We start from the raw sequence: 115343 nt of genomic DNA on the forward strand, positions 1-115343 counted from the left end.
CGCAGGCGACCGACGACGAGCGCCGCGCCGTCGCCGACGTGGTCCTCGACAACCGCGGCACCCCGCAGCAGCTCGAGCGGAGCGTCGACGCGCTCTGGCGTGAGCGCATCGAGCCGTATGCCGCCAACCTCCGTGACGGCACACGCACCCGTCGGGTCGGGCGAGGAGCAGTCGTGGACCCGCGGGCCGACTGGGAGCTGCGCGGCGAGCGCGTGGTCGCCAAGATCGGCGCAGCCCTCGCGCGGAGCGGGGTGGCGACCGAGGTGTCGCACATCGGCTCGACCGCGGTGCCGGGGCTCATCGCCAAGGACGTCATCGACGTGCAGGTGGGCGTGCGTCACCTCGCCGACGCCGACCGCGCTGATGTGCGGGCAGCGATGCGTGACGCGGGTTACCTTCTCTCCGAGGGCAACTCGGGCGACAACCCCAAGCCGGGCACCGACCCGGGGGCGTGGGGCAAGCGCTTCTACGGTGGCTGCGACCCCGCGCAGGTGGTGCACGTCCACATCCGCGAGCTCGGCTCTCCCGGCTGGCGATTCGCCATCCTCTTCCGTGACTGGCTCGTCCACGTGCCCGCCGAGCGTGAGGCCTACGCCGCTGAGAAGCGGCGACTGCTCGCGATCGACGACGACACCGACGCCTACGTCGAGGCCAAGGAGCCGTGGTTCGACGCGGCCTGGCAGCGCGCGCAGGCGTGGGCCGACGAGACCGGCTGGCGGCCGTAGCGCGAGCACGCCACGCGGCATACCGCAGGCGTCTGTGGTGTTGTGGTGGGCATGCGCGGTGAGTACAAGGTGCCCGGAGGCAAGCTCGTGGCCGTCGACCTCGAGGTCGACGGGGAGAGGCTCGGCGACGTCAGCGTGTCGGGTGACTTCTTCCTCGAGCCGGACGAGGCCCTCGGTGACATCAACGCCGCGCTGGTCGGGATGCCCGTCGAGGCGGGCGTCGACGAGCTCGCCGCCGCGATCCAGGGCGCGCTGGGCGCTGAGGTGGCGCTCATCGGCTTCACGCCCGAGGCGGTCGGCATCGCGGTGCGGCGCGCCCTCGGCAAGGCGACCGGCTGGCACGACCACGCCTTCGACGTCATCCCGGCGCGGGTGCTGCACCCGGCCATGCACGTCGCCCTCGACGAGGTCATCGCCCGCGAGGTGGGGTCGGGGGAGCGGCCGCCGACACTGCGCTTCTGGGACTGGGACAGCCCCCTCGTCGTCATCGGGTCGTTCCAGTCGGTGCGCAACGAGGTCGACCCGGAGGGCGCCGACCGTCACCGGATCGACGTCGTGCGCCGCGTCTCGGGCGGTGGGGCGATGTTCATGGAGCCCGGCAACTGCATCACCTACTCGCTCGTCGTGCCGGGCTCGCTCGTCGAGGGGCTGAGCTTCGAGCGGTCCTACTCCTTCCTCGACGACTGGGTCATCGGCGCGCTCGGCGACGTCGGCGTCGCCGCCCACTTCGTGCCGCTCAACGACATCGCCAGCGACCAGGGCAAGATCGGTGGCGCTGCGCAGAAGCGCTTCGCCGACGGCACGGTGCTGCACCACGTGACCATGAGCTATGACATCGACGCCGACAAGATGCTCGAGGTCCTGCGCATCGGGCGCGAGAAGATGAGCGACAAGGGCCACCGCTCGGCCAACAAGCGCGTGGACCCCATGCGGTCGCAGACCGGCCTGTCGCGTGACGCCATCCTCGAGGCCTTCACGGCCGCCTTCGCGGCGCGCTACCGCACCCGGCTCACCGACTACACGGCGGTCGAGCTCGCCGAGGCGGAGCGCCTCGTCGAGACGAAGTTCTCCACCCCGGAGTGGACCCACCGGGTGCCGTGAGACCGGCACCCGGCGGGTGTCAGCGCCAGGCGGCCTGCCGGACGGCGACCGCCATCGAGGGCGCCAGGGGCAGCCGCGGGATGAGCGTGGCACCGACCGCGTGGTAGAGGTCGGCCTTGCCCGGCCACACGGTGTCGGTCGGCTCGTTGGAAGGGTCAAGCTGGTGGTGCCACGACCCGTACTCGGCATCGATGAGCACGACGCGGATGTGGTCCCACCACCCGGCATATCGCTCTGCGTAGGCCGAGTCACCGGTGCGCTGATGGAGGGCGGCGGCGGTCGCGGTGGCCTCGGCGGCGACCCAGTGCATGCGGTCGCGCACGACGGGGGAGCCCGACCAGTCCGTCGTGTAGACGAAGCCGGGCTGCCCGTCGACGTCCCACCCGTCTGCCACCGCCTGCCCGAAGAGCGACTCGGCGGCATCGAGGAGCCCGGCCGGGGCATCCGCGCCGGCTGCCGTCGCAGCGGCCTCGCCGTGCAGCATGAGGCGCGCCCACTCCAGGCCGTGGCCGACCGTCGCGCCGTAGGGCTTGAAGGGGTCGTCGGGCCGGTCGGCGTTGTGCTCGAGCTGCGGCTGCCAGGAGTCGTCGAAGTGCTCGGGCACCCGCCAGCCGTTGTCGCGCGCCCAGCCGGCGACCCGCTCGAGGATGCCGAGCGCGCGCCGTCGGCAGGTCGCGGCCGCCTCCGTGTCACCGAGCACCTCGGCCAGCACGTCGGCAGCGGCGAGCATCGCCTCGGTCGAGTGCATGGCCGCGTTGATGCCGCGGTAGCCGTCGAGGTGCTCGAACGCCGTGTCCCAGAGGTCGACGGGCAGGCCAGCCTCGGCGTCCCAGAAGCGCTCGTCGTAGACGCCGAGCGCCTCCTGCAAGAGGTCGGCTGCGCCGGGTCGACCGGCTGCGCTGGCCGACGAGGCGGCCAGCACGACGAAGGCGTGGTCGTAGCAGGCCTTGCCGCTCGCCGGCGTGCCGGACCCGTCGAGCGACGGGAACCAGCCGCCGTGGTCGGCGTCGCGCAAAGGGCCGGTCAGCCCCGCCAGCGCCGCATCGGCGATGGGCCCGCTGCCCGGCACGCCGAGCAGCGCGCCGAGGGAGTAGACGTGCACCATGCGTGCCGTGATCCACGTGTGGACGCCGCGGCCGGGCTCGGGCTGCCCCCGGTCGTCGAGCCAGAAGGCCCCGCCGCCGGGTGCCGGGCACCGCTCACCGAAGGCCAGCAGCGACCGGCAGTGGTCGTCGAGCCAGGCCCGGTGCGTCGGCTGGTCGGGCCAGGCCACCGGGGCGTGGGACGGGTCGCTCATGAGGTCCTCCGGCGCAGCCGCAGCGTGACGATCTGGAAGGGTCGTAGCGCCAGTGTGCCATCGCCGCCGGTGAGGGCCGTGGGCTCCTCGTGGGGTCGTTCGAGCAGGTCGGTCTCGACGATCTCGTCGACGTCGAACCCGGCGACGAGGCGGCCCCGGGCCCGGCTGCCGTGTGCCTCGTAGAGCCGCACGACGACGTCACCGCTGCGGTCCTCGGCCAGCTTGACCGCCTCCACGACGATGCCGTCGCTGCCCTCGACGCGAACGATCGGCTCCGGGGCGGAGCCGCCGACGACCTCGCGCAGGGGCAGGTTGATGCGATAGCCCTCGCGCACGGCCTCGGGGATGCCGGCGCCGACGACGAGACCGACGCGCAGCCGGTGGCTGCCCTGGTCTGCCTCGGGGTCGGGGTAGACGGGGGCGCGCAGCAGTGACAGCCGCACCGTCGTCGTCGTGCCGCCACCGTCGCGCGTCGAGCGGCCGATGTCGTGACCGTAGGTCGAGTCGTTGGTCACCGCGACGCCCCAGTCGCTCTCACCCACGTGCACCCAGCGGTGGGCGCACGTCTCGAAGCGGGCGGCGTCCCACGACGTGTTGCTGTGCGTGGGCCGGTGGAGGTGGCCGAACTGGATCTCGGACGTCGCACGGTCGGCGTGCACGTCGACGGGGAACGCCAGCTTGAGCAGCTTCTGCCGCTCGTGCCAGTCGACGTCGAGCTCGAGCCCGATGACGGCGCTGCCGGCCTCGAGGGTGATGAGCTGTTCGACCCGTGACGACCCGAAGGAGCGCACGACGCGCACCGTCGCCCGCGCGGCGTCGCTCGAGACGAGCTCGACGACGTCAGCGGCGACGAGGTCGGTCGTGTGTCGCCTGTAGTGGTCGTCGATGTCCCAGGCGTCCCACTGCGTCGGGGTGTCGCGGTGCAGCTGGAGCAGCGCGCCGCGCGAGCCGGGTGCCAGCGCCTCGCGACCGCCGGCGCGCAGGTCGACGACGGAGCTGAGCAGCCCGTCGCCGTCGACGACGACGCGGATGACGCCGTTGTCGAGCACGATGCCGGCCGGGTCGTCGGCATCGTGAATGACGGGGGATGCCTCGTCACCGGCGTCCGCGGGTCCGGCACCGAGCGCCGACGCGCCCGCCACGGCGTGCGGGCCGGCGTTGAAGACGAGCCGCTGCTCGCCCGGCCCGGCAATGTCGCCGAGCGACGCGGCGATCAACCCTTCGAGGCGCTCTGCCACGGCGGCATACCGCTCCTCGGCCTCACGGTGCACCCACGCGATCGACGTGCCGGGGAGGATGTCGTGGAACTGCTGGAGCAGCACCGTGTGCCACGTCTCCTCGAGCGCGTCATAGGGGTATGCCGCGCCGGCTCGGACCGTCGCCGTCGTGGCCCAGAGCTCGGCCTCGCGCAGCAGGTGCTCGCTGCGGCGGTTGCCCCGCTTGGTGCGGGCCTGCGAGGTGTAGGTGCCGCGGTGGAACTCGAGATACATCTCGCCGCTCCACACGGGCGGCTCGGGATACTCGGCCTGGGCGTCGCGGAAGAACTCGAGCGGCCCGCCGAGCTCGACACGCGGCGAGCCCTCGAGGTCACGGGTGCGGGCGGCCGCCGCGAGCATCTCGCGGGTGGGTCCGCCGCCGCCGTCGCCGTAGCCGAAGGGCAGCAGGGAGGTGTTGGCCCGCCCCTTCTCGGCGAACTGGCTCTCTGCGCGGGCGAGGTCCTCGGCCGACACGGCCGAGTTGTAGGTGTCGGCGGGCGGGAAGTGCGTGTAGATGCGGCTGCCGTCGATGCCCTCCCACCAGAACGTGTGGTGCGGCATGCGGTTGGTCTCGTTCCACGACGGCTTCTGCGTGAGGAACCACCGGGCGCCCGCTGCCGCGGCGATCTGCGGGAGGGCGGCGGTGTAGCCGAAGGAGTCGGGCAGCCAGACATCGAGCGGCTCGACGCCGAACTCCTCGGCGAAGAAGCGCTTGCCGGCCACGAACTGCCGGGCCAGGGCCTCGCCTCCGGGCATGTTGGTGTCGGACTCGACCCACATGCCGCCGACCGGCACGAAGCGGCCCTCGCGGACGCGCTCGCGGATGCGCTCGAAGAGCTCGGGGTGGCTGTCGCGGACCCAGGCGTACTGCTGCGCCGACGAGCAGGCGAAGACGAGGTCGTCGTCCTCGTCCATGAGCGCCAGCACGTTGGAGAAGGTGCGAGCGCACTTGCGCGCGGTCTCGCGGGTCGGCCAGAGCCACGCCGAGTCGATGTGCGCGTGGCCGACCGCGACGATGCGGTGCGCCGTCGCGTCGGCGCGGGCGCTCAGCACGGCCCGCAGGGCGTCGCGGCCCGCGGCCGCCGTGCCCGACACGTCGTCGGGGTCGACGGCGTCGACCATGTCCTCGAGAGCCCGCACGACGGTCGCCCGCCGCGACGAGGTCGCCGGCAGCTGCTCGACGAGGCCCGTGAGCGCCGCGATGTCCTGCTGCAGCTCCCAGACCGTCACGTCGAGCTCGGCCAGGTCGGCCGCGCGCCACCGGTAGAGCGGGGCGTCGCCGGCCGTCGAGAGGTCGCCGAGACGGGTCGGCTCGAAGGTGAAGTCGCCACCGCCCGCGACGTCGGGGTTGGACGACGCCTCGAGCAGGAGGTCGACGGTGGATCCGGCGTCGCCACCGCTGGCGCCGGCGGTGGCGTCGGAGAGGGCGACGTAGCGGTTGCGGGGGTGCAGGCCCTTGATGACCGTGCCGTCGGGCCGGTATGCCGTGGCCTCCGCCTGGAACCCGGGCTGGGTGTCGGAGTAGCCGAGGTCGACGACGACCTCGAGCCGCTTGCCCTCACCGCCCCAGCCGTCCGGCACGCCACCCGAGAGGCGGAACCACGTGGTGCCCCAGGGGCGGCCCCAGGCGGTGCCGTTGTCAATGGCCTCGAAGTCCGCCGCGAGAGCCTCGGCGAAGGGCACGGGCTCTCCCGGCACCACCCACCGGCTGACGGCCAACGGGGTGCGCCGGTGATAGAGCGCGGGGACGATGCGCTCGCGGACGAAGCGGTCGACCCGCATCTCGACGAGCTTGGTGTTGTCGTGCACGACGGAGGATTCCTCTCAACCTTTGACGGATCCGGCGAGGGCGAAGGAGCCGCCCGCAAGACGTTGGACCAGCAGGTACAGCACGAGCACCGGCACGGAGTAGAGCACGGAGAAGGCGGCCAGCTGGCCGTAGGCCACCGCTCCGTTGGTGCCGAAGAACGTGTAGATCGACACGGCAGCAGGCTGCTTCGCCGGGTCGAGGAGCAGCACGAAGGGGACGAAGAAGTTCCCCCAGGCCTGGGTGAAGACGAAGATGAAGACGACCGCGAGTCCGGGCCGCATGAGCGGCACGACGATCCGGCGCAGCGCCTGCATGGCGCTCGCCCCGTCGACCCAGGCGGCCTCCTCGAGCGAGATCGGCACGCTGTCCATGAAGTTCTTCATCATCCACACGGCCATCGGCAGCGACGTCGCGGCGAGGAAGAGGATCGTGCCGGGCAGCGAGTCGAGCAGGCCGAGGGTGACGAAGAGCGCGTAGACCGGCACCATCACCGCCGTGATCGGCAGGCAGCTGCCGAAGAGGATCGTGTAGAGGAACGCCCGGTTGAAGCGCATCTTGTAGCGCGAGAGCGGGTAGGCCGCGAGGATCGCGACGACGACGGTGATGAGCGCGGTGGCGCCGGAGATGATGAACGAGTTGAGCAGCGGGGTGAAGGTCAGCTCCGGGCTCAGCACCGCGCGGAAGTTGTCGAGGGTGGGGGAGGAGGGCACCGTGACCGACACCGTCGCGGACGGGTTGACCGAGGCGAGCAGGAGCCAGGCCAGCGGCACGAGGAAGGCCACTGCGACGACGAGCAGGGCGGCGCCCGCGGCGATCCTCGTCCCCTTCTTCGTCGGGGACGACAGCTGCGGTGGTGCGGGACTCGGCGTGAGGGGCCGGGCGACCGTGCCGGGCACGGCGGTGACCGGAGAGCGACCCCGGCGCGAGGTGAGCGGGCCGGCGGCACCGGCTCGGGTGGTGGACTCGGTCATCAGTCGACCTCCGGCTTGAGGGCGCGCACGTAGACGAGGGCGAAGACCGCGCCGATCACGAGCGTCACGGTGGCGATGGCGGTGCCGTAGCCCACCTGGGCGAACTTGAACGCCTGCTGGAAGGCGAGGACGGGGAGGGTCGAGCTCTGGGTGCCCGGCCCGCCGCCGGTCATCACCCAGATCAGCGTGAAGACGCCGAGCGTCTGGAGGGTCGTCAGCATCATGTTGGTCGCGATCGCCCGACGGATCATCGGCAGGGTGATTCGGAAGAAGCGCTGGAGCGCGTTGGCACCGTCGATCTGGGCCGACTCCGTGATCTCCGGGGGCACCTCGTTGAGGGCGGCGTTGTAGACCATCATCGAGAAGGCCGTGCCCCGCCACACGTTGGCGAGGATGACCGACAGCATCGGGAAGAGGATCAACCACGACGGCCCGTCGAGGCCGAGCCAGCCGAGCGCGGTGTTGAGCGTGCCCTCGGAGGAGAAGAACGCATACAGCGTGAAGGCGGCGACGATCTCGGGGAGCACCCAGGCCATGACGACGAGGGCGCTGACGACCGACCCGGTGCGCTTGGGGCCGTTGCGCAGCAGGAGCGCGAGTGCCATCCCGATGACGTTCTGCCCGATGACGGCCGAGGCGACGACGAAGAGCAGGGTGAGCCAGGCCGACTGCCAGAACTGGCCGCTGCTCAGCAGTCGGGTGTAGTTGTCGAGCCCGATGAACTCGGGGTTGGCCGCGCGGTAGCCCGACAGGGCGGCGTTGGTGAGCGATCCGTAGAGCGCGTAGCCGATCGGACCGACGAGGAAGATCGCCATGAGCACGATCGCCGGGGTGAGCGGCACGAGTCGCAGGGCCGTGCGGGCGGCCCCCTGCGAGGGCGCGCCGGGGCCACCGGACCGGGGGCGGAACGGCGTCCGCCCCCGGCGCGTCGGGCCCTGAACGTCCAGGGCGGTCATGGTCACTCCGCCTGGGTCTTGTCCTGGCCGACGATCCCGAGCAGGCCCTGGTCGTAGGCCTCCGCAGCCGCCTCCGGGGTGGCCGCACCGGTGGCGACCGACTCGACGGCGACCTGGATGTTTCCGGAGATCTGGCTGTAGTCCGGCGTGGCCGGGCGGAAGTTCGTCACGGGCACGAGCGAGGAGAAGAACTTGAACGACGGGTTGTAGTCGAGGTACTCCGGGTCCTCGGCGACGTCCTTGCGCACGGCGATCTGGCTGTTCTCCGTGTAGTACTTCAGGGAGTTCTCACGGTTGAGCGCGACGCCGATGAAGTCGACGGCCGCCTGCTTGTCGGGGGCGTTGGCACCGACGGAGAGGAGCCAGCCACCCGACATCGAGGTCGCTCCCGGCTCCTGGCCGTTCTGGGTCGGCATCGGGGCGAAGCCGATCGTCTTCTCCCACTCGGGCCAGGCGTTGTCGCCCTTGATCCACTGACCGGGAAGCCAGGAGCCGTCGAGCGCGATGGCGAGCTTGCCCTGGGGGAGCAGCTCGGTCGAGACGCGGCTGCCGACCGTGGCGTCGAGGGCGAGGTCGAGGCCCGGCCCGAGCTTCTCGCCGTAGACCGTCTGGTAGAAGTTGAGTGAGTCCTTGAACCCCTTGGAACCGGTGACCCACTTCTGCGAGCTGGTGTCGTAGAGCGTGCTGTCGGTGCCGTAGAGGAGCATCTCGAAGCCCTGCATCGAGGTGCCCTCTCCGGTCGACTTGCCGGCGTAGATGTTGAACGGCGTGACGTCGGGCAGCTTGGCCTTGATGGTGCGGGCCGCGCTCAACACGTCGTCCCACGTCTTCGGCTGCCACTCCGTCGGCAGGCCGGCCTGGGCGAAGAGCGTCTTGTTGTAGTAGAGCGCGCGGGTGTCGGTGCCCATCGAGACGCCGTAGGTCTTGCCGTCGTCGCCGAGGCCGGCCTGCTTGGCGGTCTCGTCGAACTGCGACCAGTCGGTCCACTTCGCGAGCTGCTCGTCGATGGGGGCGAGGTAGCCCGCGGCGGCGTCGGAGCGCACCTGGAAGCTGTCCTCGTAGATGACGTCCGGTGCGGTGGAGGCCGACCGGTTCATCAGGGCGAGCTTGGTGAAGTACTGGTCCTGCTCGGCCTCGATCGGCATGAGGGTGACGGTCTTGCCCTGGTTGGCGGCTTCGTACTCCGTCTTGGCCTTCTTGAGCACGGCGTCGAGCTGCGTGAATTGCGAGGTGCGCTGGTAGGCGACGGTGAGGGTGTTGGCGTCGCCACCTGCATCACCGGAGGCGCCACCCGAGCTGGAGGATCCACAGCCGGCGAGGGCGACGGAGATGGTGAGGGCGGCGGCGCTCAGCGCGACGGCACCGTGTCTGCGATTCATGTGTGATGGCCCCTTTGCTATCGCCGAGTCCACCTTGACTCGGTGCTAGGGAATTTATACATCAAATGGAGTTATTGCTGTCAAGGGGTTGGGGAGACCTCGTCGCGGCTCGTGCAGGCAGTCTCGCCGAGGTCGGAGGCCGTCGTCCGTCGACCGGCTGCGCCGGGGTGCCACGGGGTCACTGCGTGACGAGCAGCGTCGCCGACCGGGGACTGAAGGCCTGGTCGAGCACGAGGCAGGCAGCGCCCACGGCGGCGACGTCGGCGCCGACGCTCGTGCCCCGCACGGTGATCGGGTGGATCGTCGAGGCCACGGCCTGGGCGCGCACGATCTCGGGCACGACGCGGAGGAAGACCGGAGCGAGGTGCTCCCACAGCGGCCCACCGAAGACCACCTGGTTGATGTCGAGGAGGTTGACGACGTCGACCGCGGACTTGGCGAATCGTGTGGCCATGTCCTCGAGCAGCTCCAGGGCGACCGGGTTGCCCTCGGCGGCGAGGGCGCAGAGCCGGCCGAGGGCGTCGCCGACAACGTCACGGTGGTCGGCGTCCTCGCCGGCCGCGGTCGCATCGAGGGCGGCGTCGAGGGCGTCGATGCCGCGCCGGCGGGCGGTCTCGACGACGGTCCTGGGAGAGCAGACCTCGCCGACACAGCCCCGCTGTCCGCACGAGCACGGTGGTCCGTCGGGCCCGGTGATGAGGTGGCCCATCTCGCCGGCGTTGCCCGACGTGCCGCGGTGCACCTCACCGTGCAGCACGAGCCCCGCTCCGACGCCGGTGCCGATGTAGAAGAAGACGGCGCTGCCGGGCCCGCCGATCGCCCCGGACCAGAGCTCGGCGACGACCGCGGCGACGACGTCCTTGTCGAGCAGCACGGACAGACCGGTGGCCTCGGCGAGCATGTCGCGGATGGCCACCCGGTCCCAGCCGGGCAGGTTGGGCGGACGCATGAGGGTGCCGGTCGTGGCGTCGACCGGTCCGGGCGCGGCCACCCCCAGCCCGACGATCCGGCTAAGGTCCACCCCGGAGGCGGCGACGAGGGCCGCCACCTCCTGGGCCACCTCGCCGAGCACCTGCTCCGGGCCGAGCCCGGGGCGCAGCGGCTTGACCGAGCGTGCGACCGGGCGGCCGACGAGGTCGAGCACGACGAAGGTCATGAGCGCAGGGTCGAGGTGCACCCCGACGGCGAAGCGACCTCGCGGTGCGAGGCGCAGCAGGGTCCGCGGCTTGCCGGGTCCGACGACGCGTTTGCCCGCCTCCTCGACGAGCCCGATCTCGAGCAGGCGCCGGCAGATGTTCGACACGGTCTGCGGCGAGAGGCCGGTCAGCCCGGCGATCTCCACCCGGCTCAACCCCTCGACGTTGCGCCGGATGGCCTCGAGCACGACGACCTGGTTGTAGTCGCCGACCCGAGGCAGGTTGGACCCGCGTCGGGTCGTCGCCGGCGTCGTCGCGGCCGCGGTGGCGTTCACCGGCTCATGGTGTCACGAGGGCCCACGGGCCGTGACCCGCTTCCGCCGGCCACCAGCCATCAGCCACCTGCGGCGGCTTCGGCGCTGCGCCGCGCTCGTGCCGCGGTCGGCGCCTACGCTCGGGGCATGGTCAGGTCGCCGAGGCGCCTCGCCGCGGTGCTGCTGGGCTGTTGCCTCGTGGCAGACGTGGTCGCGGTGGCGTGGGCCGGGGGCTTCGCGGCACGAACGGCGCCGCCCGCCTCAGCCGCTGCCGCCTCCTCGGCTCCGACGGGATCGGCGGCCGTGCTGCCGCCGACACCAGCTGCCCCCGCAAGCATGACGCCGACGCCGACGCCGACGCCGACGGACTCGGCACCACCCGGTCGGATCACTCTCGCCTTCGCCGGCGACGTCCACTTCGAGCGTGCGGCCCGCGCCCTGCTCACCGACTCCACGCCGCTGACGTCGGCGCTGCGCGACTCCATCGGCCGTGCCGACTTCGCGATGGTCAACCTCGAGACCGCGCTGGGCGAGGGCGGAGCGCCCCTGCCGGGCAAGGCGTATGCGTTCCGGGCCCCGGTGAGCAGCCTGGACACCCTGGCCCGTGTCGGGGTCGATGCCGTGAGCATGGCCAACAACCATGCCGCCGACTTCGGCGAGGCCGTCTTCGCCCAGACCCTTTCGGCCCGTCGTGGAGCGGCGGTGCCGATCGTGGGGGTGGGCCGCGACGAGGCCGAGGCCTTCGCGCCGCTGCGTCTCGACGTGCACGGGGTCTCGGTCGCGGTGCTCGCCTCCTCGCAGCTGCGCGAGGAGACCTCGCGCGACCATGCCGCCGGCCCGGCTGACCCCGGCATCGCCACGAACCTCGACCCTGCTCGCCTCCGGCGGGCCGTGCGGGCTGCGTGGGCGACGAGCGACCTCGTCGTCGTGATGATGCACTGGGGCACCCAGTACACCAGCTGCGCCGACGAGCGACAGCGCGAGACGGCCCGGCTGCTCGCCGCCGACGGAGCCGATGTCATCGTCGGTGGCCACGCGCACCGACCGCAGGGCGCCGGGTGGCTGGGGCAGAGCTACGTGGCCTACGGGCTGAGCAACTTCGTCTGGTACAACAACGAGGGGGCCGGCGCCCAGACAGGGGTGCTGACCGTGACGGTCGACGCGGCCGCCGCCCGTGCCGAGAAGGGGCGCGCGGGCCGGTCACGCCCGCTCGTCGTCGGCGGCGAGTGGTCGCCGATGCTCATCGGCACCGACGGGGTGCCCCGCACCCCGACGTCGGCTCCGGTGCGCGACCGGCTCGTGGCCGGGTGGGACGCCGCCACCCGGTGCGCCGGCCTCTCCGCGGCACCCGGCTGACCGGCATACGGCATCGGACGGCGTGGCTGACCGGGTTTCCGGGGCGTCCGGGGCAGTGGCGACGGGCATCGAGACGGTTGCGAGACGGCTGCGAGGCGGGCGTTGTCGGTGGTCGGACGTACGGTTGACGCATGCGTCCCACGACCGACCTCCAGCGCACGGTGGCCCCCTTCGAGGTGATCTCGGACTACACGCCCAGCGGTGACCAGCCGACGGCGATCGCCGAGCTCGCGCGGCGCGTCCGGGCGGGGGAGCAGGACACCGTGCTGCTCGGCGCCACCGGCACCGGCAAGTCGGCGACGACGGCCTGGCTCATCGAGCAGGTGCAGCGCCCCACCCTCGTCATGGCACCCAACAAGACGCTGGCCGCGCAGCTGGCCAACGAGTTCCGCGAGCTGCTGCCCAACAACGCCGTCGAGTACTTCGTGTCCTACTACGACTACTACCAGCCCGAGGCCTACATCCCCCAGACCGACACCTACATCGAGAAGGACAGCTCGGTCAACGACGAGGTCGAGCGGCTGCGGCACTCGGCCACCAACTCGCTCCTGACCCGGCGCGACGTCATCGTCGTCGCGTCGGTGTCGTGCATCTACGGCCTCGGCACGCCGCAGGAGTACGTCGACCGGATGGCCCGCCTCCGCGTGGGGCTCGAGATCGAGCGCGACCAGCTGCTGCGGCGCTTTGTCGAGATGCAGTACACCCGCAACGACCTCGCCTTCACCCGCGGCACCTTCCGCGTTCGCGGCGACACCGTCGAGATCATTCCGGTCTACGAGGAGCTCGCGATCCGCATCGAGTTCTTCGGCGACGAGATCGAGCGCATCTACACCCTGCACCCCGTGACCGGAGAGGTCGTCAACGAGGAGCAGGAGATGTACGTCTTCCCGGCCTCCCACTACGTCGCCGGTCCCGAGCGCATGGAGCGCGCGATCCGCGGCATCGAGCTCGAGCTCGAGGACCAGCTGGCGCTCTTCGAGAAGCAGGGCAAGCTCCTCGAGGCCCAGCGGCTGCGCATGCGCACGACCTACGACCTCGAGATGATGCGCCAGGTCGGCTTCTGCAACGGCATCGAGAACTACAGCCGACACATCGACGGTCGCACCTCGGGCTCGGCCCCCAACTGCCTGCTCGACTACTTTCCCGAGGACTTCCTCCTCGTGCTCGACGAGTCCCACCAGACGGTGCCGCAGATCGGCGCGATGTACGAAGGCGACATGTCGCGCAAGCGGATGCTCGTCGAGCACGGCTTCCGGCTGCCGAGCGCGATGGACAACCGCCCGCTGAAGTGGGAGGAGTTCCTCGAGCGCATCGGGCAGACGATCTACCTCTCGGCGACACCGGGCGACTACGAGCTCGCCAAGTCGGCCGCCGGCGGTCCGCCGGTCGAGCAGATCATCCGCCCCACCGGGCTCGTCGACCCCCAGGTCGTGCTCAAGCCGACCAAGGGCCAGATCGACGACCTCATGCACGAGATCCAGGAGCGCACCAAGCTCAACGAGCGTGTCCTCGTCACGACCCTGACCAAGAAGATGGCCGAGGACCTCACCGACTACCTCCTCGACAAGGGCATCCGCGTCCGCTACCTCCACAGCGACATCGACACGCTGCGGCGGGTCGAGCTGCTCCGCGAGCTGCGGCAGGGCGTCTACGACGTGCTCGTCGGCATCAACCTGCTGCGCGAGGGTCTCGACCTGCCCGAGGTGTCGCTCGTGTCGATCCTCGACGCCGACAAGGAGGGCTTCCTGCGCTCCGCCCGCAGCCTCATCCAGACGATCGGCCGCGCCGCCCGCAACGTGTCCGGGCAGGTGCACATGTACGCCGACAAGATGACGCCGTCGATGGAGCAGGCACTCGACGAGACCAACCGGCGTCGCGAGAAGCAGATCGCCTACAACACCGAGCACGGCATCGACCCGACCCCCCTGCGCAAGAAGATCGCCGACATCACCGACCTGCTCGAGCGCGAGGACGCCGACACCCAGGAGCTCATCGGCTCCGGCCGCATGCAGTCCCGAGGCAAGAGCGGAGGCGGGCGGGGCGCCATGGCGGCCGATGTCGGGGTGTCTGCCGGTGGCCGGCCCGAGCGTCCGGCCGACATGGCGGCCTCCGAGCTGGCCGGGCTCATCCAGGAGCTCACGACGCAGATGCACCAGGCCGCGGCCGAGCTTCACTTCGAGCTCGCAGCCCGGCTGCGCGACGAGATCGGCGACCTCAAGAAGGAGCTCCGTCAGATGAGCGCGGCGACGCGGTGAGGTCCGCGCGATCCGTCGGCGGCGGGAGAGTGACCGGGGTCACGCGCCCATCCCTCGGGCTCAATTTGAGCCTCTCGGAGCCGGGTGAGAGGATCAGGCGTTCACGGAGGGGAGTATCCCTACTGCGGCGGGCTCGTCATCACGGAGTGGTCTTCACCGCTGCTCCCGGACCCGTCGGTCCACCACACGGTGGGCGGGAGAGACCTCCGGTCATTGATGTGGTGACCGGAAGGTTGTGCCCATGAACGTTCCCACCTGGGGCTGGTTCCTGACGATCGGTCTGATGACCGTGTTCCTCGCGGTCGACGTCTTCGTCATCGCGCGGCGTCCCCACGTCCCCTCGATGCGCGAAGCCGGGCAGCACCTCGCCTTCTTCGTCGCCTGCGCCATCCTCTTCGGCCTCTTCGTGTGGTGGCAGTGGGGCGGTCAGTACGCCGGCGAGTTCTATGCCGGGTGGCTTACCGAGTACTCCTTGTCGGTCGACAACCTCTTCGTCTTCCTGCTCATCATGAGCAGCTTCAAGGTGCCGCAGAAGCTGCAGCAGTCGGCCCTGATGGTCGGCATCATCATCGCGATCGTGCTGCGCGGCATCTTCATCGCGCTGGGCGCCGTCGTCATCAACGCCTACGCCTGGGTCTTCTACCTCTTCGGCGCCTTCCTCATCTACACCGCCATCAAGCTGGCCAAGGGCGGTGGGACCGAGGACGACGAGTACCACGAGAACCGCTTCCTGCTCTGGGTCGAGAAGCGCTTCCCGGCCACCAAGGAGTGGCACGGCACCAAGCTGACGATCGTCGAGAACGGCAAGCGTCTCATCACGCCGATGCTCATCGTCATCCTCGCGCTGGGCACCACCGACCTGCTCTTCGCCCTCGACTCGATCCCGGCGATCTACGGCCTGACCAAGGAGCCCTACCTCGTCCTGACGGCGAACATCTTCGCCCTCATGGGTCTGCGGCAGCTCTACTTCCTCATCGGCGGCCTGCTCAAGCGGCTCGTCTACCTCAGCATCGGCCTGGCCGTGCTGCTCGGCTTCATCGGCGTCAAGCTCTTCCTGCACGCCCTCCACGAGAACAACCTGCCGTTCATCAACGGCGGCGAGCCGTTCGACGTGCCCGACATCCCGATCACCGTGTCGCTGGGTGCGATCGTGCTCATCCTCGGCGTCACGACCATCGCGAGCCTGCTCAAGACGCGCAGCGACAACAAGAAGGACGACGCGGCCGGCATCACCCGCGACAGCGACGGCAACGTCATCGACCCGGCAGCTCCCTCGGCGCCCACGCACCCCGAGGCTGTCGAGGGCGGGCACGCCACTCTGGAGCACGACACGGCCGACACGGCCGAAACGGCCGAGCGCGCTCCGAAGGCGTAGCCACCCCGGGTCACCCTGCGCCGAGGGTCACCTCGTCGCCGACGGCGATCGTGCCGGAGGTGAGCAGGCGCAGCACGGCGCCGCCGCGGTCATGCAGAGCGCGCGCGGCGCCGGGGCCCAGCGTGTCGTCGAGCAGGCGGCACGGTGCGGCGACCCGCACCACCTCGAGCTCGACGTCACCGATGGTGACCCGAGTGCCGGGTTTCGTCGGGACGGGCCCGCCCGACACCGTGATGTTGCGGCGGGTGAGTCCCGGGTCGACGGGGCGTCCGAGGTCGTCGGCCGCGGCCTGGAGCGCCTCGATCGACTGGATCGTCACGTGGCGGTGCTTGCTGCCGTGGTAGCGGTCGCCGACGAGCCCCGCACCGGCCTCGGCCTCGGCGCTCGGGACCGGACGCGTCGGCAGCCGACGCCCGGGCGCGGTGTGGATCGACAGCACGGTGGCCTTCACCCCGCCACGGTATGCCGTGTGGCGCCGCATTCGCGAAGCAGCCACCGCCCCACGGGCAGCGGCCACCGCACACCCGCAGCGGTCACCGGACACGCGCAGCGGTCACCGCACGCGGTGGGCGACCAGCCAGCCGACGAGGGCGGGCACGGCCATCGCGCCGAACACCGCGACATAGGCCGCGGGCACGCCGGACCCGGCCGCCGCGAAGACGATGGCCGACAGGGCGAGGGCGGTCGCGGCTCCCGCGGAGTCGCCGATCTGCAGCGCCGAGCTGACGAAGCCCTGCTCCGTCGCGTCGGCGCGCCCGAGGGCCTGGGCCGTCACGCGGGGGTAGAGGGTGCCGATGCCGAGGCCGAGCAGCGGGAAGAGGGTGATGACGACCCACGAGGGGGCGTCCGTGGCGACCGCCGCCGCCAGGCCGACGAGGGTCGCGGTCATCAGCCCGAGCGAGACGGCGGCGGTGCGCCCGATCTCGAAGCGGGTGTCCCAGGCGCCCTGCACCCACGACCCGGCGAACCACGACACACCGGTCAGGGTGAGGGCGATGCCCGCCACGCTCGGCGAGAAGCCGTCGCGGTCCGTGAGCAGGCGCGGCAGGTAGACCTCCGCCCCGGTGAAGGCGGCGAAGGCGAGCCCGCGCAGCAGCACGTCGCTCGGCAGGCCGCGGCCGGCGAGCAGCGTGCCTCGCGGGAGCAGCGGCAGCAGCGCCCCGACGACGACGGCGAGCGCCACGACCGCGAGCAGCACGGTGAGGCCGACTGCCAGGGTGTCGAGCCGCTCGGCGACGAGGTTGAGCACGAGCACCGCTACCGCGAGCACGATAGAGGCGACCAGGGCGTGCCACCTCCACGGCACCGCGACGACGTCCTGGCCCAGGTCCCGCACGATGCGGGCGAGCAGCGCCCCGGCGCCGAGCAGGACGATGATCGCGAGTCCGAAGACCCAGCGCCAGCCGATCGTCTCGGCGATGACGCCGGCGACGAACGGCCCGACGATGGACGGCACGACCCAGGCTGCCGAGAATCCGGCGAGGATCGCCGTGTGCAGCCGCGGCGGGTAGATGCGGGTAACGAGGACGTAGAGCGCGGTGCTCGTCATGCCGGCCCCGAGACCCTGCACGACCCGGGCACCCACGAGCACCGGCATCGTGGGGGCGAGACCGGCACCGATGAGGCCGACGGCGAAGAGGACGAGCCCGAGCACGAGGGGCGGTCGGGGGCCTCGCCGGTCGGCGAGGTTGCCCGACCAGACGATGCTGACGATGCCGGCGGCGAGCGTGGCGGTGAACGCCATCGCATAGAGCGACTCACCGTTGAGGTCGCGGGCGATCGTCGGCATCACGGTCGTCAGAGCGAGGGCCTCGAAGGCGTGCAGCGACACGAGCGCCAGCGCCCCGACCGTCGTGGCCCGCAGGGCCGGCGAGAGCAGCCCGCCCGCGCTCATCCCGGTGCGATCGTCGGGTCGGGAGCGGTCGGCCCGCCCGGTTCCGGCTTCGTGGCGCCGCCCGGGCCGCCGCGCTGCGAGCCGAGCACGATGGCGCTGGCGACCACGACCAGGGCCATGCCGGCGATCTGCGAGGGGTCGAGCACCTGGCTGAGCACGACGAAGCCGGCCACCGCGGCCACCGCCGGCTCGAGGCTCAGCAGCACTCCGAAGACGCGCTGGGCGAGGTGCCGCAGGGCGACGAGCTCGAGGGAGTAGGGCAGCACCGAGGAGAGCACCGCGATGCCCAGCCCGAGGGCGACGTCCGGCCAGGTCCATCGGTCGATCGTGGTCAGCCCGAGCGGGGCCACCGCCGCCGTCGACACGACGAGGGCCAGGGCCAGCCCGTCGAGACCCGGGAAGGCCCGACCCGTGCGCTGGCTCAGCACGATGTAGGCCGCCCACATCGCCCCCGCGGTCGCGGCGAAGGCGATGCCGACCTTGTCGAAGCGGTCCCAGGCGTTGTCGAACGCTCCCGACACGAGGGCCACCCCGAGCCCGGCGGCCAGCACGGCCAGCAGGTCGCGCGGCCTGCGGGAGAGCACGGCCGCCAGGGTGAGCGGCCCGAGGAACTCGATCGTCACGGCCACCCCGATCGGCAGGTAGGCCAGCGACGCGTAGAAGGTGGTGTTCATCGCCGCGAGCGCGAGCCCGAAGAGCACGACAGTGACCCAGTCCGAGCGGGAGCGGCCTCGCCACGAAGGGCGGGCGACGGCATACAGGATCGCGGTGGCGAAGAGCAGCCGCAGCAGCACCGAGCCGGTGGCGCCGATGCGCGGCACGAGGGTCGCCGCGAAGGCACCGCCGAACTGCACCGACACCACACCGACGAGGACGAGCAGCGGGGCGGTGCGGTGGTCGACTCTCACGGGTGCGGCAGCCGGCCCGCGGCGACCAGGGTCGCGAGGCGCTCGGGCGGCAGGTCCTCCTCCACGAGCACGCCACCGGTCTCGGAGGCGTGCACCATGCGACCCGGTCGCACGACGATGCCCACGTGGTGGATGCGCCGCCCCGGCCGGGCGAAGAAGTAGAGGTCCCCCGACTGCACCGCGTCGAGCGCCACCGGCTCGGCGGTGTCCGCCTGCGCATAGGCGTCACGCGCCACGACCAGGCCGAACTGGCGCCACGTGTGCAGCACGAGACCCGAGCAGTCGAAGCCGAGCGGGGAGATCCCGCACCAGAGGTAGCGCAGACCGATGTGCTGCCGGGCCAGCAGCACCGCGGGGTGGTCGAGCGCGCCCAGGCGGGTCAGGGTGTCCGCGGCTTCCGGTGGCGTCACTGCGGCAGGAGCGCCTTCCACGGGAGTGAGGTGGGCGGCCGGCACCCAGCCGGGGTAGCCCCGATCGTCCTTGGGGGAGCGCTGCCACGGTGCGACCACGCGGGCCCACCGTCCCGAAGGGTCAGCGGGGTCGGTGCCGTGGGCACCGACCACGGTCACCGGCTCGCCGTGCAGCAGCTGCGACTCCACCCGGCCGTGCAGGCCCAGCCGGCCGGCACCCGACTCGTCGTCGTCGGCGTGGGCATCGAGGGCTGCCAGCCAGGCGACGGCATCGGGGCGGTCCCGAAGGACCGGCGCGTCGACCGGTCGCGGGCTGTCCGGCCCGACCCAGAGCGTCGTCACGGGCACGCTCACCGTGTGCGTGTGCGTGTGGGTGTGCGAGTGGGGCGGTGGGTTCCCCTCGGGCAGAGGGGCGCTGGCAGAGCTCACGCCAGCATCCTGCCACCCCCGCCCGGGCCGCTGCGGTCGCGCCCCCGCGCGGATCAGCCCCCGTGTGATGCACGGATCGGCCCAACATCTGGTCGCGGGAGCCTCGGAGCCGTTACCGTCGAAGCATGGACGAGCGAATCACCGTCGAGGGATTCGATCCCCCGAAGAACTGGCGACACGGACCTGACGGCGACCTGGTCGACGTGCAGGGGTGGATCCACGCCCCCGTGGCGTGGGAGGGCGGTCCGCGCCTCGAGCGGGCCTGGCGGCAGCGACACGGTCGCTCGCGCCTGGGTGTCGGACTCGCGGTCGCCAACAACCCGCGCCGCCACATCCTGCTGACCAACGTGCCACCCGAGCTCGACTTCCTGCGGACCGAGCTGGAGTCGCTCATCGCGGAGGTGCTGGCCGCCGGCGACGACCACGAGCACGAGCCGAGCAGCTGAGTCTCCTCCTCTCCGGGCTGATGGGCCCGGAACGCCCGCGCGGGTGGCGGCTCGCCTCCTAGGGTGAGCCCATGAGCAGGGCGACGATCGTGACGGTCGACGACGACCCGATGGTGTCGGCTGCCATCACCCGTGACCTGCGCACCCGCTACGGCGCCGACTACCGGGTCGTGCGTGCGTCGTCGGGCGCCGAAGCCCTGGATGCCGTCACGCGCCTGCTGCTGCGCGACGAGCCGATCGCGCTCGTCTGTGCCGACCAGCGGATGCCGGGGATGTCGGGCATCGAGCTGCTGGGGCACGTGCGCCAGCAGGTGCCCGACGCAAAGCTCCTGCTGCTGACGGCGTATGCCGACACCGACGTCGCCATCACCGCGATCAACGAGATCGGCCTCGACCACTACCTGCTGAAGCCGTGGGACCCGCCCGACGAGCGGCTCTACCCCGTCGTCGACGACCTGCTCGGCGACTGGCGCCGTGGGCATCCCGAGCACACGTCGGACGTGCGCATCATCGGCCACCGCTGGTCCGAGCGAAGCCACGACCTCAAGACGTTCCTGGTGAGCAACCACGTGCCCTACCGCTGGTTCGATGTCGAGCGCGACGAGGAGGGCGCGAGGCTGGTCGCGCTCGCCGACGCCACCCCGGCAGACCTGCCCCTCGTGCTCGTGCCCGACGGCGAGACCCTGCGCTCGCCGACGATCCTCGAGCTCGCCGCGGCCATCGGGCTGCGCACGACGGCCGCCCGCGAGCTCTATGACGTGTGCATCGTCGGCGGCGGCCCGGCAGGTCTTGCCGCAGCGGTGTATGCCGCGTCGGAGGGTCTCAGCACCGTCGTCGTCGAGCAGTCGGCTCCGGGCGGCCAGGCAGGACAGAGCGCCTCCATCGAGAACTACCTCGGCTTCCCCCGCGGTCTGTCGGGTGCCGACCTCGCGGGTCGCGCGCTCGCCCAGGCGCGTCGCTTCGGGGCCGAGCTCGTGCTGGCCCGCGACGTCGTCGCGCTCGAGGCGCGCGGACCGGTCAGGGCGGTGCGCTTCGACGGCGGTGACATCGAGGCCCGAGCCGTCATCGTCGCCACGGGAGTCTCCTACCGCACCCTCGAGGCCGAGGGTCTCCCCGCGCTCATCGGTCGGGGTGTCTACTACGGCGCCAACGCGAGCGAGGCCGCCCAGTGCGAGGGCGACGAGGTCTACATCGTCGGCGCCGCCAACTCCGCCGGGCAGGCCGCGCTCAACATCGCCCGCCACGCCGCGCGGGTGCACCTCGTCGTGCGGGGCGCCGCCATCGAGGACACGATGTCCGAGTACCTCGTCGAGCGCATCCTGGCCTCGCCGACGATCGAGGTGCACCTGCGGACGGAGGTGGTGGCCGCCGCTGGAGACGGTCACCTCGAGCGTCTCACCCTCGCCGACCGCGACTCGGGCGAACGGGTGGAGGTGGACGCGAGCTGGCTCTTCGTCTTCATCGGGGCGTCGCCACGCACAGACTGGCTCGGCGACGAGATCGCCCGGGACGACAAGGGATTCGTCATCACGGGCAACGATCTCCGAGCCGTCGCCGCAGCGCCGGGCGGAGCTGCCCCTCGAGAGCCCTTCGCCCTCGAGACGAGCCTGCCCGGGGTCTTCGCGGCCGGTGACGTGCGCCTCGACTCGATGAAGCGAGTCGCGTCCGCGGTCGGCGAGGGCGCCATGTCGGTCTACTTCGTGCACCGTTACCTGGCCACGATCTGATGCACGCCGACGACCTCCGGCCACTGCCGATCTTTGCCGGGCTGAGCGACGACCAGCTGGGCGCCCTCCTCGATGCCGGCACCGTGGTCGCCATCGAGCCGGGCACGGCGTACTTCCGTGAGGGTGAGCACGCCGACCACTGGTGGGTGCTCGTCGACGGGGCGCTGGAGCTCGTGCGGCACATCGGCCGTGAGGACGTCGTCGTCGGTCGGATGGACCAGCCGGGCCGGTGGGCGGGAGGCTTCCGCGCGTGGGACGAGCACGGTGTCTACCTCGCCACCGCGCGTGGTGTCGCGGCGGGTCGCCTGCTGCGCGTTCCGGCCGACGACCTGCGTGAGCTGACCCATGCCTGGCTGCCCATGGCCGGACATCTCATCGCCGGCCTCCACGGGACGGCCCGCTCGATCGAGGCCACCGCGCGCCAGCGGGGGGCGCTCATCACGCTGGGCACCCTCGCGGCCGGACTGGCCCACGAGATCAACAACCCGGCCGCTGCCGCCTCGCGCGCGGCCGACGAGCTGACCTCCACGAGCGGCATGCTGCTGTCGTCGCTCGGTGCCATGGCGGGTGCGGGGATGACCCCCGAGCAGTTCAGCAGCCTCGACCGGCTGCGCCAGCAGGTCCAGCCGCCGACCACCCTGCAGGACCCCCTCGAGCTGTCCGACCGCGAGGAGGAGCTCGCCGAGTGGCTGGTCGGCCACGGGGTCGAGCAGCCGTGGGACATCGCCGCCGACCTCGCGGCCGCCGGGGTCGGCCGCGACTGGTGCGACCGGGCCGCGGCCGAGCTCGGGCCCGACGTGCTCGCTCCCTCGCTGCGCTGGGTGGCCAGCACGATCCGGGCGATGACTCTCCTCACGGAGGTGCGGGAGTCGACCCGTCGCGTCTCCGAGCTCGTCGCGGCGATCAAGTCCTACTCCCAGATGGACCGGGGGTCGCTGCAGAGCGTGGACGTGCGCCAGGGGCTCGAGAGCACCCTGCTGATCCTCGCTCCCAAGCTGCGGGGCGGGATCGTCGTCGAGCGTGACCTGGCCGACGACCTCCCGCTCATCGACGCCTACGAGGGCGAGCTCAACCAGGTGTGGACCAACCTCGTCGACAACGCCGTCGACGCCATGGACGGCTCTGGCACCCTGCGCCTCGGGGCGCGCCACGACGGCGACGAGGTCGTCGTCGAGGTGGCCGACACGGGGGAGGGGATGCCGCCAGAGGTGGTCGAGCGGGCCTTCGAGGCGTTCTACACGACGAAGCAGGTCGGCAAGGGCACGGGTCTCGGTCTCGACATCGCTCGCCGGATCGTCGTGGACCGTCACGGCGGCGTCATCGAGGTGGACTCCGAGCCGGGTCGCACCGTGCTCCGCGTGCGGCTGCCGCTCCGCCAGCGCTGACGGATCGCGTTCGGCTCGCTCGGGCGAGCCCCACCGGCCGCCATGCCTCCGGGGCTCGGGCCTGCTACCAGCCGCGGTCGCGCCACTCCTGCAGGTGCGGTCGCTCCGCCCCCAGCGTGCTGTCGTCGCCGTGGCCGGGATAGAACCACGTGTCGTCGTCGTAGACGTCGAAGACGCGGGCCGTCACGTCCTCGATGAGCGCGTCGAAGCTCTGGCCGGGCTGCTTGGTGTTGCCGATGCCGCCCGGGAAGAGACTGTCGCCGGTGAAGAGGTGGGTGCGGCCAGCACGGTCGTCGGCGTCGCGGTAGGCGAGAGCGATCGAGCCGGGAGTGTGCCCCCGCAGGTGCAGCACGTCGAGGGTCACCGCTCCGACCCCGACCGTGTCGCCCTGCCCGACGGCGTCGTCGACGGGGACCGGCAGGGCGTCGGCGTCGTCCCGTCCCGCGATGGTGCGCGCCCCCGTGGCAGCCACGACATCGGCCAGTGCACGCACGTGGTCCCAGTGCTGGTGGGTCGTCACGACCGCGTCGAGCCCGTCGCCGCCGGAGCGCACGAGGTGGAGCAGGGCGGGGGCGTCGTCGGCCGCGTCGATGAGCAGCTGCCTCCCCGTCTCGCGGCAGGTCAGCAGGTAGGCGTTGTTGGACATCTCCGAGACCGCGAGCTTGCGGATCGTCAGCCGCGGCAGCTCGCGGACGTCAGCCGGCCCACCGGGGGTCACGGCTCCCGTGTAGTCGTCGACAGGGTCGGTGGCGCTCGCGCCGGGGTCGGTCATGCTCAGCCTCCGAAGGGCAGGGTGGGTGGTGGGCCGTCGATGGTGACGTCGTCGGTGCGACCGCGGGCGACCCAGAGGAGCAGCCCGGCCGGGCTGCCCGTCACGAGGGTGGCACCGTCGCCGACGACGAACGCCTCGCCCCCCTCGGGTGTGGCCAGCCGCACCGACGGCGCCTCGTCGTCGGTGCTCAGGCGCTCGACCGCCTCGGCGAGGAAGAGGTCGACCAGCTCGGGCGCGACCCGGTCGAAGCGGAAGCACGCGTCGAGGTCGACGTGGTGGAAGACGAGCTCGCGCAGGCGCATGAACGGCACCCGGCCGACCGAGAGGGTCGGCCCACCCGGCACGCGCTCGACCATGACGTCGGCGTGCTCGGGTCCCAGTCCGGCGAGCTGCGGGGCGAGGCGCTCGGCGGACTCGAGGATGTCGGCGGCCTGGGCCGCAGCCGGGCGCCGGGCGCCGGCCTCGATCTCGTCGTCGCGAGCCTGCTGGGACGCATACATCGTGCCCGGCTCGCCGCTGAGCGCCACGGCACACACCCGGGAGAGGGCGTCGGCGTTGCGCGCGATGTGGGCGAGCACGTGACCCCGTGACCAGCCCGCGCAGAGCGACGGTGCGAGCACGGCGTCGTTGCGCAGCGAGGCCGCCGTCTCGACGACCCGCTCGGTCTCGGCCGCGATGTGCTCGGCAGTGACGTCAGTCCACCTCATGTCGCTCCTCCCTCGGTGCCCGGGCGGATGCCCGGCCTCCGCCCTCCTCGGCGAGGGCCAGGGCCGCGCCGACGAGAGCCAGGTGCGAGAACGCCTGCGGGTAGTTGCCGACCATGCGGCCCCCCACGGGGTCGTACTCCTCCGACAGCAGCCCGAGGTCGTTGGGGAGGCCGACGAGCCGATCCATGAGCGTCGTCGCCTCCTGCGACATACCCGCCCGTGCGTAGGCCGTGACGAGCCAGAAGGAGCAGGCGAGGAAGGGGTGCTCGTCGCCCGGCAGCCCGTCGACCCCGCTCTGGGTGCGGTAGCGCAGGACGAGGCCGTCGCGCAGCAGGTCCTGCTCGACCGCCCGGATCGTGCCGACCATGCGGGGGTCGTCACCGTCGACGAGCCCGATGGCGCTGAGGGTGAGCAGCGACGCGTCGACGTCGGTCGTGTCGTAGTGCTGCACGAAGGTGTTGCGGCCGGCGTCGTAGCCCTTGGTCAGCACCTCGTCGCGCACCTGCTCGCGCAGGGCGCGCCAGCGTTCGACGTGACCGGGCAGCCCGTGCTCCTCGACGCCGCGGATCGCCCGGTCGAAGGCGGCCCACACCATGGCGCGCGAGTGGGTGAAGTGCCGCAGCGGCCCGCGAATCTCCCACAGCCCGTTGTCGGGCTCGTCCCAGTGGTCGGCGAGGTGGTTGACGAGGGCGCACTGGAGGTTCCAGGAGTCGTCCGACTCCTGGAGCCCGCGGGAGCGGGCGTGCTCCAGCGCGATCATCACCTCGCCGAGCACGTCGGTCTGACGCTGCGACACGGCGGCGTTGCCGATGCGCACGGGCGACGACGCGGCATACCCCGGCAGGTGGGGGAGCTCCCGCTCGACGATGTCTCTCGCGCCGTCGACGCAGTAGAGGATCTGCATGTCCTCGGGGTCGCCGGCGACGGCGCGCAGCAGCCAGCCGCGCCACGACTCGACCTCGTGGAGGTAGCCGCAGCCGAGCAGCGCCTCGAGCGTCAGGGCGGCGTCGCGCAGCCAGCAGAAGCGGTAGTCCCAGTTGCGCACCCCGCCGAGGTCCTCCGGGAGGCTCGTCGTCGGCGCCGCGACGATGCCGCCGGTGACGCCGTGGCTGAGGATGCGCAGGACGAGCAGCGAGCGGGTGACGGCGTCGGCATAGGGCCCCGCGTAGGCGCTGCGGGCCGTCCACGACTGGCTGAGGCGCAGGGTGTGCTCGATGCGCGCCTCCACCTCGAGCGGCGGCGGCACCGGCTGGTGGCTCGGGAACCACGTCGTCGAGAAGGTCAGCACCTCGCCGGCGGTGACGTCGAACTCGTCGACGTGGTGACCGTCCTGGGCGTGGGGGAGACGCTGGCCGCGCAGCACGAGCATGTCGGGCCCCGCGATGGCGCTGATGACGTGGTCGGAGCGCCCCTCCCGGTCATCGAGCCGCCGCGTCACCCACGGGCGCGTGGTGCCGTAGCCGAGACGCACCACCCACTCGTGGACCATCCGGACCGAGCCCTCGAGACCCTCGACGCGCCGCAGCACGTCGGCGCGGCCGTCGGCGATCGGCATGAGGTCGGTCACGCGCACGGCGCCGGTGGAGGTGCGGTGCACCGTCTCGAGCACGAAGGACCCGTCGAGGTAGTGCCGCGTCGACACGGCCTCGTCGTCGGCCGGTCCGAGCAGCCAGCGGCCGTGCTCCGGGGTGCCCAGCAGGGCCGCGAAGCACGCGTGCGAGTCGAAGCGGGGCAGGCACAGCCAGTCGATGGACCCCCGCCGGCTGACGAGGGCGGCCGTGCCCAGGTCGCCGAGCACGGCATACTCCTCGATCGGCGTGGGCACGGGGTCGCGGCTCATGCGCCCTGAGTATGCCGTCCGGTGGCGTCCCAGCGGCCCCTTGCGCCCCTGCCGACGTCCGCCGGTTGTCGAGGGTCACGGCACTGTCGGAGGTCCCACCTAGCATGTCGGGGTGACTGTTACGCCCACCGGCTCCTCCCACTCACTCGTCGTCCGCGGCGCGCGCGAGCACAACCTCCGCGACATCTCGGTCGACCTGCCCCGCGACAGCCTGATCGTCTTCACCGGCCTCTCCGGCTCGGGCAAGTCCAGCCTCGCGTTCGACACGATCTTCGCCGAGGGCCAGCGGCGCTACGTCGAGTCGCTGTCGGCCTACGCCAGGCAGTTCCTCGGCCAGATGGACAAGCCCGACGTCGACTTCATCGAGGGCCTCTCGCCCGCGGTGTCCATCGACCAGAAGTCGACCAACCGCAACCCGCGCTCGACCGTCGGCACGATCACCGAGGTCTACGACTACCTCCGCCTGCTCTTCGCCCGTGCGGGCCGCCCGCACTGCCCCGTCTGCGGTGAGCCCGTGACCCGGCAGTCGCCGCAGCAGATCGTCGACCAGCTGCTCCTGCTGCCCGACCGCACCCGCTTCCAGGTGCTGGCCCCGGTCGTGCAGGGCCGCAAGGGCGAGTTCGTCGACCTCTTCGCCGAGCTGCAGACCAAGGGCTTCTCGCGCGCCCGGGTCGACGGCGAGGTCATCTCGCTCGCCGAGCCGCCCGCGCTCGAGAAGCAGCGCAAGCACACCATCGAGGTCGTCATCGACCGTCTCGTGGCCAAGGGCGACGACACCTCGGCCAAGCGCCGCCTCACCGACTCCGTCGAGACGGCCCTCGGGCTCGCCGGGGGCGTCGTCATCATCGACTTCGTCGACCGCGAGGCCAAGGCGGCCGACCGCGAGCGGCGCTACTCCGAGAAAATGGCCTGCCCCAACAACCACCCGCTCGGCATGGACGAGGTCCAGCCGCGGTCGTTCTCGTTCAACTCGCCCTTCGGCGCGTGCCCCGAGTGCACCGGCATCGGCACCGAGCTCGAGGTCGACCCCGAGCTGCTCGTGCCCGACGACGACCTCAGCCTCGCCGAGGGTGCCATCCAGCCGTGGGCCCAGGGGTCCGGCTCCGCCGAGTACTTCCAGCGGGTCATGACGGCGCTCGCCGAGGACATGAAGTTCTCGATGGACGCGCCCTTCCGGTCGCTGCCGGCGCGCGCCAAGGAGGCGCTGCTCCACGGCCAGAACTACAAGGTCCACGTCAAGTACAAGAACCGCTACGGCCGCGACCGCTCCTACACGACCGGCTTCGAGGGCGTCGTGCCCTTCATCAAGCGGCGGCACGGCGAGACCGACTCCGAGTGGAGCCGCGAGCGCTACGAGGGCTACATGCGCCAGGTGCCCTGCCCCGTCTGCAAGGGGGCCCGCCTCAAGCCCGAGTCGCTCGCGGTGCTCCTCGGCGGCAAGAACATCTCCGAGGTCTGCGCCCTCGCCATCAACGAGGCGGCCGGCTTCCTCGACACCGTCGACTTCACGGTGCGCGAGAAGCAGATCGCCGAGCGGGTCATCAAGGAGATCGACGCGCGGCTCGGCTTCCTGCTCGACGTCGGCCTCGACTACCTCTCGCTCGACCGGCCCGCGGGCACGCTCTCCGGTGGTGAGGCGCAGCGCATCCGCCTGGCCACGCAGATCGGCTCCGGCCTCGTCGGCGTCCTCTACGTCCTCGACGAGCCCTCGATCGGGCTGCACCAGCGCGACAACCACCGGCTCATCGAGACGCTCACCCGGCTGCGCGACCTCGGCAACACGCTCATCGTCGTCGAGCACGACGAGGACACCATCGCCTCGGCCGACTGGGTCGTCGACATCGGCCCCGGTGCCGGGGAGCACGGCGGCCACGTCGTCTACTCCGGAGCGGTCAAGGGCCTGCTCGAGCACCCCGAGTCCGTGACCGGCATGTATCTCTCCGGTCGCCGCGAGATCCCGACGCCCGACGTGCGCCGCGGTCACGACGGTCGTCAGATCACCGTCACCGGAGCCCGCGAGAACAACCTCCAGAACGTCTCGGTCGACTTCCCGCTCGGCAACCTCGTGGCGGTCACGGGCGTCTCGGGGTCGGGCAAGTCCACGCTGGTCAACGACATCCTCTACAACGTGCTCGCCAACAAGCTCAACGGCGCGCGGCACGTGCCGGGCCGGCACAAGACGGTCACCGGCCTCGAGCAGCTCGACAAGGTCGTCCACGTCGACCAGAGCCCGATCGGACGCACCCCCCGATCCAACCCGGCGACCTACACCGGCGTCTTCGACAACATGCGCAAGCTCTTCGCCGAGACGACGGAGGCCAAGGTGCGCGGCTACCAGCCGGGCCGCTTCTCCTTCAACGTCAAGGGTGGTCGCTGCGACGCGTGCTCCGGCGACGGAACGATCAAGATCGAGATGAACTTCCTGCCCGACGTCTACGTGCCCTGCGAGGTGTGCCACGGGGCGCGCTACAACCGCGAGACGCTGGAGGTGCACTTCAAGGGCAAGACGATCTCCGACGTGCTCGACATGCCGATCGAGGAGGCCGCCACGTTCTTCGAGGCGGTGCCCGCGATCGCGCGCCACCTGCGGACCCTCAACGACGTCGGCCTCGGCTACGTGCGCCTCGGTCAGCCGGCACCGACGCTCTCCGGCGGTGAGGCCCAGCGCGTCAAGCTCGCGAGCGAGCTCCAGAAGCGCTCCACCGGTCGCACCATCTACGTCCTCGACGAGCCGACGACGGGTCTGCACTTCGAGGACATCCGCAAGCTCCTCGACGTGCTGCAGGGGCTCGTCGAGAAGGGCAACACCGTCATCGTCATCGAGCACAACCTCGACGTGATCAAGAACGCCGACTGGATCATCGACATGGGTCCCGAGGGCGGCTCGCGCGGTGGTGTGGTCATCGCCGAGGGCACCCCCGAGGACGTCGCCGACGTCGAGGCCAGCCACACCGGTCGCTACCTCAAGCCGATCCTCGAGCGCACGGCGCGCACGACGACCCGCACGCCGGCAGGCCGGGGCGGCACAGCAGGCTCCCAGCGACCCGACGGGGCTCGCACCACCACCTCGGCGAGGATCGCCCCACCGGCCGGCACCAAGACCGGCACCAAGACCGGCACGAAGGCCGGTGCCAAGACCGGCACCAAGGCCGATGCTCAGACGTTGGGCACGACAGGTGCCCCGGCGAGTGGCAGGACCAGCACCACGGCAAGCAGTCGCGCACGAGGAGGTGCCACCACTGCCGCCGCCAAGAAGACCACGTCGAGCACGACCGTCCGCAAGACGAGGTCCACGAGCACGACGACCCGGAAGAGGAACGCATGACAGAGCGCACGCACTCCAGCACCACCGAGCCGACGACCAGCACCTCCCTCCCCGATGACAGCGCCGAGACCGACACGGCCGCGCGGGTGGCCCGCCTGACCGATCGACGCGGCGTCCTGCGGGCTGCGGGCGTCGTCGTCGGGGCCGGGGCCCTGGCCGCCTGCAGCAGCCCGCCGGTGCCGGAGGCACCGGCAGGAGGGTCCTCCAGCTCCGCGGCGGCAACGTCCTCGGCGACGTCGTCGGCCACCGCGACCGCGTCCGAGACGAGCGCCGCGACCACGGCGGCCGCCGGCGGCACCCCGATCTCGGAGATCCCGGTCGGCAGCGGCAAGATCTTCGCCGACACCAAGACGGTCGTGACGCAGCCGACGGCCGGCACGTTCAAGGCCTTCGACGCGGTCTGTCCGCACGAGGGCTGCACCGTCGCGTCGTTCGAGGGCAGCGAGATCGTCTGCCCGTGCCACCAGAGCCACTTCGACTCCACCACCGGAGACCGAGTGTCCGGGCCGGCCCCGACGGGGCTCGCGCCCAAGACGATCACCGTCACCGGAGACAGCTTCACGGTCTCCTGAGCACCAGCACCTCCCCGTATGCCGTCCGGTCGGCGCCGCCTGCGTGGCCGGCCGGGCGGCCCCCGCGGGTGGATTGCCACGGGGCCCGGACGGCATACGCCCGTGGTGCCCTCACCCGCGACGGGCGGGCTGCACCGATCGTCGGAACAGCCAGCCGGCGGCCCCGAAGAGCGTCACGTACATCGCGGTGAGCCCGAGGATCTCGGGGACGGATGCGCCCGGCGTGTCCTGGAGGCCGGCGATGAGCGCGATCACGGCCACCACGAGCAGGGCGGCCACGGTCGCCGCCATGGTCAGCGCCATGCCGCGGGGGCGTAGCCGCGCGCGCACCGAGCCCACCAGGGCCACCCCGGCGACCCCGACGTAGAGCAGGTCCTGCCGGCCGCCCGAGCCGATCACGCCGAGGGCGCCGATCATCCACAGCAGCAGCACCGTCGAGCCGAGGGCCAGGGCGAGCGCGGCGCGGTAGGTGCTTCGGGTGATCGGCATGCTGTCCTCCTGGTGGACGGGCGGGGGGAGCGAGGCGCCACGGCCTGCTCTCGAGACGCTAGGCGTCACCGTGCGAGGAGGAGGTGCTGCTGGCGTGCAGATGGTGTGCAGATCTTGGCCGGGCCGGGTGCGGGAAGGGCTGTCGGCGGGCCGACATAGGGTGGATGCGTGGCCGACCCGAGGAGCTATCGTCCCAAGCCGGGCGAGATCCCGACCGATCCAGGGGTCTACCGCTTCCGCGACGGCCACGGGCGGGTCATCTACGTCGGCAAGGCCAAATCCCTTCGGCCCCGGCTGTCCTCGTACTTCCAGGACATCACCGCGCTGCACCCGCGCACGGCGACGATGGTCACCACCGCCGCGTCGGTCGAGTGGACCGTCGTGCGCACCGAGGTCGAGGCGCTCCAGCTCGAGTACTCCTGGATCAAGGAGTTCGACCCTCGCTTCAACGTCAAGTACCGCGACGACAAGTCCTACCCGTTCCTCGCGGTGACGATGGGTGAGCAGTTTCCCCGCGCCCAGGTGATGCGCGGCGCCAAGCGCAAGGGGACGCGCTACTTCGGCCCCTACGGCCACGCCTGGGCGATCCGCGAGACCCTCGACCTCCTGCTGCGCGTCTTCCCGGTGCGCACCTGCTCGTCCGGCGTCTTCAAGCGGGCGGCAGCCAGCGGCCGCCCCTGCCTGCTCGGCTACATCGACAAGTGCTCCGCGCCCTGCGTGGGGCGGGTGACCGCGGAGGAGCACCGGGCGATCGCCGACGACTTCTGCGACTTCATGACCGGCAACACGACCCGCTTCGTCAAGCGCCTCGAGACCCGCATGCGGGACGCCGCGGCCGAGCTCGACTTCGAGCAGGCCGCCCGGCTGCGCGACGACATCGGCGCACTGAGCAAGGCTCTCGAGAAGCAGGCCGTCGTGCTCGGGGACGCCACCGACGCCGACGTCTTCGCCCTCGCCGACGACGACCTCGAGGCCGCGGTGCAGGTCTTCCACGTGCGCGGGGGCCGCATCCGGGGCCAGCGCGGCTGGGTCGTCGAGAAGGAGAGCGAGGACCTGCCCTCCCTCGTCGAGCACCTCCTGCTGCAGGTCTACGGCGACGCCGAGCGCGAGAGCGTCCCGCGCGAGGTGCTCGTGCCGTTCGAGCCCTCCGACGTCGACGCCGTCACCGAGTGGCTGTCGGCGGTGCGCGGGTCCGCGGTCAGCGTGAGGGTGCCGCAGCGCGGCGACAAGCGCACCCTGATGGAGACGGTGCGCCGCAACGCCGAGCAGTCCCTCGCCCGGCACAAGGTGGCGCGTGCCGGAGACCTCACCCTGAGAAGCCTCGCGCTCCAGGAGCTGCAGGACTACCTCGAGCTCGACGAGGCACCGCTGCGCATCGAGTGCTACGACGTCAGCCACGTGCAGGGCACCAACGTCGTCGCGTCGATGGTCGTCTTCGAGGACGGGCTCGCCCGCAAGAGCGAGTACCGCCGCTTCATCGTGCGTGGCGCTGCGCCCGCCGGGCCCGGCGATGAGCCGGTCACCGTCGACGACACCGCCGCCATGCGCGAGGTGCTGACCCGACGGTTCCGGCGCTACCTCGAGGACGCCGAGGGCACGGGCGATCTCGACCTGTCGACCGGCGTCGTCAGCGACGGTCCCGCGTCCGGTGCCCAGGGGACAGCTGAATCGCACGGCGGAGAGGGCGGTGACGACGGCACGGACTCGGACGCCGATCCGGACCGCCCGACCTCGGGGCCGATCGACCCCGAGACGGGGCGGCCACGGCGCTTCGCCTACCCGCCGAGCCTTGTCGTCGTCGACGGCGGACTGCCGCAGGTCAACGCCGCGCAGGCCGTGCTCGACGAGCTCGGCATCGAGGAGGTCGCCCTCGTCGGGCTCGCCAAGCGACTCGAGGAGGTCTGGCTGCCCGGCCTCGACCACCCGGTGATCCTGCCGCGCACGAGCGAAGGCCTCTACCTGCTGCAGCGCCTGCGTGACGAGGCCCACCGCTTCGCCATCACCTTCCACCGCCAGCGCCGGTCCAAGGCGATGACGACGAGCCAGCTCGACGGCATACCCGGTCTGGGCGCGAGCCGCCAGAAGGCGCTCCTGCGGCACTTCGGGTCGGTCAAACGCCTCCGCCAGGCAGAGGCCGCCGACATCATGGCGGTCCCCGGAATCGGACCCTCGCTTGCCACGGCCATCGCGACCCACTTGGCTGAGGGTGCACCGCCGGAGCCAGCCGTGAACCTCACGACGGGAGAAGTTCTCGAATGACCACCGACCCCACGCCGACGCCACGCCGGTCGCTGGCCGACGCGCCCATCGTCATCGTCACCGGCATGAGCGGTGCCGGGCGCTCGACGGCCGCCAACGTGCTCGAGGACCTCGGCTGGCTCGTCGTCGACAACCTGCCGCCGCAGCTGCTCTCGGCGCTGGCCGACCTGCGCGACGAGGCCCGCGAGCGCAACCCCGACGCCGCCATGCAGCAGGTCGCCGTCGTCGTCGACGTGCGTTCGCGCGGCTGGTTCGGCATGCTCTCCGACGCCATCGCCGCAGCCCGCGACCGCGGGGAGCACCCGAGTCTGGTCTTCCTCGACGCGACCGACGAGGCACTCGTCCGCCGCTTCGAGAGCGTGCGCCGACCCCACCCGCTGCAGGCCGACGGCCGCCTCCTCGACGGCATCCAGCTGGAGCGCACGATGCTCGTCGACCTGCGCTCGAGCGCCGACGTCGTCATCGACACCTCCGGTCTCAACGTGCACCAGCTGACGGCCAAGCTGTCGTCGCTCTTCGCCGGCGACCGCCGGGCCCAGCTGCGCATCGCCGTGATGTCCTTCGGTTTCAAGTACGGCCTGCCGCTCGACGCCGACGTCGTCTTCGACATGCGCTTCCTGCCCAACCCCTTCTGGGTGCCCGAGCTGCGGCCGCTCACCGGGCGAGACGAGCCGGTGGCCGAGTTCGTGATGGCCCAGCCCGGCGCCGAGGAGTTCCTCGACCGCGCGTCCGACCTGCTCGCGACGATGATCGAGGGCTACGTGCGTGAGGGCCGCCGCTACGTCACGGTGGCCGTCGGGTGCACGGGCGGCAAGCACCGCTCGGTCGCGACCGCCGAGGCGCTGAGCACCCGGCTGGCCCGCACCGACCGGGTCGACACGTTCGTCGTCCACCGCGACCTCGGGCGTGAGTGAGACCGGACCGACGACGCCCGTGACCCCTCCGCCTCCAGCTCCGCCGCCTCCGCCGCCACCCCCGCCGGGGCCTCTGGTCCCCGACCACCACCGCAGCATCGTCGCTCTCGGTGGCGGCCACGGCCTGTCGGCAGCACTGACCGCGTTGCGCCTGCTCACCGACAGTGTGACCGCCGTCGTCACCGTCGCCGACGACGGCGGGTCGAGCGGCCGACTGCGCGAGGAGTTCGACGTCCTGCCACCCGGCGACCTGCGCATGGCACTGTCGGCGCTCTGTGACGACAGCGACTGGGGCCACACCTGGCGCGACGTGCTGCAGCACCGCTTCTCGGGCGAGGGCGACCTCGCCGGGCACGCCCTCGGCAACCTCATGATCGTCTCGATCTGGGAGCTGCTCGGCGACACCGTCAAGGGCCTCGACCTCGTCGGACGCCTGCTGGGTGCCCGGGGCCGGGTGCTGCCGATGGCGGGGGAGCCCTTGCAGATCGTCGCCGAGATCCGCGGTCACGACCCGGAGCGTCCCGACGAGACGATCGAGGTGCGCGGGCAGCACCGGGTCGCGTCGTCACCCGGCATCGTCTCCTCGATCGGCATCCTGCCCACCTGCCCGACCCCCTGCCAGGAGGCCATCGACGCCGTCGCGCGGGCCGACTGGGTGATGCTCGGGCCCGGCTCGTGGTTCACCTCCGTGATGCCACACCTGCTGGTGCCCGACCTCGCCGACGCCCTCGTCGCCACGAAGGCGCGCCGGCTGCTCAACCTCAACCTCGAGGTGCACAAAGGCGAGACCCGCGACTTCCGCGCCGAAGACCACCTCGCGTCGTTCGCCGGCAACGCACCCGACCTGCGCCTCGACTACGTGCTCGCCGACCCGAGCGTCGTGCCCGACGTGCCGGCCCTGCGCGTCGCAGCCGCCAAGCTCGGGGCCGAGCTCGTCGTCGCCCCGGTCGAGGCCCGGCGCCACCCCGGAGTGCACGACCCGCTACGCCTCGCCGCGGCGCTGCGCGACGTCATCGCCTGAGGTCTCACACCGACGCTCGGCGCGAGGGTGCTTGATGAGGGTGGCAGGATGAGCGGCATGGCGATGACAGCGAAGGTGAAGGACGAGCTCTCGAGACTCGAGGTCACCAAGCCCTGTTGTCGCAAGGCCGAGGTCTCGACGATGCTGCGTTTCGCGGGCGGGCTGCACATGATCGGCGGCCAGATCGTCGTCGAGGCCGAGCTCGACACCGCCAACTCCGCGCGTCGCCTCCGCCGCAACATCACCGAGGTCTACGGCCACCGCAGCGACGTGCTCGTGCTCGCCGCCGGCGGACTGCGCCGGGGGTCTCGCTACGTCGTGCGCATCGTCGAGGACGGCTCGACGCTGGCCCGGCAGACCGGTCTCGTCGACGGCCGCGGCCGCCCCGTGCGCGGCCTGCCCCCCAAGGTCGTCAGCGCCTCCACGTGCGACTCCGAGGCGGCCTGGCGCGGCGCCTTCCTCGCCCACGGCTCGCTCACCGAGCCCGGCCGGTCATCAGCGCTGGAGGTGACCTGCCCCGGTCCGGAGGCGGCCCTCGCGCTCGTCGGCGCGGCGCGACGGCTCGGCATCCAGGCCAAGGCTCGTGAGGTGCGCGGGGTCGACCGCGTCGTCATCCGTGACGGTGACGCGATCGGCGCCCTGCTCACCCGACTCGGCGCCCACGACGCCGTGATGGCCTGGGAGGAGCGGCGGATGCGCCGTGAGGTGCGCGCGACCGCCAACCGCCTCGCCAACTTCGACGACGCCAACCTGCGCCGGTCCGCGCGCGCCGCGGTGGCGGCCGGTGCTCGGGTCGAGCGCGCCATGGAGATCCTCGGCGACGAGATCCCCGACCACCTGCGCGAGGCGGGCACCCTCCGGCTCGAGCACAAGCAGGCGAGCCTCGAGGAGCTGGGCCAGCTCGCCCAGCCGCCGATGACCAAGGACGCCGTGGCGGGCCGCATCAGGCGGCTGCTCGCGATGGCCGACAAGCGCGCCGAGGAGCTCGGCGTCGCCGGCACCGAGTCGAGCCTCACCCAGGACATGCTCGAGAGCTGAGCGGGCCGCGGTGTCGCCCGCGGCACGCCTGCACCCGGGGTGAGCGGCCGCTCACCAAGCCCTGAGACTTGCGACTCGCCCGCAGAGCCGACGCACTAGGGTGGACGTGATCGAGGCCACCCGACGTCGCGTGGTCCCAGGTCTGACACACCGTCCGACACAGTCTCACCCGAAGAGGTGCTCAGCAGTGACCGTTCGCGTTGGTATCAACGGCTTTGGCCGCATCGGCCGCAACTTCTTCCGAGCCGTCCTGGCATCCGGAGCCGACATCGAGGTCGTCGCCACGAACGACCTCATGGACAACAAGACCCTCGCCCACCTGCTCAAGTACGACTCCATCCTGGGTCGTTTCCCCGGCGAGGTCACCCACGACGAGACCTCGATCATCGTGGACGGCAAGGCAATTCGCGTCTTCGAGGAGCGCGACCCGGCCGCGATCGACTGGGCCGGAGTCGGCGCCGACGTCATCATCGAGTCCACCGGCTTCTTCACCGACGCGCAGAAGGCCAAGGCGCACATCGACGGTGGTGCCAAGAAGGTCATCATCTCGGCGCCGGCCAAGAACGAGGACATCACGATCGTGATGGGCGTCAACCACGAGCTCTACGACCCGGCCGCCCACACCGTCATCTCCAACGCCTCGTGCACGACGAACTGCCTCGCGCCGATGGCCAAGGCCCTCAACGACGAGTTCGGCATCGTCAAGGGCCTCATGACGACGATCCACGCCTACACGCAGGACCAGAACCTCCAGGACGCGCCGCACAAGGACCTGCGCCGGGCCCGCGCCGCCGCCCTCAACATCGTGCCGACGACCACCGGCGCGGCCAAGGCCGTGGCCCTCGTGCTGCCCGAGCTCAAGGGCAAGCTCGACGGCTACGCGCTCCGCGTCCCGGTGCCGACCGGCTCCGCCACCGACCTCACCTTCGAGGCCAGCCGCGAGACGACCGTCGAAGAGGTCAACGCCGCCGTCAAGGCCGCCGCTGAGGGCCCGATGAAGGGCTTCCTCGTCTACACCGAGGACGAGATCGTCTCCAAGGACATCGAGACCGACCCGGCATCGTGCATCTTCGACGCCGGCCTCACCAAGGTGATCGGCAACCAGGTCAAGGTCGTCGGCTGGTACGACAACGAGTGGGGCTACTCCAACCGCCTCGTCGACCTCGTCAACCTCGTCGGCAAGTCGCTCTGACGCGCTCGGCCACCGTCCCGGCAGCTGCCGGGGCGGTGGCCGCCGCCATATCTCCAGACCCATCCCGCTACCGGAAGAGGCAGACCGCGTGAAGACGACCGGTGACCTCGGGGACCTGCGCGGCAAGCGCGTCCTCGTCCGCTCCGACCTCAACGTGCCGCTCGACGGCACGACCATCACCGACGACGGCCGCATCCGCGCGTCGGCCCCGACGATCAAGAGCCTCGCCGACGCCGGCGCGCGCGTCATCGTCTGTGCGCACCTCGGTCGCCCCAAGGGCGCGCCGGAGGCCAAGTACTCCCTCGCGCCCGTCGCCGACCGCCTCGGCGAGGTGCTCGGCACCCCCGTCGTCTTCGCCGACGACACGGTCGGCGAGGACGCCCAGGCCAAGGCTGCCGCGCTCGAGGACGGCCAGGTGCTGCTGCTCGAGAACCTCCGCTTCAACGCCGGCGAGACGGCCAAGACCGATGAGGACCGCGCTGAGTTCGCGGGCCAGCTCGCTTCTCTCGCAGACGTGTTCGTCTCCGACGGCTTCGGCGTCGTGCACCGCAAGCAGGCGTCCGTCTATGACGTGGCCCGCCTCCTGCCGCACGCCACGGGTGACCTCGTCTCGACGGAGGTCGACGTGCTGCGCCGCCTCACCAAGGACCCCGAGCGTCCGTATGCCGTCGTGCTCGGCGGCGCGAAGGTGTCCGACAAGCTCGGCGTCATCGGCAACCTGCTCGGCACGGCCGACCGTCTCCTCATCGGTGGCGGCATGGTCTTCACCTTCCTCGCGGCCCAGGGGCACGAGGTCGGCAAGAGCCTGCTCGAGGCCGACCAGATCGACACGGTCAAGGGCTACCTCGAGCGCGCCGAGAAGGAGGGCGTCGAGATCGTTCTGCCGGTCGACGTCGTGGCTGCCGACGCGTTCAGCGCCGACGCCGCCCACGACATCGTCGCGGCCGACGCGATCCCGGCCGACCGCATGGGCCTCGACATCGGTCCGGAGTCCAGCCGGCTCTTCGCCGAGAAGCTCTCCGACTGCCGCACCGTCTTCTGGAACGGCCCCATGGGTGCCTTCGAGATGGAGCCGTATGCCGCGGGCACCAAGGCGCTCGCCCAGGCCCTTGTCGACGTGACGTCCGCCGGCGCGCTGACCGTCGTCGGCGGCGGCGACTCCGCCGCAGCCGTGCGCCAGCTCGGCTTCGAGGACTCCGACTTCGGCCACATCTCGACCGGTGGCGGGGCGAGCCTCGAGTACCTCGAGGGCAAGGAGCTGCCCGGTCTCACGGTCCTCGAGGAGGATGACGCCTGATGGCGAAGAACACCCCCGCGCCCACGAGCGGCCGCGTGCCGCTCATGGCCGGCAACTGGAAGATGAACCTCGACCACCTGCAGGGCACCCATCTCGTGCAGAAGCTCGACTGGACCCTGCGCGACGCCAAGCACGACTACTCCGCCGTCGAGGTCGCCGTGCTGCCTCCCTACACCGACCTGCGGTCGGTGCAGACCCTCGTCGAGGGCGACAAGCTCGAGCTGAGGTACGGCGCCCAGGACCTGTCCCCGCACGCCTCCGGCGCCTACACGGGTGACATCTCAGGCGCCTTCCTCAAGAAGCTCGGCTGCACCTACGTGTGCATCGGCCACAGCGAGCGGCGCGAGGGTCACGGCGAGACCGACGAGATCGTCGCGGCCAAGGTCAAGGCGGCCTACGCCCACGACCTCACGCCGATCCTCTGCTGCGGCGAGGCCCTCGACGTGCGCAAGGAGGGCCGCCAGGTCGAGCACGTGGTGGCGCAGCTGCGCGCCGCGCTCGACGGTGTGTCCAAGGAGCAGGTCGCCTCAATCGTCATCGCCTACGAGCCCATCTGGGCCATCGGCACCGGCGAGGTCGCGACCCCGGAGGACGCGCAGGAGGTCTGCGCGGCGATCCGCACGCTGCTAGCCGAGCTCTACAGCGGCGACGTCGCGGACGGCATACGCGTGCTCTACGGCGGCAGCGTGAAGTCGGGCAACGTCGCGGCGATCATGTCGCAGGAGGACGTCGACGGCGCCCTCGTCGGCGGAGCCTCGATCGACCCGGCCGAGTTCGCGTCGATCTGTCGCTACCGCGACCACCTCGCCACGAGCTGAGTTTCCCGACCCCTGCACGACCGCGCTGCGCCTCGGGCCCCCGGCCCGCGGCGCAGCGTTCGGTCGATCGGGCAGGGGGAAGGTATCCTTGCCCGAGCCCCGGTAGCGATGCCGTGTGGCTGATGACGTCCCGACGATTTGGAGTGACCACGTGGATGCGGTTCGCATCGCCCTGCAGGTCCTGCTGGTGCTGTCCAGCCTGGTCCTGACCCTCTTCATCCTGCTGCACAAGGGCAAGGGGGGTGGCCTCTCCGACATGTTCGGTGGAGGCATGTCGACCTCGCTCGGTGGCTCGTCGGTGGCCGAGCGCAACCTTGACCGTTTCACCGTGGCCGTGGCCGCGGTGTGGGCGACGGCCATCATCGGACTGGGCCTGCTGGCCCGGTTCGCGAGCTGAGAGGACGACACCATGGCGAGCGGTAACGCGATTCGCGGAAGTCGGGTCGGCGCCGGCCCCATGGGCGAGGCGGAGCGCGGCGACGCCGCTCCCCGCGTCCACATCTCCTACTGGTGCTCCAACGGGCACGAGACGCGGCCGAGCTTCGCGCAGGAGCCCGGCATGGTGCTGCCCGAGACGTGGGACTGCCCGCGCTGCGGCTTCCCCGCGGGCCAGGACAAGGAGAATCCTCCCGCCCCGCCGAAGGTCGAGCCCTACAAGACGCACCTGGCCTACGTGAAGGAGCGGCGCAGCGACGCCGACGGCGCGGCCATCCTCGACGAGGCCCTCAGCACCCTGCGTGAGCGCGGCCTCATCCAGTGACCTGACGGTCCGCCACACCACCTGCACACGACGAAGGGCCCGGGAGATCCTCCCGGGCCCTTCGTCCTGTCGTTCAGGTGGTGATGTCGTGCAGGCACCAGCCGGTATGCCGCCCGGTGCCGTCGTCAGCGCAGGGCCGCGGCCGCGTCGGCGTCGACCAGCCACAGGGTGGCGTCGCTGCCCCGTGGGCCTGCCGCCGGCACGTCCCAGCGGTCGGCGCCCGGTGCGAGCGCCGCAGCGACCGACTCGGCCTTGTCGGTGCCGGCCACGAGGAACCACACCTCGTGGCTGCGGTCGAAGCACTCGAAGGTGAGGCTCACCCGGTCCGGCGGCGGCTTGGGGGAGTCGTGCACCGCGACGGCGATCGCGTCGGTCTGCCGCTGCGCCGGGTGGTGCGGGAAGAGCGATGCGACGTGCCCGTCGGGGCCGACTCCGAAGAGCACGACGTCCCAGGCCTTCTGGCCGTGCTCGCGGATCGTCTGCCCGTAGGCCTCCGCGCTGGCCTCGGCGCTCTCGGACGCGTCGGGCCCGGCGACCCGGTGCACCTTGTCCGGGTCGAGCCCCAGTGCGGCGAGGCCGGCCTCGTCGTTCTGGGTGTCGTTGCGCTCGGGGTCACCGGCCGGGAGATAGCGCTCGTCGCCCCACCAGACCCGCACCCGCGACCAGTCGACGGCTGAGCGGCCCGGCGTGCGGGCCACGGAGGCGATGATCGCCGAGCCCATCGACCCACCGGTGAGGGCCACCTGGGCCTCCGGGCTGCGGGTCTGCGCGTCGACCAGGGCCGTCACGAGACGGGCCGCCGCGGCGTCGGCCAACGACTGCTTGTCGGGGTGGACGACCACCCGCGGCTCGTCGGTCACGAGGTCGCCTTGCTCGTCGCGGCCTTTGTGGTGGTGGCCTTCTTCTCGGTGGCCTTCTTGGTGGTGGCCTTCTTCGCGGCCGCGGCCTTCTTCGGTGCGGCCTTCTTCGTCGCAGCCTTGGTGGTCGTGGACGACGTGGACGCCGCCTCCTGGCGCGCCTTCTCGGCCTGCTTCTCGCGGGGGGTGCGCTTGCCGGCGAGCTTGCGCACCGTGGCGGCCCGCACCTGCTCGGTCTCGGCGTGCTCCGGCGCGGGCGGCGCCGTGATCATCGCGCTGGCCTCCTTGGCCGACACGTCACGGCCGAGGCGCGCCGCGAGACGCCGCGACTCCGCCGGGTCGGGCGCCTTGCCGGCCTTCGCCGCCGCAGCAGCGGTGAGGCGCACCGGCTGGAGCGCCTCGAGACCGTGCAGCAGGGCGTCCTCGTAGGCGTCGTCGGGGTCGAGCCGGCGCAGCTCGTCGGCAAGGCACTCGGGCACCTCGCGACGCGGCAGGCTGATGCGACGGTCGGGCTGTCCGGCCTGCGAGAGCGTGGCGACGGCGTCGCCAGGACGCACGAGGTCGATCGGCCCGCTCTTGCGGTCGAGCCGCACCGAGCTGATGCCCGAGCCGCGTGGCGTCGAGACCCGGTGCACGGGCACCTTGAGGCGGCGCTGGAGCCACGCGGCCAGCAGGTCCGACGAGGGCGAGTCAGGCGCGCCACTGACGACGGCGCTCGTGATCGGCTCGTAGGGCGGCTGGTCGAGGGCCGCGGCCAGCAGGCCACGCCACCGGGTGAGGCGGGTCCACGACAGGTCGGTGTCGCCGGGGGCGTAGGTGACGGCGCGCTTCTTGAGCATGGCGCGCGGGTTGCGGTGCTGGGCGGCGTCGGTGATGCGACGCTGGGCCATCGCGCCGATCGGGTCCCGGCCCACGTCGGCCGGGGCCTCGCCCGGCCACCACGCGACGATCGGCGAGTCGGGCAGCAGCAGCGGCACGACGACGCTCGGACCGTGGTTGGCGAGGGCGCCGTAGAGGCGCAGCACGACGATCTCGCTCGCACCCGCATCGCCGCCCAGACGGATCTGGGCGTCGAGACGGTTGCGACCCCGACGGTCGCCGGGGATGACGACGATGATGCGGCAGGGGTGCTGCCGGCTCGCCTGGTTGGCCACGTCGATGGCCGTGCCGGCGTCGATGTCCTCGACGACCACGACGAGGGTGAGCACGCGTCCCAGTGCCATCGCGCCGACCTCGTTGCGGAGGCGGACGAGCGTCTTGCTGATGCCCGTCGTCGTGGTGTCGGTCAGGTCGCGGATCACGGCATCCTCCACGTGCGTCCGTCGCGTTCGAGCATCCGGTCGGCCGAGGCCGGCCCCCAGGTGCCCGCGACATACTGCTCGGGCTTGCCCGCCTTGGCCCAGTGCCTCATGAGCGGGTCGAGGATCCGCCATGACGACTCGACCTCCTCGTGCCGCGGGAAGAGCGGCGGGTCCCCGAGCAGGACGTCGAGGATGAGTCGCTCGTAGGCCTCGGGCGAGGCCTCGGTGAACGAGGAACCGTAGCCGAAGTCCATCGTCACGTCGCGCACCTCCATCTGCGCACCGGGGACCTTGGAGCCGAAGCGGATCGTCACGCCCTCGTCGGGCTGCACCCGTATGACGATGGCGTTCTGGCCGAGCTCCTCCGTCGCCGTGTGCTCGAACGGCAGGTGCGGGGCGCGCTTGAAGACGACCGCGATCTCGGTGACCCGCTTGCCGAGCCGCTTGCCGGTGCGCAGGTAGAAGGGGACGCCGGCCCAGCGACGCGTGTCGACCTCGAGGGTGACGGCGGCGAAGGTCTCGGTGGTCGAGGCCTTGTCGACACCGTCCTCCTCGAGGTAGCCGACGACCTCCTCGGCGCCCTGCCACCCGCCGGCATACTGCCCGCGGGCGGCGCCCTTGTCGAGGTCGGCGGGCAGTCGGACGGCCGACAGCACCTTCTCCTTCTCGGCGCGCAGGTCCTTGGCGTCGAAGGAGACGGGCTCCTCCATTGCCGTGAGGGCAAGCAGCTGCAGGAGGTGGTTCTGGATGACGTCGCGCGCGGCACCGATGCCGTCGTAGTAGCCGGCGCGCCCGCCGATGCCGATGTCCTCGGCCATGGTGATCTGCACGTGGTCGACGTAGTTGGCGTTCCACACCGGCTCGAAGAGCTGGTTGGCGAACCGCAGGGCGAGGAGGTTCTGCACCGTCTCCTTGCCGAGGTAGTGGTCGATGCGGAAGACGGAGTCGGGCGGGAAGACACCCTCGACGATCTCGTTGAGCTCCTGGGCGCTCTCGAGGTCGTGACCGAAGGGCTTCTCGATGATGACGCGTCGCCAGCTGTCGCCCTCGGCCGTCGTCAGGCCGCAGCGCTCGAGCTGCTCGCACACCGTGGCGAAGAAGCCCGGTGGGATCGAGAGGTAGAAGGCGTGGTTGCCCCCGGTGCCGCGGTCCTCGTCGAGCTCGTCGACCGTCTTGGCGAGCAGGTCGAAGGCAGCGGGGTCATCGAACGTGCCGGGCACGAAGCGGAAGCCCTCGGAGAGGTTGCGCCACACGTCCTCGCTGAAGGGCGTGCGCGCGTGCTGCTTGACGGCGTCATGGACGACCTGACCGAAGTCCTGGGTGGCCCAGTCGCGCCGCGCGAAGCCGACGAGCGAGAAGCCCGGCGGCAGCAGTCCCCGGTTGGCGAGGTCGTAGATGGCGGGCATGAGCTTCTTGCGGGCGAGGTCGCCCGTCACTCCGAAGAGGACGAGACCGCACGGACCGGCGATGCGGGGCAGGCGCTTGTCCTGAGCGGTGCGGAGGGGGTTCTCCCCGTGGGCGATTCGCGCCGGGGTCATCCACGCCCTCCCCGCGACAGCGCGGCCTCGACCTGGGCCAGACCGGCGTCGTGGTCGGTCAGGTGCAGGCGCAGGACCGGGCGGTCGTGGTCGGCGAGCACCTGGGCGTCGCCGCCGGCCTGCGACGCGATGAAGTCGCCGAAGGTGAACTCCCGTCCGGGGATCGGGAGGTCCTGGCCCGGGGCCGTGGTGATCTGCACGTAGACCCCCACGGCGGGTCCGCCCTTGTGGAACTGCCCCGTCGAGTGGAGGAAGCGGGGCCCCCAGCCGAAGGTCGTCGGGCGACCGGTGCGCTCGGCAACCGCGGCGCGCACGTCGGCGAGCGACGCGTCACCGAGCCGGTCGAGGTAGGCCATGATCGCGATATAGCCGCGCTCGGGGTCGAGCTGCCCCAGCAGCGCGTCGAGCGCCTCGGGCACGGTCGAAGCCGAGCCCAGCCAGTCGCCGCCCATGGCGCGGATCTCGACCGAACCGTCGGTGGCCGAAGGCTCCTCGCTCGCGGCGGCGCCCTGGTCGAGGAGGGCACGGGCGGCCTTCTTGGCCGACTCGACGTCGGGCTGGTCGAAGGGGTTGATGGAGAGCAGGCGCCCGGCGACCGCGGTCGCCGCCTCCCACAGGAGCAGCTGCGCACCGAGCGCGCCGCTGACCCGCACGTCGTCACCCGAGGCGACCGTGTCGTCGTCGACGGGCACGAGCCGGGCCACGAGCACGTCAGCGGCGGGCGAGCGCACCTCGGGCGCGTCACCGCCCTCGACGACGACGGGCAGCACGCCGGTGCCGTCCTTGCCGGTGGACTCGGCGATGAGCTGCTCGGCCCAGTCGGCGAAGCCGATGATGCCGGAGCCCTCGTCGACCAGCACGAGCTTGTCGCGCAGGGGCTCCGTGCCGGCCATCGCCGCACCGAGGCGCAGTGCAGGGTTGGCCTCGTCGTCCTCGGCGAGCAGGTCGGCGACCGACTCGGCCTCGTCGAGCAGGGCGCCGACGTCCACACCCGCGAGGCCGCTCGGCACGAGACCGAAGGCGGTCAGCGCGCTGTAGCGGCCACCCACGTCGGGGTCGGCGTTGACGACGCGGTAGCCCTTGGCCCGCGACTCCTCGTCGAGCGGGCTGCCCGGGTCGGTGACGATGACGATGCGGGTGGCGGGGTCGATGCCGGCGTCGCCGAACGCACCTTCGTAGGCGCGGCGCTGCGAATCGGTCTCGACCGTGGAGCCGGACTTGCTCGAGACGACGACGACGGTGTGCTCGAGGTCGTCGCCGAGCGCACGTCGGACGTAGCCGGGGTCGGACGAGTCGAGCACGACGAGGTCCTTGCCCGCGGTGGCGCAGATGACCTCGGGAGCGAGGGAGGACCCGCCCATGCCGCAGAGCACGACGTGGGTGAGGCCGCGGCTCGCGAAGTCGTCGCGCAGCGCGTCGATCTCACCCACGAGCGGCCGTGAGGAGCGGGGGAGTCCGACCCACGAGAGTCGCACGCGTGACTCGGGCTCGGCCTCGGGCCCCCACAGCGTGGCGTCCTGCGCAAAGAGCTTGCCGGCCACGCCGTCGGCGACGAGCACCGGCACGTGCCGCGAGATGGCGTCGGCCGCGGCGCCGGAGGCGCTCACCGACAGCGAGCTCATGCCGAGACCTTCGACATCTCGGCAGTCACGCCGTCGAGGAGCTCACCCCAGGCCTTCTCGAACTTGTCGACGCCCTCGTCCTCGAGCTGCTGGACGACCTCGGTGTAGGAGACGCCGATGCGCTCCAGGTCGTCGAGGACGTTGCTCGCCTGCTCGTAGCCACCGGTCACCGTGTCGCCGTGGATGTCGCCGTGGTCGGCGGTCGCCTCGAGCGTCGCGCCCGGCATCGTGTTGACGACATCGGCGGCGACGAGCTCGGTGACGTAGAGGGTGTCGGGGTAGGCCGGGTCCTTGACCCCCGTCGACGCCCACAGCGGGCGCTGCGGGTTGGCGCCCTCGTCGGCGAGCGAGCCCCAGCGCGGGGTCGAGAAGACCTCCTCGAAGGCCTGGTAGGCCAGCCGGGCGTTGGCCACACCGGCCTTGCCCTTGAGGCCACGGGCCTCGCTCGTGCCGATCGCGTCGAGGCGCTTGTCGATCTCGCTGTCGACGCGTGAGACGAAGAAGGAGGCGACGGAGTGGATCGTGGAGAGGTCCTTGCCGGCCGCGTGAGCCTTCTCGAGGCCCTCGAGGTAGGCGTTCATCACGGCGCGGTAGCGTTCGAGCGAGAAGATCAGGGTCACGTTGACGCTGATGCCCTCGGCGATCGTCGCGGTGATGGCCGGCAGGCCGGCCTTGGTCGCGGGGATCTTGATGAGGACGTTCTCGCGGTCGACGGCGGCGTGCAGCTGCTTGGCCTGGGCGACGGTCTGCTCGGTGTCGTGCGCGAGCCGCGGGTCGACCTCGATCGACACCCGTCCGTCGACGCCGCCGGACGACTGGTAGATCGGCAGGAAGATGTCGCACGCCTCGCGGACGTCCGACGTCGTCAGCTCGAAGACGACCTCCTCGACGTCCTTGCCGGCGGCCGTCAGGGTGGCGAGGTCGGCGTTGTAGCGGTCACCCTTGGACAGCGCCGCCTGGAAGATCGAGGGGTTGGACGTGAGGCCGACGACGTTGCGCTCCTTGACGAGGTCGGCGATCTTGCCGGTCTCGAGCAGCTCGCGCGACAGGTCGTCGAGCCAGATGGAGACGCCGGCGTCGGAGAGGGCCTGGGTGTTCGGGTTGGACATGCTGTGTCTCACTTTCCCTGGTTCGTCGTGCTCGCGGCTGCCGCGCTGCCACCACTGTCGGACACGTCGGTGCCCATCACATCGGTGGCCGCGCTCGCGGCGGCGCGGGCGGGGTTGGTCTCGTTGATGCCGGGGGCTCGGCTCGCGCCCGACGCCTTGGCGGCCTTGATCGACTCCTTGCCGGCCTTGACGACCGCGTCGGCCGTGATGCCGAACTCGCGGAAGAGGGTCGCGGCGTCGGCGGAGGCGCCGAAGTGCTCGATGCTGACGATCCGGCCGGAGTCGCCGACGACGTCGTGCCAGCCCATCGAGATGCCCGCCTCGACGCTCACCCGGGCCCGGACGGCCGACGGCAGCACCTTCTCCTGGTAGCCCTTCGTCTGCTTCTCGAACCACTCGCGACACGGCATCGAGACGACGCGCGTCGCGATGCCTGCCTTCTCGAGCTTCTCGGCCGCCTCGACGGCGAGCTGCACCTCGGAGCCGGTCGCCACGACGATCAGGTCGGGCTTGCCGGCCGTCGACTCCTCGACGAGCACGTAGGCGCCCTTGGCGACCCCGGAGACCTTGCCGTACTTCTTGCGGTCCCAGGTCGGCACGTTCTGGCGGGTCAGGCAGAGGGCGGCGGGGCCGTCCTTCGCGGCCAGGATCTGGCCCCAGGCCGCCGCGGTCTCGTTGGCGTCGGCCGGGCGCACCACGGCGAGGCCCGGGATGGCACGCAGCGCGGCGAGGTGCTCGACGGGCTGGTGCGTCGGGCCGTCCTCGCCGACGCCGATCGAGTCGTGGGTCCACACGAAGGTGACGGGCACCTGCTGGATCGCGGCGAGGCGCACGGCCGGGCGCATGTAGTCGGAGAAGACGAGGAAGGTGCCGCCGTAGGGCCGGGTCAGGCCCTGGAGCGCGATCCCGTTGAGGATCATGCCCATGCCGTTCTCGCGGATGCCGAAGTGAAGGGTGCGTCCGAAGGGGCCACCCTTCCAGCTGCTCGTCTGCTTGTCGGTCGGGACGAAGGAGGGCTGCCCCTCCATCGTCGTGTTGTTCGAGCCGGCGAGGTCGGCCGAGCCGCCCCACAGCTCCGGCATCACGTCGGCGATCGCCGTCAGCACGTCACCGGACGCCGCACGGGTGGCGACGCCCTTGGCGTCGGCCGGGAAGGTCGGCAGCGCCTTGGCGAGCCCTTCCGGAGCCTTGCCCGATTGGATCCGGTCGAGCAGCCTGGCGCCGTCGGGGTTGGCCTTGCGCCAGGCCTTGAAGCCCTTGTCCCACTCGCGGTGGGCGGCCTTGCCGCGCCTGACGACGTCGCGCGCCTGCTTGAGCACGGCGGGCTCGACGACGAAGGACTTCTTGGCGTCGAAGCCGAGCAGCTCCTTGGTGGCGCCGATCTCCTCGTCGCCGAGGGCGGACCCGTGCGACTTGCCGGTGTTCTGCTTGGTCGGGGCGGGCCACGCGATGATCGTGTGCAGCACCACGAGGGTCGGCTTGTCGCTGACCTTGTCGCCCGAGCGGATGGCCGCGAGCAGGGCGTCGAGGTCCTCGACGTAGGTCGCGCCGTCGGCGTCCTTGCGCCAGTCGACCTCGACGACGTGCCAGCCGTATGCCGTGAAGCGGGCTGCCACGTCCTCGCTGAACGCGATGTCGGTGTCGTCCTCGATCGAGATCTGGTTGGCGTCGTAGACGACGGTGAGGTTGCCGAGCTCTTGGTGGCCGGCGAGCGCACAGGCCTCGTGGGACACGCCCTCCTGCATGTCGCCGTCGGAGGCGATGACGTAGACGTGGTGGTCGAAGGGGCTCGTGCCCGGCTTGGCGTCGGGGTCGAAGAGGCCGCGCTGGCGGCGCTGCGCCATGGCCATGCCGACGGCGGAGGCGAGACCCGAGCCGAGGGGACCGGTCGTGATCTCGACGCCCTTGGTGTGGTGCACCTCGGGGTGACCCGGCGTCTGCGAGCCCCAGGTGCGCAGCGCCTTGAGGTCGTCGAGCGAGAGGCCGTAGCCGGAGAGGTAGAGCTGGACGTACTGCGTGAGGCTCGAGTGGCCGCACGACAGGACGAAGCGGTCGCGGCCGAGCCAGGCGGGGTCGCTCGGGTCGTGCGTCATGACGTTCTGGTAGAGCAGGTAGGCCAGGGGAGCGAGCGACATCGCGGTGCCCGGGTGGCCGTTGCCGACCTTCTGCACGGCGTCGGCCGCGAGCAGTCGCGCCGTGTCGACCGCGCGCACGTCGAGGTCGGACCAACCCGCCTTCTTCGCCACCGGGCTCGGCAGCCCGGGATCACGTCCCGCCAGCGGTCCGGCTGCCTTCGCCTTCCTCGGAGCGCTCGGACGGGTGGGCTTCTTCGCCGACGTGGCGGTGCTGGTCACGAACGGGTCTCCTTCGCCAGAAAGGTGGATCTCACGTATGCCGCGAGCCTAGTCCCAGCGCGGATGCCGTTGACGGCACGACCGGTTCGTGGTCACGTGCCCGGCATCCGCACGGGCGTGGGCCGCGGGCAGGGAGCGAGAGGTGTGAGAGAGGTGGTGGTCGACCGGCCGACGGGTGACGGAGTGAAGCGCTCCGGCGGTGACGGTCTAGACTTGCGACGCCATGCTCCGTACCCGCCCGTCGGAGCGACGAACCCAGCGATGAGGATCTCAGTGACAACGGTGGACCCCCGCGCCGACCTGTCGGCGCTGCACGGTCCCGACGGCAGTGGACCCACGTTCGTCCTCGGGCAGTACGTCTCGCTCATGAAGCCGCGGATCATCGAGCTGCTGCTCATCACGACGATCCCCGTCATGTTCCTCGCGCAGCAGGGCGTGCCCGACCTCTGGCTCGTCGTCGCCACCGTCGTCGGCGGCACCCTCTCGGCGGGGTCGGCCAACACCCTCAACTGCTACATCGACCGCGACATCGACGCCGTCATGCACCGCACGAGCAACCGGCCCCTCGTCACGGGCACGGTCTCGCCGAGGGGAGCGCTCGTCTTCGGGATCACCCTCGCCGTCGTCTCCACGCTGTGGCTGGGGCTGCTCGTCAACTGGCTGAGCGCCGGGCTCGCCCTCGCGGCCCTGCTCTTCTACGTCTTCGGCTACACCCTGCTGCTCAAGCGGCGCACCACCCAGAACATCGTGTGGGGCGGTGCCGCGGGCTGCATGCCGGTGCTCATCGGCTGGTCGGCCGTCACCGGCTCGGTCAGCTGGTCGGCCTTCATCCTCTTCATGGTCATCTTCTTCTGGACGCCGCCGCACTACTGGCCGTTGTCGTTGCGCTACAAGGACGACTACGCCAACGCCCACGTGCCGATGCTCCCCGTGGTCGAGCGCTTCGTCGTCGTGGCGAAGCAGATCGTCGCCTACTCCTGGGCCATGGTCCTCACGTCGCTGGCGCTCATCCCGGTGCAGTCGATGGGGTGGGTCTACACCGTCGCCGCCGTCGTGTCGGGTGCGCTCTTCCTCGCCGAGGCCCACCGTCTGCTCGCGCGCGCCCGGGCCGGTGCCGCTGAGGACGCCCTGCGGCCGATGCGCCTCTTCCACTTCTCGATCACCTACCTGACGATCCTCTTCGTCGGCGTGGCGCTCGACCCGATCTGGCACGTCGCGCTGCCGCTGCCGGGCTGACCACCGGCCCGCGGGCCGACCGTCGGCTCGCCGATCGTCAGCACCCTGTAAGGACTTCGGGGCGTCCGCCCGACGAGCAGCGGGCGAGAATGGCGCCATGACCGCACCCCGTCCCGTCCTCGCCGTCGTCGCGTCCGGCCTGCTCCTCGCCCTGGCCGGCTGCGGCACCGCCGCCGAGCCGAGCGCGACCACCCCGGCCGCTGCCTCGGCCGCCGCCACCAGCACGATGGCCGACAGCTCCGAGGCATCGCCCACCACCTCGATGACCACACCGATGACAGAGACTCCGACGAGCGCGCCGGCTGCTGCCTCGGCGGGCTCCTACATCGACTACGCGACCTACGCCCAGGACCCCGCGGCCGCCACGGGGAAGGTCGTGCTCTTCTTCCACGCGACGTGGTGCCCGATCTGCCGAGAGGTCGAGGAGTCGCTGACGAGCGCGCCCGTCCCCGCTGGACTGACCGTCGTCAAGGTGGACTTCGACGATGCCGGAGAGCTGCGCCAGCGCTACGGCGTCACGATCCAGCACACCTTCGTGCAGGTCGACCCCGCGGGCCGTCAGCTGGCCAAGTGGAGCACCGGCACGACAGCGGACGAGATCCTCGGCAAGACCGTCTGATGCTCGCCGTCGTCGGGGCGCTCGTCGCCGGGGTGCTGACGACGCTGGCGCCCTGCGTGCTGCCCCTGCTGCCCGTCGTCGTCGGGGGCTCCGTGCAGGACGCGGACCCCGCGGCCCGTCGCCCCCGCGTGCCACGGGCCGTCGTCGTCACCGCCTCGCTCGGGCTCTCCGTGGCGCTCTTCACCCTCCTGCTCCGTGCCTCGACCGCCCTGCTCGGTGTGCCGACCGAGGTGTGGAGCGCGGTGTCGGGCCTCGTGCTCGTGCTGCTCGGCCTCGTCATGGCGCTGCCCGACGTGTGGGAGCAGATCTCCTCGCGCCTCGACCTGCAGGCGCGGTCGGCGCGCCGCCTCGGGGCCGCCCGGGCGACCGAGGGCACGACCGGGGCCGTGCTGACCGGAGCGGCGCTCGGGCCGGTCTTCACCTCGTGCAGCCCGCTCTACGCGTACGTCGTCGTCACCGTGCTGCCGGCCGAGCCGGCGCGCGGGCTCGTGCTGCTCGCGGCCTACGTCGTCGGCCTCTGCGCCACCCTGCTCGTCGTGGCCCTCGCCGGGCAGCGCGTCGTGCGCCGGCTCGGCTGGGCGGCCGACGCGCACAGCGCGTTCCGGCGTGGGCTGGGCGTCGTCTTCGTGCTCGTGGGCATCGCGGTGTTGCTGGGGTGGGACCGCGACCTGCAGAGCTGGCTCATCGAGCACTCGCCGGTGCGGCCGTGGGAGCTCGACTCCGGCTTCATCCCCGAGTGACGTCGCCCTGCGGCCGGTGCCGACGGTCAGTCCGCATGCACCGGGCGGCTGTCCTCGAGGTAGAGCGTGCCGACGTCACCGGGCGACTGCACGAGGGCGTCGAGCAGCCGTGCGTTGTAGGGCGCGACGCGAGCGCGCCACTCGTGGGGGGCGGCCCAGTGCACGCCCTGGATCTCGCGGGCCTCGAGACGGGCCGCGTCGGTGAAGTGAGGGTCGACGACGCCGAGGTCGAAGACGAAGACCGTGGCGTCGCCCCAGCCGAGCAGCGGCGGCAGCCAGTTGACCGCGAGCAGCGAGCGCACCGTGACGTCGAGGGAGAGCTCCTCACGCACCTCGCGCACGACGCACTCGGCCGGTGACTCACCCCGGTCGACGACGCCGCCCGGCAGGTCCCACTCCCGCTTGTAGACGAGCTCGCAAAGCAGCACGCGCGACGTCTCGTCCGTCGCCCCATCGGCCGGCCCGGCTCGCAGGACCCCCTGCGCGATGGCCCGCTTCGTCGGCAGGCTCGAGTCGAGCAGGGCGGTGAAGCCCTCGCGGGTGCCGGGCGGCGGGTCGTCGACGAGCCGTCCGAGCAGGACGGTGTCGTGCACCTCACCCCCCAGGGTGGTGTTGCCGCGCAGCAGGCCCTCGCGCCGCAGGCCCGCGCGGTGGGCGGTGCGCAACGAGGCCCGGTTGAGCGGGTTGACCTCGGCCTCCACACGGCGCAGACCCAGCTCGTCGAAGGCCCAGTCGACGAGGAGCCGCACGGCCCGGGAGGCCACGCCGCGACCGCGGTAGGGCGCATACGTGATCCACGACAGCACGCCCACCCCGTCGGAGCGTCGGCGCACGTCGACAGAGCCCGCCGCCTCGCCGCGCCACTCGACGAGGAAGGTGGCCTTCGACCGCGAGTCCGACCACTCGGCGTGCGTCTGCGCCACCCACGCCGCGTGGCGGTCCATCGTGGGAGGTCCCGTCTCTACGTCGAACCAGCGTGCGATCTCGTCGTCGTGCAACAGCCGGGTGGGCTCGATGTCGGCTGCGGTCCACGGGCGCAGGCGCAGGTCGCCGTCGTCGAGGGCGGGCTGCTCGTCGCTCACCCGTCACACCCTACGGTCGCCGAGCTGTCAGACGGGGTGGCGCCGCATCGCGAGCACGCCCCAGGTCAGGGCGGCCACGAGCAGGCTCGCACCGAGCATGTGCAGGAGCACGAGGACGACCGGCAGGGCAGTGAAGTACTGCACGTAGCCGATGACTCCCTGGGCGAGCGTGACTCCGAGGACGACCCACCACGCCCGGCGCACCTCGTCGGCCCGGGCGGTGATGAGCACCGCGACGAGGGTCGCGACGACGAGCCCGGAGAAGAGCATCACGGTGTCGGCGTGCAGCCACGACACGACCCGGGGGTCGAAGCCGGTGCGGGCGGGGGTGTCGGCGTCGCCCGAGTGCGGCCCCGAGCCGGTGACGATGGTGCCGAGCACGACGACGACCGCGCCGACAAGGCAGGTGAGCAGGCCGACGACCCTCGCCATCGGGTGGACGAGCAGCTCGCCCGGGCCGGAGACGTCGTCACGCGAGCCGCGCACGAGCATGGTCGACAAGGCGATGAGCACCATCGAGAGGAGGAAGTGACCTGCGACGAGGTAGGGGTTGAGGCCGGTGAGCACCGTGATGCCGCCGAGGATCGCCTGTGCCGGGATGCCGGCGAGCACACCCAGCGCGACGAGCTGGAGCCGGCCACGCCTGGGCCACTGCGTCAGCACGGAGTAGAGCGCGGCGATCGCGAGGATCACGACGACGAAGGTGAGCAGCCGGTTGCCGAACTCGACGAGGTCGTGGATCGAGCTCTCGTCGGTGCGCACCGGGGTGAAGGAGCCGGGCATGCACTCGGGCCAGGTGGGGCACCCCAGGCCGCTACCGGTGAGGCGCACGACACCGCCGGTGACGACGATGCCGATCTCGGCGACGAGGTTGGCGATGAGGATGCCGCGCGCCCAGCGGAGCGGCATGACCGGCAGACGGGAGGTCACGGTGGAGACGAGCGACACGAACGAAGCGTAAGCGGTGGCCCGCGCGCCGTCGCCCCCGCCCCACCCAGCGGGGGGTCAGCCCGAGGTCAGCACGAGTCAGCCCAGACCGGCCCAGGTCACCTGGGCACCGGCGTGCCCGGCGAGCCCGACCGTGATGATGGCGGAGAGAGCCGAGACGACGAGCAGGATCGCCAGGGGGATCTCCAGGTTGCGCCGCCGGGGCTCGTCCTCGTCCGGGGTTCGCAGGAACCACGCAGAGGCGAGGCAGAGCACCATGAAGACGAGGCAGAGCAGCTTGGCGCGGTCGCCCCACTCGACGTGCTCGGCGAGCAGGTCGAAGTCGGTCGTGCTCGCCCGCACCTGCGACACCCGGCGCTGCAGCTCCTCGCCGCTCTCGGCGGCGACGAAGGCCGTCACCCCGGAGATGAGGCCGCCGACGGCCACCGGCCAGCGAAGCACGTGCCGCCAGGTCGGCCGCACGGCGAAGGCGATGGCGACGAGGGCCGACAGCGGCACGAGCACGACGACCGCGTGGATGATCAGCGGGTGCATCGGGAGCCCGAGGATGTAGTCGAACACGGTCGCCTCCAGGTGGTCGGGGGTCAGGTGGTGCCCTTGCGGCTGAGTGTGCCCTACGGATCAGTCGTCGAAGCGGAAGAAACGCACGGCCAACGCGGTGGCGAGGGCGCCCCACACGACGACGACGCCGAGGGCCGGGAGGTTCAGGGTGCCCTCGACGAGGGCGGAGCGCAGGCCGTCGGCCAGCCCGGCCGACGGCAGCAGCGCCGCCACTGCGGAGAGGCCGTCGGGCAGCTGGGTGCGCGGCACGACGACCCCGCCGCCGACGAGCAGCAGCACCCACAGCAGGTTGGCGAGCGCGAGCACCGCCTCGGCCCGCAGGGTGCCGGCGAGCAGCAGCGCCAGCGCCACGAAGGCCCACGTGCCGACGATGACGAAGAGGACGGCATACGGCAGGCCCGAGAGGTCGGGACGCCAGCCGAGCGCGACGCCGAGCGCGGCGATCACGGCGATCTGCAGGATCTCGACCGCCAGGGTCGCCACCACCTTGGCGGTGACGAGGCCACCCCGCCCGAGCGGGGTGGTGCCGAGGTAGCGCAAGACGGCATACCTGCGGTCAAAGCCGGTCGAGATGGCCTGCGAGGTGAAGGAGGCCGAGATGACGCAGAGGGCGATGACGCCCGGCACCGCGACGTCGATCCGCTCGCCCGGGCCCAGCGAGGGGGAGTCAGTGGCGTAGAGGCCGACGAGCACGAGAGCGGGCAGCACCATCGAGACGAGGAGCTGCTCGCCGTTGCGCAGCAGCGTCGAGGTCTCGAAGCCGGCCTGCGCGAGGATGCGCCGGGCCGGAGCCGCCGCCCGCGTGGCCGGCCGCGGGGGAGCGGTGGTCATGCCGCCCCCTTCCGGGTCAGGCTGAAGTAGACGTCCTCGAGCGAGCGGGCGCCGACGACGTCGTGCAGGGCCCCCTGCGCCACGGTGCGTCCGGCACTCATGATCACGAGGTGGTCGGCGAGACGCTCGGCCTCCTCGAAGGAGTGCGTCGTCACGACGATCGTCGTGCCGGCGTCGCGCAGCTCGCGGATGAGGTCCCACACGTCGAGCCGCCCGTGGGGGTCGAGGCCGGCGACCGGCTCGTCGAGGAAGAGCACCTCGGGGCGGCCGAGCAGCGCGGCGGCCAGGGCGAGGCGCTGCTTCTGCCCCCCGGAGAGGCGCCGCACGGTCGTGCCCGCGAAGTCGGGCACCCCGAGGCGCGCGGCGACCGCGGCCACGTCGGCGGGCTCGGCGTAGAAGCGGGAGAGGTGCTCGAGCAGGCGCATCGGGCGCGCGCCGTTGGGCAGGCCACCGCTCTGCAGCATGACGCCGACGCGGGCCCGCTGGTCGGGCCCGGCGGTGGCCGGATCGACGTCCAGCACGCGAACGGTGCCCGCGTCGGGGCGCCGCAGCCCGACGGCGCACTCGATGGCGGTCGTCTTGCCTGCGCCGTTGGGTCCCAGCACTGCGGTGACCCTGCCCGAGGGCGCTTCCCAGGACAGGCCGTCGAGCGCGTCGACGGTGCCGAAGCGTCGACGGACGTCGGCCAGTCTCACCGCTGCGGTCATGGCTGATGAGTCTAGGCTCGGTGCCACCGCACCCGTTGACCGCCCGCCGGTCGGCCCGCGGACCGCCACGACGACGACGCGGCCGCCCGGCTGCCGACCACCCGAGACTGGGAGAGCCCGACCCGTGAAGATCGACCCGGCCGCTCGGCCGTTCACCGCCATGGCTGCCGTGCCGACGGTGGTCGCCGCCCTCGCCCGACGACCGCGCACGACGCTCGCCCTGGGCCTGCTCACGGCCGGGGTGACGCTCTTCTTCCGCGACCCCGACCGCACTCCGGACCTGTCGCCGGTCACCGATCCCGACGTCGTGCTCGCGCCGGCCGACGGCATCGTCACCCACGTCGGTGAGCCGCAGCCGGGCATCGCGCCGCCGGGAGAGTGGCAGCAGGTGAGCATCTTCCTGTCCCTGCTCGACGTCCACATGAACCGCTCGCCCTACGGCGGCCGGGTCATCGACGTCACCCACACGCCGGGGCGGTTCCTCGCGGCCTACCGCGCCGAGAGCGCGATGAAGAACGAGCGCAGCGAGATCATCGTCGAGCGCGTCGTGCGGGGCGTCCCGCGCCGCGTCGTCTACCGCCAGCTCGTCGGTCAGCTCGCGCGGCGCATCGTCACCCGCATCGAGCCCGGTGACGAGGTCGCCACCGGCGAGCGGATGGGCCTGATGAAGTTCGGGTCCCGGATGGACGTCTTCGTGCCACCGGAGGTCGTGCTCGAGGTCACCAAGGGCAAGCGGGCCGTCGGCGGGGAGACGGTCCTCGGCCGCTTCCCCGCCACGGGCCCGTCGTGAGCCCGGGGGGCGACGCCGGCGCCGGAGTGACGGGGGGCGACCACGAGGCCGAGGGCAGCGAGGGCGCCGAGGGCGCCGAGGGCACCCCGAGCCGCCGGGCGCGCATCGGTCGGCGCTTCCAGCTCGTGTCGGCCACCGGAGCCCGTGTCGTGCCGTGGAGCCGGCTCAACCCGCGGGTCCGCGCCCGCGCGGTGCTCCCTAGCCTCTTCACCCTCGGCAACATGATCTGCGGCTTCTCGGCGGTGCTGCTCTCCTTCCAGAGCGAGTACCGCACCGCGGCGGTGCTCATCGCCGTGTCGATCGTGCTCGACATCGCCGACGGCGCGGTCGCGCGGGCGGTCGGGGCGATCACCCCCTTCGGGCTGCAGTTCGACTCGCTCGCCGACCTCATCTCCTTCGGCATCGCACCCGCCGTCCTCGTCTACACGTGGGCGCTGCCCGCCTACCCCGCGTGGGCCTGGGCCGGTGCGATGTTCTGGCTGGCCTGCGCGGCCTACCGGCTGGCCCGCTTCAACGTCACCATCGACCCGCTCGCCGACAAGCGCTACTTCATCGGGCTCGCGAGCCCTGGGGCGGCGGGTGTCGTCATCGCGACGGTCCTCGCCATCGGCGAGCCGCTCTACGACTGGGCGCCGCTGCTCCCGGTCGCGGCCGGCGTGCTGCCCGCAGCTCTGATGGCCTCGTCCTTCCGCTTCCGGTCCTTCCGCGACCTGCTCTCGCCGCGTCACCTGCGCATCTCGGTGCCGCTCGGCGTCCTGCTGGTGCTCGGGCTCGCCCTCTACCCGGGCGCGACCGCCCTCGTCGTCGCCTACGGCTACGTCCTCACCTGTCCGCTGGGGTGGATCACCGCCCCGCTGCGGCGGCGGTGGTTCGGACCCGACGCCGTCGCCCCGCCGCGCCGTCGCCTGCCGTCAGTCATCATGCCGCCGGAGTCCGACCCCGACTACATGGACCCCGAGGCCGACGACGACTCCGTCGACGGCAGTGCTCCCGCTGGCACGGCCGCAGGCGCCTCCGACGACGCGTCCAGACGGGGTCAGCGCGGCGGCCCGGCGACTTAGGTGACCCTGACTGGATGTCGCCGGGGTAATTAGGTCACAATGGTGTGGTGTTTTTCCCTGAGCAGCCGCAGCGCGAGCCGAAGGACGGCGACCACGCCTCCCCGCTCGAGTCGCGCACGCGCTCCCGGGTGCTGCACATGGTCTCCTCCGACGGCCCGGTCACCGCTGCCGAGCTGGGTCGCCACCTCCAGCTGACCCCCGCCGCCGTGCGCCGCCACCTCGACGTGCTCGTCGAGCAGGGCGCCGTCGAGGAGCACGAGCCCACCGCGGCCCGACGTGGTCGGGGGCGTCCTGCCCGCGCCTACGTCGTCTCCGACGCCGGCCACAGCGCCCTCGAGGCCGACTACGACTCGCTCGCCCTCGAGGTGCTGCGCTTCCTCGAGACCACTGCCGGTCCCCGGGCCGTCGCCGACTTCGCGCGCAGCCGCGTCGCCACCCTCGAGGAGCGGTATGCCGTCCGGCTCGCCGACGCGGGCACCGACCCTGCCGTGCGCACGGCAGCCCTCGTCGAAGCCCTCAGCGAGGACGGCTTCTCCGCCACCGCCCGGCCCGTCGGTGCGGGCGGCCTGACGGGCGTCCAGCTCTGCCAGGGCCACTGCCCGGTGCAGCACGCCGCCGCCGAGTTCCCCGCCTTCTGCGAGGCCGAGACCGACGCCTTCTCGCGCCTGCTGGGCGTGCACGTGCAGCGGCTCGCCACCCTCGCGGGCGGCGACCACGTGTGCACGACCTTCGTGCCGACCGTCGTCCCGACGGGTGATCTCACCCGGCATACGCGGAAGAGCCCCGAGCCGACCGGTGTTGACGCACCCGAGGCCATCACACGGCATACCGCACGGGGCGCCGTCCCGAGTGGCACCGACAGCACCGACCACCCCGACAGCACGACCACCCCGACGCGAACCCCACGGCACGACCGCACGCACGTCAAGGAAGGTTCCTCATGACCACCCACATCGAAGAGCTCAACCCGGGACTCAAGGGCATCGGCACCTACGAGTACGGCTGGGCCGACAGCGACGCCGCCGGCACCAACGCGCGCCGCGGTCTCAACGAGGACGTCGTGCGCGACATCTCGGCCCGCAAGAACGAGCCGGAGTGGATGACGAAGCTGCGCCTCAAGAGCCTCACGCTCTTCGGCAAGAAGCCCATGCCGTCGTGGGGCTCCGACCTCACCGGCATCGACTTCCAGAACATCAAGTACTTCGTGAAGTCGACCGAGAAGCAGGCGGCCACCTGGGACGACCTGCCCGAGGACATCAAGAACACCTACGACCGCCTCGGCATCCCCGAGGCCGAGAAGCAGCGTCTCGTCTCCGGCGTCGCGGCCCAGTACGAGTCCGAGGTCGTCTACCACCAGATCCGCGAGGACCTCGAGCAGCAGGGTGTCATCTTCCTTGACACCGACACGGCGCTCAAGGAGCACGAGGACCTCTTCCGCGAGCACTTCGCGACGGTGATCCCCGCCGGCGACAACAAGTTCTCGGCGCTCAACACCGCCGTGTGGTCGGGTGGCTCGTTCATCTACGTGCCCAAGGGCGTCCACGTCGACATCCCGCTGCAGGCCTACTTCCGCATCAACACCGAGAACATGGGCCAGTTCGAGCGCACGCTGATCATCGCCGACGAGGGCTCCTACGTGCACTACGTCGAGGGCTGCACGGCGCCGATCTACAAGTCGGACTCGCTGCACTCGGCCGTCGTCGAGATCATCGTCAAGAAGAACGCCCGCGTGCGCTACACGACGATCCAGAACTGGTCCAACAACGTCTACAACCTCGTCACGAAGCGCGCCACCTGCGAGGCCGGCGCGACGATGGAGTGGATCGACGGCAACATCGGCTCCAAGGTGACGATGAAGTACCCCGCCGTCTTCCTCATGGGCGAGTACGCCAAGGGAGAGACGCTCTCCATTGCCTTCGCCGGCGAGGGCCAGCACCAGGACACCGGCTCCAAGATGGTGCACGCCGCCCCCCACACGAAGAGCTCGATCATCAGCAAGTCGGTCGCCCGTGGCGGCGGTCGCGCGTCCTACCGCGGTCTCGTGCAGGTGCTCGAGGGCGCCTCGCACTCGGCCTCGACGGTGCGCTGCGACGCCCTGCTCGTCGACACGATCAGCCGCTCCGACACCTACCCCTACGTCGACATCCGCGAGGACGACGTCTCCATGGGTCACGAGGCCACGGTCTCCAAGGTGTCCGAGGACCAGCTGTTCTACCTCATGTCCCGAGGCATGGCCGAGGACGAGGCCATGGCGATGATCGTGCGCGGCTTCATCGAGCCCATCGCGCGTGAGCTGCCGATGGAGTACGCCCTCGAGCTCAACCGCCTCATCGAACTCCAGATGGAAGGAGCCGTCGGCTGATGCCCGTTGCCGACACGCTCGTCGACACGGATGCCTCCGTGACCGACGCCAGCCCCACCCCGCACGTCGACCCGCAGAGCGCCGCGGCGTTCGGTTTCGTGCCCCAGCAGTCGCGCGCCGAGCGCGCGGCGTCCTTCGACGTCGCGGCGTTCCCGTTGCCCTCGGGCCGTGAGGAGGAGTGGCGCTTCACCCCGGTGAAGAAGCTCTCCGCCCTGCTCGCCGAGGGCGCCACGGGTCACCTCGACTGGACCACGAGCCTGCCCGAGGGCGTCACGACCTCGACGATCTCGGCGGCGCAGGCCCGTGACCTCGGTGCACTGCCCCCGCAGGACCGCGCGGCCGTCGTCGCCGCGGCGTCGGCCGACGGCGCTGTCCTCGTCGACGTGCCGGCCGATGCGGAGCTCACCGAGCCGGTGCGCATCCGCCTGCACGGCACGGGCCCCGACCCGGTGCACGGTCACGTCGTGGTGCGCGCCGGCCGCTTCTCCAAGGCTGTCGTCGTCGTCGACCACACGGGGAGCGCGAGCCTCTCGCAGCTGCTGTCCGTCATCACCGGCGACGGGTCCGACGTCACCGTCGTGTCCGTGCAGCGCTGGGAGGACGACGCCCTCCACCTGGCCCAGCACGACGCGCTCGTCGGCCGCGACGCCCGCTTCAAGCACGTCTCGGTGACGCTCGGCGGCAAGGTCGTGCGCGTCAACGCCAACGTGCGGTATGCCGGTCCGGGCGCCGAGGCGACCCTGCTCGGGGTCTACTTCGCCGACGCAGGCCAGCACCTGGAGCACCGCTCCTTCGTCGACCACAACGCGCCGCACTGCAAGAGCCGCGTCACCTACAAGGGCGCGCTGCAGGGCGACACCGCCCGCACCGTCTGGGTCGGCGACGTGCTCATCCGGGCCGAGGCCGAGGGCACCGACACCTACGAGCTCAACCGCAACCTCGTGCTCACCGACGGCGCCCGCGCCGACTCGGTGCCCAACCTCGAGATCGAGACAGGTGAGATCGAGGGTGCCGGGCACGCCTCTGCGACGGGGCGATTCGACGACCTGCAGCTCTTCTACCTGCAGTCGCGCGGCATCACCGAGGACGAGGCCAAGCGTCTCGTCGTGCGCGGCTTCTTCGTCGACGTCATCCGGGAGATCCCGCTCGCCGACCTGCGCGACGAGATCACCGCGGCGATCGAGGACGAGCTCGCGACGACCGACTACGCCGCCCCCACCCAGCAGACCCCCAGCCAGCACGACGGCGCGTACGCCAGCCCGTACGCCAGCAAGGAGAACTGACCCGATGAGCAAGCACACGCTCGAGATCAAGGGACTCACCGTCTCGGTCGAGACCGAGGACGGTCCCAAGGAGATCCTGCGCGGGGTCGACCTCACCGTGAGGTCCGGCGAGACGCACGCGATCATGGGTCCCAACGGCTCCGGCAAGTCGACGCTCGCCTACAGCGTCGCCGGCCACCCGAAGTACACCATCACCGGTGGCACCGTGACGCTCGACGGCGAGGACGTGCTCGCCATGTCCGTCGACGAGCGCGCCCGCGCCGGCCTCTTCCTCGCGATGCAGTACCCCGTCGAGGTCCCCGGTGTGACGGTCAGCAACTTCCTGCGCACGGCCAAGACCGCGATCGACGGCGAGGCTCCCAAGCTGCGCACGTGGGTCAAGGACGTCAAGTCGGCCATGGGCAACCTCAAGATGGACCCGGCCTTCGCCGAGCGCAGCGTCAACGAGGGCTTCTCCGGTGGCGAGAAGAAGCGCCACGAGATCCTCCAGATGGAGCTGCTCCAGCCCAAGATCGCGATCCTCGACGAGACCGACTCCGGTCTCGACGTCGACGCGCTCAAGGTCGTCTCCGAGGGTGTCAACCGCGCCAAGGAGGCCAGCGACGTGGGGGTGCTGCTCATCACCCACTACACGCGCATCCTGCGCTACATCAAGCCCGACTTCGTGCACGTCTTCGTCGACGGCAAGATCGTCGAGCAGGGTGGCCCCGAGCTCGCCGACCGTCTCGAGGACGAGGGCTACGACCGCTACGCCACGACCGTCCCGGCCGTGCAGGCCTGAGGGAATCACACCAGATGACTTCTGCTGCAGCGTCGTTCACGGATCAGGAGCTCACCGCACTGCGCGGCGAGTTCCCCATCCTGGCGCGCACCGTGCGCGACGGCAGTCCCCTCGTCTATCTCGACTCCGGGGCCACCTCGCACAAGCCGGTCGCGGTGCTCGACGCCGAGCGGACGTTCTACGAGCAGCACAACGCCGCGGTGCACCGTGGGGCGCACCAGCTCGCCGAGGAGGCGACCGACGACTTCGAGGCCGCCCGTGCGGCGGTGGCGTCGTTCGTCGGCGCACCGGCTGACGAGGTCGTCTTCACCAAGAACGCGACCGAGGCGATCAACCTCGTCGCCTACGCCTTCTCCAACGCCTCGCCGACCGGCGGCCCCAAGGACGAGCGTTTCGTCCTGGGTCCGGGCGACGAGATCCTCGTGACCGAGATGGAGCACCACGCCAACCTCGTGCCCTGGCAGGAGCTGGCCCGGCGCACGGGAGCGACGCTGCGCTGGATCCCGGTCGACGACGAGGGCGCCCTCGACCTGCGCGGTCTCGATGACCTGCTGACCGAGCGCACCAAGGTCTTCGCCGTCACCCACGTCTCCAACGTGCTCGGCACGATCAACCCCGTGAGCGAGCTCGCAGCGCGGGCTCACGCCGTCGGGGCCCTCGTCGTCGTCGACGCCTGCCAGTCCGTGCCGCACCTGGCCGTCGACGTCGCCACCCTCGGTGCCGACTTCGTCGCCTTCAGCGGCCACAAGATGTATGGCCCGATGGGGGTCGGGGTGCTCTGGGGCCGCGCCGAGCTGCTCGAGGCCATGCCGCCGTTCCTGACGGGCGGGTCGATGATCGAGCTCGTGACGATGGAGCGCTCCACCTACGCGCCCGCCCCGCAGAAGTTCGAGGCCGGGGTGCCCAACGCCGCCCAGGCCGTCGGTCTGGCGGCCGCTGTCGACTGGATCGAGCGGGTCGGCATCGAGCGCATCCACCGGCACGAGCTGCACCTCGTCGAGCGGCTCATGGCGGCCCTCGCCGCGCGCCCGTGGGCGCGCGTCGTGGGGCCGGCCGCGGTCCAGCCGCGCGGCGGTGCGGTCGCGTTCGTCGTCGAGGGCGTGCACGCCCACGACGTGGGCCAGATCCTCGACGACGCCGGCGTGGCCGTGCGCGTCGGCCACCACTGCGCCTGGCCGCTGCACCGAGCCCTCGGGGCGGCTGCCACGACACGCGCCTCCTTCGGCGTCTACAACACGACCGCCGACGTCGACGCGCTCGTCGAGGCCCTCGACCGGGTGCCGGTGGTCTTCGGCCTCGACCTCGAGAGGACGGCGAGCTGATGGACCTCTACCAGGAGCTCATCCTCGAGCACTCCAAACGGCCCCACCACGCCGGCCTGCGCGAGCCGTTCGACGCCGAGGTGCACCACATCAACCCGACCTGCGGCGACGAGGTGACCCTGCGCGTCGAGCTGACCGGATCGGGTGACGACGCCGTCGTGCGTGACGTGTCCTACGTCGCCCAGGGCTGCTCGATCTCCGTCGCGAGCGCCTCGGTGCTCGCCGAGGAGACCATCGGCCGGCCGGTCAATGAGGCGCTCGAGACCTACGAGGCGATGCGCGACATGCTCACCTCGAGGGGCAAAGTCACGGGTGACGAGACGGTCATCGGCGACGGCGTGGCCCTCTCCGGCGTCTCGAAGTATCCCGCGCGCGTCAAGTGCGCCCTCCTCGGCTGGACCGCCTTCACCGACGCCCTCGCCCGCAGCGGCGTCGACATCAGCACGACCACCGATTCGACACCCAGACAAGGAGTCTCGTCATGAGCCAGACGAGCGAGCAGACCCCGACCAACGTCGCCGACATCGAGGAAGCCCTGCGCGACGTCGTCGACCCCGAGCTCGGCATCAACGTCGTCGACCTCGGCCTCATCTACGGCGTGACCGTCGACAGCCAGTCGCACGCCGTCATCGACATGACCCTGACGTCGGCGGCGTGCCCGCTCACCGACGTCATCGAGGACCAGGCCGCGCAGGCCCTCGAGGGCCTCGTCGCCTCGCACCGCATCAACTGGGTGTGGATGCCGCCGTGGGGCCCCGACAAGATCACCGAGGACGGCCGCGACCAGCTGCGCGCCCTCGGCTTCAACCTCTGACCGACCGCCGACGCCGACCGCGCCGATGACGTCACCGACCCGCGTCATCGAGGTCGCGCCGGAGCGACTCGACCGCTGGCTCGCCGGCTTCGCCGAGCGACACGGTCACACCGACGCCACCGAGGAGAGCACTCCCGGTGGCGTCGTCGTGTCCGCGCACGCTGCCGACGGATCCTCTGTCGTGGCAACGCCCTTCGCCCACGACCCGCTCGGTGTCGTGCTGGTGCGACGCGGGGGGTATGCCGTCGGCCTGGCCTCCGGGGGCACGTTCTCCGCCTCCAAGGTGGGCACCCGCCACGTGCAGTCGCGCACGGCGGCCGGAGGCTGGTCGCAGCAACGCTTCGCGCGTCGCCGGGGCAACCAGGCCGATGCGCTGGTCGACGCCGTCGTCGGTCACGCGCGGCGCATCCTCCTCGGGGACGACGAGTCACCACCCACGAGGGGCTCCGCCCCCCGTGTACCCCCCGGTCACAGCCGCCCACACGGCATACCTCGGGGCCTGGTCGTCGGGGGAGACCGCACGCTGGTGCGTGAGGTGCTCGAGGCGTCCGCGTTGCGCGCTCTGGCCGGCCTGCCCGTGCGCGAGTTCTACGACCTGCCCGACCCCAAGCGGGACGTGCTCGAGACCGCCCTGCGCCGTGGCCGCGCGGTGCGCATCGCCCTCACCGAGGCAGCCACCCCCAACTGAGTCGAGTGGGCACTTTCCACCGGCGCTCAATGTCGAGTGGGCACTTTCCACCGGCGCTCAATGTCGAGTGGGCACTTTCCACCGGCGCTCAATGTCGAGTGGGCACTTCCCACCGGCCCCCAATGTCGAGTGGGCACTTCCCACCGGGCCCCCAATGTCGAGTGGGCACTTCCCACCGGGCCCCCAATGTCGAGTGGGCACTTCCCACCGGGCCCCCAATGTCGAGTGGGCACTTTCCATCGCCCGGAAGTCGATGGAAAGTGCCCACTCGACGGGGGAGGGGATGGAAAGTGCCCACTCGACGGGGGAGGGGATGGAAAGTGCCCACTCGACGGGGGAGGCGATGGAAAGTGCCCACTCGACGGGGGAGGGGATGGAAAGTGCCCACTCGACGGGGGAGGGGATGGAAAGTGCCCACTCGACGGGGAAGTCTGGGGCCTCAGCTGACGGTCTGGACCCCGAAGGTGTTGCACTGGTTGATGTCGCCGGTGCGGTAGCCCTGCGTGAACCACTTCATCCGGGCCTCGGCCGAGCCGTGGGTCCAGTTCTCCGGGGTCACGCGGCCCTGCATCTTCTCCTGGATGCGGTCGTCACCGACGGCCGAGGCCGCCGAGAGGCCGGACTTGATGTCCTCCTCGGTGATCTCGTTGAGCAGCGGCGTGCCGTTGGCGTCGGTCGTCTCGGTGGCGTGCTTGACCCACGTGCCGGCGAGGCAGTCGGCCATCAGCTCGATGCGCACGGCGCCGGAGTTGGGGCCCTGCGGGTCCTGCTGGGCGCGGTTCAGGATGCCGAGGAGGTTCTGGATGTGGTGGCCGTACTCGTGCGCGATGACGTACTCCTTGGCGAGCTGGCCGCCGTCGGCGCCGAACTTGCTCTGGAGCTCCTGGAAGAAGCTGGCGTCGACGTAGACCTTTGAGTCGAGCGGGCAGTAGAAGGGGCCGACCTGCGAGTTGGCCGTGCCGCAGCCCGAGGAGGTCTGGCCCTGGTAGATGACCGTCTTGGCGGGCTCGTAGTTCATCTGGTACTTCGGCAGCTGCTTGGTCCAGTAGTCCTGCACGCTGTTGACGGTCGCCACGACGAGGCACACGTCGTTGCGGTTGGCGTCGGCACCGGTCTTGCACGCGGCGATCGACGCGTCGGGCACCTGACCGGCCGCGGAGACCTGGTCGCTCTGCAGTTGCTGGGAGGGCAGACCTCCCGAGCTCGAGCCGCCGGAGTCACCGCCGCCGAGCACGTTGCCGCCGAAGATCAGGGTGAGGATGAGCAGGATGAGCCCGCCGATGCCACCGCCGACCTGGATGCCGCCGGGAAAGCCACCGCCACCGCCGCCGCCCCTGCTGCCGCCGGACTCCACCTGTGAGGTGTCGAGCTGGGCGCTGTCGTTGAAGCTCATGGACCGCTCCTCGTGCTGGGGACCGGGGGTCGCCCCGATCCGGTCGGGATCACCCTAGTGCGCGGGGGACCCGTAGCCGTATGTTGCCACGGCTACCTGTACCCGGTCCGGCTTCGGTTCGCGCGCGGCGCAACGGTCAGGTGACGATGACGGCGTCCGGGGTGGTCGTCGTCAGGCGCATCCGCACCGGCACCTCGTCGCCGACCTGCGGGGGAGCGACGCCGTCAGGCAGCGCGAGCAGGCTGCACTGCATGTGGGGCGGCTCGGCGAAGCGCGGCATCGTGCCCGAGACCGTGAAGGGCGAGCGCACCCGGTGGGCCGCCTCGAGCACGCCCTCGGCGACGGCGATCGCTCGCGTGCGTGCCGTCGCGGCCGACGACGGGCTCTCCATCGCGACGCCGTGCGACGTGCCGCCGCTGACGACGACGAGGTGACCCGCGCCGACCGGGCGCTGCCGGTAGCCCACCCGCGTGCCCTTGGCGACGGGCCGCACGTCGAGCACGTGCGCGCGCACCTCGTAGGAGGCGGGGTCGGCGTACCAGAGGTCCGTGCCGATGCGGGGCAGCAGCTCCACGCCGGTATGCCGTGCGGCCAGGGTCTCGAGCTCCGTCGCCGACACGTGGGAGACGAACCAGCGCCGCACCTCGGGCACCGCCGAGACGAAGCGGCTGATCTCCTCGACGTGGCCCGTGCCGAGCGGCAGGTGCAGCGTCACCGCCTCGGCGTCGGCGTCGGCCACGAGAGCGCCGACCTCCGCCACCGCCGCACCGAAACGGTTCATCGACGTGAGCGCCTCGACGACGACGCGGGCGCCCGGCGACTCGGCGCGCAGTGCCTCGAGGTCGGGGCGGGTCGTCACGGTGTGGACGACCCTGGTGCTCGCAAGGTCCGGCAGCCCGGCGTGCACGGCAGCGCGGAAGGGCTCCATGACGAGCACGTCCTGCCCGAAGGCGCCGAGGGCCGTGGGCAGCTCGGCATAGGTGCCGACCGCGACCATCGGCACGCCGAGCCGCGCAGCCTCGCGGCACAGCAGGTCGCGACCGAAGCCGTAGCCGTTGCCCTTGATGACCGGCACGACTCCGGGGTGGTCGGCGACGAACCGGTCGTGCGAGGAGCGCCAGCGCTCACCGTCGACGTGCAGCACGAAGGACACAGGTCACCGCCGCTTCATGTAGAGGTCAAAAGCCTTGTAGAGCAAGCGATTGAGCGGGAGGTCCCACTCGCCCGCGAGTCGCACGGCCTCACCACCGGTGCCGACCTTGAAGCGGATCAGCCCGATGTGCGGGTTGTCGGTCGCCACGGTGTTGGTGATGCCGCGCAGGTCGTAGACGGCGGCGCCGGCCGCGAGCGACTCGCGCATCATCCGCCACTGGATGGCGGTCGAGCCCTGCAGCTCGCGCTTGGCCGCGGTCGACGCGCCGTAGGAGTACCAGGCGTGCTCGCCGACGCGGATCCAGATCGTCGCAGCCAGCACGTCGCCCTCGTGCTCGGCGAGATAGACGCGGATCCGCTCGGGGTCCTCGGCCGACATCACGGCATACATGTGCTCGAAGTACTCGCGTCCGCGCGGCGTGAAGCGGTCGCGCTCGGCGGTCTCGACGTAGACGCGGTGGAAGGCCGCGATGTCGCTCGCGTCACCGACGCGCACCTGCACGCCGTTGCGTTCGGTCTTCTTGATGTTCCGGCGCCACAGCTGGTTCATGCCCGCGAGCAGGTCGGCCTCGCTGCGGCCCGCGAGCGGCACCTGGAAGACGTACTCCGGCTGCCCGGCCGTGAAGCCGTCGTCGGCGGAGAGGTGTCGGAAGCCCAGCCGCCCCAGCGTGTCGACGACGGAGAGCCCCACGGTGTCGGAGGTGCTGGGACGCGCGTCGTCGTAGCGTCGCACCGCGTCATCGGCGATGGCCTCCTTGATCGTGGCCGCGTCCCAGCGGTGCGTCGCGACGGGCGGGCCCAGCCGCAGCGCGAAGGCGCCCTTGGCCTTGAGGTGGTCGCGCAGGGCGCGCAGCAGCTCGACGAGGCGCGGCGACCCCCAGTCGATGCACGGCCCCTCGGGCACGTAGGCGAGCGACCGCTTGACCCGTGGGAGCGACCGGTGCAGCACGAGCGCCGCGCCGACCATCCGTCCGCCCTCGAACCAGCCCACCGACTCGTGCCGCCAGTCGCGCTTCACCTCGCCCCACGCCGGGGTCTGCAGGAAGCTCGCCCACGGCTGCGTGCGCAGCCAGGCGAGGTGCTCCTCCGCGGAGATGTCACGGACGGTGATGGGGGCGTTCACGGTCGCTCACGCTACCCGAGCGCGACCGCGCCGCCGCACACCTCGCCCCGCCCGGCGGCATACCGCAGCCCCGCGCCGGCCTCACGGCAACGGCCACCCCAGCCGGTATGCCGGGTGGCTCAGCCCCAGCCCATCGTGCGCGGGTCGGGGGGCAGCCGGGGGTTGAGCAGGTGCGAGACGAGGGCGGTCCAGCCCGTCTGGTGCGTGGCGCCGAGTCCCTCACCCGTGTCTCCGTCGAAGTACTCCGAGAAGGTCGGGTGCTCGCTCCACAGCGGGTCCGCGGAGGCCTCGATGCGCTTGCCGTCGGACGGGCGCCGGCCGTCGATGGGGCGGAAGAGCGCCGTCAGGCCGCCGTCGATGAGGTCGGCGGCGTCCTCGAGCGTGCCCCAGTTGCCCGACCCCGTCGGCAGCTCGATCGTGAACGAGTCGCCGAAGTATCGCCCGTAGGTGCGCAGCTTGTCGGCGAGCAGCACGTTGACGGGGAACCACACCGGGCCGCGCCAGTTGGAGTTGCCGCCGAACATGCCGGTGCGCGACTCGCCGGGCTCGTACTCGATCGACACCGTCTCGTTGCCGACGGTAGCGGTCACGGCCTCCCGGGTGGCCGCCGAGAGCGAGCGGATGCCGAAGGGCGAGAGGAACTCGTCGCTGTCGAACATCCGCTCGAGGATGCGCCGCAGCCGCTTCGGCGGCACGAGGGTGAGCAGCATCTTGCCGTCGTCGCGGCGCAGCATCGGCTTGACGAGGTCGGGGCGCCGCTCTTGCAGCCACTCGAAGTTGCGCGTGACGTCGGGGCACTCGTCGACGACCCACGGGGGCACCTCGGTCGCGCCGAGGATCGGGAGCAGGCCCACCATCGAGCGCACCCGCATGTGCGGCGCGGTGCCGTCGGGCTGCACGAGGACGTCGTAGTAGAAGCCGTCCTCCTCGTGCCACAGGCTCTTGTCGCTGGAGCCGAAGTGGCGCATCGCCTGGGCGATCGAGAGGAAGTGCTCGAGGAACTTCGTGGCGACGTCGTCCCACGCCTTGTCGGTGCGGGCCAGCTCGAGCGCGATCTTGAGCATCTGCTGGCAGTAGAAGGCCATCCAGCTCGTCGCGTCGCTCTGCTCGAGCCGGAAGCCCGGCGGCAGGGGAGCGGAGCGGTTGAACAGCCCGATGTTGTCCATCCCGAGGAAGCCGCCCTCGAAGAGGTTGGAGCCGTTGGCGTCCTTGCGGTTGACCCACCACGCGAAGTTGAGGAGCAGCTTGGTGAAGACGCGAGTGAGGAACTGGCGGTCGCGGTAGCCGTCGATGCGGTAAACGTGCCAGGCCGCCCAGGCGTGCACCGGAGGGTTGACGTCGCCGAACTCCCACTCGTAGGCGGGCAGCTGGCCGTTGGGGTGCATCGCCCACTCCCGGCACATGAGGACGAGCTGCTCCTTGGCGAACTCCGGGTCGACGTGCGCCAGCGGGATCGTGTGGAAGGCGAGGTCCCACGCGGCGAACCACGGGTACTCCCACTCGTCGGGCATCGAGATGACGTCGGCGAGCGCGAGGTGCTTCCAGTGCTCGTTGCGGCCCTTGAGGCGGGCGGCGGGCGGCGGCGGGGCGGCGGGGTCGCCCTCCATCCACCGGGCCACGTCGTAACGGTAGAGCTGCTTGCCCCAGAGCAGGCCGGCATACGCCCGCCGTGCGACGTGGCGGTCAGGCTCGCTCAGCGAGGGGTGGATGACATGGCCGTAGAACTCGTCGGCCTCCGTCCGGCGGGAGCCCAGGACGGCGTCGAAGTCCTCGCCGAACCAGTCGATGCTCGGGTCGCGCGTCGCGAGGCGCAGGTCGACCGTCACCGTCTCGCCGGGGGCGACAGAGTCGAATCGATACCAGAAGGCGCACTTCGAGCCGTAGCCCGAGGGGTTGACCGCCTTGGCGCGGCCGTGGACGACGCGCTGGTTGATGGCGTCCTTGGGATAGAGCGACTGGTTGGCCAGGGCCTGCTCGCCGAAGAGGTGCTTGGCGTTGGTCTCGTTGTCGCAGAAGAGCGCCGTGGGCGAGCCGGCGGCGGCGACGACGTAACGGCCGAGGAAGCCGTGCGACACCTCGGCCGCGCGGAAGCCGCGCGGCGGCCGGCCGTTGCGCCGGATCTCGTGCAGCTCGGTGACGCGGTCGTCGAGTCCCCACGACCACGTGTTGCGCAGCCAGATCGTCGGGAGCACGTGGAGCGGCGCCGCTTCGGGACCGTGGTTGGTGGCGGTGATGCGGAGGCACACGTCGTCGGGCCCCGCCTTGGCGTAGGTCATCATGACGTCGAAGAACTCGTGCTCGTCGAGGATGCCGGTGTCGCCGAGCTCGAACTCGCGCTCGTCACGGGTGCGCTCACGGTTCTCGCGGCGCAGCTGCTCGTAGGGGAACTCCTGCTGGGGGTAGCGGTAGAGCCACTGCATCCACGAGTGCGTCGGCGTGCCGTCGATCGCCCACCAGTACTCCTTGGCGTCCTCGCCGTGGTTGCCCTCCTCGTTGGTGAGGCCGAAGAGGCGCTCCTTGAGGATGGGGTCCTTGCCGTTCCACAGCGCGACGGCGACGTTGAGGAAGCCGAAGCGGTCGCTGATGCCGCCGAGACCGTCCTCGCCCCAGCGGTAGGCGCGCGACACGGCGTGGTCGAAGGGGAAGGCCGACCACGCGTTGCCGCTGGCCGAGTAGTCCTCGCGCACCGTGCCCCACTGCCGACCCGACAAATAGGGACCCCAGAGACGCCACGGGGCGTCGGCTCCGGCTGACTCCATCAGCCGGGCGTGCTCGGCACCCTGCGGTTCGCCGGGTGGCAGTGGGCTGTTCATGGGCACATGGTGCTGCATCCGTGTGTCGCCGCGGTTACGGGTCTTGACCTTCGACCGGGTCGAGGGCCCAGTCTTCTCGTCGTGCCCGCCGTGCCCGTGTCCTTCGCCCACGACCACGACCGCCTCCTGACCATCGGCGAGGTCGCGCGTCGCAGCGGCCTCAGCGCCAGCGCCCTGCGCTTCTACGACCGGGAGGGCGTGCTCGTGCCGGCCGACGTCGACGCCCTGACGGGCTACCGGAGGTATGCCGTCGCGCAGGTCCGCGCCGCGCGTCTCCTCGCATCGCTGCGCCGGGTCGGTATGCCGCTCGCCGAGGTCGCGCTCGTGCTCGACGAGGACGCGCGGGGGGCGTCCGGCGCCGCGGCGGACGTCGTCACGGCCCACGAGCAGCGCCTCGTCGACGGGCTGGCGGACGCGCGGCGCGAGATCGGGAGCACCCTGGCCCTCCTCGCCGAGCGCGACCTCGTCGTGCCGGAGGCCTGCCGGGTCGCGGTCCGCGCCGGAGGCCTCGCCTCGGCGCTCGCGTCGGTCCGGTTCGCCGTGGCGCCGGGGGAGCCGGTCGCGGGCGCCCCCGACGGGGTTGACCTTGGAGTGCTGACGGGGATCCTCGTGGAGGTGTGCGGCGATGAGGTGCGGTGCGTCGCCACCGACCGCTACCGCCTCGCCGTCGGATGGGCTCCCGTCGTCGACCCGCCCGCTGCCCCGCCTGACGAACCGGTGACCGCGGTCGTCCCGCTCGGCTGGGCCGACCGGGTCACGGGCGCGTGCGCCGCCGTCGGCGCCGACTCGGTCGTCGAGCTCGAGCTGCGGCCGGGTCGGGTGGGTGCGACCGTCGACGGTGACCTGGTCGCGACGCCGGTGCTCCCGGGCTCGTTCCCCGACTACCGGGGGATCGTGACGGCCGACGCGGGTCGGGAGGCGGTCGACGCGGCTGGCCTGCAGGCGCGCCTCCCGGTGGAGAGGCAGACGGTCGGTCTCGTCGTGCGCGACGGCTCCGTCCACGTGGCAGTGCAGGACGGCGCGGGCGCCGACGACGCCGCCGACCTCTTCGTCGACCCGGAGTTCCTCCACGAGGCGCTCACCGTCGCTGGTGTCCGGCCCACCCTCGTCCTCGACGGACCGCACCGGCCGCTGGCGATCCGGGGTGACGGCGCCGGCTTCTCCGTCCTCATGCCCGTCGCCCCGGACGGTCCCCGCCCGTGAGCGTTCTCGTGCACCTGTGCCGCGGCTGCGGCCACCAGCAGGCGTGGCACGAGTCCGGCAACGGCGGCTACACGCCGTGCCAGTGCTGCCGTGCCGGGACGGCGGACCCCGACCCCACACCGACGCTGCTGCCGACGGCGACCTCGCCCGGCGGCATTCCCGAGCCCCTGTGGGAGCCCGGCACGCAGCGCAACGTCGGCACGATGCACACGACGAGGACCTGCGGGTGTGCGGCGTGCCACGAGGCCGCCGCAGGGATAACGCGTCGAGAGCACCCCTCGGGCGCTGGCAGAATGGAGAGGTCATTCGGCCGCTGACGTAGTGCGGCACCAGAGAGGAACTGCCGTGATCGTCGCCACCGGGATCGAGCTGCGCGCTGGGGCGCGCCTGCTCGTCGAGGACGCCAGCTTCCGGATCGATGCGGGCGACCGCATCGGTCTCGTCGGGCGCAACGGAGCGGGCAAGACGACCCTGACCAAGGTGCTCGCCGGCGAGGGCCAGCCCGCCGCCGGCACGGTGACCCGCACCGGCGCCGTCGGCTACCTGCCGCAGGACCCACGCACCGGCGACCTCGAGATGCTCGCCCGCGACCGCATCCTGTCGGCCCGCGGACTCGACGCCATCGTGCGGCAGCGCTCCGAGGCCGAGGCGAGCATGGGCAGCGACGACGAGAGGGTGCGCGACAAGGCGATGCGCCGCTACACCCGCCTCGAGCTGGAGTTCGAGGCCCAGGGTGGGTATGCCGCCGAGTCCGAGGCCGCGTCGATCGCCAGCGCCCTCAACCTCGAGGAGCGCATCCTCGGCCAGCCGCTCGGCACCCTCTCGGGAGGTCAGCGCCGCCGTGTCGAGCTGTCGCGGATCCTCTTCTCGGGCAACGAGACCCTGCTGCTCGACGAGCCGACCAACCACCTCGACGCCGACTCGATCGTCTGGCTGAGGGAGTATCTGCGCGCCTACAAGGGCGGGCTCATCATCATCAGCCACGACGCCGAGATGCTCGATGCCGTCGTCAACAAGGTCTACCACCTCGACGCGAACCGCTCGGCCCTCGACGTCTACAACGTCAACTGGAAGACCTACCTCCAGGCCCGCGAGACCGACGAGAAGCGGCGCAAGCGCGAGCTCGCCAACGCGACGAAGAAGGCCGGTGCCCTCATGGCGCAGGCCGACAAGATGCGCGCCAAGGCGACGAAGGCCACGGCGGCCCAGAACATGGCCAAGCGCGCCGAGCGTCTCCTCGCAGGCGTGGAGGGCGAGCGCCAGACCGACAAGGTGGCCAAGCTGCGCTTCCCGAAGCCGGCGGCCTGTGGCAAGACGCCGCTGCGGGCATCGGGGCTCTCCCGGTCCTACGGCTCGCTCGAAGTCTTCACCGACGTCGACCTCGCCATCGACCGCGGGTCCAAGGTCGTCGTGCTCGGCCTCAACGGTGCAGGCAAGACGACCCTGCTACGGATGCTCGCCGGAGTCGACGCCCCCGACACGGGCGAGGTCGAGCCCGGCCACGGGCTGCGGCTCGGCTATTACGCCCAGGAGCACGAGAACCTCGACGTCAGCCGCACCGTCCTCGAGAACATGAAGTCGGCCGCGCCGGAGCTCGGCGAGACCGAGGTGCGCAAGGTGCTCGGCTCCTTCCTCTTCTCCGGTGACGACGTGCACAAGCCCTCCGGGGTGCTTTCCGGTGGGGAGAAGACCCGGCTCTCGCTCGCGCTCCTCGTCGTCTCCGCCGCCAACGTGCTGCTGCTCGACGAGCCGACCAACAACCTCGACCCCGCCTCGCGGGCCGAGATCCTCGGGGCCCTGTCGACCTTCGAGGGCGCGGTCGTGCTCGTGACGCACGACGAGGGCGCCGTCGAGGCGCTCGAGCCCGAGCGCATCCTGCTGCTCCCTGACGGCGTCGAGGACCTCTGGGGCCCGGACTACATGGACCTCATCTCACTGGCCTGACGGGCGGACGTGACCGCGCGACACTGAGGTCATGACCACCGGTGAGCAGGCATCCGCGACGCGCTTCGTCATCATGCCGGACGTGGCGCTACGCCTCGCCGCCGGTGAGGTGCTGCTCCGGGAGGGTCACAGCCTGGTCGCGCCCACCCTGCTGCGCTCGCAGGTGCTCGCGCTGCTCTACGGCGCGACGCTGCGGGGCGAGCTCACGCGTCGTGACGCGGACCGGCAGCTCGACCACCTCCGCGCCCTGCGCGTCAGGCTGCTGGGCGACCGGGTGCTGCAGCGCCACGCCTGGACGGTGGCCGAGCAGCTCGGCTGGTCCGACACGTTCGACGCGGAGTACGTCGCGCTCACGCAGCTGCAGGCCGATGTCCTCGTCACGCTCGACCCCGAGATCGCCACGGCCGCTGCGGGCTTGGTCACGGTGGCGGACATCGACGTGTTGCTCTGAGCGTGGTGCCCCCTGAAGCATAAGCAAACAGTTTGGGTCACATAATGGACGGTTATTGTATCTGGCGGCTTCCCTGAGCACACTGAGGTGCATGCCCACCGACCACCACCTCACCTGCCCGTTCTGCACGGGCGATGACGTGACGCCGTTCCCCGATCCCACCGCCGCGTGGTCGTGCCTGGACTGTGCCCGCGTCTTCCGGGTCGAGCTGGTGCAGCCCGCGTCGGTGACCGGGTGGGGCGTGCTGCGGGTCGTGCCGCCCGTACGCGTCGCCGTGGCAGCGTGAGCTGACCCACCTCGGCGCCGCGCGCCCTGGCGAGGTCGTCGGCCGCGGGTAGCCTGCGAGCCATGACGACCGACGCGAGCCACCCGCACCCTCACCTGCGGATCCAGACCGACGGCCCGGTGCGTGTCGTCACCCTCGACCGGCCCGACAAGCGCAACGCCCAGACGCCCTCGCTCTGGCGCGCGCTCGCCGAGGAGGCACGCACCCTGCCCGACGAGGTGCGCGTCGTGGTCCTGCGCGGCGAGGGCGATGCCTTCTCCGCGGGCATCGACACGGCGATGTTCAGCCCGACGGGCATCGAGGGCGAGGTGAGCATGGGCGAGGTGGCCGCCCAGGGGTCCGAGGGGATGCACCGGGCCATCGCGGCATACCAGGAGGGGTTCACGGCGTGGGGCGAGTGCTCGGCGCTCGTCGTTGCCCAGGTGCACGGCTACGCCATCGGGGCCGGCTTCCAGCTGGCCCTGGCGGCCGACCTGCGGGTGGCCTCGCTCGACGCGTGGTTCGCCATGCGCGAGACGAGCCTCGGGCTGGTGCCTGACCTCGGCGGCACCGGACCTCTCGTGCATCTCGTCGGCTACGCCCGCGCGCTGGAGATCTGCGCCACGGGCAGGCGGGTCAGCGCGCCGGAGGCGCACGCCATGGGTCTGGTCAACGCGATCGCGCCGGCCGCCGACCTCGACGAGGCGACCTTCTCGCTGGTGCAGCACGTGCTGACGGCCCCCGACGCGGCGGTGCGGGCCCTCAAGCCGCTGCTCCGGTCGGCCGTCGTGTCCGACCGCGACACCCAGCTCGCCGCCGAGCGGGAGGCGCAGGGCGGGCTGCTCCGCGCCCTGCTGGGCGGCGCCCCGAGCTGAGCGAGGCCCGCCCCCGGGACGCCTGAGGCGCCCCGGGGGAATCGCTGTCACCACCTCGCGGTTGGATCGGGGGAGGACAGGAGGTCGGTGGATGGGCATGCAGCCATGGATGGCGATGCGTTCGATGTCGCGGGACTCGTCGGTCGCCGAGCGCCGGCTCTCGCCGGGCACGCGTCGACGCGTCCTGACGTATGCCGCCCCCTACCGCCGGGCGATCATCGCCTTCCTCCTCGTCGTGGTGCTCGACTCGATCCTCGTCGTCACGGTGCCGCTGCTGCTCAAGAGCCTCGTCGACGAGGGCGTCATCCCCCAGGACTCCTCCGTCGTCATCCGGCTCTCGCTCATCGTGGCGCTCATCGCCGTGCTCGACGCCGTCCTGACGGTCGTCTCCCGGTGGTACTCCTCACGCATCGGTGAGGGGCTCATCAACGACCTGCGCACCCAGGTCTTCGCGCACGTGCTGCGCCAGCCGATCGCCTTCTTCACCCGCGCCCAGACCGGCTCGCTCGTCTCCCGCCTCAACAGCGACGTCGTCGGTGCGCAGCAGGCCTTCACCTCGGTGCTGTCCAACGTCGTCTCCAACATCGTCTCCGTGGTGCTCGTCGTCGGCGCGATGCTCGCCCTGTCGTGGCAGTTGACGCTCGGCTCGCTCCTGCTGGTGCCGCTCTTCCTCATCCCGGCCAAGCTCATGGGCAAGCGCCTCGCCGAGCTCGCACACCGCCAGATGAATCTCAACGCCGACATGGGCACGCGCATGACCGAGCGCTTCAACGTCGCGGGGGCCCTGCTCGTCAAGCTCTTCGGCTCGCCCGTGCGCGAGCAGCAGGAGTATGCCGAGCGCGCGGGGCGGGTGCGCGACATCGGCGTGCAGATCGCCTTCAACCGCACGATCTTCATGGCCGCGCTGACTCTCGTCGCCGCGCTCGCGACCGCGATGGTCTACGGCTTCGGCGGCATCATGGCCGTCAACGGCACGCTCTCTGTCGGCACCCTGCTGGCCCTCTCGGCGCTGCTCGCGCGGCTCTACGGTCCGCTCACCTCGCTCTCCAACGTGCGGGTCGACATCATGACCGCGCTCATCTCCTTCGAGCGGGTCTTCGAGGTGCTCGACCTCGAGCCGCTCGTCACCGAGAAGGCCGACGCGATCGAGCTGCCCGCGGGTTCGCTCGATGTCGAGCTCGACCACGTCGGCTTCCGCTACCCCTCCGCCGACGAGGTGTCACTGGCATCCCTCGAGTCGGTCGCCTCCGGCGACCGTCGCGGCAGCGGGGTCGTGCTGCACGACATCACCGTCTCGGTGCCGGCCGGCGCGCTCGTCGCCTTGGTCGGCCCGTCCGGCGCCGGCAAGACGACGCTCACCTCGCTCGTGTCGCGGCTCTACGACCCGACGTCGGGGTCGGTGCGCATCGGTGGCGTCGACCTGCGCGACGCGACGCTCACGTCACTGCGTGACCGCGTCGGGGTCGTGACCCAGGAGGCCCACCTCTTCCACGACACGATCCGCGCCAACCTGCTCTATGCACGGCCGGGCGCCAGCGACGACGAGATCCAGGCCGCGTTGCGCGCGGCCCAGATCAGCTCGCTCGTCGACGAGCTGCCCGAGGGGCTCGACACGGTCGTCGGAGACCGCGGCCACCGCCTCTCGGGCGGTGAGAAGCAGCGGCTCGCCATTGCACGGCTGCTCCTCAAGGCGCCTGACGTGGTCGTGCTCGACGAGGCCACCGCCCACCTCGACTCCGAGTCGGAGGTCGCCGTGCAGCGTGCCCTCGACGCCGCCCTCCATGGGCGCACGTCGATCGTCATCGCGCACCGGCTCTCGACGATCCGCCAGGCCGACCTCATCGTCGTGCTCGACCACGGCCGCGTGGTGCAGATCGGCCGTCACGCCGACCTGCTGGCCGCGGGAGGGCTCTATGCGCTCCTGCACGCCACCCAGTTCGACGAGGGCCGGCGAGACCATGCCGGCGACTCGGACGACCTCGAGGAGGCCGTGGACGCCCCCGACGTCCTCGGCCGCGTCTGAGCCACGGGGCCTCACCACGTCGAGTCCCGCGCGCTTGATCGAGAGAGCGATCCCGCGCGGCGCACCCCGCAGGCCCCACGCCTAAAATCGAGAGAGCGATCCGCGCGGCGAGCCCGGCCACAGGGCCACCCTGTCTCACGTCGAGCGGCGCGCAGATCGCTCTTTCGATCACAAGGTGGGTTGCGCTCGGGGGGCGGGTCGACGACCTGCGGACGACGACCTGGTGCTCGCTCGATCGGAGAGTTGGGGTGACGTGCTCCTCGAGTGTGCGGGAGGGATCCGAGCCGGTGCCCGGGGTCCGCAGACGCGACGTCAGGCGTCCTCTTCGTCCCAGATACGGACCTTCTTTGCCTTGACGACGCGAGGTTCGCGGGTGCTGTCACCGGCGCCTGCGTCCTCGAGCTCCCGTCCGGCAGCCAGCTCACGACGCATCACGAGGACGATGAAGACCAGACCGCCCGGCATGAAGAGCCACCACTGGTAGGCGTAGGCCTGGTGGGGCCCGAGGTTCTCCTCGGGCCGGGGGAGAAGCCGCACCGGGTCCTCGCCGGCGGCAGCAGCAGCCGGCTGCTCGGCACCGAGCACGAGGTAGACGTCGTCGGGGGAGAGCTCGGGGCGCAGGGCCCGCGAGTCGGCGATGCTGATGCTCGCCAGTTGTGGTGGCGGGAGGTCTCGTCCGAGCTGGGGCTCGCCGGTGCGCAGCCAGCCGGTCAGGGTCACCTCGCCCGTCGGGGGCGGGTCGGCAGGGGGTGCGGTCTCGGCGTCCTGCGCGTTGGGCACCCAGCCGCGGTCGACGAGGATCGTCCGGCCGTCGGTCGCAAAGGGCGTCAGCACCTCGAAGCCGACCGTCTGCTCGAGCGTGCGGTTGCGCACGAGCAGGTCGCGCCCCGCGGCATACGTGCCGGTCACGGTGACCCGAGTCCACTGCTGCTCGAGGCCGAGGGGGCCGAGCGGCTCGAGACTGCTCAACGGCACGGGGGTGGCGTCGTAGTTGGCCGCGATGGCCTCGACCTTGGTGCGCTGCTCGACGTGACGCTGCCACTGCCACAGACCGGCATAGAAGCAGGCGATGCCGAAGAGGACCGCGACGAGGGTCCCCAGCAGCCATCGCCGCGTCAGCCAGGGTCGGAGCACGCTTCGACGGTACCCGGCTTACAGTGGGTCTCATGATCCGCCTCCCCGACCCGACAGTGCGGTCGGCCGCGCCCACGCGACCTGCTGGCCTGAGCGGTCTGGCCGACCAGTTCGGCAGGGTCGCCCGTGACCTGCGGGTCTCCGTCACCGACCGCTGCAACTTGCGCTGCACCTACTGCATGCCGGCCGAGGGGCTGCCGTGGCTGCCCAAGCCCGACATGCTCACCGACGAGGAGCTCGTGCGGGTCGTCGGCCTCTTCGTGCGTGACGGCATCACCCAGGTGCGCCTGACGGGCGGTGAGCCCCTGCTCCGACGCTCGCTCGTCGACGTCGTGGACGCCATCGCGGCGCTCGACCCGCGCCCGCGCATCGCCATGACCACCAACGGGGTCGGACTCGACCGGTTGGCCCGCCCGCTCGCCGACGCCGGTCTCGACCGGGTCAACGTCAGCCTCGACACCATCGACTCCGAGACCTTCACGCACCTCACGCGGCGCGACCGGCTCTCCGACGTGGAGGCCGGGCTCAAGGCCGCCGCCGACGCCGGGCTCACTCCGGTCAAGGTCAACGCGGTCGCCATGCGGGGCATCAACGACACCGACGTCGCCGACGTGCTCGCGTGGTGCCTCGACCGCGGCTACGAGCTGCGTTTCATCGAGCAGATGCCACTCGACGCGCAGCATGCGTGGGACCGGGACGACATGGTCAGCGCCGACGAGATCCGCGACCGGCTCTCCGAACGCTTCACGCTGACGCCACTCCCGGCCGCCGACCGGGGGAGTGCGCCGGCCGAGCGCTTCCTCGTCGACGGCGGACCGGCGACGGTCGGCATCATCGCCAGCGTCACCCAGCCCTTCTGCGCCGCGTGCGACCGCACCCGGCTCACCGCCGACGGCCAGGTGCGCAACTGCCTCTTCTCGACGACGGAGACCGACCTCCGCGGTCCGATGCGCGAGGGCGCCACCGACGACGAGCTGCTCGGGCTCATCCGCGGGGAGATGTGGCGCAAGCGCCGCGGCCACGGCATCGACGACCCCGACTTCGTGCAGCCCGACCGGCCGATGTCGGCCATCGGGGGCTAGCGCCCGGCAGCGCCCGCCAGCGCCGTCAGCGCCCTCAGCCGTCGGCGTCGGTCAGGTCCTCGACCGCGACGACCTCGATGAGGAAGCCGCGCAGGGCGACGAAATCGGCGAGCGACTGGCGGTGGTCGTCACAGGCGAGCCACACCTTGCGTCGCTCGGGCGTGTGCAGTTTCGGGTTGCGCCAGATGACGGCGTGGCCAGCGGTGCGTCGGCACCCCTTGGCGCTGCAGAGGTGCTCGTCGACGGGTGCGACCTCGCCGATCACTGCCCGAGGCGGGGCGTGCGGTCGATCGGAGGGGTGACCGGCTGGATCGAGCCCGCCTCGCGGGGTCGCACCGCGTTGGCGACGATGACCGCGAAGTAGGGGATGAGCACGGCTCCGGCGACCGCGGCCCAGCGCAGCCAGCCCGTCGTGACGAAGACGAGGCCGAAGCACAGCACGCGGATGCCCATCATCACCAGGTAGCGCTTGACGCGCTGATCCTGGTCGTCGGTGGTGGAGCTGGCCGCCGACGTGACGCTGTGCACCACGGGCTCGTTCTGGAGTCTTGCCACACCTCCACGATAGATCGATACCCGGCGGTCGGCCACGACGGTGTCTACCCTTCGGTAGTCCGTTAGGTTTCGGGGCAGGCATCGACCGCCGGCACGGCCGGCCCAGGAGGAGCGCAGTGACCGCAGAGGCGCAGGAGAAGACCCCCCGCAACGTGCTCATCACGGGCGGCAACCGCGGCATCGGGCTGGCCATCGCCCGGGCGTTCGTGGCCGGTGGCGACAACGTCGTCATCACCCAGCGCTCGGGCGAGCCACCCGAGGGACTGACCGCGGTGCGGTGCGAGGTCACCGACTCGGCCTCGGTCGACGCAGCCTTCACCGAGGCCGAGCAGATCTTCGGTGGCCCCGTCGAGGTGCTGATCGCCAACGCCGGCATCACCAAGGACACCCTCCTCATGCGGATGACCGACGAGGAGTTCGACAGCGTCATCGACACCAACCTCGCCGGCGCCTTCCGGTGCGCGCGGCGTGCCGCCACCGGCATGATCCGTAAGCGTCGGGGACGCATCGTGCTGATCAGCAGCGTCGTCGGCCTCTACGGCTCGCCCGGCCAGACCAACTACGCCGCATCGAAGTCGGGGCTCGTCGGCCTGGCCCGCTCGATCTCGCGCGAGCTCGGCGGCCGCGGAATCACCGCCAACGTCGTCGCCCCCGGCTTCATCGACACCGAGATGACGGCCGTGCTCCCCGACGAGCAGAAGAAGGCCTACCTCTCCACCATCCCGGCGGGCCGCTTCGCGACGCCCGAGGAGGTCGCCTCCGTCGTGCGCTTCGTGGCGAGCGACGACGCCGGCTACGTCACCGGAGCCGTGATCCCCGTCGACGGCGGACTCGGCATGGGGCACTGACCCCGACAGACGGCATACGGCCGTATGCCGTGAGTCGCCTTGTGCAGCAAGCCTCCCCACCCACTCGAGAAAGTCGCAGGCATGGGAATCCTTGAAGGCAAGAAGTTCCTCATCACCGGTGTCCTCATGGACAGCTCGATCGCGTTCCACGTCGCCAAGATCGCTCAGCAGGAGGGTGCGACGGTCGTCCTCACCTCCTTCGGTCGCACGATGAAGATCACGCAGACGATCGCCAAGCGGCTGCCCGAGACGCCCGTCGTCATCGAGCTCGACGTCGCTGACCAGGAGCACCTCGACACCCTCGCCGACCGGCTGCGCGAGCACGTCGACGGACTCGACGGCGTGCTGCACTCCATCGGGTTCGCGCCGCAGGGCGCCTTCAACTTCCTCGAGGGCACGTGGGAGGACGTCTCGACGGCGGTGCAGATCTCGGCCTACAGCCTCAAGTCGCTCGCCGTGGCCGCTCTGCCCCTGATGTCCGAGGGCGGCAGCGTCGTCGGCCTCACCTTCGACGCGAAGTTCGCCTGGCCGGTCTACGACTGGATGGGCGTGGCCAAGGCGGCGTTCGAGTCGACCAACCGCTACCTCGCCCGTGACCTGGGCCCCAAGGACGTGCGCTGCAACCTCGTCGCGGCTGGTCCGATCCGCACGACCGCGGCCAAGTCGATCCCGGGTTTCGAGCAGTTCGAGAAGATCTGGGACGACCGTGCGCCCCTGGGCTGGGACGTCAACGACCCGGTGCCTGCAGCCAAGGCGTGCGTGGCCCTGCTCTCGGACTGGTTCCCAGCCACGACGGGCGAGATCGTGCACGTCGACGGGGGCGTCCACGCGATGGGGCAGTGACCGTCTGTCGGTGAGGCGTGGGCGCCCGGCAGCGGAGGCGGTTCGGGCTCGCTAGAGTCCTGCCCATGCCCGACCCCGGTAGCCCCTCCACGCCCGTCCTGACGTCCGAGCCAGGCACTGGCTCCGACCCCACCGAGCCGGTCGCCGCGACGTCTCCTGAGGTGTCTGCGGAGATGTCTGCCGAGGTGACGGCAGTGCGGGTCGACGAGGTGCGGGTGCTCGACGGCCCCAATCTCTACTTCGCCCGGCCCGCGATCAAGGTGAGCCTGCACCTGCCTGGCTACCTCTCGATGCGCCGCACCGAGGCCGAGGCGCTCGCCCGACGACTCGGCATGCGCAACGCCCGCCCCGGTCGTCGCGGCACCGCCCTGCGCCAGCGCTTCGTGATGCGGGTCATCCGCACGGTCACCAAGCGGGTCGGCTCCGAGATCGGCGTCGGCCGGCTCGGGGTGCGCGTGCGCGCCGGCCAGACGGTCGACGACGTCGTCCTCGCCTTCCCGTGGGCGCACCGCACCCGGGGGCAGCTCGCGGGGGAGCAGATCGGGGTGATGCTCGCCGGTCTGCTCGACCGGAGCCGACGTGCGGAGGAGGTCATCGAGGCCGCCGGTGCCGTCATCATCGCCGCGCCCGACGGGCCTGCGCCCAGCGTCCTCACCCCGCGGGTGCCGGTCGCCTCCGTCACGGGCACCAACGGCAAGACGACGACGACGCGTCTCATGGCGCACATGTGCATGACCGCCGGGCTGCGCACGGCGTGGAGCTCGACCGACGGGGTGGTCGTCATGGGTGAGACCAAGGAGGCGGGTGACTTCTCCGGGCCGGCCGGCGCCCGCGGCGTGCTCGAGACCCCCGGGCTCGAGATCGGCATCCTCGAGACAGCCCGCGGCGGCATGCTGCTCAAGGGCATGGGGGTCACCCAGAACGACGTGAGCGTCGTGACGAATGTGAGCGCCGACCACCTCGGGCTGCACGGCATCGACACCCTCGACCAGCTCGCCGAGGTCAAGGCCATCGTCACGACCGTGACCAAGCCGGAAGGATGGGTCGTGCTCAACGGAGACGACCCACGCGTCTGGGCGATGCGGCACGGCATCAAGGCCAAGCCGTGGGCCTTCAGCCTCGATGCCGCCTCGCCGGCGCTGTGGGAGTCGATCAACCAGGGCGGGCGCGGCATCACCGTGCTCGACGGCGAGATTGTCGTGCTGTCGCAGAACGGCGATCCCGACCGCCTCGTCAAGGTCGTGGACGTGCCGATGACGCTCTCGGGCCTGTCGCACAACAACATCGCCAACGCCCTTGCCGGCGCGGCCGCCGCCCTGGGGCTCGGCGTCGCGCGCTCCGCCGTGATCGAGGGGCTGCGCACCTTCGCGCCCGACCCGGAGCACAACTGGGGCCGGATGAACACCTACTCGCTGCCGCTGGAGTCAGGGGGCCGCGCGACGGTCATCATGGACATGGCCCACAACGAGGCCGGCCTCGAGGCCCTGCTCGAGGTGGCCCACGGGCTCGCGGCCCCCGGCGGCGCCGTGCGGCTCGGCCTCGGTTGCGCGGGCGACCGCACCGACGACGCGATCATCGCGATGGGTGAGATCGCGGGTCGCAGCGCCGAGGAGGTGGCCCTCAAGGTCGCCCAGCACTACCTCCGCGGTCGCACCGTCGAGGGGCTGCTCGACCTCTTCCGCGAAGGGCTCGCCAAGGTGGGCGTGCTCGATGTGCCCGGCTACGACACCGAGCTGGCCGCGCTCGAGGCCCTGGCGCCGCACGCCCACGACGGTGACGTGCTCGCGCTCATGTGCCACGCCGAGCGCTCCGAGGTGGACGCCTGGATCCGCGCCCAGGGCGGCACCGTCGACGACGCCCGCACCATCCGACGCAAGGTCGTGGCCTCTCGCGGAGAGCACGAGCTCGAGTCGGAGATCACCGCGCTGTGGCAGATGGAGGATCCGGCGGCCCGAGTGGCCGCCGCGCAGCAGCTCGTCGACGAGCACCCCGGCGACGTCCGGCTCGTCTTCGAGCTCGCGGGGGCCAAGGACGCCGCCGGCGAGGAGCAGGCAGCCATCGGGCTCTATGAGCAAGCGCTGGAGGGCGGGCTCAAGGAGCCGCACCGCCACCGCGCCCAGCTGCAGCTCGCCTCGAGCCTCCGCGCCGTCGGGCGGGCTGCCGAGGCGGCTCCGATCGTCGCCGACGTGCTCGAGGCGCGACCGCACAACACCGCCGCCATCATGTTCCGCGCCCTCGTGCAGGCAGACCTCGGGCAGGAGCGCCAGGCGGTCGCCGACCTCATCCGTGCGACGCTCGATGCGACGTCGGACGTCGACACGCAGTCCTACCGTCACGCGCTGCGCGCCTACGCCGACGAGCTGGCACCGGCTCGCGCCGACTGACGCCCCAGCCCACCGGCATACCCCAATCAATCTCGAGTGCCCAGTTCCCGACGGGGGTATGCCGGTCGGCTCGTGAGCACTCGACGTGGGCCCCGGTTCGAGTGCCCACTTTCGGGCGTCGGAAACTGAGCACTCGACGACAACCCTGAGTCGAGTGCCCACTTTCGGGCGTCGGGAACTGGGCACTCGACGAATTCTCAGATGGCGGTGTCGTCGAGGGGCGGGTGCGTCTCGCCGGGGACGACGGCCAGTGCCTCGCCCTCGGCCTCGGTGCCCTCCGCCTCGGCCGTCGTGGTCATCGTCGTCGGGTCGAGGTCGGGGTCGCTCGTGGCTGCGCTGGGCAGCCCGATGCGGGCGCCGGCCTGCGCGTGCTTGGTGCGCTCCTCGAGCTCGGCAACGACCATCGCGTGCTGGTCGACGCACATGACGACGAGGTCACCGGGGTTGGTTCGGGCCAAGACGTGGCGCGTGGCGTCGAGCTCGTCGAGGACGACCTCGACCTGACGGCACCGCGCGCCCTCCTGCATCGCCGTCTGCGCGCCCTCGGCGATGAGATTGGCTGTCTCACCGGGCTTGCGCCCGCGCAGACGCTCGTCCTCGCGAATGACGAGGACGTCGAAGTGCTGTGCGGCCACGTGGCCGAGCTCACGCATGTCGTCGTCGCGACGGTCGCCGGCCGCGCCGATCATGCCGATGCGCGAGGTCTTGGTGAGGTCGTGCTGCCCCTGCTTCTGCGCGGCGTAGCGGTCGACGAACGCGCCGAGCTCCTTCATGCCGGCCGCGTTGTGGCAGTAGTCGACGAAGACGTCGGCGTTGCCCACCTCGATGAGGTTGAGGCGGCCGGGGGAGAGGTAGTACGTCGTGGCGAAGGTGCGCAGCCCCTGACGGATGTCGTGCAGCGGGGCCCCGGCGGCGAAGGCAGCGCCGGCGGCGGCCAGGGAGTTGGCCACGTTGAAGCGCGCCGCGCCGCCGAAGGTCGCCGGAAGCAGGTGGGTCCACGCGAGCTGCATGCTGCGACGGCCGTGCTTGATGACGATCATCTCGCCGCGTTCGCTGGGCTCGAGCACGACCGCCCGGCCACCCCGACGGCAGTAGTCGTCGACGAACTCGCGGACCTCGCTGCCCGGCTCGGCCATCGTGAACCAGACGATGCCCCCCGAGCACTTGCGGCGCATGTTGCGCACGTTGGGGTCGTCGGCGTTCAGCACCGCGAAGCCGTCGCGCGGCACCGCCTCGACGATGACGGCCTTGACGTCGGCGAGCTGTCGCAGCGTGTCGATCCCCTTGAGCCCCAAGTGATCCGGCTGCACGTTGGTGACGACCGCGATGTCGTTTCGGTCGTAGCCCAGACCCTCGCGCAGGATGCCGCCGCGCGCGACCTCCATGACGGCGAAGTCGACGCGCGGGTTCTGCAGGACCATGCGCGCCGACCGGGGGCCGGAGGCGTCGGCCTTGATGACGAGGCGCTCGTCGATGACGACGCCGTCGGTCGAGGTCATGCCGACCTTGCGTCCGAGGCCCTTGAAGATGTGCGCGATCATGCGTGAGGTCGTCGTCTTGCCGTTGGTACCGGTGACGGCGACGATCGGCACCCGGGACTGGGCGCCCGGCGGGAAGAGCAGGTCGACGACGGGCTTGGCGATGAACTGCGGCTCACCCACGGTCGGGTGCGTGTGCATGCGGAAGCCGGGTGCTGCATTCACCTCGCAGATCGCGCCGCCGGTCTCGCGCACCGGATAGGTGATGTCGGGGCAGATGAAATCGATGCCCGCCACGTCGAGCCCGACCATGCGGGCGGCCTCCTCGGCGATCTCGACGTTGTCAGGGTGGGCGTCGAAGGTGCGGTCGATCGAGATGCCGCCGGTCGACATGTTGCCCGTCAGGGCGAGCTTGACCATCTCGCCCTCGGGGGGCACGGAGTCGAGGGTGTAGCCCTGCCCCGCGAGGATCTCCTCGGCGTTGGCGTCGACCCGGATCTTGGTGAGGACCTTCTCGTGGCCGACGCCGCGGCGCGGGTCGGCGTTGGTGATGGTGACGAGCTCGGACACCGTGCTGGAGCCGTCTCCGATGACGTGGGCGGGCACCCGCTCGGCGATCGCCTGCATCTTGCCGCCGACGATGAGGCAGCGGTAGTCGCGTCCGGTGACGAAGGACTCGACGATGATCGTGCCGCGGCGCGACTCGGCCTTGGCGATGTCGTAGGCCTTCTCGACGTCCTCGTCGCTCATCAGACCCAGGCACACGCCGCGGCCGTGGTTGCCGTCGAGCGGCTTGACGACGACGGGGAAGCCGATCCGGCGGGCCGCCTCGACCGTGCCGCGCATGGTGCGGGCCGACTCCTGCTTGGGGACGGGAAGCCCGGCCGAGCCGAGCAGCTTGGTCGTGAGGTCCTTGTCACTGGCGATGTCGACCGCGAGGGCACCGGTCCTCGACGTCATCGTGGCCCGGATGCGTTGGGCGTGCACGCCCTGGCCGAGCTGCACGAGCGAGGCGGAGTTGAGCCGGATGAAGGGGATGTCGCGCGATGCGGCCTCCTCGAGGATGGCTGCCGTCGAGGGACCGAAGGCGACGCGTTCGGCCTGGCGCAGGAAGGCGTTGAACTCGGTCTCGAAGTCGAAGTCGTCCTGGGGCTCGACGAGGTGGTTGAGCAGCCGGACCGAGAGCTTGCCGGCGGCGACGCCGACGGTCTCGTCGGTGTAGCTGTAGACGACGTTGTAGCGCCCACGCACCCCCTTGACCGCGCGCGTCTTGCCCCGTCGCGACTCGTGGCCCGCGAGGGTCTGGAGCTGGAGCGCGACGTGCTCGGCGACGTGGCCGAGCCAGGTGCCCTCGTGGAGCCGCTCGACGAAACCACCCCGGCGACCCCGGGAGCAGGTGTGGTTGTGCAGCCCGGGCACCGCCTCGAGCAGCTGCTCGGTGAAGCCCGGCAGCGAGACGGTCGGGTAGTCCTCGAGCGAGCCGAGGTCGACGACGAGGTGGATGGCCTGCTGGTAGGACCAGATGTTGGGGCCCCGGTAGATCCGCGTCTCGAGGATCGTGAGGTCCGGGCGGGCCGGACCGGTGGGGGTGGGGACCTCGACGGCCATGGAACTCCTCCTGAGGGTCGTCTGGACGGGACTGCTCGTGGGACTCAGTGAGCTGCGCTGCTCGAGGTGGAGCGCGCGGCCCGGACCTTGGCCGGCACGACCGCGCCCTCGATGTCGGGGTGACGCTCGACGAAGGCGGTCAGCTCCACGTGCTGCAGGTCGAAGGTACTGCCCGTGGGCAGCGTGTGCACCACTGCTCCGGAAACCAGCAGCGGGGCACCGCGCCGCGCGTCGGGGGCATCCGTGATGGCGTTGCGGGCGTTCACGACGAAGATCGCGCCGGCACCGATGACGGACATGACCGTGGCATCACGGATCTCGGCCGCGGTGTTCTCGTCGATGCCCATGCCGAGCAGGTTGGGCGAGGCCGCGACCATCGACATGAGCCGTCCGTAGCGGCCGCGCTGGTCGAAGTGCTGGTCGATGATGACGTCCTCGACGAGCCCGAGCCCCGCCGAGATCTGGCTGGCGCGCTGCCGGGGCGTCAGCCCCTCCTCGCCGAGCGAGATCATGTAGCGGCTCATGATCGAGGCCCCGGCCGAGGTGCCGGCGACGACCGCGCCGCGGTCGTAGGCGCGGACGATGGCGTCGCCCACCGGGGTGCCGACGATGTTCTGGGCGAGCTTGACCTGGCTGCCGCCGGTGATGAAGATGCCCGTCGCCGCATCGAGTGCGGCCACCATGTCGGGGTCGCCCGACTCACGGCGGGTGGTGGGGTGCACGACGGAGACCTCGCCACCGCGCAGCCGGGTGAACACGTCGCTGTAGGCCTCGGACACCTCGAGCGCGAACGACGAGGCCGTGGGGATGACGACGATGTGCGAGTGCCGCCCACCGGCGAGCTTGACGAAGCGCTTGAGCACGACCGACCGCCCGATGCGGTCCTCGGCGCCCCCGATGATGAGCAGGGTGCGGCGTGGGGTGGACCGCTGGCTCGATCCGGACGATGTCACGCTCTGCATCGGGCCAGCCTAGTGAGACGTGTGGGGGACCGGAGGAGCGTGGGTCGGCGTGCCGTCGTCGAGATCGGCTTCCTCGATCTCCTCCCGGGAGATTCCGAGCAGGTAGAGCACGGAGTCGAGGTAGGGCACGTTGACCGAGGTCTGCGCCTGCTCCTGCACGATCGGCTTGGCGTTGAAGGCCACCCCGAGGCCTGCGACGTCGAGCATGTCGAGGTCGTTGGCGCCGTCGCCGATCGCCACGGTGCGGCTGAGTGGCAGTCCCTCCTGCTCGGCGAACTCGCGCAGCGCGCGGGCCTTGCCCGCACGGTCGACGACCTCGCCGACGACCCGTCCCGTGAGCCGACCGTCCTCGATCTCGAGGCGGTTGGCGCGCGCGTGGTCGATGCCGAGGTCGTCGGCGAGCGCCCCGACGATCTCGATGAAGCCACCGCTCACGAGCCCGACGGTGAAGCCGAGCCGCTTCAGCGTGCGCACGAGGGTGCGGGCCCCGGGCGTCAGCTCGATGGCCCCTCGCACCTCGTCGAGGACCGAGGCCGGCAGGCCGGCGAGGGTGGCGACCCTCGCCCGCAGGGACTCCTCGAAGTCGAGCTCGCCGGCCATGGCGCGGGCCGTCACCTCGGTCACCTCGGCCTCACGGCCGCAGTGCGCCGCGAGCAGCTCGATGACCTCCTGCTGGATGAGGGTCGAGTCGACGTCGAGCACCACCAGTCGCCGACCACGTCGGGCCAGGCCGCCGGGGGCGACCGCGATGTCGATGCCCTCGGACGTCGCGACGAGAGCGAGCTCGGTGCGCAGCGACGGCACGTCCGCCCCGGAGATGTCGAACTCGACGGTGGTCACGGGGTAGCGGGAGAGCCTGCGGATGCGGTCGATGTTGGCGCCGTGCTCGGCGATGCGGGTGGTGACGAGGGAGACCGCATCGGCGCGCAACGGGGCCCCGAGCACGACGACGGCAGCGCGTCCCTGTCGCGGGCGTGCGTTGTCGCCGCTGCCCTCGCTGACGGTGAGCACGAGGCCCAGCCGGTGGGCGGCCACGGCGGCGGCGTCACGCAGCTGCTCGACGTGCTGGCCGGGGCGCAGCAGCAGCGTGAGGGTGAGGTGGCCCTGCACGACGACCTGCTGCATGTCGAGCACCTCGGCGCCGACGCCGGACAGTGCGCCGAGGAGGGTGCCCGTGACTCCGGGCCGGTCGTCACCCGTCACCGTGATGCTCAGAGTGTGGATGTCGGGACCCTCCGGGGCGGCCTGCAGGGACGATGCGCTCGCTTCGGTCACCCGGGTCAGGGTAGTGAGGCCGCGTCGACGCCCGCCCGGCCATCCGGCATACGGCCGTCAGGAGTCAGTAGGGGGAGGCCGCCGTCGGCGGTGCCGAGCGGTTGACCTCGTCGCGCCACAGCAGCAGGTCGCGCACCCGGCCGAGGTCGGGGTCGTGCGCGGCGACGCTCGCCGTGAAGAGGCGGGTGCCGACGTCGTGCAGCTGCTGGGCGTTGCCGGCGTAGTCACCCGACTGGTCAGGGTTGCGCCCCGGCACGAAGGCGACGCCGGCGGATCGCTCGATCTCGAGCGGGTCGCGGCCACGCCTGGCGCACCACTCGTCGAGCACCCGGTGCTTGTGGGCGATCTCCTCCGGACCGCCGAAGCCGTGCCAGATGTCGGCGTGCTCGGCGACGATGCGCAGCGTCTTCTTCTCGCCGCCGCCACCGATGAGGATCGGGATGTCGCGGGTCGGCGCGGGGTTGAGCCTGCTCCACCGGTCGCGGATGATCGGCAGGTCGCGTGCGAGGTCGTCGAGCCGGCCGCCCGCCGTGCCGAAGTCGTAGCCGTACTCGTCGTAGTCGAGCTGCTTCCAGCCCGACCCGATGCCGAGCACGAGCCGCCCGCCGCTGATGTGGTCGACGGTGCGTGCCATGTCGGCGAGCAGGCTGGGGTTGCGATAGCTGTTGCACGTCACGAGCGCGCCGATCTCGACGCGTTCGGTGGACTCGGCCCAGGCGCCGAGCATCGTCCAGCACTCGAAGTGCATGCCGTCGCTGTCACCGCTCAGCGGGAAGAAGTGGTCCCAGTTGAGCAGGAGGTCGACGCCCATCTCCTCGAGCGTCGCGGCGGTCTGTCGGATCTGGGCCCACGTGGCGTGCTGCGGGGGCACCTGAATACCGACCCGGGCGGGCCGAGGGTCCAAAGCGCTTGCGGGAGAGGCCTGCTCGTCGGTCATCGGGTGACGATCTGGCCCTTGCCGACCACGACGATGCCCGTCTCGGTCACGTGGAAGCCCCGCGCACGGTCGTGCTCGTGGTCGATGCCGATCTGGGCGCCCTCGGGCACGACGACGTTCTTGTCGATGATGGCGCGTCGCACCTGGGCATGCCGGTGCACCTCGACGTTGTCGAGCAGGACGGAGCCCTGGAGGCTCGCGTAGGAGTGCACCTTGACGAGCGGCGAGAGAACCGAGGCGTAGACGTGGGCGCCGGAGACGACGACGCCCGGCGAGACCGCGGAGTTGAGCGCCTCGCCGATGCGGTCACCGCTGCCGTGAACGAACTTCGCCGGCGGGTAGGGGCTGTGGCTCGTGTAGATCGGCCAGTCGTAGTTGTAGAGGTTGAAGACGGGGTGGATCGAGATGAGGTCCATGTGCGCGTCGTAGTAGGACTCGATCGTGCCGACGTCGCGCCAGTAGCCGCGGTCACGGTCAGTGGCCCCGGGCACCTCGTTGATGCCGAAGTCGTAGACGGCGGCCTCACCGCGGCTGACGAAGTCGGGCACGATGTCGCCGCCCATGTCGTTCTTGCTGCCCTCGCGGTCGTGGTCGCGGACCACGGCCGCCTCGAGGGCGGCTGCCGTGAAGACGTAGTTGCCCATCGAGGCGAGGATCTCGCCGGGGTTGTCGGGCAGGCCCACCGGGTCGGACGGCTTCTCGCGGAAGGCCGCGATGCGCTGCGGGTCGTCGGGGTCGACCTCGATGACGCCGAACTGGTCCGCCATCGCGATCGGCTGGCGGATCGCTGCGACGGTGCAGGCAGCCCCCGACTCGATGTGCTGCTCGACCATCTGGCTGAAGTCCATGCGGTAGACGTGGTCGGCGCCCACGACCACGACGATGTCGGGCTTCTCGTCGTGCATGAGGTTGAGGCTCTGGTAGATCGCGTCGGCGCTGCCGAGATACCAGTTCTTGTCGACACGCTGCTGCGCCGGCACGGTGGTGATGTAGTTGCCGAGCAGGGTCGAGAGCCGCCACGTCTTGGTGACGTGCGCGTCGAGGCTGTGCGACTTGTACTGCGTCAGCACGACCACCTTGCGGTACTCGGAGTTGACGACGTTGGACAGCGCGAGGTCGATGAGGCGGTAGATGCCCCCGAAGGGCACCGCGGGTTTGGCACGGTCGGCCGTCAACGGCATGAGCCGCTTGCCCTCACCCCCCGCGAGGACGATTGCAAGGACCTTGGGACCACCGGCAGCGCTTCGTCGGGCCATGCACGCCACCCTAGGGGCAACCTCGGTGGACCGGCAGGTCCAGCGCGCGGAATGGACTCGTCTTTCCGCGCCTCGGGATGGCCGGCGGGCTAGGGTCGGACCGTGCGCGTCGACATCCTCAGCAAGGAGTACCCCCCGGCCATCTACGGAGGAGCCGGAGTCCATGTGGCCGAGCTCGTCCGGGCCCTGCGAGAGCGCGGCGACATCGACGTGCAGGTGAGGTGCTTCGGCGCCGCGCGCGACGAGGCCGGCACCACGGCGTATGCCGACCTGCCGGAGCTCGGCCAGTCCAACGCCGCCCTGCAGACCCTGGGCGTCGACGTCAGCATGGCCGGTGACTGCGTCGGCGCCGACCTCGTCCACTCCCACACGTGGTACGCCAACATGGCCGGTCACCTGGCGTCGCTCCTCGGAGGTATGCCGCACGTCGTGACCGCTCACTCCCTCGAGCCGATGCGCCCCTGGAAGGCCGAGCAGCTGGGTGGCGGCTACCGCGTCTCGTCGTGGGCCGAGCGCACCGCGTACGAGGGAGCGGCTGCCGTCGTCGCGGTCAGCGCCGGCATGCGTGAGGACATCCTCAGGAGCTATCCCTCGCTCGATCCTGCCCGAGTTCACGTGGTGCACAACGGGATCGACTCGCAGCTGTGGTCGGCCGACCGTTCCCCGGAGGCCACCCAGACCGTGCGACGGCACGGTGTCGACCCCGACAAGCGGTCCGTCGTCTTCGTCGGCCGCATCACGCGTCAGAAGGGCCTGCCCTACCTCCTGCGCGCGTGTGCCGAGCTGCCGCCGGACGTGCAGCTCGTGCTCTGTGCCGGCGCTCCCGACACCCCCGAGATCCTCGCCGAGGTCGAGGGCCTCATGAACGACCTGCGGTCGCAGCGTGAGGGCGTCGTCTGGATTCCCGACATGCTGCCGCGCGCCGAGGTGATCGCCCTGCTGAGCCACGGCACGGTGTTCGCCTGCCCGTCCGTCTACGAACCGCTCGGCATCGTCAACCTCGAGGCGATGGCGTGCGAGCTGCCCGTGGTCGCCACCGCGACCGGCGGCATCCCGGAGGTCGTCGTCGACGGCGAGACGGGCTGGCTCGTGCCCATCGACCAGGTGCAGGACGGCACCGGCACGCCCGTCGATCCCGGGCGCTTCGTGGCCGACCTGGCCGCGGCGCTCAACGAGGCGGTGTCGGACGTCGACCGCGCGGCCGCCTTCGGCCGGTCGGGTCGCACCCGCGCCGTCGAGTCCTTCTCCTGGGCGTCGATCGGTGACCGGACGCTCGAGGTCTATCGGGCAGTGCTCGGCGCCTGACGCCGACCCTGCAGCTCAGCCGACGAGGCGACCCGTCACGGCGTAGCTGACACCGACACGCTCGGCCTGGCCGCCGAGGATGTTGCCGAGCAGCTCTGTGGGAGAAGGATATTCAGGACCGAGCGCCTCGAGGTAGGCGGCGTGCGCCGAGAGTGAGGCCACGGCCGCGTCGAAGTGCTCCGACACGTCGACGACGTGCGACGGCTGCGGGTCGACGGCGATGAAGAGCTGGCGCGCCTGCCACGGTTCGTGGCCCTCGTCGACGAGCTCGGGGAAGATCCACCGGTTGCCGGCGTCGGCCTTCGCGTCGAGGACGGCGAGCCCGACCGCGCGGTGGTCGGCCTGGTTGACCTGCCCACCGGGGAAGCTGTCGGCATACGTCAGGGTCACCAGCAGGTCGGGCCGACGGATGCGGATCTCGCGGGCGATGGCCCGACGCAGCGCCAGCCCGTGCTCGACGACGCCGTCGGAGAAGCCGTCGAGGAACTCCACGACGTCGACGCCCACCTGCGCCGCGCCGTCGCGTTCCTCCTGCTCCCGCAGCGGACCCGCCTCAGCGGGCGCCATCGTCTCGATGCCGGCCTCACCCCGGGTCGCGAGCAGGTAGGTCACCGTCTTGCCGGCGCGCACCCACTTGTCGACCGCCGCGGCAAGGCCGTACTCGAGGTCGTCGGGATGCGCGGCCACGCACAGCACGCTGTCGAACGCCGACTCGTCGAGGGGCTCCAGCCCGGGTGCATCGCTCATGCGGCCGAATCTAGCGACCTTGGCGGACCACCGGACGGATGTGAGGATGGGGCATGCTGACGATCGATCTCGCCCGACGCCTGCGCACCGCAGGCCTCACCTGGACCCCCAGCGCCGGTGACCGTTTCGTGCTGCCGGTGGCCGGCATGGAGGAGGAGGTCTTCGTCATCAGTGACCTCACGGTCGACGTCCACCACTTCAAGACCGGCGACGTCATCGGCTTCAACGGCACGACCGAGTGGGCGCTCGACAGTGTCGAGCAGGACAAGGCGGTGTGGCTCCCGCGCGAGGACCAGCTGCGTCACCTTCTCGGCGACGCCTTCGTCACGCTCGAGCAGCTCGACGGGGGGTATGCCGTGTCGCTCCGTCTCGCCGACGGCTCCCTCGAGCGTCACGCCGACATCGAGGCCGAACGCGCCTACGCCAGAGCCCTGCTCGCGACCCTGTCGCAGGACGCGCGCGACTGAGTCGTCCGGAGACGGTTCCAACGGCACAGACGAGGTGGACGACGTGGGCGAGGTGGGTCTCGGGCGATGACCGCCTGGGGAGCCGAGCCGGGCGTCGTCACGCTGCCGGACGGTCGCCGCATCCGCGGCGTCTCGCTTCGGGACTCGCTGAGGCCCGCACCGTCGACCCACGCGCCGCCGGACCTCGGCCGAGGTGCCATGGCAGCGGCGCTGGGTCGTGCGGGTGCTGGTCGAGCACTCCGCTCGCGGAGGGCCTCCCCGCTAGGCGGAGCGCCAGCCGGCGAGGGTCATGACAGCGACGTTGGCGGCCTGCGCAAGAGCCGTGTCGGCATCTCCGCCGAGGGCGCGCAGAGCCGTCGATCGTGACGTCACCGTCGACGTGTCGACGCCGCTGGAGCCGAGTGCGGTGAGGCTCGTCGCCCGGTCGGCGAGCTGGGAGGCCGTGCCGGCCAGCGACATGATGCGCAGGGCGCGGCCCGGCGTCGATCGAGGAACTCCCCAGAGCTTGGTGTCGAGATCGGTCTCGGCCGCGGCGCGGGCCTCCTGGCCCCAGGGCTGGCCGCCGATGTCGGCGAGCCGCGTCGTGTGCTCGGCCAGTCGCGTCAGCAGGGTGCGCTCGACGTCGCGCAGGTCGAGCATCTCGAGCCGGTGGCGCGGGACGGGCTCGGCCTCGTAGACGGTCCAGTCGATGCGGTGCCCGACGTCGCCGTCGGGCCCGAAGGTCGACAGGGTCGGCACGAGAAGCCCGCCGATGCCGGCGACGTAGACGCACTCGCCCGCCTCGGCGGCGTGCGCGGTGGCAGCGGTGGACGCCCGCGGCATACCGCTCACGTCACCCGGCCGGGGGAGCGCGACGAAGAGCGCGCCCTCGCCGAGATCGCGCCACACGTCGAGACGGGCCAGGTCTCCGGCGACGTGGTCGAGGTCGGGGAAGGACCGTGCGAGGGCGTCCCTCGTCGGCAGCTCGCCGCGCCATGCGGCGGTCACCCACAGAGCGAGGCGCACGGAGGCGGGGAGCTCGGACACCCCGACATCGTAGGTCGGCGCGAGAGGTCGAGACCCGGGGTGGTGTCGGACGCGGGAGCGTCGCAGCCGTGCCATAGGGTCGGGGCATGAGCGACGTCCTCGCCTTCGCCGGTGTCACCGTCCGTCGCGGACCGTCGACCCTGGTCGAGGACGTGACCTGGGAGGTCGAGGAGGGCGAGCGCTGGGTTGTGCTCGGCCCCAACGGCGCCGGCAAGACGACGCTCCTGCAGATCGCCGCTGCGCGCATGCACCCGACGACCGGCGTCGCCGGCATCCTCGGTGAGGTGCTCGGCGCGGTCGACGTCTTCGAGCTGCGGCCGCGAATCGGGCTGGCGAGCTCGGCGATGGCCGAGCGCATCCCCGCCGACGAGGTCGTCGGCAACGTCGTCGTGACGGCCTCCTACGGCATCATCGGCCGCTGGCGCGAGCAGTACGACGACCTCGACTACGCGCGCGCCATGGAGCTGCTCCGGGCGCTCGGTGCCGAGCACCTCGCCGACCGGCACTACGGCACCCTGAGCGAGGGCGAGCGCAAGCGGGTCCAGATCGCGCGCGCCCTGATGACCGACCCCGAACTCATGCTGCTCGACGAGCCGGCCGCCGGTCTCGACCTCGGCGGGCGCGAGGACCTCGTGCGCCGCCTCGGAGACCTCGCCGCCGACACCGAGGCCCCCGCGATGGTGCTCGTGACGCACCACGTCGAGGAGATCCCGCCCGGCTTCACCGATGTGCTCATGATCCGCGGGGGACGGGTGGTTGCCGCCGGCCCGATCCCGCTCACGCTGACGGCCGACAACCTCAGCGCGACCTTCGGGCTGCCACTCGTGCTCGAGCAGCACGGGGAGCGCTACACGGCCCGAGCCCGAGCCTGACCCGAGGCTGAGCGGAGGGTGACCCGAGCGTGATCCGATCGAGTCCCGCTTCACCGCCGGCTGCTGGGGGGAACTGAGGCACAATCGGAGTCGTTACAGGAGTGACACAGGGGACGTCGGTCGCCCAGGCGCCGACCCAGGGAAGGCAAGGTGCCCGCGGTGGGCGAGGAACACGTATGGATGGTCTGGCTCGGGGTCGCGCTCGTCCTCGTGGCCATCGAGGCGGTCACGGTCGACCTGACGTTCCTCATGCTCGCCGGCGGTGCCGTGGGCGCCTCGATCGCCGCTGCCCTGGGTGGTGGACCGCTCGTGCAGGCGGTCGTCGCGGCGCTGGTCTCGGTCGCCCTGCTCGCCATCGTGCGTCCGTGGATGAAGCGCCGACTCACCGGCAAGGCTCCCGAGATCATGGGAGCCGCAGCCCAGGTCGGCCGTTCGGCCTACGCCCTCGACCGCGTGACCCCGGCCGGTGGCCGGGTGAAGCTCTCGGGCGAGACCTGGTCGGCCCGGACCCTCTCGGACAACATCGAGCCGGGCGAGGAGGTCGTCGTCGACTCGATCGACGGTGCCACCGCCATCGTCAGCCGGGCCCACGTCGTCGGCAGCTGATCCGCTGACCTCGGGGCGCAACCACAGACACACAACAGACGTCACACACGCGGACGGTCCGCTCGGACCGTCCGACCAGCCGCATCCTCGGGGAGCGGTCGACACACAGGGAGAAGGTCGAGAAGGTCGTGGACCCGCTACTCATCATCCCGCTGCTCATCGTGATCGTGGTGATCATCGTGCTCGTGCGCACGGTGCGCATCGTGCCGCAGCAGACCGCACAGATCGTCGAGAGACTCGGTGGCTACAACAAGACGCTGACGGCGGGGATCCACTTCCTCATCCCGTTCGTCGACAAGGTGCGCGCCAACATCGACCTGCGTGAGCAGGTCGTCACCTTCCCGCCGCAGCCGGTGATCACGAGCGACAACCTCGTCGTCAACATCGACACCGTCATCTACTACTCGGTGACCGACGCCAAGGCCGCGGTCTACGAGATCGCGAACTTCATCCAGGGCATCGAGCAGCTCACCGTCACCACGCTGCGCAACGTCATCGGCTCGCTCGACCTCGAGCAGGCGCTGACGAGCCGAGACCAGATCAACGGCCAGCTGCGTGGCGTCCTCGACGAGGCCACCGGCAACTGGGGCATCCGCGTCAACCGGGTCGAGCTCAAGGCGATCGACCCGCCCCACTCGGTGCAGGAGACGATGGAGAAGCAGATGCGCGCCGAGCGTGACCGCCGCGCCGCGATCCTCACGGCCGAGGGCTTCAAGCAGTCGGCGATCCTCACGGCCGAGGGCGAGAAGCAGAGCCAGATCCTGCGCGCCGAGGGCTCGGCGCAGGCCCGCATCCTCGAGGCGCAGGGCCAGGCCCGCGCCATCCAGCAGGTCTTCGCGGCGATCCACCGCGGCAAGCCCACGCAGAAGCTGCTCGCCTACCAGTACCTCCAGGTGCTGCCCCAGCTCGCCCGCGGCGACTCCAACAAGATGTGGATCATCCCGTCCGAGCTGACCGACGCGCTCAAGGGCATCGGCAACGCGCTCGGTGGTGCGGAGCCCCGGCCCGAGCCCGACCCCGACGACGAGAGCTGGGAGGGGGAGCACGAGCTGGAGGACGCCTTCGCCGAGACCGTCCTCGAGGACCCCGCCAAGGCTCTCGCCGAGGCCCGGGGGCAGGCCGCGCAGGCCAGCGCCGAGTCGACCGAGCATGCAGCCCCCATGGGGCGTCAGCAGCCGCCCCTGCGTCTGCCCGCCGACCAGGTGCCCCCGCCGCCCACGGCCGCTCCCTACCCCGTGACCCCGGCGCCGGAGGCCCCGTCACGCGGCGACCTCCCGGAGCCTCCGGAGGCGCCCGAGGAGCCGACGGCTCGCTGAGCGACGCTCACCAGCACGACAGCGACCAGGACGACACCCGGCACCCTTGTAGGGTGACCGGGTGTCGTTCTGGTCCTACCTCGCCATCGCGTTGGCGGGCACCGGGGCCGGCCTCATCAACACGGTCGTCGGGTCGGGCAGCCTCATCACGTTCCCGACGCTGCTCTTCTTCGGCGTTAACCCGCTCGTCGCCAACGTGTCCAACAACATCGGCCTCGTCGCCGGGGGCGTCACCGGCTCGTGGGGCTACCGTCACGAGCTGACCGGGCAGGGCGCCACGCTGCGTCGCCTCATGCCGTTGTCGTTCGTCGGGTCGGTCATCGGCGCGGGGCTGCTTCTCGTGCTGCCCGCCAGCGCCTTCCAGGCGATCGTGCCCGTGCTCATCCTCATCGCGCTGGCTCTTGTCGTCTTCGGTCCTCGGATCCAACGCTGGGTGGCGCCGGACGAGGGCGAGCGCGCACCCGCCTGGCACGGACCGGCCATGGGTGTCGGCGTCCTCGTCGCCGGGATGTACGGCGGCTACTTCGGTGCCGCGCAGGGGGTGCTCATCATGGGCATCCTCAGTGCGCTGAGCACCGAGCCGCTCCAGCGCCTCAACGGCTACAAGAACGTGCTGGCCCTCGTCGTCAACGTCGTCGCCGCCGCCGTCTTCGTGCTCTTCGCGCGTGACGAGATCGACTGGCTCATCGTGGTGCTCATCGGCGTGGGGGCCTTCGTCGGCGGGATCATCGGCGCGCACGTCGGCCGGCGCATCCCGCCCACAGCCCTGCGCGCCCTCATCGTCGTCATCGGTGTCGTGGCCGTCGTCAAGCTGGTCTGGTTCTCCTGACCCGGCTCCGCCCGTGCCTCGGGCCGCGCACGGTGCCCCGCGCGAGCGCCACTACGGTGTGGGGGTGCCGATCGCGATCACCGACTCCTCCGACCCGAGGCTCGAGGACTACGTCTCGCTGACCGATGTGGCGCTGCGCCGGCGCACCGAGCCCGAGCGCGGGCTCTACATCGCCGAGAGCCAGAAGGTGATCCGGCGCGCCCTCGCGGCCGGCCACCGGCCGAGGTCCTACCTGATGGCCGAGCGGTGGGTCACCGACCTCGCCGACCTCGTCGACGCGGCCGAGGCGGACGGCATCCCCGTCTACGTCGCTGCCCACGACGTCATCGAGGCGCGCACCGGCTTCCACCTGCACCGCGGCGCCCTCGCGTCGATGCAGCGTCCGGAGCTGCCGAGCGTCGAGGCGGTCGTGAGCGGCGCCCGCCGCGTCGTGGTGGTCGAGGACGTCGTCGACCACACCAACGTGGGCGCCATCTTCCGCAGCGCTGCGGCGCTCGGTGCCGAGGCGGTCCTCGTCTCGCCCCGCTGCGCAGACCCGCTCTACCGCAGGTCGATCCGCGTCTCGATGGGCACCGTGTTCCAGGTGCCGTGGACGCGCATCGACCCGTGGCCCCAGGGGGTGGACCTGCTGCACGAGCTGGGCTTCGCCGTGGTCGCGATGGCGCTCACCGACTACTCGGTCTCGCTCGAGGCGCTGGAGGCGGCGGCTCCCGAGCGCCTCGCGCTCGTCGTGGGCGCCGAGGGCGACGGCCTGTCGGCGCGCACCGTCGCCTCGGCCGACGTCACGGTGCGCATCCCGATGGCGGGTGGGGTCGACTCGCTCAACGTGGCAGCCGCCGCCGCCGTCGCCATGTGGTCGCTGCGCGTGCGCGACTGACGGCCGGCGAGTCGCCGGAGCCTTCTCAGCTCGGGCGGACGAGGCGTCGCAGGAGCCGGTCGAGCTCCGTCGCCGGGTCGTCGCAGAGGCCGCCGTGGACGGGACCGGGCTGCACCACGGTCGAGCGCGGGGCGATGATCCACCCGAAGCGCTGGCCGGGCTTGTCGAGGCTCGGCAGGCCGCGCCCGGTCTCGCCCCGGCAGACCGCGCGCACCCGCTCGAGCATCGCCTGCACGCCGTCGAGGTCGCAGGTCGGCGCGAGGGCGGCCGCCCGGGCCGGGTCGAGCTCCCAGGCGGCGTCGAGGAAGTCGGCCTCCTGGCAGTAGAGCACGACGCCGACGTTGATGAACTCCTCGCGGTCGACGCGGGGCACGAGGCGCAGCAGGACGTACTGGTAGCCCTTCACGCGGCGGCCCCCGCCGGCAGCCAGACCGCGGGCGAGCCCAGCCGCGCCTGCAGCATGAGCAGGTATGCCGCCCGCACCGCGGCCACGTCGGTGAGCTCTGCGGTCGGTTCGAGCCACTCGTCGGGCACGTCGGCGATGACGCTCCGGAGGGCGTCGTCGGTGAGCGCCGCCGCCAGCTCGTCGTGGCGGCCCCGCACGTCGCCCGCGACGTCGCGCAACACATGACGGCTCGCGTCGAAGGGCTGCGCGGCGAAACGCTCGGGGGAGGGCCTGCGGCTCGGCCAGGAGTGGTGGAAGTAGAGCGCCGCCCCGTGGTCGATGGCCCAGGTGCGGCCGTGCCAGACGAGCAGGTTGGGGTTGGACCACGTGCGGTCGACGTTGGCCGTCAACGCGTCGAGCCAGATGATCCGCTCGGCGAGGTCTGCCGACGGCGGACGTGACCCGTCGTAGCCGAGCGAGCCCGGGAGGTAGTCGACCCCGAGATTGGTGCCGACCGATGCCGTGAGCAGGTCCTGCACCTCCTCGTCCGCCTCGTAGCGGGCGATCCGCGCGTCGAGGTCGACGACCGCGAGATCGGGCACGGGCACCTCGACGAGCCGGGCGATGGCGGCCACGACGACCTCGGCCACGAGCACCTTGAGGCCCTGACCCGCGCCCCGGAACTTGAGGACGTAGGTGCCGTCGTCGTCAGCCTCGACGATGCCCGGCAGCGAGCCACCCTCCTTGAGGGGCGTCACGTAGCGGACGGCAGTGACCTCGGGCAGCACCCGGTCAGCCTAGTGGCCGGGCGTCGTCGAGCCGGCTGACCCGGTCCCACTGCCGGGGGAGGAAGGTCGCCATCGCGCCGTAGATGACGGCGAAGCCGAGCATGGGCCACCACACGAGCCCCGACGTCGGCAGCAGGACGGCTCCGAGGGCGGCCGCCGCGACCATGCCGGCGTTGTAGACGACGTCGTAGGCCGAGAAGGCCCGTCCGAGCAGGTGGTCGGGCACGTATGCCTGCATGAGCGAGTCGACGGTGATCTTGACGCACTGCGACGTGAAGGAGACGGCGAAGCCGATGACGACGATCGCCCACGGCATGAGCAGGGGACCCAGCACCGCACAGACGAGCGCCCCGATCGCCAGCATGCGGGCGGCATACGGCACCGGCCCGAGCCGAGGCGCGAGCCACGGTGTGACGAAGGCGGCCAGGGTGAAGCCTGCGGCAGCGCCCACCGCGGCGATGCCGAAGTTGAGGGCGCCGTGGCCGTGCTCGAAGGGTCCCCGGAAGAGCAGCAGCGACTGGAGCAGGAAGAAGCCGAAGGGCAGGCGGGTGAGGAAGACGAGCACGAGCAGGAGCCGGGCTCGCCGCGGACCGGTGACGACGGCCTCGACGATGCCCGACAGCACCGACCCGGCCAGCTGCCGCAGTGCGGGGGCGTCGCTCGTGTCGTCGGGGCCTATGAAGGGCAGGCGGCTGGCCGTCCAGGCGGCGAAGAGCACACCGAGCGCCGCGGCCACGACGACGACGAGCTCGCTCGCGCCGACCGCGCGGAGCCCGGTGCCGACCACCCCGCCGAGGAGGTAGGCGATCGACCCGCTGGTCGGTGCCACCGAGTTGGCGCTGACGAGACGGTCGCGGGTCACGACATGCGGCATCGCGGCCGCGAGTCCGGCGAGGATGAAGCGGTTGACCGAGAAGACGAGCAGGACGAGGGCGAAGAACAGGGCGCCGGTGTCGGGACTCATCACCAGCGCTGCCACGCCGACCATCGCGACGACCCGGATCAGCTGGCTCACGACGAGCACGCGACGGCGGTTCCAGCGATCGAGCAGCACACCGACGAAGGGGCCGAGCACGCTGTAGGGCAGGAGCACGACCGCGAAGGCGAGAGCGATGCTGCGGGCGTCGGCGGCCTTCTCGGGGTTGAAGAGCACGTGGCTGGCCAGGGCGACCTGGAAGACCCCGTCGCTGAACGACGACGTGATGCGCGCGACGAAGAGCCTGCGGAAGTCACGCAGGTGCAGCAGCGTCCACACCGCGCGCAGGAAAGTCACGCGGCACAGCGTACGGTGCACCAACTGCGAGCCCGCTGACAGTCTGCGGCGCGTCCGACTCTGCGAGGTGCACCTCTGGGTCGATCGGGGCCGCGGCTCGGCCGGAAGTCCTGCGCAGCTGCGGCTTTCGTCTCTTGTCGGATGCGTCCCTGCTCCCTAGCGTTGACCTTGCGGTCAGGGACGTCCGCTCCCGCACCTTCGTGGCCGGGACGTCCCGGGGGTGGCGTGTCGGTCATGGAGCAGTCTCCTGAGGAGATGTCATGCCCTCTTCGTCCACCCTGCTGCGCATCGACGCCAGCATCCACGCCACCGAATCCGTCACGCGCGAGGTCGCCGACACCTTCGAGCGCCACTGGTGCGAGAGCCGACCAGAGGGGCAGGTCGTGCGGCGCGACGTCGGCCTGTCCCCGCCGCCCTACCTCACCGAGCTCGAGCACACGGCGATGTTCGTGCCGAGCGAGTTCCGCACACCCGAGCAGGCAGCCGCACAGGCCGAGGCCGCGGCGCTGGCCGACGAGCTCTTCGAGGCAGACACCGTGCTGATCTGCGCGCCCCTCTACAACCTCGGCATCCCGGCGGGCCTGAAGACGTGGATGGACCGCATCTACACCGACATCCGGCTTTTCCCCGGCTTCGGCTTCACACAGCCGCTCGCCGGTCGCCGCTGCGTCGTCGTCAGCGCGCGAGGCGGCGCCTACGGGCCCGGCTCCCGGCTGGACGGCTGGGACTACGAGCAGCCCTTCGTGCGTCGCCACGTCGTCGACATCTTGGGGATGGACCTGTCGGAGATCTTCATCGACCTCACCCTCGCCCACATCAACCCCAAGCTCGCCCACTTGGTCGACGTCGCGGGGCAGAGCCGCCAGGCCGCCCATGAGCTCGCCGAACGGTTGGCCCTCGAGTTTGCGGACAGTGACTCGGAGATGGACTCGGACGAGGGCGTCGCCTGAGTCCGACCACGGGGCCCGCCGACGAGCATGAGGAAGGGCCCGGGTCATTGACCCGGGCCCTTCCTGCTGGTGTCGAGGGGGGGACTTGAACCCCCACGCCCGTTAAGGGCACTAGCACCTCAAGCTAGCGCGTCTGCCATTCCGCCACCCCGACAAGGTGATGCGCCCGGGACCCGTGAGAGTCCCTTGCGGCGAGTGGAAACGTTAGCACGGGGCTTGTGCGGGAGACGAATCGGCTGCGCGAGCACGCCGGGGTGAGCGAGGCGACCCGGCGGCATACGCTGAGCGCCATGACGACCGCCGACCGCGCCGACCTCGCCGCCACCGACGACCGCATCGCCGGGTCCCTCCGGCCCGAGGACGAGGTCGCCCGCATCTGCGCCGACCTCATCCGCATCGACTCCACCAACCCCGGCGACGGTACGGGCCCGGGGGAGCGGGCCGCGGCCGAGTACGTCATGGCCCAGCTGGCCGAGGTCGGTCTCCAGGGCGAGCTGCTCGAGAGCGCCCCGGGCCGAGCCAATGTGGTGGTGCGGCTCGAGGGCGAGGACCCGAGCCGGCCGGGCCTCGCGGTGCACGGACACCTCGACGTCGTGCCGGCGAACGCCGCCGACTGGCAGGTCGACCCCTTCGCGGCCGAGGAGCGTGACGGCTGCATCTGGGGTCGCGGCGCCGTCGACATGAAGGACATGGACGCGATGATCCTCGCGTCGATCCGTGACTTCGCGCGCACCGGTACGAGGCCCGCCCGGCCGACGACCTTCGTCTTCTTCGCCGACGAGGAGGCCGGCGGCACGTGGGGCAGCCACTGGTTCGTCGACCACCACGCGACGTGGCTCGAGGGCGTCACCGAGGCGATCAGCGAGGTCGGCGGCTACAGCGTCACCGTGCCCACCCCGCAGGGTGAGCGGCGCGCGTACCTGCTCCAGACCGCTGAGAAGGGCATCGCGTGGCTGCGCCTGCGTGCCCACGGTCGGGCCGGTCACGGCTCCGTGCCCAACGACGAGAACGCGATCGTGCGCCTGGCGGCCGCCATCGGCCGCATCGCGGCTCATGAGTGGCCGCGCGAGTACATCGCGTCCGTTCGCGACCTGCTCGACGGCCTGAGCGATCTGACCGGGCTCCCGTATGCCGCCGACGACCTCGAGCCGCTGCTTGCCGCCCTGGGCGGTGCGCGGGGTTTCGTGCGCGGCACGCTGCGCGACACGGCCAACGTCACGATGCTCGAGTCCGGCTACAAGCACAACGTCATCCCGCAGACCGCGACGGCAGCGGTCGACTGCCGCTTCCTGCCCGGGCACGAGGACGACCTCATGGACACCATCCGTGCGCTCGCCGGCGAGCACGTCGAGGTCGAGGTCGTCCACCGCGATGTCGCGCTCGAGGCGCCCTTCGAGGGTCGCCTCGTCGAGTCGATGAAGCAGTCGCTGCTGCGCGAGGACCCGGGCGCGGCGATCCTGCCCTACTGCCTGTCGGGAGGCACCGACAACAAGGCGCTCGGGCGGCTCGGCATCACCGGCTACGGCTTCGCGCCGCTACGGCTGCCGGCCGACCTCGACTTCGCCCCGATGTTCCACGGCATCGACGAGCGCGTGCCGGTGGAGTCGCTGCGCTTCGGGGCGCGGGTGCTCTCGGACTTCCTGCGCACCTGCTGACCGCTTCTTGGTCAGCTGGTGCGGTCGTCGGCGGGGGTGTGGTCGGGCAGGCCGTTGAGGGGGCCTCAGGCACTGCGGGGACTCAGGCTGTGCGGTCGACCCGCATGATCCGGCGGCGCAGCCACATGCGGCGAACGCCGCCTTCGTAGACGACGCTGCGCGCGAGCTCCCACCGGCCGTACTCGGCGTGCTCGCGGACCTCCTGGCGGGCGGCGGCCTTGGAGGTGTGGCGGTCGAAGGTCAGCACCCGGTACTCATACTCCAGCATCGCCGCCATTCTGACATCGATCCGTGACCGGTCGCATCACGTTCACGCGATAGCCTCGCCGGATGTCGGCCGACCGGCTGACACACCCACAGGGGGACCCGCGGCGCTCGGCGTCCGAGGTCCACGGCCCAGGAGGTCAGTGACCATGCCAGTGCAGCTCCGCCGCGTCGCGGCAGCGCTCATCCTTCCCGCCGTGCTCGTCACGGCCGCGTGCGGCAAGCAGGCCGAGCCCACTCCCGGGACCAGCTCTGCGGCGCCTGCCGCGACGGGCACGTCGTCGGCCGCCACGTCGGACGCCGCCTCGACGAGCGCCCAGCCCTATCAGGACAAGGCGGCGCTCATCGCCGGGCTGAAGTCGGGCGCTGCGTCGGCGACGTCCGCACACGTGACCATGGACATGAAGGCCGCCGGCCAGAGCATCACCATGGAGGGCGACACGAAGATGGACGCCGCCGACCCGGCGATGCAGGTGACGATGGACATGGGTCCGCAGATGAAGCTGGAGATGCTGCTCGTCGGCGACCAGGCCTACATCAAGGGGCTCCCGGGGATCCCGGACGGCAAGTGGGGAGTGGTGGACAGCAGCTCCGAGGTGGGCAAGCAGCTGGAGAGCTCGCTCGCTCAGGCCGACCCGACGAAGATGTACGACCAGTTCGAGAAGGGCGTCACCGACGTCAAGCCGCTCGGTGAGGAGTCCGTCGACGGCGACCCGACGCACAAGTACGAGCTCACGCTCGACACCACGGCCATCGCCCAGTCGTCCCCGGACGCTGCCAAGCTGCCCGACACCATCACCTACACGGCGTGGATCGACGACGCCAACCACCTGCGCAAGGTCACCTTCGACGTGCTGGGATCCCAGGCCACGATGACGATGAGCAAGTACGGCGAGCCGGTCGACATCAAGGCTCCTGCCGCCGGCGACACGGTCAAGGCTCCCCTCTGACAGCAGTGACCAGCCCCTGACGTCGCGCTGACCTCAGGACGACGTCGGGACGACGGATCGGTGACGGCCGGGCCGCGAGCACTGCTCGCGGCCCGGCCGTCCTTTTGGGCGGGTCAAACCGGTGTCCGGCCGGTGGGCTGTCGACTACGGTCGTGCCATGACTGTGGACCCCCGCTCTGCCCTCGAGTCGCTCGTCACGGCGCTCGAACGCCACTTCGAGGCGGCCACGGCCAGTCGCGACCCCGACCACCCCATGGTCATCGCCGCCGCCACCGACCTCGCCGAAGCCTTCGACGACTACGACGAGGCGCTCTACGTCGCGACCGAGGTGGCCACGCCCCTCGCGATCTACGGCGAGGAGCTCGAAGGTGACGACGACGAGGACGGCGGCGTCTATGCCGGGCTCGAGTCGGAGGAGTACGACGAAGACGACGATGATGACGACGAAGACGAAGACGAAGACGAAGACGACGAAGACGACGACGATGACGACCCAGACGACGACGATGACGCCGCGACCGGCGCGCCCGTCGACCCGCGGTCCTGACGCGCGGTCCTGACGCGCGGTCCTGACACCAAAGGGCTCCCGCCTGAGGCAGGCTCTCAGGCGGACACGTCGTCGAGCGCGGAGGCGATCTCCTCGGGCAGCACGAGGTCGAGGCTGCCGAGCGCGGCCCGCAGCTGGCTTGACGTGCGCACCCCCACGATGGGGGCCGTGACGGCGGGCCGGTCGCGCACCCAGCTGAGGGCAACCTGGGCGGCGCTGACACCGAGCCCTCGCGCCGCCATCGTGACGGCCTCCGCGACCTGCACGCTGTGCTCGTCGAGGAAGCGGTCCACGAAGCCGGGGAAGTCGTCGGACGCCGCTCGCGACCCCGACGGTATGCCGCTGCGGTACTTCCCGGTCAGCACCCCGCGCCCGAGTGGTGACCACGCCAGGAGTCCGAAGCCCAGCGCCTCGGCAGCCGGGGCGACCTCGTCCTCAGGCAAACGGCATACGAGGGAGTATTGAACCTCGTTGGCCACCAACGGAACTCGCGACTGCTCGAGCAGACTCGCGGCACGCGCCGACTGCCACCCGCCGTAGTTGGAGACCCCGACGTAGCGCGCCCTGCCCGAGGTCGCTGCCCACTCGAGCGCCGACAGGGTCTCGGCGAGCGGCACCTCGTCGGACCAGGTGTGCACGAGCCAGAGGTCGACGTGGTCGGTGCCGAGGCGCCGCAGCGACGTCTCGAGCTGGGCCATCAGGCCGCGGCGCGACACGTCCACCCGGCGGGCGCCACCGGTGCGCGAGATGCCCGACTTCGTGCAGACCACGAGCTCGCCGCGATCGACGGTGTCGGCCAGCAGCTCGCCGAGGATCGTCTCGGACTCGCCGCCGCCATAGCCGTAGGCCGTGTCGACGAGGTTGCCCCCGGCATCGAGGAAGGTGCGCAGGTGGTCGCGGGCGTCGTGCCGGTCGACCGCGTTGCCCCACGTCATGGTGCCGAGCGCGAGCGGGGTGACCGAGAGCCCCGAGGTGCCGAGTCGCCTGCGCATGACCGAACGCTAGCCGCTCACTCGTGCACCCGTCGCACCGGCAGGCGGGTCCGTGCGCCGCTAGCCTGCGACTCATGCGCATCGGAGTGAACCTCGGCTACTGGGGACGTGGCGTGACGGGAGCCGACCAGGTCGCGCTCGCGCGGGAGGCCGACCGGCTCGGCTACGACAGCGTCTGGGTGGCCGAGGCCTACGGCTCCGACAGTCCCTCGGTGCTCGCCTGGATCGGCGCCGTGACCGAGCGGATCGGGCTCGGCTCGGCGGTCATGCAGATCCCGGGCCGCACCCCTGCGATGACCGCCATGACCGCGGCGACGATCGACACGCTCTCGGGCGGCCGCTTCCGGCTCGGGCTCGGGGTCTCGGGGCCGCAGGTGAGCGAGGGGTGGCACGGAGTGCCGTTCAAGAGCCCGCTCGGCCGCACCCGGGAGTACGTCGAGATCGTGCGGGCAGCCCTGCGCCGCGACACGGTGAGCAGCCCCGGCCCGCACTACCCCCTGCCGCTGCCGGGCGGACCCGGCAAGCCGCTGCGCCTCTCGGCCCGCACCGTGCGGCCCGACGTGCCGGTCTACCTGGCGGCGGTCGGCCCCAAGAACCTCGAGCTGACCGGCGAGATCGCCGACGGCTGGCTCGCCATCTTCTTCAGCCCCGACCACGCCCGCGACCTCCTCGCGACGATCGAGCGGGGGCGCCGGACCGCCGAGCAGCGGGCAGCGGGCGCGGCTGAGCCAGCAGCGCAGGCGGCTCCGGCGATGGCGACGCCCGTCATGTCGGGCTTCGACGTCGTCGCCACGACGCCGGTCGTGCTCGTCGACGACGTCGAGGAGGCCGCGTCGCACGTGCGCGACTACTGCGCGCTCTACATCGGCGGCATGGGCTCTCGCGAGCAGAACTTCTACAACCAGCTCGCCTGCCGGATGGGCTTCGAGCGCGATGCCGAGCGCATCCAGGACCTCTACCTCGCCGGCCGTCCCCGCGAGGCCGCGGCCGCCGTGCCCCTGGAGTTCATCGACGAGACGGCGCTGCTCGGCTCTCCACGGCGCGTCGCGCAGCGGCTGCGCCGCTACGAGGACGCCGGCGTCACGACGCTCTCGATCGCGACCGGTGGCGGCATGACGCGCGAGCAGGCCCTGGCCACGATCGGGGCCGTCGCGCAGATCGCCGACATCGGGCCCGAGGTGCCTCGTTGACCTCGCCGGCAGCGGGGCGCGCGGCTCCCAGCGGGTCATCGGGATAGGCTGCGACACTGTGCCCGCCAGGCCGCCCGTCCACGCTGACGTGCGGCCGTCCTTGTTCCCCAGTGCAGAAGGCCCACCCTGACCCATGGCAGACCTCAGCTACCTCGACGCCATCATCCTCGGCATCGTCGAAGGTCTCACCGAGTACCTCCCCGTGTCCTCGACCGGGCACCTCACGATCGCGGAGAAGCTCCTCGGCCTCGAGGTCAACGACCCCGCGGTGACGGCCTACACGGCCTTCATCCAGATCGGGGCCATCGCGGCGACGCTCATCTACTTCTTCAAGGACTTCGTGCGCTTCGCGCTCGCGTGGTTCCGCGGGCTGCGCAACGCCGAGGCGCGGAATGACCCCGACTACGGGCTGGCCTGGGCCGTCATCATCGGCTCGATCCCCGTCGGGCTCGTCGGCTTCTTCGCACGGGACATCATCTCCGGCCCGCTGCGCAGCCTCTGGGTGGTCGCCGCCGCGCTCGTGATCTGGAGCATCGTCATCGTCGTCGCCGAGCGGATGCACACCACCTTCGAGCGCAAGGGTCAGCTGCGTGGCGAGCACTCGGTGCGTCCGATCGACGGGCTGATCATCGGTCTCGTCCAGTGCTTCTCGCTGATCCCCGGGGTGTCGCGCTCCGGCGCCACGATCTCCGCGGGTCTGGCCCGTGGCATCGACCGCGTCACCTCGACCCGGCTCAGCTTCTTCCTCGCCATCCCCGCCCTCGTGGCCGCCGGCCTCTTCCAGGCGGTCGAGGAGAAGGACGGGCTGAGCGCTCTCGGCATCGGGCCCGTGCTCGTCGGCCTCGTCGTCGCCTTCATCGTGGCCTACGCGACCATCGCCTGGCTGCTGCGCTTCGTGGCCAACCACAGCCTGATTCCGTTCGTCTGGTATCGCGTGGTCCTCGGCGTGGTGGTCGCCGTCGTGCTCGGCGCAGGTTGGCTCAGCGCCACCTGACCCGCCGCCCCCGCAACCCACCGAGCAATCGTCAGCACCACGCGGTGTGCCTCGTCGAGTTGGCGATTGCTCGGTGTGTTGCGCAGGAGGTGGTGGGCCCCGGGTCGCGCTAGAGCCAGCCGGAGCGCTTGAAGGCGCGATAGAGCCCGAGGCATGCGCTACCCATGATGAGCAGCACGACGTAGTAGCCGTACTGGAACTCGCCGTCGCCGACGCGCACGCTCGCCGTCAGCTCGGGCATGTGCTCGAAGTTCATGCCGTAGACACCGGCGATCATCGTCGGCACGGCCGCGATCGCGACCCAGGCGGAGATCCGTCGCATGTCGGCGTTCTGCTTCACCGAGACGCTCGCAAGGTGCGCCGACAGCACGTCGGTGAGCAACCGGTCGTAGGACTCGACGTGGTCGTTGACGAGCCGCAGGTGGTCGGCGACGTCGCGGAAGAACGGCAGGATCGCATCGGGCAGCCGTTGCCGGGTGCGCTCCAGGTAGCTCGACAGCGTGTCGGCCAGGGGCTGGGTCGCCCGGCGGAACTCCAGCACCTCGCGCTTCAACCGGTAGATCGTGTTGGCGTCGCCGCCCGCGTCGGAGGCGAAGACCTGCTCCTCGATCTGCTCGAGGTCACGGCGCACCTCACGGTCGACGACGAGGTAGTTGTCGACGACGGAGTCCATCACGGCGTGTAGCACGGACAGCGGCCCGTGCGCGAGCCGGTCGGCATGGTGCTCGAGCCGCTGCCGCACTCCCGCAAGGGGATTGCCCTCGCCATGACGCACCGTGACGACGAAGTAGTCGCCGATGAAGAGCATCACCTCACCGGTCTCGATGTCGCTCGTCGCCTCGATGTAGCGCAGGGTCTTGAGCACGACGAACGTCGACGACTCGTACTGCTCGATCTTGGCCCGCTGGTGCCCCTTGACGGCGTCCTCGACGGCGAGCGGGTGCAGGTGTAGCTCCTCGTTGACGAGGTCGAACTCCTCGTCGGTGGGGTCCTTGAGACCGATCCAGAGGAAGCCGTCCTGGGTCAGGCGCAGGACGTCGAGCTCGTCACTGAGGTCGCCGCAGCCCTGCCGCTGGCCCTTGCGGTAGATGGCCTTGTCCACGATCACAGGACCTACTTCACCACGCGCGCGAGCCCACGGCACGCACGTCGCTGCTGACACGGCATACGCGCGCGGTGCCGTCGTGGTGGTGATGGCCGTATGCCGTGCTGTCGGGTGCGGCGTCTACGCTGGCGCTCGTGCCCACCGTGATCTTCGTGCGCCATGGGCGCTCGTCCGCCAACACCAGCGGGACGCTCGCCGGCTGGATGCCCGGGGTGTTCCTCGACGAGACCGGAGAGGTGCAGGCCGACGGCGTCGGCCAGCGCATCGCGGCGGCGTCGCTGCCCGTCGTCGAGGTCGTCAGCTCCCCGCTCGACCGGTGCGTGCAGACGGCCGACCGCGTCTCGGCGCCGCTGCCCGAGCACGTGCGCCGCAGCGTCCACGAGGGCCTGGGGGAGTGCCGCTACGGCGCCTGGACGGGGCGCCCGATCAGCGAGCTCGTGTCCGAGGAGCTCTGGAAGGTCGTGCAGGACCGTCCGAGCGAGGCGCGCTTCCCCGACTCGGCGGCATACCCCGCCGAGTCGCTGGCCGAGATGCAGGGGCGAGCCCTCGACGCGGTGCGCGAGATCGACGCTCGGGTGCTCGACGCGCACGGCGCGGACGCGATCTGGGTGGCGGTGTCGCACGGCGACGTCATCAAGTCGATCCTGTCGCACGCCACCGGGGCCCAGCTCGACGACTTCCAGCGCATCCACGTCGACCCGGCCTCGGTCAGCGTCGTGCGCTACTCCAGCCGCAAGCCCTTCGTGCTGCGGCTCAACGACGTCGGCGGCGACCTCGCCGGACTGCGACCCCCGGAGCGGTCGACCGTCGGCGACGGCGATGCCGAGGTCGGCGGTGGCGCCGGGCACCAGGGCGGCGCTGCCGGCCAGCGCGATGGTGGTGCTGCCGGCCAGCACGGTGGTGGGCCGGGCGCGGGCGGGCCCGATCCGGTCGGCTAGGGTCGAATCATGACGCTCCAGGACTTCGATCCCGCCGAGCGATTCGTGGCCGGCACCGTCGGACCTGCCGGCCAGCGCGCCTTCTACCTGCAGGCCAGCGAGGGCCCGCGGGTCGTCACGGTGGGCCTCGAGAAGCAGCAGGTGTCGGTGCTCGCCGACCGCATCAACGACGTGCTCGACCAGCTCGCCCCCACTGCGGCCGCCGAGCCCGGGCAGCCCGGCGGTGCGCCCGAGGACACCGACCCGCTGCTGACGCCCTTCGACGAGGACTTCCGGGCGCAGACCCTCTCGCTCGCGTGGGACGAGGAGCGCCAGCGACTCGTCATCGAGTGCCACGACCACGACCCCGACGAGATCGACGACGACGAGCCCCCGGTCGAGGACGTGCCGCTCGCGCGCAACACGCTGCGCGTCAGCCTCGAGCCGGCAGCGGCCCGCGCCTTCGCCCGGCGCAGCAACGCGCTCGTCGCTGCCGGACGGCCGCCGTGCCCCTTCTGCGGGGGACCGCTCGACCCGACCGGGCACATCTGCCCGCGGGCCAATGGCTACAAACGCTGAGCCGACGCCCCCACCCCACCTCACCGGCGAGGACCTCACTGGCGAGCTCGAGGTGGTGGGCCGGATCTCCGGCTCGTCGAACCTCGCGGTGCTCGCCCGGCTGCTGCCGGCCGGCGGTGCCGCTGACGACGACGACGACGTCGGCGACGGCGCGGCTCCCGTCCACGTCATCTACAAGCCGGTGCGCGGCGAGCGCCCGCTGTGGGACTACCCCGACGGCACCCTCGCCGGGCGAGAGGTCGCAGCGGCCGTCGTGTCCGAGCTCGGGGGCTGGCACCTCGTGCCGCCGACGGTGCTGCGAGACGGCCCTCTCGGCCCGGGGTCGGTGCAGCTGTGGATCGGCGACCCCTACGAGCCGCTGGCCGACGACGTCGTGGTCGACCTCGTGCCCGAGGGCCGCACGCCCCCCGGCTGGCACGAGGTGATCGACGGCGAGACCCCTGGCGGCTCGGCGGTGACGGTCGTGCACTCCGGCGCCGACGACGTGCGCTCCCTTGCGGTGCTCGACGCAGCGATCAACAACTCCGACCGCAAGGGGTCGCACTGCCTGCGCGACCGGTCCGGTCGACTCTGGGCCATCGACCACGGCGTCAGCCTGTCGGCCGAGCCCAAGCTGCGCACCGTGCTGTGGGGCTGGGCGGGGGAGCGGCTGCCCGAGGCAGAGCTGGAGCGGCTCGAGCGCCTGCTCGACGTGCTCGCCACGCCCGAGGGCACCGAGCGGCTGGGGGCGCTGCTGCCCGAGCACGACGTGGCGGCGCTCGTCGCGCGCGTGGACCGGCTGCTGCGGGTCGGCATCCACCCGCACCCGAGCCCCGGGTGGCCCGCCGTGCCGTGGCCGCCGCTGTGACCGGCATCGCTCGGGGATAGAGTCCTGCCGTGAGAAGCTGGCCGACGCCGTTCATCCCGCAGATCCCCGGCCAGGCGCCCGAGGTGCGCGTTCGCGACACGGCGACGGGGCAGGTGCTTCCGGTCGCGACGCGCGACGAGGTGTCGCTCTACGTCTGTGGCATCACCCCCTACGACGCGACGCACCTCGGCCACGCGGCCACCTACGTCACCTTCGACCTGCTCGGGCGGGTGCTGCGAGACAGCGGCCACCGCGTGCGCTACGTGCAGAACATCACCGACATCGACGACCCGCTCCTCGAGCGCGCCGAGCGCGACGGCATCCCGTGGGAGGAGCTCGCGACCCGCGAGATCGCGCTCTTCCGTGAGGACATGACGGCCCTCGGCGTCATCCCGCCAGACGAGTACCTCGGCGCCGTCGAGAGCATCCCCACCTTCGTGGCACCCATCGAGCGGCTCGTCGCCGCCGGCCTCGCGTATGCCGTGCCAGCCCTCGACGCCTCGCGCGAGGGTGCGCAGGACGTCTACTTCGAGGTGGCCCGCGACCCCCGTTTCGGCTCGGTCAGCCACCTCGACGAGGACGGCATGCTCGAGGTCTTCGCCGAGCGAGGCGGAGACCCCGACCGCGAGGGCAAGCGCGGAAGGCTCGACGCGCTGCTCTGGCGGGCGCACCGCGAGGGCGAGCCGGAGTGGGACGGAGCCTCGCTCGGCTGGGGCCGGCCCGGGTGGCACATCGAGTGCGCGTGCATCGCCCTCGACCACCTCGGGGTGCCGGTCGACGTGCAGGGCGGCGGCACCGACCTGATCTTCCCGCACCACGAGATGAGCGCCGCGCACGGACGTGCCCTCGCCGGCACCGCGTCCTTCGCGGGAGTCTTCGTGCACCAGGGCATGGTCGGGCTCGACGGCGAGAAGATGAGCAAGAGTCGCGGCAACCTCGTCCTCGTCTCCGACCTGCGCCGCGACGGGGTCGACCCGATGGCTATCCGCCTCGCCCTGCTCGCCCAGCACCACCGCCACGACTGGATGTGGGACGACGGCCAGCTCGTGGAGGCGCAGCAGCGGCTCGCGACCTGGCGCGAGGCGCTCTCGGGCAACGGCGGACCGGTCGCCGACCAGACCGTCGACGACATGCGCGCGGCCCTCGCCGACGACCTCGACAGCCCACGGGCGCTCGAGGCCGTCGACCGGTGGGCCACGCAGTCGCTGACCCGTGGCGGCGAGGACCCGGGCGCGCCGGGCGTGCTCGGCCGCGCGCTCGACGCCCTGCTCGGCATCCGCCTCTGACCCGATCGAGAGAGCACTTCGTCCGCATCGCGCGGCTGATCTGCTGGCGGATCAGTTGGCGGGTGGTGCTGTCCTGACGACACCGGGTGCCGACTGATCTGCAGATTGATCGTGCCCGGGTCGGGCGGCGGATCAGTTGGCGGATCATTCTGCGTGTGGTGCTGTCCTGACGACACCAGGTGCCGACTGATCTGCAGGTTGATCGTGGCCGGGTCGGGCGGCGGATCAGGTG

General features: G+C 71.4%; 104 protein-coding genes and 1 tRNA gene (1 of these 105 only partly in view). 59 read left to right on the forward strand and 46 right to left on the reverse strand.

From position 1 onward, the window contains the following. On the forward strand, positions 1 to 725 hold the 3' portion of the coding sequence (gene coaE, locus LG278_RS10130) for a dephospho-CoA kinase (protein WP_404393430.1). 472 nt of this gene lie to the left of the window's left edge; the window shows 725 of its 1197 coding nt (coding positions 473-1197); its start codon lies off the left edge, out of view; its stop codon occupies positions 723 to 725. A 51-nt stretch (positions 726 to 776) separates the two neighbouring features. Continuing rightward, positions 777 to 1826, forward strand: coding sequence for a biotin/lipoate A/B protein ligase family protein (locus LG278_RS10135; RefSeq protein WP_404393432.1), 1050 nt, complete (start codon positions 777 to 779; stop codon positions 1824 to 1826). 19 nt (positions 1827 to 1845) lie between these two features. Here the strand turns inward: LG278_RS10135 and LG278_RS10140 are convergent, their stop codons facing one another. The 6 genes from LG278_RS10140 to LG278_RS10165 form a co-directional block, all read right to left on the reverse strand. Then, positions 1846 to 3123, reverse strand: a complete 1278-nt coding sequence (locus LG278_RS10140) for an AGE family epimerase/isomerase (protein WP_404393434.1) — start codon at positions 3121 to 3123, stop codon at positions 1846 to 1848. After that, on the reverse strand, positions 3120 to 6188 hold the full coding sequence (locus LG278_RS10145; protein ID WP_404393436.1) for an alpha-mannosidase: 3069 nt from the start codon (positions 6186 to 6188) through the stop codon (positions 3120 to 3122). The genes LG278_RS10140 and LG278_RS10145 overlap by 4 nt, the downstream gene beginning before the upstream one ends. A gap of 15 nt (positions 6189 to 6203) precedes the next feature. Beyond that, the gene (locus LG278_RS10150; protein ID WP_404393438.1) at positions 6204 to 7160 is read right to left on the reverse strand and encodes a carbohydrate ABC transporter permease; all 957 of its coding nucleotides are present in this window, start codon (positions 7158 to 7160) and stop codon (positions 6204 to 6206) included. Continuing rightward, positions 7160 to 8116: a carbohydrate ABC transporter permease gene (locus LG278_RS10155; protein ID WP_404393440.1), complete on the reverse strand. Its 957-nt coding sequence runs from the start codon at positions 8114 to 8116 to the stop codon at positions 7160 to 7162. Before LG278_RS10155 ends, LG278_RS10150 begins: the two co-directional genes overlap by 1 nt. A gap of 2 nt (positions 8117 to 8118) precedes the next feature. After that, positions 8119 to 9495: an extracellular solute-binding protein gene (locus tag LG278_RS10160; protein ID WP_404393442.1), complete on the reverse strand. Its 1377-nt coding sequence runs from the start codon at positions 9493 to 9495 to the stop codon at positions 8119 to 8121. Positions 9496 to 9673: 178 nt separating this feature from the next. Next, complete coding sequence (locus tag LG278_RS10165; protein WP_404393443.1) at positions 9674 to 10966, reverse strand: ROK family protein; 1293 nt, start codon at positions 10964 to 10966, stop codon at positions 9674 to 9676. Positions 10967 to 11092: 126 nt separating this feature from the next. On the opposite strand from LG278_RS10165, the gene LG278_RS10170 reads away from it, so the two are divergent. The 3 genes from LG278_RS10170 (at position 11093) to LG278_RS10180 (ending at position 15931) form a co-directional block, all read left to right on the forward strand. Then, positions 11093 to 12301: a CapA family protein gene (locus LG278_RS10170; protein WP_404393445.1), complete on the forward strand. Its 1209-nt coding sequence runs from the start codon at positions 11093 to 11095 to the stop codon at positions 12299 to 12301. A 131-nt stretch (positions 12302 to 12432) separates the two neighbouring features. After that, entirely contained in the window at positions 12433 to 14556 is a 2124-nt protein-coding gene (gene uvrB, locus LG278_RS10175) for an excinuclease ABC subunit UvrB (protein ID WP_404393447.1), read from the forward strand. Positions 14557 to 14797: 241 nt separating this feature from the next. Continuing rightward, positions 14798 to 15931, forward strand: coding sequence for a TerC family protein (locus LG278_RS10180; RefSeq protein ID WP_404393449.1), 1134 nt, complete (start codon positions 14798 to 14800; stop codon positions 15929 to 15931). Between the two features lie 10 nt (positions 15932 to 15941). Here the strand turns inward: LG278_RS10180 and LG278_RS10185 are convergent, their stop codons facing one another. The 4 genes from LG278_RS10185 to LG278_RS10200 form a co-directional block, all read right to left on the reverse strand. Beyond that, positions 15942 to 16382 (reverse strand): MOSC domain-containing protein, encoded by a 441-nt coding sequence (locus LG278_RS10185; protein ID WP_404393451.1) that lies wholly within the window; start codon positions 16380 to 16382, stop codon positions 15942 to 15944. A 102-nt stretch (positions 16383 to 16484) separates the two neighbouring features. Further along, positions 16485 to 17825, reverse strand: a complete 1341-nt coding sequence (locus LG278_RS10190) for an MFS transporter (RefSeq protein ID WP_404393453.1) — start codon at positions 17823 to 17825, stop codon at positions 16485 to 16487. After that, complete coding sequence (locus LG278_RS10195) at positions 17822 to 18733, reverse strand: EamA family transporter (RefSeq protein ID WP_404393455.1); 912 nt, start codon at positions 18731 to 18733, stop codon at positions 17822 to 17824. The genes LG278_RS10190 and LG278_RS10195 overlap by 4 nt, the downstream gene beginning before the upstream one ends. Further along, complete coding sequence (locus LG278_RS10200) at positions 18730 to 19572, reverse strand: C40 family peptidase (protein ID WP_404393457.1); 843 nt, start codon at positions 19570 to 19572, stop codon at positions 18730 to 18732. The genes LG278_RS10195 and LG278_RS10200 overlap by 4 nt, the downstream gene beginning before the upstream one ends. A gap of 125 nt (positions 19573 to 19697) precedes the next feature. Here LG278_RS10200 and LG278_RS10205 point away from each other — a divergent pair, with 125 nt between their 5' ends. From LG278_RS10205 to LG278_RS10215, 3 genes are all read left to right on the forward strand, one after another. Further along, positions 19698 to 20018 carry a hypothetical protein gene (locus LG278_RS10205; RefSeq protein WP_404393459.1) on the forward strand — a complete coding sequence of 107 codons (321 nt, stop codon included), beginning with the start codon at positions 19698 to 19700 and terminating at the stop codon, positions 20016 to 20018. 71 nt (positions 20019 to 20089) lie between these two features. Then, a complete protein-coding gene (locus LG278_RS10210; protein ID WP_404393461.1) occupies positions 20090 to 21745 on the forward strand; it encodes an FAD-dependent oxidoreductase in 1656 nt (551 codons plus the stop codon). Then, positions 21745 to 23130: a sensor histidine kinase gene (locus LG278_RS10215; protein ID WP_404393463.1), complete on the forward strand. Its 1386-nt coding sequence runs from the start codon at positions 21745 to 21747 to the stop codon at positions 23128 to 23130. Before LG278_RS10210 ends, LG278_RS10215 begins: the two co-directional genes overlap by 1 nt. Before the next feature lie 64 nt (positions 23131 to 23194). Here LG278_RS10215 and LG278_RS10220 read toward each other — a convergent pair whose 3' ends face one another. From LG278_RS10220 to LG278_RS10230, 3 genes are read right to left on the reverse strand one after another with little or no spacing between them, the layout of a single operon-like run. After that, positions 23195 to 23902 (reverse strand): MBL fold metallo-hydrolase, encoded by a 708-nt coding sequence (locus tag LG278_RS10220; RefSeq protein WP_404393464.1) that lies wholly within the window; start codon positions 23900 to 23902, stop codon positions 23195 to 23197. A 2-nt stretch (positions 23903 to 23904) separates the two neighbouring features. Further along, positions 23905 to 24609: a maleylpyruvate isomerase family mycothiol-dependent enzyme gene (locus LG278_RS10225; protein ID WP_404393466.1), complete on the reverse strand. Its 705-nt coding sequence runs from the start codon at positions 24607 to 24609 to the stop codon at positions 23905 to 23907. Continuing rightward, complete coding sequence (locus LG278_RS10230; protein WP_404393467.1) at positions 24596 to 26449, reverse strand: glycoside hydrolase family 15 protein; 1854 nt, start codon at positions 26447 to 26449, stop codon at positions 24596 to 24598. Before LG278_RS10230 ends, LG278_RS10225 begins: the two co-directional genes overlap by 14 nt. A 112-nt stretch (positions 26450 to 26561) precedes the next feature. Between LG278_RS10230 and uvrA the strand changes: the two genes are divergently transcribed. Both uvrA and LG278_RS10240 read left to right on the forward strand, forming a co-directional pair. After that, the gene (gene uvrA / locus LG278_RS10235) at positions 26562 to 29774 is read left to right on the forward strand and encodes an excinuclease ABC subunit UvrA (protein WP_404393469.1); all 3213 of its coding nucleotides are present in this window, start codon (positions 26562 to 26564) and stop codon (positions 29772 to 29774) included. Beyond that, the gene (locus LG278_RS10240) at positions 29771 to 30346 is read left to right on the forward strand and encodes a Rieske (2Fe-2S) protein (RefSeq protein WP_404393470.1); all 576 of its coding nucleotides are present in this window, start codon (positions 29771 to 29773) and stop codon (positions 30344 to 30346) included. The genes uvrA and LG278_RS10240 overlap by 4 nt, the downstream gene beginning before the upstream one ends. A 111-nt stretch (positions 30347 to 30457) precedes the next feature. Here LG278_RS10240 and LG278_RS10245 read toward each other — a convergent pair whose 3' ends face one another. Then, positions 30458 to 30835: a hypothetical protein gene (locus LG278_RS10245; RefSeq protein WP_404393472.1), complete on the reverse strand. Its 378-nt coding sequence runs from the start codon at positions 30833 to 30835 to the stop codon at positions 30458 to 30460. Between the two features lie 168 nt (positions 30836 to 31003). Here LG278_RS10245 and uvrC point away from each other — a divergent pair, with 168 nt between their 5' ends. The 9 genes from uvrC to LG278_RS10290 all read left to right on the forward strand — a co-directional run bounded on the left by uvrC (position 31004) and on the right by LG278_RS10290 (position 40134). Next, a complete protein-coding gene (uvrC, locus tag LG278_RS10250) occupies positions 31004 to 33094 on the forward strand; it encodes an excinuclease ABC subunit UvrC (RefSeq protein ID WP_404393474.1) in 2091 nt (696 codons plus the stop codon). Beyond that, positions 33091 to 34008, forward strand: a complete 918-nt coding sequence (rapZ, locus tag LG278_RS10255) for an RNase adapter RapZ (RefSeq protein WP_404393476.1) — start codon at positions 33091 to 33093, stop codon at positions 34006 to 34008. The genes uvrC and rapZ overlap by 4 nt, the downstream gene beginning before the upstream one ends. 73 nt (positions 34009 to 34081) lie before the next feature. Then, on the forward strand, positions 34082 to 35029 hold the full coding sequence (gene yvcK, locus LG278_RS10260; RefSeq protein ID WP_404393607.1) for a uridine diphosphate-N-acetylglucosamine-binding protein YvcK: 948 nt from the start codon (positions 34082 to 34084) through the stop codon (positions 35027 to 35029). A gap of 57 nt (positions 35030 to 35086) precedes the next feature. Continuing rightward, positions 35087 to 36067 carry a DNA-binding protein WhiA gene (whiA, locus tag LG278_RS10265; RefSeq protein WP_404393477.1) on the forward strand — a complete coding sequence of 327 codons (981 nt, stop codon included), beginning with the start codon at positions 35087 to 35089 and terminating at the stop codon, positions 36065 to 36067. A gap of 187 nt (positions 36068 to 36254) precedes the next feature. After that, positions 36255 to 37259, forward strand: a complete 1005-nt coding sequence (gene gap / locus LG278_RS10270; protein ID WP_404393479.1) for a type I glyceraldehyde-3-phosphate dehydrogenase — start codon at positions 36255 to 36257, stop codon at positions 37257 to 37259. 88 nt (positions 37260 to 37347) lie between these two features. After that, entirely contained in the window at positions 37348 to 38556 is a 1209-nt protein-coding gene (locus LG278_RS10275) for a phosphoglycerate kinase (protein WP_404393481.1), read from the forward strand. Beyond that, positions 38556 to 39374: a triose-phosphate isomerase gene (gene tpiA, locus LG278_RS10280; RefSeq protein WP_404393483.1), complete on the forward strand. Its 819-nt coding sequence runs from the start codon at positions 38556 to 38558 to the stop codon at positions 39372 to 39374. The genes LG278_RS10275 and tpiA overlap by 1 nt, the downstream gene beginning before the upstream one ends. 151 nt (positions 39375 to 39525) lie before the next feature. Further along, positions 39526 to 39771: a preprotein translocase subunit SecG gene (gene secG / locus LG278_RS10285; protein ID WP_141822052.1), complete on the forward strand. Its 246-nt coding sequence runs from the start codon at positions 39526 to 39528 to the stop codon at positions 39769 to 39771. Between the two features lie 12 nt (positions 39772 to 39783). Then, the gene (locus LG278_RS10290) at positions 39784 to 40134 is read left to right on the forward strand and encodes an RNA polymerase-binding protein RbpA (RefSeq protein WP_141845591.1); all 351 of its coding nucleotides are present in this window, start codon (positions 39784 to 39786) and stop codon (positions 40132 to 40134) included. Between the two features lie 125 nt (positions 40135 to 40259). On the opposite strand, the gene pgl is transcribed toward LG278_RS10290, so the two are convergent. Genes pgl through tkt form a run of 6 tightly spaced genes read right to left on the reverse strand, consistent with a single transcriptional unit; the run spans position 40260 to position 48915 of the window. Beyond that, positions 40260 to 40994: a 6-phosphogluconolactonase gene (pgl, locus tag LG278_RS10295; protein ID WP_404386762.1), complete on the reverse strand. Its 735-nt coding sequence runs from the start codon at positions 40992 to 40994 to the stop codon at positions 40260 to 40262. After that, on the reverse strand, positions 40991 to 42292 hold the full coding sequence (locus tag LG278_RS10300) for a glucose-6-phosphate dehydrogenase assembly protein OpcA (protein WP_404386764.1): 1302 nt from the start codon (positions 42290 to 42292) through the stop codon (positions 40991 to 40993). Before LG278_RS10300 ends, pgl begins: the two co-directional genes overlap by 4 nt. Next, positions 42289 to 43830, reverse strand: a complete 1542-nt coding sequence (gene zwf / locus LG278_RS10305) for a glucose-6-phosphate dehydrogenase (protein ID WP_404386766.1) — start codon at positions 43828 to 43830, stop codon at positions 42289 to 42291. Before zwf ends, LG278_RS10300 begins: the two co-directional genes overlap by 4 nt. Beyond that, the gene (locus tag LG278_RS10310) at positions 43827 to 45452 is read right to left on the reverse strand and encodes a glucose-6-phosphate isomerase (protein WP_404386768.1); all 1626 of its coding nucleotides are present in this window, start codon (positions 45450 to 45452) and stop codon (positions 43827 to 43829) included. Before LG278_RS10310 ends, zwf begins: the two co-directional genes overlap by 4 nt. Continuing rightward, positions 45449 to 46561: a transaldolase gene (gene tal / locus LG278_RS10315; RefSeq protein WP_404386770.1), complete on the reverse strand. Its 1113-nt coding sequence runs from the start codon at positions 46559 to 46561 to the stop codon at positions 45449 to 45451. Before tal ends, LG278_RS10310 begins: the two co-directional genes overlap by 4 nt. An 8-nt stretch (positions 46562 to 46569) precedes the next feature. Continuing rightward, a complete protein-coding gene (gene tkt, locus LG278_RS10320) occupies positions 46570 to 48915 on the reverse strand; it encodes a transketolase (RefSeq protein ID WP_404386772.1) in 2346 nt (781 codons plus the stop codon). A 261-nt stretch (positions 48916 to 49176) separates the two neighbouring features. Between tkt and LG278_RS10325 the strand changes: the two genes are divergently transcribed. The 3 genes from LG278_RS10325 (at position 49177) to LG278_RS10335 (ending at position 51510) form a co-directional block, all read left to right on the forward strand. Beyond that, a complete protein-coding gene (locus LG278_RS10325; protein ID WP_404386774.1) occupies positions 49177 to 50151 on the forward strand; it encodes a heme o synthase in 975 nt (324 codons plus the stop codon). 97 nt (positions 50152 to 50248) lie between these two features. After that, positions 50249 to 50770 carry a thioredoxin family protein gene (locus LG278_RS10330; protein WP_404386776.1) on the forward strand — a complete coding sequence of 174 codons (522 nt, stop codon included), beginning with the start codon at positions 50249 to 50251 and terminating at the stop codon, positions 50768 to 50770. After that, positions 50770 to 51510, forward strand: a complete 741-nt coding sequence (locus LG278_RS10335; protein WP_404386778.1) for a cytochrome c biogenesis CcdA family protein — start codon at positions 50770 to 50772, stop codon at positions 51508 to 51510. Before LG278_RS10330 ends, LG278_RS10335 begins: the two co-directional genes overlap by 1 nt. Before the next feature lie 26 nt (positions 51511 to 51536). Here LG278_RS10335 and LG278_RS10340 read toward each other — a convergent pair whose 3' ends face one another. From LG278_RS10340 to LG278_RS10360, 5 genes are all read right to left on the reverse strand, one after another. Further along, a complete protein-coding gene (locus LG278_RS10340; RefSeq protein WP_404386780.1) occupies positions 51537 to 52592 on the reverse strand; it encodes an NUDIX hydrolase in 1056 nt (351 codons plus the stop codon). A 27-nt stretch (positions 52593 to 52619) separates the two neighbouring features. Then, positions 52620 to 53540 (reverse strand): heme A synthase, encoded by a 921-nt coding sequence (locus LG278_RS10345; protein WP_404386782.1) that lies wholly within the window; start codon positions 53538 to 53540, stop codon positions 52620 to 52622. Between the two features lie 78 nt (positions 53541 to 53618). Then, positions 53619 to 54101, reverse strand: a complete 483-nt coding sequence (locus LG278_RS10350; protein ID WP_404386784.1) for a DUF2231 domain-containing protein — start codon at positions 54099 to 54101, stop codon at positions 53619 to 53621. A 60-nt stretch (positions 54102 to 54161) separates the two neighbouring features. Then, positions 54162 to 54932: an ABC transporter permease gene (locus LG278_RS10355; protein WP_404386786.1), complete on the reverse strand. Its 771-nt coding sequence runs from the start codon at positions 54930 to 54932 to the stop codon at positions 54162 to 54164. After that, positions 54929 to 55639, reverse strand: coding sequence for an ABC transporter ATP-binding protein (locus LG278_RS10360; protein WP_404386788.1), 711 nt, complete (start codon positions 55637 to 55639; stop codon positions 54929 to 54931). The genes LG278_RS10355 and LG278_RS10360 overlap by 4 nt, the downstream gene beginning before the upstream one ends. A 124-nt stretch (positions 55640 to 55763) precedes the next feature. On the opposite strand from LG278_RS10360, the gene LG278_RS10365 reads away from it, so the two are divergent. Genes LG278_RS10365 through LG278_RS10410 form a run of 10 tightly spaced genes read left to right on the forward strand, consistent with a single transcriptional unit; the run spans position 55764 to position 64740 of the window. Beyond that, positions 55764 to 56429: a phosphatidylserine decarboxylase gene (locus LG278_RS10365; protein ID WP_404386790.1), complete on the forward strand. Its 666-nt coding sequence runs from the start codon at positions 55764 to 55766 to the stop codon at positions 56427 to 56429. Next, positions 56426 to 57490, forward strand: a complete 1065-nt coding sequence (locus LG278_RS10370) for a CDP-alcohol phosphatidyltransferase family protein (RefSeq protein ID WP_404386792.1) — start codon at positions 56426 to 56428, stop codon at positions 57488 to 57490. Before LG278_RS10365 ends, LG278_RS10370 begins: the two co-directional genes overlap by 4 nt. Before the next feature lie 47 nt (positions 57491 to 57537). Then, positions 57538 to 58434, forward strand: coding sequence for a helix-turn-helix transcriptional regulator (locus LG278_RS10375; protein ID WP_404386794.1), 897 nt, complete (start codon positions 57538 to 57540; stop codon positions 58432 to 58434). Then, positions 58431 to 59852, forward strand: coding sequence for a Fe-S cluster assembly protein SufB (gene sufB, locus LG278_RS10380; RefSeq protein WP_404386796.1), 1422 nt, complete (start codon positions 58431 to 58433; stop codon positions 59850 to 59852). Before LG278_RS10375 ends, sufB begins: the two co-directional genes overlap by 4 nt. Further along, positions 59852 to 61135 carry a Fe-S cluster assembly protein SufD gene (gene sufD / locus LG278_RS10385; RefSeq protein ID WP_404386798.1) on the forward strand — a complete coding sequence of 428 codons (1284 nt, stop codon included), beginning with the start codon at positions 59852 to 59854 and terminating at the stop codon, positions 61133 to 61135. Before sufB ends, sufD begins: the two co-directional genes overlap by 1 nt. A gap of 4 nt (positions 61136 to 61139) precedes the next feature. Beyond that, on the forward strand, positions 61140 to 61916 hold the full coding sequence (sufC, locus tag LG278_RS10390) for a Fe-S cluster assembly ATPase SufC (RefSeq protein WP_404386800.1): 777 nt from the start codon (positions 61140 to 61142) through the stop codon (positions 61914 to 61916). A gap of 14 nt (positions 61917 to 61930) precedes the next feature. Then, complete coding sequence (locus LG278_RS10395) at positions 61931 to 63238, forward strand: SufS family cysteine desulfurase (RefSeq protein ID WP_404386802.1); 1308 nt, start codon at positions 61931 to 61933, stop codon at positions 63236 to 63238. After that, entirely contained in the window at positions 63238 to 63723 is a 486-nt protein-coding gene (gene sufU / locus LG278_RS10400; RefSeq protein WP_404386804.1) for a Fe-S cluster assembly sulfur transfer protein SufU, read from the forward strand. The genes LG278_RS10395 and sufU overlap by 1 nt, the downstream gene beginning before the upstream one ends. Continuing rightward, complete coding sequence (locus LG278_RS10405) at positions 63720 to 64052, forward strand: metal-sulfur cluster assembly factor (protein WP_404386806.1); 333 nt, start codon at positions 63720 to 63722, stop codon at positions 64050 to 64052. Before sufU ends, LG278_RS10405 begins: the two co-directional genes overlap by 4 nt. Before the next feature lie 25 nt (positions 64053 to 64077). Then, positions 64078 to 64740 carry a Vms1/Ankzf1 family peptidyl-tRNA hydrolase gene (locus LG278_RS10410; RefSeq protein WP_404386808.1) on the forward strand — a complete coding sequence of 221 codons (663 nt, stop codon included), beginning with the start codon at positions 64078 to 64080 and terminating at the stop codon, positions 64738 to 64740. A 439-nt stretch (positions 64741 to 65179) separates the two neighbouring features. Here the strand turns inward: LG278_RS10410 and LG278_RS10415 are convergent, their stop codons facing one another. The 4 genes from LG278_RS10415 to LG278_RS10430 all read right to left on the reverse strand — a co-directional run bounded on the left by LG278_RS10415 (position 65180) and on the right by LG278_RS10430 (position 71221). Further along, a complete protein-coding gene (locus LG278_RS10415; protein ID WP_404386810.1) occupies positions 65180 to 66133 on the reverse strand; it encodes a neutral zinc metallopeptidase in 954 nt (317 codons plus the stop codon). 136 nt (positions 66134 to 66269) lie between these two features. After that, on the reverse strand, positions 66270 to 67286 hold the full coding sequence (locus LG278_RS10420; RefSeq protein ID WP_404386812.1) for an alanine racemase: 1017 nt from the start codon (positions 67284 to 67286) through the stop codon (positions 66270 to 66272). A 3-nt stretch (positions 67287 to 67289) separates the two neighbouring features. After that, positions 67290 to 68408: a lipid II:glycine glycyltransferase FemX gene (locus tag LG278_RS10425; protein ID WP_404386814.1), complete on the reverse strand. Its 1119-nt coding sequence runs from the start codon at positions 68406 to 68408 to the stop codon at positions 67290 to 67292. 119 nt (positions 68409 to 68527) lie between these two features. Next, positions 68528 to 71221 carry an MGH1-like glycoside hydrolase domain-containing protein gene (locus LG278_RS10430; RefSeq protein ID WP_404386816.1) on the reverse strand — a complete coding sequence of 898 codons (2694 nt, stop codon included), beginning with the start codon at positions 71219 to 71221 and terminating at the stop codon, positions 68528 to 68530. A gap of 81 nt (positions 71222 to 71302) precedes the next feature. Here LG278_RS10430 and LG278_RS10435 point away from each other — a divergent pair, with 81 nt between their 5' ends. The 6 genes from LG278_RS10435 to LG278_RS10460 all read left to right on the forward strand — a co-directional run bounded on the left by LG278_RS10435 (position 71303) and on the right by LG278_RS10460 (position 77982). Beyond that, on the forward strand, positions 71303 to 72424 hold the full coding sequence (locus LG278_RS10435) for a MerR family transcriptional regulator (RefSeq protein ID WP_404386818.1): 1122 nt from the start codon (positions 71303 to 71305) through the stop codon (positions 72422 to 72424). 345 nt (positions 72425 to 72769) lie between these two features. Continuing rightward, the gene (locus LG278_RS10440) at positions 72770 to 74368 is read left to right on the forward strand and encodes an ABC-F family ATP-binding cassette domain-containing protein (RefSeq protein WP_404386820.1); all 1599 of its coding nucleotides are present in this window, start codon (positions 72770 to 72772) and stop codon (positions 74366 to 74368) included. A 31-nt stretch (positions 74369 to 74399) separates the two neighbouring features. Next, entirely contained in the window at positions 74400 to 74819 is a 420-nt protein-coding gene (locus tag LG278_RS10445; protein WP_404386822.1) for a type II toxin-antitoxin system VapC family toxin, read from the forward strand. A 91-nt stretch (positions 74820 to 74910) separates the two neighbouring features. Continuing rightward, complete coding sequence (locus LG278_RS10450; RefSeq protein ID WP_404386824.1) at positions 74911 to 75105, forward strand: hypothetical protein; 195 nt, start codon at positions 74911 to 74913, stop codon at positions 75103 to 75105. A gap of 62 nt (positions 75106 to 75167) precedes the next feature. Next, complete coding sequence (locus tag LG278_RS10455) at positions 75168 to 75959, forward strand: enoyl-CoA hydratase/isomerase family protein (protein WP_404386826.1); 792 nt, start codon at positions 75168 to 75170, stop codon at positions 75957 to 75959. Positions 75960 to 76050: 91 nt separating this feature from the next. Beyond that, on the forward strand, positions 76051 to 77982 hold the full coding sequence (locus tag LG278_RS10460) for an ABC transporter ATP-binding protein (protein WP_404386828.1): 1932 nt from the start codon (positions 76051 to 76053) through the stop codon (positions 77980 to 77982). Between the two features lie 312 nt (positions 77983 to 78294). On the opposite strand, the gene LG278_RS10465 is transcribed toward LG278_RS10460, so the two are convergent. Further along, the gene (locus tag LG278_RS10465; RefSeq protein WP_404386830.1) at positions 78295 to 79116 is read right to left on the reverse strand and encodes an SURF1 family protein; all 822 of its coding nucleotides are present in this window, start codon (positions 79114 to 79116) and stop codon (positions 78295 to 78297) included. A 32-nt stretch (positions 79117 to 79148) separates the two neighbouring features. On the opposite strand from LG278_RS10465, the gene moaA reads away from it, so the two are divergent. Further along, positions 79149 to 80198 carry a GTP 3',8-cyclase MoaA gene (gene moaA / locus LG278_RS10470; protein ID WP_404386832.1) on the forward strand — a complete coding sequence of 350 codons (1050 nt, stop codon included), beginning with the start codon at positions 79149 to 79151 and terminating at the stop codon, positions 80196 to 80198. A gap of 34 nt (positions 80199 to 80232) precedes the next feature. Here moaA and LG278_RS10475 read toward each other — a convergent pair whose 3' ends face one another. Further along, positions 80233 to 80463, reverse strand: a complete 231-nt coding sequence (locus LG278_RS10475; protein WP_404386834.1) for a hypothetical protein — start codon at positions 80461 to 80463, stop codon at positions 80233 to 80235. Next, positions 80460 to 80753, reverse strand: coding sequence for a DUF3099 domain-containing protein (locus tag LG278_RS10480; protein ID WP_404386836.1), 294 nt, complete (start codon positions 80751 to 80753; stop codon positions 80460 to 80462). Before LG278_RS10480 ends, LG278_RS10475 begins: the two co-directional genes overlap by 4 nt. Positions 80754 to 80869: 116 nt before the next feature. Between LG278_RS10480 and LG278_RS10485 the strand changes: the two genes are divergently transcribed. The 3 genes from LG278_RS10485 (at position 80870) to LG278_RS10495 (ending at position 84828) form a co-directional block, all read left to right on the forward strand. Then, entirely contained in the window at positions 80870 to 81601 is a 732-nt protein-coding gene (locus LG278_RS10485) for a beta-ketoacyl-ACP reductase (protein ID WP_404386838.1), read from the forward strand. Positions 81602 to 81682: 81 nt separating this feature from the next. Then, a complete protein-coding gene (fabI, locus tag LG278_RS10490) occupies positions 81683 to 82444 on the forward strand; it encodes an enoyl-ACP reductase FabI (RefSeq protein WP_404386840.1) in 762 nt (253 codons plus the stop codon). A 65-nt stretch (positions 82445 to 82509) separates the two neighbouring features. Further along, positions 82510 to 84828 carry a tetratricopeptide repeat protein gene (locus LG278_RS10495; protein WP_404386842.1) on the forward strand — a complete coding sequence of 773 codons (2319 nt, stop codon included), beginning with the start codon at positions 82510 to 82512 and terminating at the stop codon, positions 84826 to 84828. Positions 84829 to 85025: 197 nt separating this feature from the next. Here LG278_RS10495 and cphA read toward each other — a convergent pair whose 3' ends face one another. The 5 genes from cphA to glgC all read right to left on the reverse strand — a co-directional run bounded on the left by cphA (position 85026) and on the right by glgC (position 92344). Then, positions 85026 to 87914: a cyanophycin synthetase gene (cphA, locus tag LG278_RS10500; RefSeq protein WP_404386844.1), complete on the reverse strand. Its 2889-nt coding sequence runs from the start codon at positions 87912 to 87914 to the stop codon at positions 85026 to 85028. 44 nt (positions 87915 to 87958) lie between these two features. Continuing rightward, positions 87959 to 88876, reverse strand: a complete 918-nt coding sequence (locus LG278_RS10505; protein ID WP_404386846.1) for a cyanophycinase — start codon at positions 88874 to 88876, stop codon at positions 87959 to 87961. Between the two features lie 9 nt (positions 88877 to 88885). Next, complete coding sequence (serB, locus tag LG278_RS10510) at positions 88886 to 90151, reverse strand: phosphoserine phosphatase SerB (RefSeq protein WP_404386848.1); 1266 nt, start codon at positions 90149 to 90151, stop codon at positions 88886 to 88888. Positions 90152 to 90215: 64 nt separating this feature from the next. Beyond that, complete coding sequence (locus LG278_RS10515) at positions 90216 to 91088, reverse strand: LLM class F420-dependent oxidoreductase (RefSeq protein WP_404386850.1); 873 nt, start codon at positions 91086 to 91088, stop codon at positions 90216 to 90218. Beyond that, complete coding sequence (gene glgC / locus LG278_RS10520) at positions 91085 to 92344, reverse strand: glucose-1-phosphate adenylyltransferase (RefSeq protein WP_404386852.1); 1260 nt, start codon at positions 92342 to 92344, stop codon at positions 91085 to 91087. The genes LG278_RS10515 and glgC overlap by 4 nt, the downstream gene beginning before the upstream one ends. A 102-nt stretch (positions 92345 to 92446) precedes the next feature. Here glgC and glgA point away from each other — a divergent pair, with 102 nt between their 5' ends. Continuing rightward, positions 92447 to 93649 carry a glycogen synthase gene (glgA, locus tag LG278_RS10525; RefSeq protein ID WP_404386854.1) on the forward strand — a complete coding sequence of 401 codons (1203 nt, stop codon included), beginning with the start codon at positions 92447 to 92449 and terminating at the stop codon, positions 93647 to 93649. 15 nt (positions 93650 to 93664) lie between these two features. Here the strand turns inward: glgA and LG278_RS10530 are convergent, their stop codons facing one another. Then, positions 93665 to 94396 (reverse strand): PIG-L deacetylase family protein, encoded by a 732-nt coding sequence (locus LG278_RS10530; protein WP_404386856.1) that lies wholly within the window; start codon positions 94394 to 94396, stop codon positions 93665 to 93667. Positions 94397 to 94449: 53 nt separating this feature from the next. Between LG278_RS10530 and LG278_RS10535 the strand changes: the two genes are divergently transcribed. Further along, positions 94450 to 94863: a pilus assembly protein CpaE gene (locus tag LG278_RS10535; protein WP_404386858.1), complete on the forward strand. Its 414-nt coding sequence runs from the start codon at positions 94450 to 94452 to the stop codon at positions 94861 to 94863. A gap of 261 nt (positions 94864 to 95124) precedes the next feature. On the opposite strand, the gene LG278_RS10540 is transcribed toward LG278_RS10535, so the two are convergent. Beyond that, positions 95125 to 95889, reverse strand: coding sequence for a hypothetical protein (locus LG278_RS10540; protein WP_404386860.1), 765 nt, complete (start codon positions 95887 to 95889; stop codon positions 95125 to 95127). A gap of 86 nt (positions 95890 to 95975) precedes the next feature. Between LG278_RS10540 and LG278_RS10545 the strand changes: the two genes are divergently transcribed. The 5 genes from LG278_RS10545 to LG278_RS10565 all read left to right on the forward strand — a co-directional run bounded on the left by LG278_RS10545 (position 95976) and on the right by LG278_RS10565 (position 100389). Then, positions 95976 to 96761, forward strand: coding sequence for an ABC transporter ATP-binding protein (locus tag LG278_RS10545; protein ID WP_404386862.1), 786 nt, complete (start codon positions 95976 to 95978; stop codon positions 96759 to 96761). A 159-nt stretch (positions 96762 to 96920) separates the two neighbouring features. After that, complete coding sequence (locus tag LG278_RS10550; protein ID WP_404386864.1) at positions 96921 to 97367, forward strand: NfeD family protein; 447 nt, start codon at positions 96921 to 96923, stop codon at positions 97365 to 97367. 128 nt (positions 97368 to 97495) lie between these two features. After that, positions 97496 to 98683, forward strand: a complete 1188-nt coding sequence (locus LG278_RS10555; protein ID WP_404386866.1) for an SPFH domain-containing protein — start codon at positions 97496 to 97498, stop codon at positions 98681 to 98683. A gap of 61 nt (positions 98684 to 98744) precedes the next feature. Next, entirely contained in the window at positions 98745 to 99512 is a 768-nt protein-coding gene (locus tag LG278_RS10560; RefSeq protein ID WP_404386868.1) for a sulfite exporter TauE/SafE family protein, read from the forward strand. Between the two features lie 64 nt (positions 99513 to 99576). Beyond that, complete coding sequence (locus LG278_RS10565; RefSeq protein ID WP_404386870.1) at positions 99577 to 100389, forward strand: TrmH family RNA methyltransferase; 813 nt, start codon at positions 99577 to 99579, stop codon at positions 100387 to 100389. Between the two features lie 25 nt (positions 100390 to 100414). On the opposite strand, the gene LG278_RS10570 is transcribed toward LG278_RS10565, so the two are convergent. From LG278_RS10570 to LG278_RS10580, 3 genes are read right to left on the reverse strand one after another with little or no spacing between them, the layout of a single operon-like run. Further along, a complete protein-coding gene (locus LG278_RS10570; protein WP_404386872.1) occupies positions 100415 to 100795 on the reverse strand; it encodes a DUF3037 domain-containing protein in 381 nt (126 codons plus the stop codon). Next, a complete protein-coding gene (locus tag LG278_RS10575; protein WP_404386874.1) occupies positions 100792 to 101562 on the reverse strand; it encodes a HipA family kinase in 771 nt (256 codons plus the stop codon). Before LG278_RS10575 ends, LG278_RS10570 begins: the two co-directional genes overlap by 4 nt. Positions 101563 to 101566: 4 nt before the next feature. Continuing rightward, positions 101567 to 102835: an MFS transporter gene (locus tag LG278_RS10580; protein ID WP_404386876.1), complete on the reverse strand. Its 1269-nt coding sequence runs from the start codon at positions 102833 to 102835 to the stop codon at positions 101567 to 101569. 260 nt (positions 102836 to 103095) lie between these two features. Between LG278_RS10580 and LG278_RS10585 the strand changes: the two genes are divergently transcribed. Then, positions 103096 to 103785, forward strand: coding sequence for an FMN-dependent NADH-azoreductase (locus LG278_RS10585; RefSeq protein WP_404386878.1), 690 nt, complete (start codon positions 103096 to 103098; stop codon positions 103783 to 103785). A gap of 67 nt (positions 103786 to 103852) precedes the next feature. On the opposite strand, the gene LG278_RS10590 is transcribed toward LG278_RS10585, so the two are convergent. Continuing rightward, positions 103853 to 103939 (reverse strand) — tRNA-Leu (locus tag LG278_RS10590). Positions 103940 to 104075: 136 nt separating this feature from the next. Between LG278_RS10590 and LG278_RS10595 the strand changes: the two genes are divergently transcribed. Next, on the forward strand, positions 104076 to 105440 hold the full coding sequence (locus tag LG278_RS10595; protein WP_404386880.1) for a M20/M25/M40 family metallo-hydrolase: 1365 nt from the start codon (positions 104076 to 104078) through the stop codon (positions 105438 to 105440). A gap of 82 nt (positions 105441 to 105522) precedes the next feature. On the opposite strand, the gene LG278_RS10600 is transcribed toward LG278_RS10595, so the two are convergent. Then, positions 105523 to 105708 carry a DUF5703 family protein gene (locus tag LG278_RS10600; protein WP_404386882.1) on the reverse strand — a complete coding sequence of 62 codons (186 nt, stop codon included), beginning with the start codon at positions 105706 to 105708 and terminating at the stop codon, positions 105523 to 105525. 145 nt (positions 105709 to 105853) lie between these two features. Between LG278_RS10600 and LG278_RS10605 the strand changes: the two genes are divergently transcribed. Continuing rightward, positions 105854 to 106654, forward strand: a complete 801-nt coding sequence (locus tag LG278_RS10605; RefSeq protein ID WP_404386884.1) for an LppX_LprAFG lipoprotein — start codon at positions 105854 to 105856, stop codon at positions 106652 to 106654. 121 nt (positions 106655 to 106775) lie between these two features. Beyond that, on the forward strand, positions 106776 to 107201 hold the full coding sequence (locus LG278_RS10610; protein WP_404386886.1) for a hypothetical protein: 426 nt from the start codon (positions 106776 to 106778) through the stop codon (positions 107199 to 107201). 56 nt (positions 107202 to 107257) lie between these two features. On the opposite strand, the gene LG278_RS10615 is transcribed toward LG278_RS10610, so the two are convergent. Beyond that, positions 107258 to 108193, reverse strand: a complete 936-nt coding sequence (locus tag LG278_RS10615; RefSeq protein WP_404386888.1) for an aldo/keto reductase — start codon at positions 108191 to 108193, stop codon at positions 107258 to 107260. 74 nt (positions 108194 to 108267) lie between these two features. Between LG278_RS10615 and LG278_RS10620 the strand changes: the two genes are divergently transcribed. Beyond that, positions 108268 to 109383, forward strand: coding sequence for an LLM class F420-dependent oxidoreductase (locus LG278_RS10620; protein WP_404386890.1), 1116 nt, complete (start codon positions 108268 to 108270; stop codon positions 109381 to 109383). Positions 109384 to 109516: 133 nt separating this feature from the next. Then, the gene (locus LG278_RS10625; protein ID WP_404386892.1) at positions 109517 to 110377 is read left to right on the forward strand and encodes an undecaprenyl-diphosphate phosphatase; all 861 of its coding nucleotides are present in this window, start codon (positions 109517 to 109519) and stop codon (positions 110375 to 110377) included. A 109-nt stretch (positions 110378 to 110486) separates the two neighbouring features. Here LG278_RS10625 and LG278_RS10630 read toward each other — a convergent pair whose 3' ends face one another. Beyond that, positions 110487 to 111485 carry a magnesium and cobalt transport protein CorA gene (locus LG278_RS10630; protein ID WP_404386894.1) on the reverse strand — a complete coding sequence of 333 codons (999 nt, stop codon included), beginning with the start codon at positions 111483 to 111485 and terminating at the stop codon, positions 110487 to 110489. Between the two features lie 131 nt (positions 111486 to 111616). On the opposite strand from LG278_RS10630, the gene LG278_RS10635 reads away from it, so the two are divergent. The 4 genes from LG278_RS10635 to mshC are packed head-to-tail and all read left to right on the forward strand — an operon-like array spanning position 111617 to position 115111. Beyond that, positions 111617 to 112420, forward strand: coding sequence for an MSMEG_4193 family putative phosphomutase (locus tag LG278_RS10635; RefSeq protein WP_404386896.1), 804 nt, complete (start codon positions 111617 to 111619; stop codon positions 112418 to 112420). A gap of 9 nt (positions 112421 to 112429) precedes the next feature. Beyond that, the gene (locus tag LG278_RS10640) at positions 112430 to 112978 is read left to right on the forward strand and encodes a DUF3090 domain-containing protein (protein ID WP_404386898.1); all 549 of its coding nucleotides are present in this window, start codon (positions 112430 to 112432) and stop codon (positions 112976 to 112978) included. Further along, on the forward strand, positions 112962 to 113825 hold the full coding sequence (locus LG278_RS10645) for an SCO1664 family protein (protein ID WP_404386900.1): 864 nt from the start codon (positions 112962 to 112964) through the stop codon (positions 113823 to 113825). Before LG278_RS10640 ends, LG278_RS10645 begins: the two co-directional genes overlap by 17 nt. 29 nt (positions 113826 to 113854) lie before the next feature. After that, on the forward strand, positions 113855 to 115111 hold the full coding sequence (gene mshC, locus LG278_RS10650; protein ID WP_404386902.1) for a cysteine--1-D-myo-inosityl 2-amino-2-deoxy-alpha-D-glucopyranoside ligase: 1257 nt from the start codon (positions 113855 to 113857) through the stop codon (positions 115109 to 115111). Positions 115112 to 115343: the final 232 nt, after the last annotated feature.

It is taken from the genome of Humibacillus xanthopallidus (assembly GCF_044793955.1).
Classification (GTDB): domain Bacteria; phylum Actinomycetota; class Actinomycetes; order Actinomycetales; family Dermatophilaceae; genus Humibacillus; species Humibacillus xanthopallidus_C.

Bases quoted from the DNA above. Each gene is read 5' to 3' on its own strand.
- LG278_RS10615 (WP_404386888.1), bottom strand. From the start codon at position 108,193: ATGCGCAGGCGACTCGGCACCTCGGGGCTCTCGGTCACCCCGCTCGCG.
- LG278_RS10595 (WP_404386880.1), top strand. From the start codon at position 104,076: ATGACGACCGCCGACCGCGCCGACCTCGCCGCCACCGACGACCGCATC.
- LG278_RS10290 (WP_141845591.1), top strand. From the start codon at position 39,784: ATGGCGAGCGGTAACGCGATTCGCGGAAGTCGGGTCGGCGCCGGCCCC.
- sufD (WP_404386798.1), top strand. From the start codon at position 59,852: ATGCCCGTTGCCGACACGCTCGTCGACACGGATGCCTCCGTGACCGAC.
- LG278_RS10240 (WP_404393470.1), top strand. From the start codon at position 29,771: ATGACAGAGCGCACGCACTCCAGCACCACCGAGCCGACGACCAGCACC.
- glgC (WP_404386852.1), bottom strand. From the start codon at position 92,344: ATGGCCCGACGAAGCGCTGCCGGTGGTCCCAAGGTCCTTGCAATCGTC.
- LG278_RS10455 (WP_404386826.1), top strand. From the start codon at position 75,168: ATGACGACCGACGCGAGCCACCCGCACCCTCACCTGCGGATCCAGACC.
- LG278_RS10335 (WP_404386778.1), top strand. From the start codon at position 50,770: ATGCTCGCCGTCGTCGGGGCGCTCGTCGCCGGGGTGCTGACGACGCTG.
- LG278_RS10325 (WP_404386774.1), top strand. From the start codon at position 49,177: ATGAGGATCTCAGTGACAACGGTGGACCCCCGCGCCGACCTGTCGGCG.
- LG278_RS10135 (WP_404393432.1), top strand. From the start codon at position 777: ATGCGCGGTGAGTACAAGGTGCCCGGAGGCAAGCTCGTGGCCGTCGAC.
- LG278_RS10225 (WP_404393466.1), bottom strand. From the start codon at position 24,609: ATGAGGTGGACTGACGTCACTGCCGAGCACATCGCGGCCGAGACCGAG.
- uvrB (WP_404393447.1), top strand. From the start codon at position 12,433: ATGCGTCCCACGACCGACCTCCAGCGCACGGTGGCCCCCTTCGAGGTG.
- LG278_RS10515 (WP_404386850.1), bottom strand. From the start codon at position 91,088: ATGACCGACGAGCAGGCCTCTCCCGCAAGCGCTTTGGACCCTCGGCCC.
- whiA (WP_404393477.1), top strand. From the start codon at position 35,087: ATGGCGATGACAGCGAAGGTGAAGGACGAGCTCTCGAGACTCGAGGTC.
- tpiA (WP_404393483.1), top strand. From the start codon at position 38,556: ATGGCGAAGAACACCCCCGCGCCCACGAGCGGCCGCGTGCCGCTCATG.
- LG278_RS10505 (WP_404386846.1), bottom strand. From the start codon at position 88,876: ATGCAGAGCGTGACATCGTCCGGATCGAGCCAGCGGTCCACCCCACGC.
- LG278_RS10355 (WP_404386786.1), bottom strand. From the start codon at position 54,932: ATGACCACCGCTCCCCCGCGGCCGGCCACGCGGGCGGCGGCTCCGGCC.
- LG278_RS10170 (WP_404393445.1), top strand. From the start codon at position 11,093: ATGGTCAGGTCGCCGAGGCGCCTCGCCGCGGTGCTGCTGGGCTGTTGC.
- LG278_RS10645 (WP_404386900.1), top strand. From the start codon at position 112,962: ATGGCTACAAACGCTGAGCCGACGCCCCCACCCCACCTCACCGGCGAG.
- LG278_RS10230 (WP_404393467.1), bottom strand. From the start codon at position 26,449: ATGAGCCGCGACCCCGTGCCCACGCCGATCGAGGAGTATGCCGTGCTC.
- LG278_RS10395 (WP_404386802.1), top strand. From the start codon at position 61,931: ATGACTTCTGCTGCAGCGTCGTTCACGGATCAGGAGCTCACCGCACTG.
- LG278_RS10460 (WP_404386828.1), top strand. From the start codon at position 76,051: ATGGGCATGCAGCCATGGATGGCGATGCGTTCGATGTCGCGGGACTCG.
- sufB (WP_404386796.1), top strand. From the start codon at position 58,431: ATGACCACCCACATCGAAGAGCTCAACCCGGGACTCAAGGGCATCGGC.
- LG278_RS10620 (WP_404386890.1), top strand. From the start codon at position 108,268: ATGCGCATCGGAGTGAACCTCGGCTACTGGGGACGTGGCGTGACGGGA.
- LG278_RS10640 (WP_404386898.1), top strand. From the start codon at position 112,430: ATGACGCTCCAGGACTTCGATCCCGCCGAGCGATTCGTGGCCGGCACC.
- LG278_RS10360 (WP_404386788.1), bottom strand. From the start codon at position 55,639: ATGACCGCAGCGGTGAGACTGGCCGACGTCCGTCGACGCTTCGGCACC.
- LG278_RS10625 (WP_404386892.1), top strand. From the start codon at position 109,517: ATGGCAGACCTCAGCTACCTCGACGCCATCATCCTCGGCATCGTCGAA.
- LG278_RS10450 (WP_404386824.1), top strand. From the start codon at position 74,911: ATGCCCACCGACCACCACCTCACCTGCCCGTTCTGCACGGGCGATGAC.
- sufC (WP_404386800.1), top strand. From the start codon at position 61,140: ATGAGCAAGCACACGCTCGAGATCAAGGGACTCACCGTCTCGGTCGAG.
- LG278_RS10150 (WP_404393438.1), bottom strand. From the start codon at position 7,160: ATGACCGAGTCCACCACCCGAGCCGGTGCCGCCGGCCCGCTCACCTCG.
- LG278_RS10205 (WP_404393459.1), top strand. From the start codon at position 19,698: ATGGACGAGCGAATCACCGTCGAGGGATTCGATCCCCCGAAGAACTGG.
- LG278_RS10545 (WP_404386862.1), top strand. From the start codon at position 95,976: ATGAGCGACGTCCTCGCCTTCGCCGGTGTCACCGTCCGTCGCGGACCG.
- LG278_RS10445 (WP_404386822.1), top strand. From the start codon at position 74,400: ATGACCACCGGTGAGCAGGCATCCGCGACGCGCTTCGTCATCATGCCG.
- LG278_RS10585 (WP_404386878.1), top strand. From the start codon at position 103,096: ATGCCCTCTTCGTCCACCCTGCTGCGCATCGACGCCAGCATCCACGCC.
- cphA (WP_404386844.1), bottom strand. From the start codon at position 87,914: ATGGCCGTCGAGGTCCCCACCCCCACCGGTCCGGCCCGCCCGGACCTC.
- LG278_RS10245 (WP_404393472.1), bottom strand. From the start codon at position 30,835: ATGCCGATCACCCGAAGCACCTACCGCGCCGCGCTCGCCCTGGCCCTC.
- LG278_RS10160 (WP_404393442.1), bottom strand. From the start codon at position 9,495: ATGAATCGCAGACACGGTGCCGTCGCGCTGAGCGCCGCCGCCCTCACC.
- LG278_RS10190 (WP_404393453.1), bottom strand. From the start codon at position 17,825: ATGAGCGCGGGCGGGCTGCTCTCGCCGGCCCTGCGGGCCACGACGGTC.
- sufU (WP_404386804.1), top strand. From the start codon at position 63,238: ATGGACCTCTACCAGGAGCTCATCCTCGAGCACTCCAAACGGCCCCAC.
- LG278_RS10180 (WP_404393449.1), top strand. From the start codon at position 14,798: ATGAACGTTCCCACCTGGGGCTGGTTCCTGACGATCGGTCTGATGACC.
- LG278_RS10220 (WP_404393464.1), bottom strand. From the start codon at position 23,902: ATGACCGACCCCGGCGCGAGCGCCACCGACCCTGTCGACGACTACACG.
- LG278_RS10430 (WP_404386816.1), bottom strand. From the start codon at position 71,221: ATGAACAGCCCACTGCCACCCGGCGAACCGCAGGGTGCCGAGCACGCC.
- LG278_RS10310 (WP_404386768.1), bottom strand. From the start codon at position 45,452: ATGAGCTCGCTGTCGGTGAGCGCCTCCGGCGCCGCGGCCGACGCCATC.
- LG278_RS10210 (WP_404393461.1), top strand. From the start codon at position 20,090: ATGAGCAGGGCGACGATCGTGACGGTCGACGACGACCCGATGGTGTCG.
- rapZ (WP_404393476.1), top strand. From the start codon at position 33,091: ATGACCACCGACCCCACGCCGACGCCACGCCGGTCGCTGGCCGACGCG.
- LG278_RS10155 (WP_404393440.1), bottom strand. From the start codon at position 8,116: ATGACCGCCCTGGACGTTCAGGGCCCGACGCGCCGGGGGCGGACGCCG.
- fabI (WP_404386840.1), top strand. From the start codon at position 81,683: ATGGGAATCCTTGAAGGCAAGAAGTTCCTCATCACCGGTGTCCTCATG.
- LG278_RS10535 (WP_404386858.1), top strand. From the start codon at position 94,450: ATGCTGACGATCGATCTCGCCCGACGCCTGCGCACCGCAGGCCTCACC.
- LG278_RS10140 (WP_404393434.1), bottom strand. From the start codon at position 3,123: ATGAGCGACCCGTCCCACGCCCCGGTGGCCTGGCCCGACCAGCCGACG.
- LG278_RS10600 (WP_404386882.1), bottom strand. From the start codon at position 105,708: ATGCTGGAGTATGAGTACCGGGTGCTGACCTTCGACCGCCACACCTCC.
- LG278_RS10605 (WP_404386884.1), top strand. From the start codon at position 105,854: ATGCCAGTGCAGCTCCGCCGCGTCGCGGCAGCGCTCATCCTTCCCGCC.
- zwf (WP_404386766.1), bottom strand. From the start codon at position 43,830: ATGACCCCGGCGCGAATCGCCCACGGGGAGAACCCCCTCCGCACCGCT.
- LG278_RS10410 (WP_404386808.1), top strand. From the start codon at position 64,078: ATGACGTCACCGACCCGCGTCATCGAGGTCGCGCCGGAGCGACTCGAC.
- LG278_RS10415 (WP_404386810.1), bottom strand. From the start codon at position 66,133: ATGAGCTTCAACGACAGCGCCCAGCTCGACACCTCACAGGTGGAGTCC.
- LG278_RS10495 (WP_404386842.1), top strand. From the start codon at position 82,510: ATGCCCGACCCCGGTAGCCCCTCCACGCCCGTCCTGACGTCCGAGCCA.
- LG278_RS10330 (WP_404386776.1), top strand. From the start codon at position 50,249: ATGACCGCACCCCGTCCCGTCCTCGCCGTCGTCGCGTCCGGCCTGCTC.
- moaA (WP_404386832.1), top strand. From the start codon at position 79,149: ATGATCCGCCTCCCCGACCCGACAGTGCGGTCGGCCGCGCCCACGCGA.
- LG278_RS10215 (WP_404393463.1), top strand. From the start codon at position 21,745: ATGCACGCCGACGACCTCCGGCCACTGCCGATCTTTGCCGGGCTGAGC.
- LG278_RS10530 (WP_404386856.1), bottom strand. From the start codon at position 94,396: ATGAGCGATGCACCCGGGCTGGAGCCCCTCGACGAGTCGGCGTTCGAC.
- LG278_RS10405 (WP_404386806.1), top strand. From the start codon at position 63,720: ATGAGCCAGACGAGCGAGCAGACCCCGACCAACGTCGCCGACATCGAG.
- tal (WP_404386770.1), bottom strand. From the start codon at position 46,561: ATGTCCAACCCGAACACCCAGGCCCTCTCCGACGCCGGCGTCTCCATC.